Raw genomic sequence first — 113,652 nt, 5'->3', positions numbered from 1 at the left:
CCGCGGTGATTTCGAGAAGCGCTTCAAGGCGTTGCTGGGCGAGTTGAAGAAACGTCCGCAGGCGATCCTGTTCATCGACGAGATTCACACCATCATTGGCGCCGGTGCGGCGTCCGGTGGGGTGATGGATGCCTCGAACCTGCTCAAACCGCTGCTTTCTTCGGGTGACATCCGTTGCATCGGTTCGACCACCTTCCAGGAGTTCCGTGGGATTTTCGAGAAGGACCGGGCCTTGGCTCGCCGTTTCCAGAAGGTCGATGTGTCCGAGCCTTCGGTAGAGGACACCATCGGCATTCTGCGCGGCCTCAAGGGGCGTTTCGAGCTGCACCACAGCATCGAGTACAGCGATGAGGCATTGCGCGCCGCCGCCGAACTGGCGTCGCGTTATATCAATGACCGGCATATGCCCGACAAGGCGATCGACGTGATCGACGAGGCGGGCGCCTATCAGCGTCTGCAGCCTGTCGACAAGCGCGTAAAACGCATAGAGGTTGCTCAGGTCGAGGACATCGTGGCGAAAATCGCGCGGATTCCACCGAAACACGTCACCAGTTCCGACAAGGAGCTGCTGCGTAACCTCGAGCGCGACCTGAAGTTGACGGTGTTCGGCCAGGATGCGGCGATCGACTCGCTGTCGACCGCGATCAAGCTGTCCCGTGCCGGCCTGAAATCGCCGGACAAACCCGTCGGTTCGTTCCTGTTCGCCGGGCCTACCGGTGTCGGTAAGACCGAAGCCGCGCGGCAGTTGGCCAAGGCGCTGGGTATCGAACTGGTGCGTTTCGACATGTCCGAGTACATGGAGCGTCACACCGTATCGCGTCTGATCGGTGCGCCTCCGGGTTATGTCGGTTTTGACCAGGGCGGTTTGCTGACCGAAGCGATTACCAAGCAGCCTCACTGCGTATTGCTGCTCGATGAAATCGAAAAGGCCCACCCGGAAGTCTTCAATCTGCTGCTGCAGGTGATGGACCACGGTACCTTGACCGATAACAACGGGCGCAAGGCGGATTTCCGCAACGTGATCGTGATCATGACCACCAACGCAGGTGCCGAGACCGCGGCGCGGGCTTCCATCGGGTTCACTCATCAGGATCACTCTTCCGATGCCATGGAAGTGATCAAGAAGAGCTTCACGCCGGAATTCCGTAACCGTCTGGACACCATTATCCAATTTGGTCGCCTCAGTCATGAGGTTATCAAGAGCGTGGTGGACAAGTTCCTTACCGAACTGCAGGCGCAGCTGGAGGACAAGCGCGTTCAGTTGGAAGTCACCGATGCGGCCCGCAGCTGGCTGGCGGCTGGTGGTTATGATGTGACCATGGGCGCTCGCCCGATGGCGCGCCTGATCCAGGACAAGATCAAGCGTCCGCTGGCGGAGGAGATACTCTTTGGCGAACTGGCCGAACATGGCGGTGTGGTACACATCGACATCAAGGATGGCGAGCTGACCTTCGAGTTTGAGACCACCGCAGAAATGGCCTGACCGGCCGCAATAAAAAAGGCGCCGCAAGGCGCCTTTTTTATATCTGTTCTGTAGGTAGGCAGAGTAAATCGCAGGCAAACAAAAACGCCCGGCATGGGCCGGGCGTCTTGTATTGACTTGCTTAGCGAGCGCGGTAAGTGATGCGCCCTTTGCTCAAGTCATAGGGCGTCAGTTCGACGCGCACTTTGTCACCGGTAAGAATACGAATGTAGTTCTTGCGCATCTTGCCGGAGATATGCGCGGTTACGACGTGCCCATTTTCCAACTCCACACGAAACATGGTGTTGGGCAGGGTGTCGACGACAGTGCCTTCCATTTCGAAGCTGTCTTCTTTCGACATGCAGTAAAGCCCTCGGTGTCCAATGAATGGCCCGGTGCAACTGCGCCAGGCAAAAGCGGCGTGCATTGTGCCCGAAAAGTGGGGTTCAAGCCAAGGGCTTCTAGTTCAGGATGACCCATCTCTGGTTAATCAGCAGCTCAATGGGCCGATATTGGGTCTTGTAGTTCATCTTTTTGCAGTTCTTGATCCAGTATCCGAGGTAGACCGCGTCCAGGCCCAGGCGCAAGGCTTCGCCGATCTGCCACAGAATGGCGTAGCGACCGAGGCTGCGGCGCTCTTCATCGGGTTCGTAGAAGGTGTAGACCGCGGAAAGGCCATTGGGCAGCAGATCGGTGACGGCCACGGCGAGCAGGCGCCCATCGAGGCGGAACTCGTAGAACCTGGAGAAGGGCAGGTCGCGAACCAGAAAGGTCGAGAACTGATCGCGGCTGGGTGGGTACATGTCGCCATCGGCGTGGCGTTGCTCGATATAACGCTGATAAAGGTCGAAATACTCTTCGCTGAACCCTGGTTTGACAGGCTGGACTTTCAGGTCGGCATTGCGTTTGAGAATGCGTTTTTGCTGACGATTGGGTACAAACTGCGCGGCAGGAATGCGTGCCGGAACACAGGCATTGCAGTTTTGGCAATGCGGCCGGTACAGGTGGTCGCCACTGCGGCGAAAGCCCATTTCCGACAGATCTGCGTAGACATGCACATCCATGGGCTGACTAGGATCGAGGAACAGCGTGGTCGCCTGTTCTTCGGGCAGGTAGCTGCAAGAGTGGGGCTGAGTGGCATAAAACTTCAAACGCGCCAACTCGGTCATGAATCAACCCTCGGGATTAGCTTTGAATTAAGTGTAAGCCACACCGGCAAAACCCGCCTAGGAAACCCATATGGCGCGGCTGGGCTGGTCCAGATGGCGCCGCAGATAGCCGGCGAACTCCTGGCGGGGGATGGCGCGGGCGCCCAGGCTGTGCAAGTGGTCGGTGGGCATCTGGCAGTCGATCAGGGCGAAGCCCCATGTCCGTAAATGTTGGACCAGCGTGACGAAGCCGAATTTCGACGCATTGTCGGCCCGACTGAACATCGATTCGCCGAAAAACAGCTGGCCCATTGCTAGCCCATACAGCCCGCCCACCAGCAAACCCTGATCCCAGACTTCGACCGAATGGGCATAACCGCGCTTGTGCAGTTCAAGGTAGGCATCCTGCATCGATTCGGTGATCCAGGTGCCGTCGGCATAAGGGCGTGGCGCCGCGCAGGCGCTGATGACCGCGGCAAAATCCTGATCGAAGGTGACCTGGTAGCGTTGCTGGCGCAGCAGCTTGCCCAGGCTGCGGGATACATGCAGTTCGTCTGGAAATAACACGGTGCGTGGGTCGGGTGACCACCAGAGGATGGGCTGGCCTTCGGAAAACCAGGGAAAGCAGCCGTGGCGATAGGCCTGGATCAGCCGGTCGGCCGACAGGTCGCCGCCGGCGGCCAACAAGCCGTTGGGGTCGCGCAGGGCCTTTTCCAGCGGGGGAAAGTCGAAGGTGTTGCGTTGTAACCAGGTCAGCATGGCATTCAGACTTGCGGAAGGGGAGGGCGGTGGCGGGCCTGCAAGGCCCGCCGCAAGCGTAGGTCGGGAGGTCAGTTGTCGTCGAGGAATTTCTCTGCATCGAGGGCCGCCATGCAGCCCGCACCCGCGGAAGTGACGGCCTGGCGGTACACATGGTCGGCCACGTCGCCCGCGGCGAACACGCCCGGGATGCCGGTGGCCGTGGCGTCGCCTTCGCTGCCACCCTTGACCAGCAGATAGCCATCGCGTATTTCCAGCTGGCCCTTGAACAGATCCGTATTGGGCTTGTGACCGATGGCAATGAATACGCCGGCCAGCGCGAGTTCCTGGGTCTCTCCGGTCAGGCTGTCGCGCAGTCGGGCGCCAGTGACGCCGCTGGTATCACCCAGCACCTCATCGAGATTCTGGTTCCAGTGCAGGCGGATATTGCCCTTGGCGGCTTTGTCGAACAGCTTGTCCTGGAGGATTTTCTCCGCGCGCAGCTTGTCGCGCCGGTGCACCAGGTGAACCTCTTTGGCGATGTTGGAGAGGTACAGGGCTTCCTCCACGGCGGTGTTGCCGCCACCGATCACGGCAACCACCTGATTGCGATAGAAAAAGCCGTCACAGGTAGCACAGGCGGATACACCTTTGCCGGCGAAGGTTTCTTCGGAGGGCAGGCCCAGGTACTGGGCCGATGCGCCCGTGGCGATGATCAGTGCATCGCAGCTGTAGGTGCCGCTGTCGCCCTTGAGGATAAAGGGTCGCTGCTGCAACTCCGCGGTATGGATGTGGTCGTAGACGATCTCGGTGTCGAAGCGCTCAGCGTGTTTTTGCATGCGCTCCATCAGCACCGGGCCGGTCAGGCCTTCGACATCGCCAGGCCAATTGTCGACCTCGACGGTGGTGGTCAGTTGACCGCCCGCTTGCAGGCCGGTGATGACGGTCGGTTTGAGGTTGGCGCGGGCGGCATAAACGGCAGCGCTGTAACCGGCAGGGCCGGAGCCCAGAATGATCAGGCGTGAATGCTTCGCTTCGGTCATAAAAACACCTCATAAGCCTTTGTCACAAAAGAGAATGCATGCTCAAATTGAATACTGCGTAAAGTGTTCCTGATTATGCTACACCCAGTATTGAGCAGCGTGGCACGGCGCTTACAAACCCGTACAATGCGGGTTTGTATCCCTATGTGGAATACATCGGCATTGCACGCGGCAGCTCTTACAGTTTCGCAATGCGTGGGCAGAATGTTAAAAGTAGCCCCAGTTACGCTCGTCAACTTTTTTACCTGCCTGGATTGGGCAGTATTTTTTAGTCGATCAACAGTTGGACGCGCCCATGGCGCAGGAAAAGACGCGTTTTGAAGAAATCCACCGCAGCACCTAAAACAGTAGTCCCACTCTGGCGCCAGCAATTGCACTACCGGCTCAAGGAAGGTGCGTTGATCGCGATTGGGGCCTTGTGCCTGTTCCTGATGATGGCATTGCTGACCTATGGCAAGGACGATCCGGGCTGGAGTCATAACAGCAAGATCGAAGATGTACAGAACTTCGGTGGTCCTGCGGGCTCTTACAGCGCCGATATCCTGTTTATGGTGTTGGGTTACTTCGCCTATATCTTCCCGTTGTTATTGGCGATCAAGACTTACCAGATCTTCCGTCAGCGCCATGAGCCGTGGCAGTGGAGCGGCTGGCTGTTTTCCTGGCGTTTGATCGGCCTGGTGTTCCTGGTGCTGTCCGGTGCCGCGTTGGCGCATATCCATTTCCACGCGGCGACCGGCCTGCCGGCTGGCGCAGGCGGGGCGCTGGGTGAAAGCCTGGGCGACCTGGCCAAGAACGCGCTGAATATCCAGGGCAGTACCCTGATGTTTATCGCGCTGTTCCTGTTCGGCCTGACCGTTTTTACCGATCTTTCCTGGTTCAAGGTCATGGATGTGACCGGCAAGATCACCCTCGACCTGTTCGAACTGTTCCAGGGCGCCGCCAACCGCTGGTGGGCTGCGCGTACCGAGCGCAAGCAACTGGTCGCCCAATTGCGCGAAGTGGATGCCCGGGTCGATGAAGTGGTCGCTCCGACCGTGACCGACAAACGTGAGCAGGCCAAGGTCAAGGAGCGCCTGATCGAGCGCGAGCAGGCCCTGAGCAAGCACATGTCCGACCGTGAGAAACAGGTCCCGCCGGTGATTGCCCCGGCCCCGGTCAAAGCGCCCGAGCCCAGCAAGCGCGTGCAGAAAGAGAAACAGGTCCCGCTGTTCATCGACAGCGCGGTCGAAGGCACCTTGCCGCCTATCTCTATTCTCGATCCGGCGGAAAAGAAACAACTCAACTACTCCCCCGAGTCGCTGGCCGCCGTCGGCCATCTGCTGGAAATCAAGCTCAAGGAGTTTGGGGTCGAAGTGTCGGTGGACTCGATCCATCCGGGCCCGGTGATTACCCGTTACGAAATCCAGCCGGCCGCCGGTGTGAAAGTCAGCCGTATCGCCAACCTGGCCAAGGACCTGGCGCGTTCGTTGGCGGTGACCAGCGTGCGGGTAGTGGAAGTGATTCCCGGCAAGACCACCGTGGGTATCGAGATTCCCAACGAAGACCGGCAGATCGTGCGCTTCTCCGAAGTGCTGTCGACCCCGGAATACGACAACTTCAAATCCCCGGTCACCCTGGCCCTGGGTCACGATATCGGCGGCAAGCCGATCATCACCGACCTGGCCAAGATGCCTCACCTGCTGGTGGCCGGTACCACCGGTTCCGGTAAGTCGGTGGGTGTGAACGCGATGATCCTGTCGATCCTGTTCAAGTCCGGCCCGGAAGACGCCAAGCTGATCATGATCGACCCGAAAATGCTCGAGCTGTCGATCTACGAAGGCATCCCGCACCTGCTGTGCCCGGTGGTGACCGACATGAAGGATGCCGCCAACGCCCTGCGCTGGAGCGTGGCCGAGATGGAGCGGCGCTACAAGCTGATGGCGAAGATGGGCGTGCGTAACCTGTCGGGCTTCAACGCCAAGGTTAAAGAAGCGATCGAAGCCGGTACGCCGCTGACCGACCCACTGTACAACCGCGAAAGCATCCACGACGAAGCGCCGCTGCTGACCAAGCTGCCGACCATCGTCGTGGTGGTCGACGAATTCGCCGACATGATGATGATCGTCGGCAAGAAGGTCGAAGAACTGATCGCGCGGATCGCCCAGAAAGCCCGTGCCGCGGGGATCCACCTGATCCTGGCGACCCAGCGTCCGTCGGTGGACGTGATCACCGGCCTGATCAAGGCCAACATCCCGACCCGCATGGCGTTCCAGGTATCGAGCAAGATCGACTCGCGGACCATCATCGACCAGGGCGGCGCTGAACAACTGCTGGGTCACGGTGACATGCTCTACATGCCGCCGGGCACCAGCCTGCCGATTCGCGTCCACGGCGCCTTCGTCTCCGACGATGAGGTGCACCGTGTGGTGGAGGCCTGGAAACTGCGTGGCGCGCCGGAGTACAACGACGACATCCTCAACGGTGTCGAAGAAGCCGGTAGCGGCTTCGACGGCGGCAGCGGCGGTGGTGACGGTGACGACGCCGAGACCGACGCGCTGTACGACGAAGCGGTGCAGTTCGTCCTCGAGAGCCGCCGGGCATCGATCTCCGCGGTTCAGCGCAAGCTCAAGATCGGCTACAACCGCGCGGCCCGCATGATCGAAGCCATGGAAATGGCCGGTGTGGTGACCGCCATGAACACCAACGGCTCGCGCGAAGTGATAGCGCCGGGTCCGATGCGCGACTAATGATCCGACACAGGCGGCGCGCCCCAGCGCCGTCGGTTTTTTCCACGAATCTAATGAGGACTCCCATGCGTCTTATCCGCATGTTGCTGGTACCGGTACTGGCTTTAACGACGCTGTCGGCCCATGCCGATCAGAAAGACGTGGCGCGCCTGACCCAGTTGCTCGAAAAGTCCCAGACCCTGACCGCGCGTTTCTCGCAGCTGACCCTCGACGGCAGCGGCACCCAGTTGCAGGAAACCGCTGGCGACATGGCGCTGAAGCGCCCGGGCCTGTTCTACTGGCACACCGATGCGCCGCAGGAACAACTGATGGTCTCCGACGGCAAGAAGGTTTCCCTGTGGGACCCGGACCTGGAACAGGTCACCATCAAGACCCTGGACCAGCGCCTGACCCAGACCCCAGCCTTGTTGTTGTCGGGCGATGTGTCGAAAATCAGCGAAAGCTTCGACATCAGCGCCAAGGAAGCCGGTGGCGTGGTGGACTTCATCCTCAAGCCGAAAACCAAGGACACCCTGTTCGACAGCCTGCGCCTGTCGTTCCGCAATGGCCTGGTGAATGACATGCAACTGATCGACAGCGTTGGCCAGCGCACCAATATCCTGTTCACCGGGGTCAAGGCCAACGAGCCGATCGCCGCCTCCAAGTTCAAGTTCGACATCCCCAAGGGTGCCGACGTGATCCAAGAATAAGTCGCCGCCAAGAGGTTTCAATCGTCCGCCATGGATCTGTTTCGCAGTGACCCGATCGCCCAACCCCTGGCCGCGCGCCTGCGCCCGGCCAACCTGGACGAGTACGTCGGTCAGGAACATGTGCTCGCCCGCGGCAAGCCTTTGCGCGAAGCGCTGGAGCAGGGGGCCTTGCACTCGATGATCTTCTGGGGGCCGCCGGGAGTGGGTAAGACCACCCTGGCGCGGCTCCTGGCGAAAGTCTCGGATGCGCACTTCGAAACGGTCTCGGCGGTGCTGGCCGGGGTCAAGGAGATCCGCCAGGCGGTGGAGATCGCCAAGCAGCAGGCGGCCCAGTACGGGCGCCGGACCATCCTGTTCGTCGACGAAGTGCACCGTTTCAACAAATCCCAGCAGGATGCCTTCCTGCCCTATGTCGAAGATGGCACCCTGATTTTCATCGGTGCGACCACCGAGAACCCGTCCTTCGAACTGAACAACGCACTGTTGTCCCGGGCCCGGGTGTATGTGCTCAAGAGCCTCGATGAGGCGGCGCTGCACAAGCTGGTGCAGCGGGCCTTGACTGAAGAGCGCGGGCTGGGCAAGCGCCAGCTGAGCCTCAGCGACGAAGGCTTCCAGATGCTCCTGGCGGCGGCGGACGGCGATGGCCGGCGCCTGCTCAACCTGCTGGAGAACGCCTCCGATCTCGCCGAAGACGGCACGCAAATCGGTGTCGAGCTGCTGCAAAGCCTGCTGGGCGATACCCGCCGGCGTTTCGACAAGGGCGGCGAAGCCTTCTACGACCAGATATCGGCGCTGCACAAATCAGTCCGCGGTTCCAACCCGGACGGTGCCCTGTACTGGTTCGCGCGGATGCTCGACGGTGGTTGCGACCCGCTGTACCTGGCGCGGCGCGTGGTGCGCATGGCCAGCGAAGACATCGGCAACGCCGATCCACGGGCACTGAGCCTGTGCCTGGCGGCCTGGGACGTGCAGGAGCGCCTGGGCAGCCCCGAAGGCGAGCTGGCGGTGGCCCAGGCTATCACCTACCTGGCCTGTGCGCCGAAAAGCAACGCCGTGTACATGGGCTTCAAGGCCGCCATGCGCAGCGCCGCCGAACATGGGTCGCTGGAAGTGCCGCTGCACCTGCGCAATGCGCCGACCAAACTGATGAAGCAACTGGGTTACGGCGACGAATATCGTTATGCCCATGATGAGCCGGATGCCTACGCGGCCGGCGAAGACTACTTTCCCGAGGCGCTGGAGCCGCAACCCTTCTATCAACCCGTGCCTCGTGGCCTGGAACTGAAGATCGGCGAGAAGCTCAAGCACCTGGCGGAGCTTGACCGGGCCAGCCCCAAGCAGCGGAGAAAACCGTGATCCCGTTGATCCTTGCCGTCTCGGTGGGTGGTATTGCCGGAACCCTATTGCGCTTTGCCACCGGTAACTGGATCAGCGCCAATTGGCCGCGGCACTTCTATACCGCGACGCTGGCCGTTAATATCGTGGGCTGCCTGCTGATCGGCGTGCTGTACGGCCTGTTTCTGATACGCCCGGAGGTGCCCATCGAGGTGCGCGCCGGGTTGATGGTGGGCTTCCTTGGCGGCCTGACGACTTTTTCATCCTTTTCACTGGATACGGTACGTCTGCTGGAAAGCGGACAGATACCGCTGGCCCTTGGCTATGCGGCCATCAGCGTATTCGGCGGGCTGCTCGCGACCTGGGCTGGCCTGTCCCTGACCAAACTTTGATAAACGAGAGACCGACATGCTCGATTCCAAACTGTTACGTAGCAACCTTCAGGACGTAGCGGACCGCCTGGCATCCCGTGGCTTTGCCCTGGATGTAGCACGCATCGAAGCGCTGGAAGAGCAGCGCAAGACCGTCCAGACCCGCACCGAACAACTGCAGGCCGAACGTAACGCGCGCTCCAAGTCCATCGGTCAGGCCAAGCAGCGCGGCGAAGACATCGCGCCGCTGATGGCCGACGTCGAGCGCATGGCGGGCGAGTTGGCGGCTGGCAAGGTCGAGCTGGACGCCATTCAAACCGAGCTGGATGCGATCCTGCAGGGCATTCCGAACCTGCCCCACGAATCGGTGCCGGTTGGCGACGACGAAGAGGGCAACGTCGAAGTGCGCCGCTGGGGCACGCCGACGGCGTTCGACTTCCCGATCCTGGACCACGTCGCCCTGGGCGAAAAACACGGCTGGCTGGACTTCGAGACCGCGGCCAAGCTGTCGGGCGCGCGTTTTGCCCTGCTGCGCGGGCCGATCGCCCGTCTGCACCGCGCCCTGGCGCAGTTCATGATCAACCTGCACACCAGCGAACACGGTTACGAAGAGGCCTACACCCCTTACCTGGTGCAGGCACCGGCATTGGTGGGCACCGGCCAGTTGCCGAAGTTCGAAGAAGACTTGTTCAAGATCAGCCGTGAAAACGAAGCCGATCTGTACCTGATCCCGACCGCCGAAGTGTCGCTGACCAATATCGTGGCCGGCGAGATCCTCGATCCGAAGCAACTGCCGATCAAGTTCGTCGCCCACACCCCGTGCTTCCGCAGCGAAGCCGGTTCGTCGGGTCGCGACACCCGCGGCATGATCCGCCAGCACCAGTTCGACAAGGTCGAGATGGTCCAGATCGTCGAGCCATCGACTTCCATGGAAGCCCTGGAAGGCCTGACCGCCAACGCCGAGAAAGTCCTGCAACTGCTGGAACTGCCTTACCGCACCCTGGCGCTGTGCACCGGCGACATGGGCTTCAGCGCGGTCAAGACTTACGATCTGGAAGTGTGGATCCCGAGCCAGGACAAGTACCGCGAGATTTCGTCGTGCTCCAACTGCGGTGACTTCCAGGCCCGCCGCATGCAGGCGCGCTTCCGTAACCCGGAAACCGGCAAGCCGGAGCTGGTGCATACCCTGAACGGTTCCGGCCTGGCGGTCGGTCGTACCCTGGTGGCGGTGCTGGAGAACTACCAGCAGGCCGACGGTTCGATCCGTGTGCCTGAGGTGCTCAAGCCTTACATGGGCGGCCTTGAGGTCATCGGCTAAATGGAATTTCTGCCGCTGTTTCATAACCTGCGCGGCAGTCGTGTGTTGGTGGTCGGCGGCGGGGAGATTGCCTTGCGCAAATCCCGCCTGCTGGCCGACGCCGGTGCGCTGCTGCGGGTAGTTGCACCTGAAGTGGAACCCCAGTTGCGCGAGCTGGTCACGGCCAGCGGCGGCGAATGCCTGTCGCGCGGTTATGCCGAGGCGGACCTGGACGGCTGTGTGCTGATCATCGCTGCTACCGACGACGAACCGCTCAATGCCCAGGTCTCCGCCGATGCTCATCGGCGCTGCGTGCCGGTCAATGTAGTGGACGCGCCGGCCCTGTGCAGCGTGATCTTCCCGGCGATCGTCGACCGTTCGCCGCTGGTGATCGCCGTCTCCAGTGGCGGCGATGCGCCGGTGCTGGCGCGCCTGATCCGGGCCAAGCTGGAAACCTGGATTCCCTCGACCTACGGTCAGCTGGCCGGCCTGGCCGCGCGTTTTCGCAATCAGGTCAAAGGCCTGTTTCCGGACGTGCAGCAGCGTCGTGCCTTTTGGGAAGACGTGTTCCAGGGACCAATCGCCGACCGGCAGCTGGCCGGGCAGGGCGAGGAGGCCGAGCGCTTGCTGCAGGCCAAGATCGCCGGCGACGCGCCCCATGCGCCGGGCGAGGTGTATCTGGTAGGCGCCGGGCCGGGCGATCCGGACCTGCTGACCTTCCGCGCCTTGCGCCTGATGCAGCAAGCCGATGTGGTGCTCTACGACCGCCTCGTAGCACCGGCGATTCTCGAGCTGTGCCGTCGCGATGCCGAGCGGGTGTATGTCGGCAAGCGCCGCGCCGATCACGCCTTGCCTCAGGAGCAGATCAACCAGCAATTGGTGGACCTGGCCAAACAGGGCAAGCGCGTGTTGCGTCTGAAGGGCGGCGATCCGTTCATCTTCGGCCGTGGTGGCGAAGAGATCGAAGAGCTGGCGGCCCAGGGCATTCCGTTCCAGGTGGTGCCGGGGATTACCGCGGCCAGCGGTTGCGCGGCCTATGCCGGCATTCCTTTGACCCACCGTGACTATGCGCAGTCCGTGCGTTTCGTCACCGGGCACCTGAAGGATGGCACCACCGATCTGCCCTGGGCCGACCTGGTCGCGCCTGCGCAGACCCTGGTGTTCTACATGGGCCTGGTGGGCTTGCCGGTGATCTGCGAGCAGTTGATCCGGCATGGCCGTTCGGCGGATACGCCGGCCGCCTTGATCCAGCAGGGCACGACCTCCAACCAGCGAGTGTTCACCGGCACCTTGGCGGATCTGCCGAAGCTGGTGGCGGAGCATGAAGTGCATGCGCCGACCCTGGTGATCGTCGGCGAAGTGGTACAGCTTCGCGAGAAGCTCGCCTGGTTCGAAGGCGCGCAGTCGCAGGTCTGAAAAGCATCGCGAGCAAGCTCGCTCCTACAGGTATCCGCGATCCCTGTAGGAGCGAGCTTGCTCGCGATAGCGATCTCAACCTTTGCGCCAAACCCCACGCCCGCTCAAACGCTCGCGATCATGCGCCGCATCGAAGTCCTGCGCCGGCCCTTTCGGCACGATGCCGGTCGGGTTGATGGTGCGATGGCTGGCGTAGTAGTGCCCCTTGATATGGGTGAAATCCACGGTTTCGCCGATCCCCGGCCACTGGTACAGCTCTCGCAGCCAGTTCGACAGGTTCGGATAATCGGCGATCCGCCGCAGGTTGCATTTGAAGTGACCGTAATACACCGCGTCGAAGCGAATCAGTGTGGTGAACAGGCGGATGTCCGCTTCCGTCAGGTATTCGCCGGCCAGGTAGCGTTGGCCGGCCAGGCGCCGTTCCAGCCAGTCGAGTTCGGCGAATAGATCGTCGAAGGCCGCTTCGTAGGCTTGCTGCGAAGTGGCGAAGCCGGCGCGATACACGCCGTTGTTCACCGCCGGATAGATGCGCGCGTTCAGTTCGTCGATTTCGCGGTGTAGCGGCTCCGGATAGAAGTCCAGGCCGTTACCGCTCAGGTCATCGAAGGCGCTGTTGAACATGCGGATGATTTCCGCCGATTCGTTGCTGACGATGCGTTTCTGCTGCTTGTCCCAGAGCACGGGCACGGTGACGCGGCCGGTGTAGTCGCGGGTATCGGCGGTGTAGCGTTGGTGGAGGAAATCCAGATGGTCCAGCTGGTCGCCGCTGGAGCCCAGGGCTCGGTCGAAAGTCCAGCCCTGTTCCAGCATCAGCCAGCTGACCACCGACACATCGACCAGGCTCTCCAGGCCCTTGAGCTTGCGCAGGATCAGTGTGCGGTGCGCCCAGGGGCAGGCCAGGGATACGTACAGATGATAACGGCCGGCTTCCGCGCGAAAACCGCCTTCGCCGCTAGGGCCTGGTTTGCCGTCAGCGGTCACCCAGTTGCGGCGTTGCGCCTGTTCGCGCTGGAAGGCGCCGTCTTTGCTGCTTTCGTACCACTGGTCGTGCCAGCGTCCTTCAATCAGCAGGCCCATAAAAAACTCCTCGGTCAGTGTGCATTGGAGTGCAGTCTAATCCGAGGAGTTCGAACGAATTACGCAAAAGTCCGGCAGTTATGATCGGTTAAATCGATCTATCGCGAGCATCCCAGTAGTGCTGAGCCCGTTCGAAAGCCTGTTCCCGAGGCATGCCGAGCCCGCGCAGGGCCAGGGCCATGGTGGCGATCAGCGCCAGTTGCGGGTAGCTGTCCTGCACATCGCCGCGCCAGACGGCTTTCAGGTGCTCGGGGTCGAGGCTGGCCGGTTTGACATGGCGCTGCTCGGACAGCGCCGGCCATTCCTCATCCCAACTGACACCGCCAGTGGTGCCGTACAAGTGGCTGGCGCTGTCCGGGTTGATCTCGATTTCGCCACCGTCGCCCTTGATCACAATGACGTTGTCCCCCAGCAGGCCGCTGGCATCGCGATGCACGCCCTGATAGCCGGGGTGGAAGATGCTTTGCAGGCCGCAGCGCGCGCCCAACGGGTTGAGGATGCGCGCCAGGGAGTGGATCGGCGAGCGCAGGCCCAGGGTATTGCGCAGGTCGATCATGCGTTGCAGCTGTGGCGCCCAGTCGCCCAGGGGGATGAAGGCCAGGTTGCCCTGGGCCAGCGCGGTATCGACCGCCTGCCAGTCGCGGCACAGCGGGATGTGCAGCGGCTCCAGCAATTGCTCGGTGTACAGCCGGCCGGCGGTATGGGCGCCGCCGCCGTGCAGCAGGATGCGCACGCCGTTTTGCGCCAGGCACTTGGCGGCCAGCAGGAACCAGGGCAGGTGGCGCTTTTTGCCGGCGTAGCTGGGCCAGTCCAGATCGACCTTGATCGGCGGCGCCTGCAGGCGCTGGCGCAGGGCTTCGGTAAAGCCCGCCAGCTCCTCGGGGCTTTCTTCCTTGTGCCGCAATAGCATCAGGAAGGCGCCGAGCTGGGTGTCCTCGACCTTGTCGTCGAGCAGCATGCCCATGGCTTCCCGGGCTTCTTCACGGGTGAGGCTGCGGGCGCCGCGTTTGCCTTTGCCGAGAATGCGCACGAACTGCGCGAAAGGATGCTCGGCGGGCGTCTCGATGGTCAGCGGGGTGTGATCGGTCATAAGCAATTGGTCGGCTTGGGCAGGCCCGCCAGCTTGGCGGCAAGTTTGGCGGGAGTGCCTTTGAACAGTCGGTTCAGGTGCAGGCTGTTGCCCTTGTCCGGGCCCAGCTTCAAGGCGGTGTATTTGATCAGTGGGCGGGTCGCGGGCGACAGCTGGAACTCCTGGTAGAAGCCGCGCAGCAGCTCGAGGACTTCCCAGTGCTCGGGGGTCAGTTCGATCTGTTCCGCCGCGGCCAGGGCCGCGGCCACTTCGCTGGACCAGTCGCCCAGTTCCACCAGGTAGCCGTCCTTGTCCAGGGCGATGGCGCGTTCGCCGACAGTCAGTGCGTTCATAACCAGCTGTTGACCTTGTCGTACTGGATCGACAGCGCGACGAACGCCGGGTAATCGACACTCGTGGCCCAGTCCGGGACCTCCAGGCCGCGGGCCTGGTGGTCTTCCGCCAAAACGTAGAGCGACAGCGTCTCGCCGCGTGCCTGCAGGGCCGCCAGCGGCGCGCTACCGGGCTGCAGGGCGTACACCGCATCGCCGCACAGCAGGATGGCATCCTGCGGGCCAAGCAGGCGCAGGCAACTGGTCAACCGGGAGTCGGTGAAAGGCGAGTGGGATAGCACGTGCAAGGTCGACATCAGAGAGTGATCACTTGGTCAAAACGGTCAATAAGTGCGCCGAGTTCGGCCGGGGCCAGGACCTGCACCTCGTCCAGGTTCAGCGCGGCCGGGTCCAGGCCGCGTTCCGCCACGCTGGCGCCGCAGGCGAACAGCTGCTCCACACCAAACAGCGGCAGGGCCTGCAGATTGGCGCTGAGGTCCTTTTGCTGCACGGCAGCGGCTTTTTGCCCGGGGGCCAGCTGAAACACGCCATCGTCAAGAAACAGCAGGCCGATCGGCAAGTCGAAGGCGCCGCCCGCCAGGACGATGTCCAGGGCTTCGCGGGCGCCGGGGCCGGACCAGGGTGCCTGGCGGCTGATGATCAACAGGGATTGCGCCATGTTTCATGGCCCTCCGAAACAGATCAGGCGGTCGGCCGCCTGTACGGCGTCGTGCAACTGGCCGAGCCCAGAAAGCTCCCAGGGCGCGCTCAGATTGACGGCCGGGCGCTGGTAGCGCGCGGCTTCCTCCTGGTTCAACACCCCGCGGCGCAGGGCGGCGGCAATGCACACCACGCCATCGAGCTGGTGCTCGTTGACGAAGGTTCGCCATTGCGCGGGCAGGTCCGCTTCGTCCTGCGGGGTGACGATGTTGTCCGATGCGCTGTGCACGCCATCCTGATAGAAAAACAGCCGCACGATCTCGTGGCCGCCGGCCAGCGCTGCCTGGGCGAATGCCAGGGCGCGGCGCGAGGAGGGCGCGTGAGCAGCGGAAAAAAGGGCAATGGCGAACTTCATGTAGAACTCTGTCTGCAAACCTGGGGCCATGATAAAGCTTTATGTCGGGCCCGGCGAAGTGGCTTTAGCGCGGCATATAGCCCAGCTGCCAGCGATGGGGGATCTTCAGCGACAACAGCCCCAGCAGCGCCGACAGCAGGCCGCTGACGAACAGGGCCGCGAGGCCCAGATGCTGCTCCAGCACGGCGCCCAGCACGGCGCCGGCGAACATGCCGCCCCAGGGCACCAGTTGGATGCGCCAGCCATTGCGCCGCTCGCCGAGCATCCAGCGGCCCAGGCCGCGACCAAAGCGCGACAGGGCGCCGGTGACATAGGTCAGGCCCACGGGCAGCCCGTTCACTTCCTCGACGGCAGCATTGAGCATACCCATGGCGATGATCGCGGCCAGCACCGCCGGTAGCCGTTGTTCAAACGGCCAGGCAGCTGCCGCGCACAGCAGCGTGGCAATGCACAACAGCAGCGGCAAGGCCCGGCGGCCGCCCAAGCGGCTGACGACGATGCCCAGGGCGTTGCCCGCGATGAAGGTGACGACCAGCAGCACCAGGTGCAGGGTCAGGGCCAGGTCGGCATCGCTGATGGCGACGGCCAGGCGCGTGGTGTTGCCGCTCATGAAGGAGACGAAGTCCCCGGTGGCGATGAAACCGATGGCGTCGGTCATGCCGGCCAGCACCGACAGGCTGGCGACCAGGCACAGGCCTATGCGGCCGCGCCATTTCTGGCGCCGCAGCAGCTGCGGGTTACTACGAAGGCTGGTGGAAGAGGGCAGCATCAGCGTTGACTCATGGTGACAATGATCCTTTATCGAAGGCCCGAGCGGCGCTCAATCGCGTGGCAGGCCATGTAGCTGGCAATACTCGCTCCAGGGCATGCCGGCCATTTCCGCCACTTCCCGGTGCACTTCGAGCCGCCGCGCGGCGAATTCTTCCGCGCTCTGCGCGGTCAGTTGCAGGCTCAGCTCCCAGGCAAACAGACCCTGGCGTTCCGCCTCGGCCTCGAAGGCTTCGTGCAGTCGCTCCGCGCGGTATTGCTCCTGGGTTTCGCCCCTGGCCTGGGCGGCCAAGGGGTTGAGGTGATCGAGTGCTTCACGAAGCTCGGGGCGTGCCGCGAGAAACTTTTGCAGGGCCACTTCATGCGGGTGTTCGGGGGCGGCCATCGGCGATCCTGGATGGGGTTGAAGGAAGTCGTTTCGGATTGGGGCTGTGCGAAAGCCCAGCGACCATAACGCCTGGCCGGTCCAGCGTCAAAATGCTCCCGGGTGGAGTGGTGCGACGGACGGTCCGCACCGTGCCACTGAGCGGATTGCCCAGGCAAAAATGCGTGCTGGATAACACTTTCCACTGAATGCCTTGGTATGAGCCCCGTTCTTGTGACCTATTCTCAACGGGCACTCTCTCCAAGTGGCGTCGCCAAGGAGGAATTTCTCATGCTCTCGATGGACGAGCTTTGCCAGATCCTGGAGTCCGGTTTCCTGCCGCTTTCCTGCACTTGCACCGTCAACTCCGACGGCTCCCTGGCGATCAAGGTTTTCGAGCCGCAAAGCGGACGGATCGATCTGTTCATTACCGGGGTATCGACCGAGCATCTCACCAGTGTTCGCGCGGTGGCCAATTTTGTCGGTGAGTTGCGGACTGAAATCAGGGCAGGGCGTCGGGCATTTGCCGGCGGTTTCTAGTCGTTGTGCAAGTGGACCATCGGGCAGGTTGAGTGCGCTTCCTTGCGCCAGTGTCGGACGTCTGAGTTGTGCGGGGAGGGCTAGTTTTCAGACAACTCTCTCCAGTTCGCCAGCGTGACGCCGCTGCGCTCGGCGAATGTCTGCATGGTGCGGTAGGTCCCGCCGCAGGGGGTGTCATGGGTAATCAGGCACCCGGAATGCAGAAAGGCCAGATACCAGGTGTCGCTGTCGCTCAATCGCTTGCCCTGGTAAGTGAAGGTTCTTTGCGAACCTGCGAAACAGTAGCGAATTTCGAAAGTCTTGATGCTGTTCATCGCCGCGTCCTTTGGGCTGTGTTGGGTGGTGGCGATTCAAGATTATTCCCAAAAGGACGCGTTGACTTGCACCACTCATCCGAACTGCATGGACAGTCGCCGTTCATTCCTCAAATGCCTCGCGGCATTCTCCTGTATCCCAAATGCCCCTGGCTGAAACCGCCCTCAATAGGTGTCATGTTGCGCCAGGCAGCGGGAACTTCCGTCAATCGAGGCCTTTGCGAAGAAACTGCCATTTTCCTGTTCCGGGACGTGATGGGGTTAACGGTTTTTTGACAGATATCAGGTGATGATCGCGGGGCGGGAATACCGTTCGGCGAAAGAAGCAGGTGTTTCTAACGATAAGCCCGGGCAAGTGATACATTTCTCGATTTTTTAGGGATGAGGAAGACATATGCGAGTTTGGCTAGGCGCGTCGCTGATGGGACTGTTGGCCGGGTGTTCGTTACCCACGGCTTTGGCACCGGGCAAGCCGAATGTCAGTGAGCTGACTGGCAAAACGCCGAAAGATTACGCGCAGTGTGTTCTGCCGGCCTGGCAGCGCGAGACGCCCAGGAGCACCCAGTCCGATATCTCCAACGGCTATCGGATCACCGCCCCTGGCAGCCTGGCATCGGATGAGGTCATGGAAGTGGTGAAGTCGAAGAACGGCAGCCTGGTCTCGCTCTACCAGGGAACCCCCTGGGCCAAGTCCGCGGTGCTGAAAAAGGCCGTGCATGATTGCCTGTAGGCCGCTTCATGCCTTCTGCGAAGGGGTTGTCAAAGTGACAGCCCGTTGCCGTTGAATCGCGCGTTCCTGCCCACAAAAAAAGCCCTGATTAATCAGGGCTTTTTTTGTGCCGGGTCTTGTCCGGGTCTCACCTTGCTCGCATTCAGGCGAACTCTTGAATCATCAAGGTCCTTTTCTGCATAAAAACAGGACAAATCAGACAGTTTTTTTGACGGCTTTATCCGTCCAGTAGACAATGGCGCGTTAGCCACCACCCATGATGGCCATTATGTCCGTTTTCAGCAGGAGGGCTGCCAGGGTTGGGGCGGTCCCTGTATGCGATACCCATGGCCTTGCCGCTGTCAGGCGGTGATCGAGGGCATTGGCAGCAGGCCGATCGTAGTACCGGGTGTTGTTGACTCACTCCTTTGGTTACACCCGACTAGTCTCTCTAGGGGAATGTGGTTTTAGCGGGCGTTTCGGACCGTCGATCGATGCTGTCCGAAGGCGTCCCAACAAAATAGTGTCACTCAAGTAGCTGAAGCCAATAGCGAATAAGAAGTCAGCGCAGGAGCGACATATAAACTGAGGTCGATAGTGTCATGTCGGCCTTGTGTGCCCACCCTTCAGTTCTTCTGAGTGCGGGAACCCATGGCGGTGCCGGGGCGACTGATGATCGAGAATGGGGGGGCGGATGGCGTTCTATCGTAGGAACTACAGTATGTTGAAAAAAGTGAACACGGCCCTGCTGGGCTTGGCGATGACGATGGGGCTCAGCTCCGCGTACGCCGCCGAGACCAAGAAAGTGGATGTGCTGCTCATCGGTGGCGGCATCATGAGTTCGACCCTGGGTGTCTGGCTCAATGAGCTGGAGCCGGGCTGGTCGATGGAAATGGTCGAGCGTCTCGACGGCGTTGCCGAAGAAAGCTCGAACGGCTGGAACAACGCCGGTACCGGTCACTCTGCCCTGGCGGAGCTGAACTACACCCCGGAAAACAAGGACGGCAAGGTCGAGATCGCCAAGGCCATCGAGATCAACGAAGCGTTCCAGATTTCCCGCCAGTTCTGGTCGTGGCAAGTCAAGAACAATGTCCTGAAGGACCCGCGTTCGTTCATCAACTCCACTCCGCACATGAGCTTCGTGTGGGGCGATGACAACATCAAGTTCCTGAAGAAACGCTACGAAGCGCTTCAGGCGAGCCCGCTGTTCGCCGGCATGCAGTACTCCGAAGACCCGGAGCAGATCAAGCAGTGGGTCCCGCTGATGATGCAAGGGCGCGATCCGAAGCAGAAGATCGCCGCCACCTGGTCGCCGCTCGGCACCGACGTGAACTTCGGCGAGATCACCCGCCAGTTCGTCGGCCACCTGAAAGCCCAGCCGAACTTCTCGCTCAAGCTGTCGAGCGAAGTGGAAGACATCAAGCGTAACGAAGATGGCTCCTGGCGCGTGGTGTACAAGAACCTGAAAGACGGTACCGAAACCCAGACCGACGCCAAGTTCGTGTTCATCGGCGCCGGCGGCGGTGCCTTGCACCTGCTGCAGAAGTCGGGCATTCCTGAAGCCCAGGAATATGCCGGTTTCCCTGTGGGCGGCTCGTTCCTGGTGACCGAGAACCCGGCGATCGCCGAGCAGCACCTGGCGAAGGCCTACGGCAAGGCGTCGGTCGGCGCTCCACCGATGTCGGTTCCGCACCTGGACACCCGCGTGCTGGACGGCAAGCGCGTGATCCTGTTTGGCCCGTTCGCGACCTTCTCCACCAAGTTCCTCAAGGAAGGTTCGTACCTCGACCTGCTGACCACTACCACCACTCACAACATCTGGCCCATGACCAAGGTCGGCATCAAGGAGTACCCGCTGGTCGAGTACCTCGCCGGCCAGCTGATGCTGTCGGATGAAGATCGTCTGAATGCCCTGAAAGAGTACTTCCCTAACGCCAAGGCTGAAGACTGGCGTCTGTGGCAGGCCGGCCAGCGCGTGCAGATCATCAAGCGCGACGAGCAGCTGGGTGGCGTGCTGAAACTGGGCACCGAGATCGTCAGCGCCAAGGACGGCAGCATTGCCGGCCTGCTGGGTGCTTCGCCAGGTGCTTCGACCGCCGCGCCGATCATGCTCAGCGTGCTGGAGAAGGTCTTCAAGGACAAGGTCGCGACTCCGGCCTGGCAGGCGAAGCTGCACCAGATCGTGCCGAGCTACGGTACCCAGCTCAACGGCAGTCCTGAGCGTGTCGCCCAAGAGTGGGCCTACACCAGCGAAGTGCTGCAATTGACTCCGCCACCGGCCATCGGCCAGATCGCTGCACCTGCGCAACCTGCGGCTGAAAAGCCGAAGGCGCCAGTGAGCAACCCGTCGGCTGACATGGCCCTGTAATACCGGCCGCACCCGACCTGTCGGGTGAACCGGAGCCTGGGGCGGATATCCGCTCCAGGCTAAAAAAAACGCCGCTCCCAGGAGCGGCGTTTTTTGTTTGTGCGGCGCATTCAAGAGCCTTTTCCCTCGCGTCCTGCAACCCTGCCTTGCGCCCATGGTGCATTTCTAACCGAAACATCCAGGTCATGCCTGCCCGGGAACTATTGCCGGGAAATCCCTTTCCATAAGCTCGACGCAATGATGCCTGGAGAAGGCGATGTTCAGAGCTGGCTCTTTAATCTCGATCGTCTCGATTCTGCTGTCGATCCCGCTGGATGCCGGTGCGCAGCCCGGTACGCAGGCAAATGCCCGGTACTCCAACGATCATGCGAATTGGGAGCGCCTTCCCGTGGTCAATGACTACCAGGTGAGAGCGCTGTTGCAGGCTTCGAAACGGGACTGGAACCCGGCCGCGGCGCTGCCGGCCAATGCCAGGCAGAACCTTCGCCGGGGCAGGACGTTGCCCAGGCAGCAGTCGCGACGCTTGAACCCCAGGCTGGTCCAGCAGTTGCCGCATTACGACGGCTACCAATGGTGGCGCGCGGGTTCCGATCTGCTGCTGGTCAGGACCTCGAACCAGATGATCTTCGACGTCCTGGTCGATGCCTTCCAGTAGGACTGGCCCCGATCAGAAGTTGATCGAGGCACTCAAGCGCGCGGTCAGGGGCGCGCCCTGGAACAGGTAGCCATCGCCCATGTATTCACCGGCGTCACGCCAGTAGCGCTTGTCGAACAGGTTGTCCACGGTCAGCCGGAACACGGTGTCGTAACCGTCGATGCGGGTGCTGTAGCGGCTACCGATGTTGAACACGGCGTAGCTGCCGGTCTGCACCTCACCCTCGCGGTTGGCGTACTTGCGACCGCTGTACTGCACGCCGCCGAGCAGCGCCAGGCCGTCGAACCAGGGCAGGGCGTAGTCGCCATAGAGGCTGGCGCGCAGGGTCGGTACGTTGAGCGCCTGGTGACCTTCGTACTCCGGGGTGTCGCTGCCGGTGACCCGCGCGCGGATCGCCGCGACGCTGGCCGAGACCTGCAGACGTTGGCTGGCCCAGCCATTGGCCGAGAGTTCCAGGCCGGTGTTCTTCTGTTCGCCCTGCTGGGTGAAGGTGAAGGTGCCGTCGCCATTCGGCCGGGAGTATTGATAGGCCTGGCGGATCTGGAACAGCGCCGCGGCCAGGCTGATGCGCTGCCAGTCGTACTTGATGCCGGCCTCGATCTGCCGCGACACGGTGGGCGCGAGGATTTCAAAGGCATTGCTGGCGAACCACGGCGCCTCGCCACCCAGGGACAGGCCCTTGCTGTAGCGGGTGTACAGCGCCAGGTTCTGCACCGGCTTGTAGATCAGAGCGGCCTGGGGCAGGAACACATAACGCTGGGTGTGGCGGGTGGTGTCGCCCTGGCTGTCGAAGGTTTCCTCGTCCAGGCGTACTTCACGCCCGCCGAGCACGGTCTGCCAGTGTTCGTTGAAGCTGATGCGGTCGTTGAAGAACAACCCGTACTGGCGGCTGTCCAGGCGGCGGTAGGAGTCGTTGAGCGGGCCGTCGTAACGGGCGAAATCCGCTGGCGTGCCGTCGATGTTGGCGCTACCGATCATCTGGTTGATCGGGTCGCGTTTGTCCACCACGCGGCGGAACGCGCTGGTGCCGACGCTGAGTTCGTGACCCAGGCCGCCGGTGTCGAAGTTGCCGCTGAGGACGGCCTGAACCTCGTCGTTGCGCCGGGTATCGTCCGGGCTGCGGAAATCGTAGAGGTCGTAGTCGCCCTCGGGGCTGAAGTGGTTGGGCACCGCCGCGCCGGCGCAACTGGCGGCACCGTAGCAGCCCCAGGCGAACGAGCTGTAGTCGTCGACCACCACCCGGCTGCGCGAGGCACTGAGGTTGCCTTTCCACTGATCGTTGAAGCGGTACTCGAAGTTGCCGTTGAGGTTCAGCGCGTCGGTGCTGACCGGTTTCGAACCGCTCTGGTGCGCCAGGAGCTTTTTCGGCGAGGCGTGGTGCGGCAGGCTGGAGCCGCCGAGCAATTGATAACCCGGGGCCGAGCGCTGTTCCTTGGTCTGGTACTCGACGTCCAGCTGTAGCAGGGCGTCGGGGCTGATGTTCCAGTCGAAGGCCAGGGAGGCGAAGTCGCGCTGGCCATTGGTGTGTTCGACGTAGGAGTGGATGTCCTCGTGGGCCAGGTTGGCGCGCAGCCCGAACTGCTGCTCGCTGCCGAACCAGCCACCGACATCGGTGGCCACATAGCCGCTGCCGCGATCGTCGGTAGAGACTGTGACCGAGCGCACGTCGGTGGGCCGCTTGGTCACGTAGTTGATCAGCCCGCCGGGTTCGCTGACGCCGCTCTGCAGGCCGTTCAACCCCTTGAGCAATTCCACCTGCTGCTTGTTTTCCAGGCCGACGTTCTGCTCGCCGGTGATGCTGCGGCCGTTGATCCGATAGCTGCTGGCGGCGTTCAGGGAGAAGCCGCGCACCGTGAAGTTCTCGTAGTAGCCGACCGGTGCATAACTTTCGCCGACCGAGGCGTCGTTCTTCAGCACCTCGCTGAGCAGGCGGGCCTGTTGGTCCTTGATCAAGTCTTCATTGATCACCGCGATCGAGGCGGGTGCATCGAGCAGGGGAGCCGCCTCGAAACCGCCAACCGCGGCGCTGCCGGCCTGATAACCGGAGCGGTCTTCGCCGGTCACGGTCAGCGCCGGCAGTTCGGTTTCGGCGGCCTGGGCCACGGGCGCGGCACCGGCCAGCAGCAGGCTCAGCAGATTGCGCGCGAACCGCGGGGCGGGCAACCCCTGGCGGGAGGCCCGGTAAAGCATATCCATGAAAAGCTCCTCGACGATGGCGCGAGTACCAGGCACAAAGGGCCGGGCGCGCTCGGGAAAGCGTCGTGCTGTTTAAGACGGGGGAAGCGTGTGTGCCCTGAAGGCGTCAGGCCGGATGTGCTCCGGTGGTCATTGGCAAGACGAAATCGGCGACCCATTCTTGAGGCGCGCCATCATACAAGAGATCGGGCCCGCGGCATGCCCCGACGTGCCGCGTCGCTTGGATCGCCAGCAAGCCTGGCGCCTACAGAGGCGATAGCGCGCGGGGGCGTTCAGCCGGCCTTTCTGCTCTGATGCACGGGAAGCTCGACGCGGAAGGTGGTGCCGACACCGACCTCGCTGCGCACCGAGATGTCGCCGCGGTGTTTCTTGACGATGCCGTAGGACAGCGACAGCCCCAGCCCCGTGCCCTGGCCCACGGGTTTGGTGGTGAAAAACGGGTCGAAGATTTTCTGCAGGCTGTCCGGCGGAATGCCCGAGCCATTGTCGGCCACTTCGATCCACACGTTCTCGCCCTCGACGCCGTTGCGCAGGGTAATGGTGCCCCGTTCGTTGCCCATGGCCTGGGCAGCGTTGACGATCAGGTTCATCACCACCTGGTTGATCTGCGAAGGCAGGCACTCGACCTCCGGCAGCTCGGCGTACTCCTTGATCACGTCGGCCTTGTACTTGATTTCGGCGGCGACGATGTTCAGGGTCGAGTCGATGCCCTGTTGCAGGTTCGCCCATTGCCATTCCTGGGTCGAATCGACCCGGGAAAAGTCCTTGAGATCCTTGACGATCTGGCTGACCCGACCGATGCCGTCCTTGGACTCCTTGATCAGCAGCGGAATGTCCTCGAGGAGGAAATCCAGCTCGATATCCGTGCGCAGCTGTTTCAGCCGATCACGCAGTTCGCTGGCGCCGATCCCGGTTTCGGCATTGCCATAAGCCTCGAGCATCTCCTGCAGGCGCTTGAAGTAGTTGTCCAGAGCGCCGAGGTTGGAGGAAATGAAGCCGATCGGGTTGTTGATTTCATGGGCGACCCCGGCGGCCAGCTGGCCCAGGGAGGCGAGCTTTTCCGATTGCACCAGTTGGCTTTCCAGCAGCTTGCGCTCGTCGATTTCCCGTCGCAGCGCGGCGCTGGCCTGCTTGAACGCCAGGGTACGTTGCTCCACCCGTTCTTCCAGCTCGCTCATCTGCAGCTGCGCGCGCATGGTCATTTCCCATTTGGTGGTGAGGGTGTTGGCCATCTGCTGGACTTCGATATTGTCGAAGGGCTTTTTCAGGATCAGCAGCCGGTCGTGACCGTTCAGGCGATCGAGCAACTCGTCCCAGGAATAGTCGGAGTAGGCGGTACACACCACCACTTGCAGCAGTGGGTCGTGCTTCCACAACTCTTCGATGGTTTGCGCGCCGTCCCAGCCATCGGGCATGCGCATGTCGACGAAGGCCAGCGCATAGGGTTGCCCCTTGCCCGCCGCCTCCAGCAGCTTGCCCAGGCCTTCCTGGCCACCGTAGGCCGAGTCCAGTTCGAACACCGTGGCGGTGGTTTTTGGCGCACTGCCGAACAGCGCGCTCTCCATCGCATCGAGGTCGGCGCTGTCGCCGGTCTTGGGCGTGAGGATCTTGCGGAAGTCGTCGTGGATCGCCGGGGTGTCGTCGATCAGCAGGATGCGCCGGTTTATCGGGTTGTTCATGCCTCAACCTCGGCGGTGATCAGGGGGATCTGCAGGACGAACAGCGCGCCTTTGCCTGGGCCGTCGCTGTGGGCGGTCAGGTGGCCATTCATCTCGATGGCCGCCAGGGCGCAACTGTGCAGGCCGAACCCATGGCCTTCCTTGCGGGTGGTGAAGCCGTGGGCAAAGATGCGGGTCATGTTTTCCGGAGCGATGCCTTCGCCTTCGTCGCGCACGCTGATCTGCAGGGTCTCGCCGTCGACCACCGCTGCCGCCAGGGTCATGTTGCGCGTCTGGTTGGACAGGTCGGACATGGCGTACTTGGCGTTGCTGATCAGGTTGATCAGGATCAGCAGCAGGCGATGCTTGTCGCCCATGATCAGTGGTACGTCGGCGTATTCCTTGCGCACGGTCACATGATGGCGGGTGAGGGCGCCGGAGTTCATGCGCAGCGCGTCTTCGAGCAGTTCGCTGACCGACAGCGGTTCCAGCAGGCTGCTGGCGCCCGCATAGGATTGCTGGGTAGCGACGATGTCCTTGATGTGATCGACGCTTTTGCTCAGTTGGCTCAGTTCCTCGGCCATGCCTTGCTGTTCCAGGTCGATGGCCTCGACCAGCTGGTTCAGGTAGCCGGGCAGCAATTTGCCCTTTTCGTCCTCGGTGAGATAGCTGCCCAGGTCCTGCTTGTGTTCGTTGATCAACTGCATCGCCTTGCCCAGCCCCTGGGCCTTGCTGTTGCGCAGCTTGCGGCTGACCAGGTCGGCGGAGATGTTCACGCTGTTGAGCACGTTGCCGACGTTGTGCAGGACATTGGTGGCGATTTCCGCCATGCCGGCCTGGCGGGCGGTGTCGAGCAGTTCGCTCTGGGTATCCTTGAGTTGGCGCGTGCGCTCTTCGACCCGTTGCTCGAGCTCGTCGTTGGCGGCCACCAGGGCGCGGTTTATCTGGTTGATCTCGGCAAAACTGCGGATCAGGCGAATGCCCAGCCAGATCAATAGCAGCACCAGTAGCGCGGAAAACAGCAGCAGGTAGAAATGGTAGCGCCGGTCGACGGCTTCGGCCTGCTGCTGGTCGCGGTTGAGCAGCACGGTGATGTCGTCCAGGCGCTCGTCGACCGGCACTACTTCGATTTCCTCCAGCAGGCGGTTGACCTTGGGTTGCTCGCGCAGGATCAGCCCGACGTGGTTGCTGAGGGTATCGATCAGCTCATGGAACTCCCTGGGCAAGCGCTCCTTGTTGACCGCCAGCTTGTTCAGGCCCACCAGGATGTCCGCGGCCCTGTCGTCGGAGGTGACCTGGGCGAATTCCAGGCTGCTGAGCAACAGATCGTAGGTATCGGTGGCGATGCTCTGCAGCTGCAGTTTGTCCGCGTCGTGCAATTGAGCGAGCTCCAGCTGGATATCGTCCTCGGCGGTCGGCAGGAAGGCCAGGGAGTTGCGCAGCACAGCATTGTGCGACTTGAACTGTTCCACCAGCCGGGTCTTTTCCTTTATCGCGTTCAGGTAGCCATCATGGGCGTTGCGCCACAGCGGCGAATCGTCGCGCTGGTTCTGCGCTTCCATCGAGTCGAATTTCTGCCACAGGCGCGTCATTTCACCCAGCGGCGAAACCAGCGGGTCGTAGTTATGGGTGATGGCCACCCTGGCCTTGAGTATTTCATTTTCCCACAGCGAGTCCTGCTGCTTGATCTGGCGGATCAGGTCGCGGGATTCGGTGTAGGTCGCGGTCTGGTCGGACCTGGACTTGAGGTAGAGAAACAACAGGATCGAAGCCAGCAGGACCGCCAGGGCGGACAGCAGCAGGATGCTCACGCGACGGGATACTTTCATAAGGGTTTGCCTTCCCATTCGCCGGTCAGGGTCTTGAGGAATTTGACGATCAGGCGTTTGTCTTCCTCGGACGGCGTACGCCCCAACTGGTACTTGAACATCACCGCCACGGCGCCTTCGAGGGTGGCTTGCGAACCGTCGTGGAAGTACGGCGCGGTGACCGCGACGTTACGCAGGCTCGGCACCTTGAACACATTACGGTCTTCTTCTTCGCCCGTGACGTTGAACCGTCCCAGGTCGGCCTCGGTCGGATTGCCCCGGACCGCGAAGTAGTCGCCGAGCACGCCGAATTTCTGGAACATGTTGCCGCCGATATTCACCCCCTGGTGACAGGCGATGCAGCCGTATTCCTGGAAGCGCTGGTAGCCGTACTTTTCCTCGATGTCGAGGATCTCGGTGTTGCCCGCCAGGTACTGGTCGAAGCGCGAGTTGGCACTGAGCAGGGTGCGCTCGTAGTCGGCCAGGGCGCCCTGGATATTGCTCTGGGTCACGGCGTCGGGGTAGGCGTCGGCGAAGGCGGTGCGATAGGCCGGGTCGTCGGCAATGCGCTGCATCACGACTTTCCAGTCGCTGCCCATTTCGCTGGGGCTCTGCACCACGATATGCACCTGGTCTTCCAGGGTTTCGACCCGACCGTCCCAGAACTGGTGGAAGTTCAGGCTGGCGTTGAACACGCTCGGGGTATTGACCGCCACGGGCTTGCCATCGAAACCCAGGGAGTGCGGAACGGTATCGGCACCGCCTTTGTCGAGGCGATGGCAACTGGCGCACGACAGGCTGTTATTCACCGACAGACGCGGGTCGTTGAACAGGCGTTGTCCCAGTTCGACCCGCTTGCTGTCCAGCGCCGGTGCTGCGGGGAGGGGGTTGAGCGGTCCTTCCAATGGCGCGGCCTCGGCGCCTGGAGCGAGCAGCAGGCTGGCCGAAAGGAGCAATGCGAGTGACGACATGGTCGGTATCCTTACCAGGCACAACTTCATGGATGGGGCAGGTGAGGCTGCAGGGAGTCGACCAGGAAGCGGGCGAAGGCGTCGGGTTCCACGGCCTTGCTGAAGTAGAAACCCTGACCTTCCTCGCACTGGTGGAGCTTGAGGAAGTCCAGCTGTTCGAGGGTCTCGACCCCTTCGGCGATGATGCTCAGGTTGAGGCTTTTGCCCAGGTCGATAATGCTGCTGACCAGTTTCGCGTCGTTGCTGTCGGTGCCCAGGTCACGCACGAACGACTGGTCGATCTTCAACACGTCGACCGGGAATTTCTGCAGGTAACTCAAGCTCGAGTAGCCGGTGCCAAAGTCGTCGATGGCCAGGCGCACCCCCAGCTGCTTGATGGCATGGAGCGTGGCTATGGTGGCGTCGACGTTCTGCATCAGCACGCTTTCGGTGATTTCCAGTTCCAGCAACGTCGGGTCGAGCCCGGTCTCGGCCAGCGTGCGGGTGAGGCGTTCGACATAGTCGTGCTGACGGAAGTCGATGGCCGACACATTCACCGACATGCAGATGGGCGGCAGGCCCTGCTTCTGCCAGGCCTGCGATTGCAGGCAGGCCTGGCGTAATACCCATTGGCTGAGGGCGACGATCAGCCCGCTGTCTTCGGCCACCGGGATGAAGTCCGAGGGGAACACCCAGCCATGCCCGGGCCGGTTCCAGCGCACCAGTGCCTCGGCACCGACCACCGTGCCCCGCGCCAGGTCCAGCTTGGGCTGGTAGTGCAGGACGAACTCTTCACGCTGCAACGCCAGGCGCAGGCCGGTTTCCAGGGTCTGTTGCTGGCGCGCGCGCAGGTTCATGTCTTCGATGAAAAAGCTGAAGTTGTTGGGGCCGCAATCCTTGACGTTGCGCATGGCGGTCTCGGCGTTCTTGATCAGCGTTACGGCATCGGCGCCGTCGTAGGGATAGATGCTGATGCCCAGACTGGCGGTGACCGTCAGGTCGTGGCCCGCCACGGAATGAGGGGTATTGATGGCGGCCAGGAGTTTTTCGGCCACCCCTCGGGTCTGCTGTGGGTGCAGGATGTCGCCGATAATCACCACGAACTCGTCCGAACCGTAGCGAAATACCGAGTCGGTTTCGCGCACCGTGGTCGCCAGGCTTTGGGCGACGAGCTTGAGCATCTCGTCTCCCGCCGGGTGCCCGAGTGCGTTGTTGATGCGCTTGAAACGGTCCAGGCCGATGAACATCACTGCCAACTGGCGGTCATGGCGGCGGGACTGGGACAGATGCTGGCTCAGGCGATCACCGAGCAAGGTACTGTTGGGCAGCCCGGTGAGCACATCGTAGTGCAGCAGGTGCGACACGCTCAGCAATTCCTGGACCCGCTCCTCGATGGTCTGTTCCAGGTTGCGCATCTTGCTCGCCGCGTCCTGCGCCAGCTGCCATTTCCAGGTCAGGGCACTGGCCATCTGGCGAATTTCGAGGCTGTCGAACGGCTTTTTCAGGATCAGCAGCTGGTCGCCGAACTCGATACGTTCGGCCATGGCTTCCCATGAGTAATCGGAGAACGCGGTGCATAGGGCGATCTGCAACTGCGGATCGGTTTTCCACAGATGCTCGATGGTCTGCAGGCCATCCCAGCCGGGTGGCATGCGCATGTCGATAAAGGCCAGGGCATACGGCCGGCCTTCGGCCTGGGCGCGCTTGACCAGTTCCACGGCTTCCTCGCCCTGGTAGGCCGAGTCAAGCTCGAAGTGCTGATGGGGTCTGCGGCTGGCGCCCAGCAGCAAGGCTTCGGTCTTGCCCAGAGGCCCTTCGTTTTCGGGGCTGAGAATCTTGCGAAAGTCCTGATGGATCGCCGGTGTGTCGTCGATGATCAGAATTCGCCGGTTGGGTACCACGGATAACGGGCTCACCTGAAATTCTCCGACGTCGGATCCGCCGACCTGCTGCCGCCATCCATAGCAGCAGACCTGGCCTTGAGCAGTTCGCCAGCCTGGTCGCTGTCGACCGCCGTACCGAGCGAGTGCCCCAGTGGCGTGCCGCTGGATATCAAGGTCGTGCGCTGCTCCTGGGTTTCCACCCCTTCAGCGGTGACCCCGATGCCCACCTCGCGGGCGAAGTTGAGGATGGCCCGCAGGGTCATGGCGTTGTCCGGGTCGCTGCTGGTGCTGTCGAGAAAGCGCTGGGCAAGCTTGAGGTGGTTGACCCTGTAGGTCTTGAGGTAGTCGAACGAGGAATACTCGGTGCCGAAATCGTCGATGGCGATCTTCACGCCCAGCTCGCACAGCCTGGGCAGGATGTCGTTGTGGGTCCACTTGGTCTGGGCCAGGGTGCCCTCGGTCACGTCGAATCTCAGGTCCCACGGGCACAGGTCCCAGCGCGCGGTGGTGCGCAATACGTCGTAGATCAGTTCTGGCCCGGTCTTGAGCTGGACCAGGGACAAATGGATCGCAATCAATGGCGGAGCCACGTTCTGGTCGCGCCAGGCGCGCATCTGCCGGCAGGCCTGGTCCAGCAGCCAGTGACCGAGGGCGATGACGATGCCGGTCTTCTCGGCCGCGGGCATGAAATCCCCGGCCTCGAGCCAGCCGCGCCGGGGGTGGAGCCAACGAACCTGGGTCGCCATGCCGAGGATCCTGCCGGTGCCTAGATCGACTTCCGGCAGGTAATGCAGGTGCAGTTCGTCGCGCTCCAGGGCCAGCTTCAGGTCGTTGGCCAGGGTCACCCGCTCCGTGACCTCCTGGTTGATTTCCTCGCTGTGGAAATGGAACTGGTTGCGGCCCTTGTCCTTGGAGCGATACAACGCCATGTCCGACTGCGCCATCAGGCTGTCGGCACTCAGGGTCTGCGGGCTGTAGAGGCTGATGCCGATGCTCACCGAGATGCGCACCTCGTTGCCTTCCAGGGAGTAGGGGAGCAGCAGGGTGTCGCGGATTTTCGTCGCCAGCGCGGCGCAATGCGTGGCCTCGTCGACGTCCAGTTGCAGGATCGCGAACTCGTCGCCGCCCAGGCGCGCCACCACATCGTTTTCCCGGGTGCAGGCCCTGATGCGCCGGGCCACTTCCTGCAGCAGCAAGTCACCAATGGGGTGGCCTAGGGTGTCGTTGATGCGCTTGAAGTGGTCCAGGTCCAGGTAAAACATCGCGAAGGCCGCGGCTCCCCGTCGGGCCGCGGCGAATGCCTGGTGCAGGCGCTCGATCAGGGTGGCGCGGTTGGCCATCCCGGTCAGGCTGTCGGTGCGGGCCATCAGCGCCATTTTTTCTTCGGCCAGCTTGCGTTCGGTAATGTCGAGGATGATCCCTTCCACCTCGACCAATTGGCCCTGGTCGTTGCGCACCGGAATATAGCGGTTTTCCACCCAGCGAAAGGCACCATCGCCAGTGCGCATGCGGAACTCGATGGACGCTCCCGCCACATCCCGATCGAGGATCCGCAGCATGGCGTTCTTGACCTTGGTCTGGTCGTCGGGGTGGATCAGGGTCTGGGCCCAGTCGGCCGAGGCCACCAGTTGCGCCGCCACATGGCCGAACTTGGTGATGTTGTGGGAGATGTACATCAGGGTGAACGATGGCTCGCCTCGCAGGCGATAGAGGATGGTGGGGCTGTTCTGCACGATGATGTTGGCGTCGGCCAACTCGCGGGTGCGTTCCTCGACCGCTTGTTCCAGCTGGTCCATTTTCAGCTCGGCGTCTTCGGTCATCTGCCATTTGACGGTCAGGGTGCTGGCCATCTGGCGGATCTCGATGGCGTCGAAGGGCTTTTTCAGGATCAGCAGGCGGTCGCCCAGTTGCAGGCGCTCGGCGATGTCTTCCCAGGAATAGTCGGAGTAGGCGGTGCACAGGGCGATTTGCAGCTTGGGATCGACCTGCCACAGCCGCTCGATGGTTTCCAGGCCGTCCCAGCCGGGCGGCATGCGCATGTCGATGAACGCCATGGCATAAGGCGCATCGTGATCCAGCGCTGCCTGCACCTTGTCCAGCGCCTCCCGGCCCTGAAACGCCGAGTCGAGGAAAAAATGCTCCAGCGAGGCACTGACTGGCGTACCGAACAGGGCGGCTTCGGCGTCGCTGAGGTCGTCTTCGGGGGCATCCGGGCAGGCGAGGATCTTGCGAAAATCCTCGTGGATCGATGCCGTGTCGTCGACGATCAGAATTCGCCGGTTGGTCCGGTCTGCCGACGCCATCATCGGCGTGCTCCAACTCGGTGCGGGCACCTTGTATATAAGCTCATCGGGCTTCCCTTCCTGCGTTCTGAACATACGGTCCATTTTGGCCTTGAGCATAGTCAGGCTCCCCGGTATGCGCTAATCGGCCGGCGTCAAATTCATGCCGAAACACTACAAGTCATCTAGCCTGTCCCAGAAGGCAGGTCTGATCGAAGTCAAAGGGGAGGGGGAACCATGGAAGAACATACAGCGGGCGCAGCCCAGGACAGACCGACGGTACTGCTGGTCGACGATGAGGAATCGATTCTCAATAGCCTTCGTCGGCTGTTACGCAGCCAGCCTTACGACATCCTGTTGGCCGACAGCGCTGCCAAGGCCCTGGAGATCCTCGCACAACGGCCGGTCGACGTGGTCATGAGTGACGCCCGCATGCCGAGCATGGACGGCGCGACCTTGTTGGCCCATATCCATCAGCGTTATCCATCGACGCTGCGCATCCTGCTCACTGGTTATGCCGACATGACCTTGATCGCCAAGGCCATCAACGAAGGGCAGATCCATCGGTATATCAGCAAGCCCTGGAACGACGAGGACATGCTGGTGACGCTGCGCCAGGCCCTGGCGCATCACAATTCCGAGAGCGAGCGCCAGCGTCTGGAAGCCCTGACCCGGCAACAGAACGAGCAATTGAAAACCCTCAACTCGACCCTGGAAAAGCATGTGGCGGCGCGCACCGCCGAGCTGCAACAGACCGCCGACATGCTCGATCTGGCGTATGAAGAGCTCAAGCGCAGCTACGTGACCGGTACCGAGGTGTTTTCGCTGCTGGCCAACCTGCGCTTGCCCAAGGCCAAGCAGACCAACCGGCAGATCATTGAGCTGATTCGCGTCTATTGCATCACCCATGGCCTGGACGAAGCCGACAGCCGCAACATGACCATGGCTGCCGCGCTGTACAACATCGGCAAGCTGAGCTGGACCGACAGCATGATGACCGCGCCCGCGGACTTGCTGCACCACAACGAGCGCGACCTGTACCGGGCCTACCCGAAGCAGAGCGAGTCGCTGCTGATGACCCTGGAACCGATGAAGGACGCGGCGCGCATCATCCTGCATCACCAGGAACGCTGGGACGGCAGCGGTTTTCCCGATCATCTCAAGGGCGAGGCCATTCCGCTGGGCTCGCGCTGGCTCAAGCTGGCCGTGGACTTCATCGAGCTGCAACGCGGGCTGATACTCGAACGGCAGATGAACAGCGATGAGGCGCTGCTGTTCATTCGCAAATACGCCGGCAAACTCTACGACCCCGACCTGGTGGAGGACTTCGTCGGCGTCTGCGCGGCTTATCAGAGCGATGTCACCCTGGCCGATCCGACGGTCAGGGTCCTGACGACGCGCGACCTGGCCGCCGGCATGACCCTGGCGCGCAACCTGAATGCCGACAATGGCATGCTGCTGCTCAATGCCGGCAAGGTGCTGAGCGGCCCGCTGGTGGACAAGCTCATCGCCTTCGAAGCGATGGAGGGAGCGAAATACAGCATCTTCGTCAAAATACCCGAAGAGCTTGAAACGGCGGCCTCGGCCGCCGGTTGAGGGACGAACGGGTTAACCGCCGCTGGCGGCGACAATGCTGGCCACCTGGCGTGGCTGGCAGTTGAGATAGGGCGAGGATTTCAGCCAACGCTGGTCGGGGTACCAGGAAAACATGAACTGACCGTCCTTGAGGCGGTCGATCACCTGGCGCGCCACCTGCGGACGCACGGCCGGGCAACCGAGGCTGCGGCCGATGCGCCCTTGGCGCCGGCTCCACAGGGGGCTCACATAGTCGGCCGCGTGAATCACGATATCCCGATCGCGGGCGAGGTCATTGAAACCTGGCTCCAGGCCATCCATGCGCAGCGAATAACCGTGGCTGCCTTCATAACTTTCCTGGGTGCGGAACAGGCCCAGGCTGGACTGGAAGCTGCCCATGCGATTGGAAAACTGGGTGGCGAAGTTCTCCCCGGATTTCTGCCCGTGGGCGACCAGGTCGCGCAGCACCAGGGTTCTTTTATTCAAGTCGAAGATCCACAGGCGGCGGGCGGTGGAAGGTTGCGAATAGTCGATGACCGCCAGGTGCCGGGCCTGCCTGGCGCCGCTGTTGACTGCGCATTGCATGGCGCTCAAGGCACTTTTCAGCACTTGGGGATTGAGTTCTGGAGCGGCGTGGGCGAGGCTGTTGTAAAGCAGCGGAGTCGTATTGTTGGCGGCGAGCGCGGGGCTGCAGATCGCGCCTAGGGTGGTCATTGCCAGGCAGAGCCGGCGTAAGAAGGTCAGCATTCTAGAGTGTCCCCACAGTCACTTTGGCTCCTGACGTCCTGTCGCTCTCCTGGCAGTTCTGGTTACAGGTGGTTGGATGATTTTTCGCAGCCACTGCCGAGGTTGACCATCACAATGATGATCATGATTGGAGTAAAGCAGTTGTTCAAAAAACACGCATGTTACTTGAGCCTTTTCCTGCTCGCTGCGCCGTTGGTCGCGACTGCTCAGGATGTACCGGTCGATCATGAGAACCCTGTGCAACAGGTCTTCACTCGATTGTCCGATGCCTGTCCGGGGTTGGCGGTGCACCTGGACATTCCCGCCCAGAGCCTATTACAGGCTTTTTACCAACAGCAGGGTGACCAGCCGCTCTGGTCGTCCAGCGCACGTTTGGAGACGTTGCAGGCCCAGTTGCAGCAACTGGCCGACGATGGCCTGGACCCGGCCGACTACCGTTCGCCGGCCAGTTCGCTCGCGGGCGACGCGCTGTGCACCGACCTGAGTTTCAGCCAGCATTACCTGCAGGCCCTGCACGACCTGCATTACGGCCGTCTGTCGCAGGCCCGTTTCGAGCCGATGTGGCACGCCCATCCCTCACAACTGGATCGCCAGGCGCAGGTGCTCGCCATCGCCGGGCCCGGCCTGCAGGACATCCCGGCGGCCTTCGCGCTGGCGCGGCCGAGCCTCGAGCAATATCAGAACCTGCGCCAGCTGTATGCCCAGCAGCGCCAGCTGGCGTTGCCCCATTGGCAGCCCCTTCCCAGCGGGCCGCTGCTGCGTCCGCAGATGCAGGACGCGCGAGTGCCGGAACTGGCGCAACGGCTGTTCAAGGAGGGGTACCTGAGCGCCCCCGCCAACGAGGGCGACACCCTTTACAGCGACGAGCTGGTGAGTGCGGTGAAAAGCTTCCAGCTCAGCCATTCGCTGCAAGCCGACGGGGTGATCGGCGCGGGGACCTTGAATGAACTGAACATCAGCCCGCAGATGCGCCGCGAACAGCTGCGCATCAACCTCGAACGCTTTCGCTGGCTGGCGCAGGACATGGAGCCCGACAGCCTGCTGGTCAACCTGGCCGCGGCGCAGTTGATCGTCTATCAGGGCGGCGTGCCGGTCTGGCAGACCCGGACCCAGGTGGGGCGTGCCGAGCGCCAGACGCCGTTGCTGAAATCCCAGGTCACGCGCCTGACCCTGAACCCGACCTGGACGGTGCCGCCGACCATTTTCCGCGAAGACAAGCTGCCGGAAATTCGCCGCGACCAATCCTTCCTCAATCGGCAGAACCTGCAGGTGCTCGACAGCGAAGGGCATCCCCTGGCGGTGGAGGATATCGACTGGGACAACCCCGGTAATATCCTCCTGCGCCAGGAAGCGGGGCCGAGAAACCCGCTGGGGCAGATGGCGATCCGCTTCCCCAACCCGTTCTCGGTGTACCTGCACGACACGCCCAGCCAGGCACTGTTCAACAAGGGGCCAAGGGCCTTCAGTTCGGGCTGCGTGCGGGTCGAGCATGCGTTGCAGCTGCGCGATCTGCTGGTGAGCCCGGCGGAACGGGTGCGCACCGACGAATTGCTGAGCACCGGGCTCACTCATGAGTTCAGGCTATCGACGCCGGTACCGATCCTGCTCACGTACTGGACGGCGCAAGCCGACAGCCATGGCCAGCTGTCCTATGCCCCGGACATCTACGGACGGGACGCGGCCTTGTTGGTGGCGCTGGACAGCAAGCTTTGAGGGCTTGGCCACTGGCATGGCACGCTGTGCCTTTGGTCAGGAACCGCTGAACATCTGTCGGCGCGCGACGATCTGAATAAGTAAGAGGGCCATGAAGGAGAATCGGAAATGGTTCAGCGTCGCCGCTATCACATCTCGCAGCTGTCCCTTCGTATCGAAGGCCTGCGGGCCAATGTCCTGCAATTCAAGCAGGATGAGTTCCAGATCCAGCAAGCCCTGTGCGGCGCTTCGGCGACAGCGAAGGTGCGCGATCTGGAGGATGCCTTCGATGAGATCCGGGAATCGATCAACCACACCGAGGCCTTGCTGGAAGCCCTGGTCCAGGTCGCAGGTGGGGCCGGGGAAGAGGGTGCAGGAGCTTGCCAGGCCTCTGGACGATAAAGAAGCCTGGCGCTGGGGCCGCCTACGTGCACCGCTACGCGATTGATGAAAACCCGGCCGCTGCGCCGGGTTTTTTATGGCGGCACGAATGGCTATTATCGCTCGGTGATTTTTCAGCGTAGGGCGCCATGGCCTTTTTCGAGTTATTCGACCAATTCATGAGAAGCATGCTGGCGGCCTGGCTCTTTGTCGGTATCTGCCAGCTGGCCCGGTTCGTCTTCTCGCAGACTCCGTCCAGGTTGTCCGGATGGATCACCCTCGCCGGGCTGGCCTTCTTGATGGTCTACCCCTGCGGTTGGGACTGGGCTTCTGGCTTCATGGAAAACGCCTGGGTGGCGATGTGCAGGGTCTACCAGCATTCGGCCTCTCAACTGGCGCTGTTTCTGGCCGATGCGGCGGGCGCGGGGTTGGGCGGGCTGGTGGCTTACCTGATGTCCCGCTATGTCATGGCGGCCCCGGCGCCACTGAAACCTGCCGGCTGAAGCGCTGACAGATACGAAAACGGCCTCGCCACTGTGCGGGGCTTTTTTATTGCCTTCGCAAAATCGGACCTGTCGTCTCTAACCCTTGATGGGGGGTGGCCATCGACTGGCGTGAATCAATGGGCTGTGCCTTACTCGAACTTCATTTACTGAGGGATGCGGCCATGACTGAGCGTCATTTGAATCACAGTGAAACGCTTTCGAATGGATGCAAGATCAAGGTGCGATCAGAGATCCTCAGAGATGGCTCGCTCAAGATGTTCATCGGCATCTACACGCCGGATGGCAGCGTTATCGTCGAAGACAACGACCTGGCCCCGGATGGCCTGGACATGGAGGATGCGTTTGAGTGGGGGATCGACAGGGCCAAGAAAATTGGCAACGGGCAGAAGGTTCAATGACTGGTAATGCCGGAAAGCTGTGCAGTCCAATTGGCTCCATACCGTTTGCCGGCTATCCGCTAGCGCGGGGGTTGTTGGCGATTGAGGCGTAAAATGGCGGTGCTACCTCGTCAAAAGGAGCCCCCATATGATCACCGACCAAGTAAGCAAACAGGCGTCGGAGCAAAGAGTCTGGGATCAATATTTCTGCGCTGCGTTGATTGCCGAAAGCAATCTGACGGCACCGGTCGTAGGAGAGGCCACTCATGAAGACAGGCAGAACCTGTTGATCGAAAGAGCCAAAACTCTCGCCGACAAGATGATGGCATGTAGAAAATAATCGAAGCCCAGCCAGAGTGCTGGGCTTTTTGCATCCTCCGCCTTGCACATGACCAAGGCCTGCCGACCGTTATAGTCGCCAATACAGCGGGCGCTATGGATGATCAGTGGTCGCGCACTGGCAGCAAGTGAGGTTTGGATCTGTCATGCATTGTGCTGCGAGTGCCGTATAGAGTGCTGTAGATGCACTGGGCCTTCGGCGTACCCAATGTAACCCGCGTCAATTAACCAGTTCATGGTCGCATTTGCGCTTTGCATCAGAACTATCGCTGAGCGCAATGGCATCTGGGACATTGCAGCTGAAGTAAACTCCGGCGAATTTGGCCGGAGGGACGCGATCATGAATTGGCAAATCAGACAGGCCGTCTTGAGCGATATCGAATGGTTGCGGCGTGTGGATCCTATCGCGGCAAAAGACCACGGCCGTCGAGCACAAATAGAAAGGGTAGTAGGCATGGGTGAATGCTGGGTTGCTTGTGAGACGAGCGATCCTAGTGTCCCGATCGGTTACGGCTGTTTGGACAAAAGTTTTTTCGGGGAGTGGTTCATCCCGCTTGTAGTCGTCTCAAACGCTCATAGACGTTCTGGTGTAGGTAGGCAAATCGTTGCTCACTTAGAGCATTGTTCCTCTGCCAGAAAGATCTTCACTTCGACCAACACGTCCAATGCACCCATGCGGCAATTGTTGGTACAGCTTGGATATCAATACAGCGGGACTGTGGAGAATCTTGACCCTGGTGATCCAGAGCTGATTTTTGTGAAGTTTTTGAATTAACTCCGCACAACCACGGCGGCAAGCTCCCGATGACGGGCAGCTATCGGCTGTGGATTCAACGTGCGGCCTCGTTAGAAGAGCGCTCAATAAGCCAGGATGATTGCCTTTAGTTTCTCGTGCCCCCCGCTGGTTTTCACCATGAACACAAGGTCCTGGCTTGTCGATATCAGACACGGATATGGCGCAATCAGGCTACTGAGTTGTCTGATGGTCCGGCTAATGTGACGTGTCTTTTCACCAAAGTAACCACATCGTGATGATGGGTTTGATAAGAACTGTGGCGGTTGGACGAGGCTTCCTTCGGGGATCTGAGCAGGCAACGATGGTAATCGTTTTCCCCGGTCAACTCGCTTAAATGTCGATCAGCAGAGAATAAAAAAACCAATGATCAGCCCGAACTCCATGGATTCGAGTAGCCAATTGGCACAGGGCTTCAAGCCTCGTCATGTCACAATGCTGTCCATCGCCGGAATTATAGGCGCGGGTTTGTTCGTTGGCTCAGGGCATGCCATTGCAACGGCAGGGCCAGCGGTTCTTCTGGCTTATCTCTTCTCAGGCCTGCTCGTCGTTCTGGTCATGCGCATGCTCGGTGAAATGGCGGTGGCCAGTCCGGACACCGGCTCGTTCTCGACCTATGCCGATCAAGCCATCGGGCGCTGGGCTGGCTTCACCATCGGCTGGCTCTACTGGTGGTTCTGGGTTCTGGTTATCCCTATCGAAGCGCTGGCAGCCGGTCACGTGCTGAATCAATGGTTTGCGCAGGTCGATGCCTGGGTATTCGCGTTGGGGTCGATCATTGCGCTGGTGGTGACCAACCTGTTCAGCGTGTCCAAGTATGGTGAGTTCGAGTTCTGGTTCGCGATGACCAAGGTTGTCGCGATCATCGGCTTCATCGGAGTCGGTTTTGCCGTGTTGATGGGCTGGGTGCCTGATCGCGAAGTCAGCGGATTGAGTGGCCTTATGGCGGAGCACGGCGGATTTGCGCCCAACGGCTTGTCAGCGGTTGTCGGCGCCTTCATCACCATTATGTTCAGTTTCATCGGTACTGAAGCGGTGACCATCGCGGCCGCCGAATCCAGTAACCCGGCGCAGAACATCGCCAAGGCCACGCGTTCTGTGATGTGGCGTATCGGCGTGTTTTACCTGCTGTCGATCTTCGTGGTCATCTCCGTGGTGCCTTGGAATGATCCGCTGCTGGCCTCGGTAGGCTCTTATCAGCGCGCCCTGGAAATCATGAACATTCCACATGCCAAGTTCATGGTCGACCTCGTCGTCCTGATTGCAGTGGCCAGTTGCATGAACTCCTCGATCTACATTGCCTCGCGCATGTTGTACTCGTTGGGTCGCCGTGGTGATGCGCCGAAAACCCTGAAGGCAACCTCTGCGGCAGGCGTCCCGCGCGCAGCCGTTATCGCCAGCACTGTGCTCGGCGCAGCGATTACCGTGTGGAGCTACTTCATGCCATCCGGACTGTTCCAGTTTCTACTGGCCAGCTCCGGCGCAATTGCCTTGCTGGTGTACCTGGCGATTGCGGTATCGCAGCTGCGCATGCGTCGGATATTGCGTCAGCGCAACATCGAGCTGAGCTTTCGCATGTGGCTGTTTCCATGGCTGACGTGGCTGGTGATCGTGTTCATCTGCGCAGCGCTGGCAGTAATGATGGTCACCCCGGAGCACCGCACCGAGGTCAGTACAACCCTTGGATTGGCGCTAGCGATTTCCTTCATCGGTCTTGTGACTTCGCGTCACCCTGCGCCGGCTGCGCGGGCCACGTCGGTGGGGTAGGCGTTTACACCGAAACTGATACTCCCTTCGCCAAAACCGCGGGGAGAATGACAGGCACCTGTGAAGCAGACCAATCTTTGCAAGGACATGATCACGATGTCATCGACCTCCGCCGTGGCCGAGGGTACGACTTAATCTATCCGCCGCCATCTCCGAAATGTTTGTCTACGAGCGCATCCGCAACGAGCAGGACCATCAGCGCGTGCCGCTCAAACATGTGGTCGGTACTCATCAGCCCAAGCTGCAAGAAGTCGTTGCCTTGATGGAGGCAAATATCGAGGAGCCGATAGACCTGGATCACCTGGCTGAATGCATCGATCTGTCACGTCGACAGCTGGAGCGGTTGTTCAAGAAATACCTGCAATGCACGCCGTCGCGCTACTACTTGAGGTTACGGCTTATTCGCGCGCGACAACTGCTCAAGCAAACCTTCTTGTCGATCGTTGAGCTGGCGTATGTTTGCGGCTTTGTGTCCACACCGCATATGTCAGTGAGCGAAACTTTCACGCAGGGCGGCGAACTCGGTTGGTATCTCTAGATGGCGGACACCCGAACTGGCGACTGTACTCTCGGCTGAATTGCGATGGGCTTTCGTAGCCCACTCGATAGCAGGCACTCGCCACATCCAGTCCCTCGCCGAGTAACAGACGGCGTGCTTCCTGCAGACGGAGTTGTTTCTGATACTGCAGCGGACTCATGGCCGTCACTGCCTTGAAACGATGATGCAACGTAGAGCTGCCCAAATTGGCTACTCGTGCAAGTTCTTCGATGCGTAAGGGTTGGGCGTAGTGGTTGTTCAACCAATCGATGGCCCGCGTTACCCGTCGCGTTTGTGAATCACCGAGAGCAAGCTCATACAGACGACGTCCATGTACGCCTCTCAGGAGGCGGTAATACAGCTCCCGCAGGGCGAGCGGGGCCAGCATGCCGATATCTTTCGGTGTTTCCAGCAGTCGTACCAGCCGAAGCATTGTTTCCAGCAGGGGTACATCGACTTTCTCAAGGAAAAGGCCAAGCTCCGGCTCGGCCGGGACGCCCGTCGGGGGCGCATCGGCGATGACCTGAGCGATTTCCGTGGCCTCGAAATCAAAACGGATACACAGGTAGGGCGCATCCGGGCTGGCCATCAGGACGCGCCCGGAAACTGGAAGTGTCACCGATACCACCAGGTAACTGAGCGGGTCGTACAGATAACGGTCGTCACCCAGACCGATTTCTTTTTGTCCTTGCACGATCAGGCAAAGTGCCGGCTTGTGGACGGTATGGATAAGCTGCGAAGGTGCGTCAAAACGAATGACATGCAGGGGCGCTATCGCGGTCTCATATATCCCGGGTGTGGTAAACCGTTGCGTCAGCAAGCGAACCAGTTCGTCACGGTAGATGGCTGTGTTCTGAAGGATGAAAGCATCGCTCTGTTCCATTTCAAGGTTCTCACAAGTGTTCATGAGCGTCTGCCTGGGGCCTTCCAGGCAGACGATATTCCCCCGATATCTTTAAATTGCTCATTGCCGATAAAGAATCATGCCGGCGTGATACAACACATCGTCATGAAAGTGCCCATCGGCGGTGAAGCCGCTATCGTCCCAGTACTGGATGTAGTCCCCCACCATTTCGTAGCGGCCTTGATAGGCGCTCTTGTTTTTACCACGGGCCTCGTCGTAACGCCCAGTCGCCAGAAGCTCGTGACGGATGAAGCCATCGGCGGTGACCCACATACCTGCGTAACGAAGATCAGGAGTGGCTTGGTTGGCATTTTTCATTGTTCAGTCCTCATTGACGTTGTCATCTGAGTGGCCTGCCGTGGCCTGTGTCTGCATCCGTTGCGTACTTTCAGATTACGTAGCCGAGCGGAGCGGTGTTAGGACGAAACTGTCGCAGATTTGCCTGATCCTCTCGGGCTTGCCGAGCATGTCCGGCGGCTCCTTCCTCCGGTGGCTCAGCCGGCCGTGACGGTCATGCCGCCGTCTGCCATAACCACCGAACCGACCATGAAGCTGGCACGATCCGAGGAGATGAACGCGACCAGTTCGGCGATTTCTTCCGGTTGTGCGGCGCGGCCGATCGGTGCGGCTTCGCCATGTTGGGCGAGAAATGCCGGGCCATCGTTGACCACATTGTTGAGGATGTTGGTCACCACATCCCCCACACCCACGGCATTGACGCGGATGCCGTGGCCAATGACCTCAAGCGCCAGGGTGCGCGTCAGTTGGGCAAGCGCGCCTTTAGAGGCGGTATAGGCGGCAATGGTGGGGAAGGCGAAGTAGGAGGCGTAGGACGCGATGTTGACGATCGAGCCGGATTTATTGGGCATCATCGCTTTGACCGCTTCGCGACTATGCAGGAATGCCGCCGTAGCATTGACCGCCTGAATGCGTTCCCAGTCTTCGCGAGTCATGTCGATGACCAGCTTGTTGATGATGATGCCGGCGTTATTGACCAGAATGTCCAGCCGGCCGAATTGCTCGACGGCCAAAGCGACCGCGCGCTCGGCGGCGCCGTCCTGAGTGATGTCGGCCACCAGAGGTACCAGGCCAGGGCGGGCCAGCGCTTCCACCTCAGGGTTTATATCTTCGGCGATGACCTTGGCGCCGCGGGCATGCAGCAGCAGTGCGATGGCCTTGCCGATGCCACTGGCCGCGCCAGTGACCAGAGCGACTTTACCTGCCACTTCGTTTGGCGTGCTGTTCTTGATATCGGTCATGATGTTCTCCAGCGTTGTGATCGAGTAGGGGATAAGCCGTGTCGGCGCCCACAAGGCGCTTGTCATCGGCGACGGGCCTACTGTCTCGCAGCGAGGCGAAGTCAGCTTTCGTGAGATTGCCCACGATGTCGGGGTTTTGCGCCGAATATCAGTGAGGACGGTTCGCTGCTCGGTTCAGCCAGCGGGAAAAGCCCGATATCATCGATCCGGTCTCCGTCGTGCGGAGTTCGGGCAGCGTCTGGAAACCTGTCTGGCTTTGCACAGCCGAATATGAAAAGGACGTGTTCATGGCAAACACCGGGCGAACGTCCCTGGAACAAGGGTCGACATCCAGCCAGGACTTGCGCATCACAGGGCAGTCCATGCGTGAATACCTGCCAGGCGAGCCGCAGGATTTACCGCCGCGCCCGGAAATCAAGGACATTGTGATTCAGCTGTTTACCCATCGCAGCGTCATTGAACCCATTCTCGTACCTGCGGTGGTGGAGCCGCTGCTGGTGTTGGTTCTGGCGGGGGCGGCGAGGGTGGAGGAGCGCGTACTGGGCGGGGAGTGGACTGCGGCAGAGGTCTGCGCCGGCGATTTTTTCCTCACAAGTTCCGATGAGCCGTATGAAATGCGCTGGCAGACTCACGGGGGCGATACCTTCGAAGTCATGCACCTTTATCTGGGGCTGCCGCTGATTGAGCTAGCGTCGCGAGAGCTGTGGGGTGAGCACGCCGGACCTGTGCGTTTGCGCGATATTTCAGGGGCACGTGACGGCTGCGTCGCGTTTGTCATGGAGCAGTTGCGCACTGAACTGGTTCTGGAACGCTCGCCTAGCGCTCTTTTCGCCCGTTCTCTGGCACAGGCGCTGGCCGTACATCTGGTGCGCAGCTATCGCGCCGAGGCCTGGACCGGACGTCGGGTCAACGCCTTGCAAGCCTACAAGCTGCGCACAGTCACTGACGCCATGAGTGCGGATCTGGGCGCTGAATTCAGCCTGGCAAAACTGGCCAGGCTGGCCGAGCTGAGCGAGTACCACTTCAGCCGCCTGTTCAAGCGTGCGACGGGACTGTCGCCGTCGCAGTACTTCATTCGCTTGCGCATGGTTCGTGCGCGGCACTTGTTGCTGGAAACCCGGCTTAGCATCATCGACGTCGGGCTGGAGGTCGGCTATTCAAGCCCCAGTCACTTCTCCCAGGTGTTTCGTCGTGAGGTGGGTGTAACGCCCAGCGAGTTCCGTGGCGGTTGACTGCCGTTGTGTCACACGTTTTGCGGGCGATGCACACAGACACGAATAGGCAAAAGCTGCGCAGGTTTTGGCACGCATCGAGCAGGCCTGTGCCCTTAATCTTTTCGACGTACCCCGCAGCAACGCCCGCGTCTTCAGCGGTCGGTGCTGAACCTCAATGCTTACAGCAGGAGCTACGGATATGTCGAACATTCAAAACAAAGTCGTCCTGATTACCGGTGCAAGCAGTGGTATTGGCGAAGCGGCGGCCAGGCTGATCGCCGCCAAAGGTGCCCATGTGGTCCTCGGTGCCCGCCGTACCGAGCGTCTGGACAAACTTGTCAGCGAGATCCAGGCCGAAGGAGGCTCGGCAAGTGCCTGCGCACTGGACGTTACGGATCTGGAATCCATGCAGGCGTTCGTTGCGTTCGCCAAGGGGCAACACGGCAAGGTCGATGTGATCATCAACAACGCAGGCGTGATGCCCCTGTCACCCTTGACCTCGTTGAAGGTCAACGAGTGGAACCAGATGCTCGATGTCAATGTACGCGGCGTGCTGCACGGTATTGCCGCCGTCTTGCCGGACATGGAGGCACAAGGGTTCGGCCAGATCATCAATATTTCCTCAATCGGCGGCCTCGCGGTTTCTCCGACAGCCGCGGTGTACTGCGCGACCAAATTTGCGGTCAGGGCTATCTCCGATGGTCTGCGGCAGGAAACGGACAAGATCCGGGTCACGGTAGTGTGCCCGGGCGTCGTCGAGTCCGAACTGGCCGATACGATTTCCGATGAGGTGGCACGCGAGGAAATGAAAGCCTTTCGGCGTGTCGCGCTCAACGCAGACGCCATTGCGCGGGCGCTCGCCTATGCCATCGAACAGCCCGACGATGTGGATGTGAGTGAGATTGTGGTTCGTCCGACTGCCAGTCCACACTGAAAGGGCGGGGTAAAAATCGCAGACCCCAGAAACGAAAAAGCCCCAGGTATACGCGTTCACCCAGCTCCTCTCCTACCCGGAAGGCTTCCTGCAATTCAAGGTGTGCGGCGTCGTAATCGCCTGCCAGTAACAGCGCGTGTCGCAACGAATAAGGAGGTTCTACCGCCTCGTCAACGTCGAGAGCCCGAGATTGTGTGAGCCATACCTGCTCCCGCATCAGTTCCTCGCAGGTGCCGATCCCGGAGGACAGATTGCGCACGAGCGGGAGAGGGCGATACAGAGATAAAGCGATAGCCGCGCCGCGACACCGTCTCAATAAAACGGGGATGCCTGGGGTTGTCGGCCAACACCTTGCGCAGATCGCTGATGGCTGTCTTCAGGACTGAATCGCTGACAAACCGATGCCCCCACACGGCATCCAGCAAGGCGTCTTTGGACACCAGCGACCCCGGCTGGCGTGCGAGCACGCATAACAATAGGAAAGGGGTCGGCGCCACCGCCACCGCTTGCCCTTCACGCATCAAGCAAGCGTTGGCTTCGTCGAGTTCGAACCCGCCGAAGTCAAGCAGGACGGGGGGCGGATGAGGTTGCGGACGTGCCACGGTTGATTCCTAAAGACAGGGTGGTGCGATGGAAGATTCGAATGGGGTTGGTTGTTGGAAAACGATGCCGGACTTCCTGATCCTGGCGATCCGTTCTCTTGCGCAGACGGCTCTGCAGTCCAGGGGCAGGCCACTGCGGTCACGCTCAGCAGGCCTGGGCCGTTGCTCCCATGACAACGCTGATCGGCCCTGAAACCAAGCGTCGTCGGTCGGAAACTGGCACGTGCAAAACTTCACGCCACGAGCCTTCTTCACCAGGACGCGGCCAGTCACGCCTGGCACTTCAGCTGGTTTGTCCGGCCTCATCACGGCTTTTCAATGATCTCAAAAATAATGACAAAAACATCAATATTGAAATATTTATCAATATTGCATACCTTGACTCTGCCTGACGATGAGACCTGTGCGCCTCACGACTTCAATCACAACAAGGGCTCGAAATGAACAACAACAAGAAAATCTCCGAATTGCCTTCCTCCATCGTCGATGTCCTGGTCATCGGTAACGGTCCGGTAGGTGCGACAATCGCGGCGCTGCTCGGCCGCTATGGGGTTACGACCCTGGTGGTGGACAAGCTCCATGAAATCGTACTGATGCCTCGTGCCATTGCGCTGGACAACGAGGCCCTGCGCATCCTGCAACTCGCCGGATTGTCTGAGGAGGCTTTCGAGAAGATCGTTATCGCGGAAGTGAAGATGCACTCTCCGGTCCTCGGGCAATTTGGGCGAGCCAATACCGAGGGATGTATCGACGGCCATCCCAAGCTTGTGACGTTCTATCAACCCGATCTCGAACGCGCGATGCGTGGCCAGGTTTCCCGGCTGAAATCAGTGAGCAGCCTGGGTGGTTTCGAGCTGGAGAGTCTGGTCGAGGAAGCGGAGTGCGTGGTCGCCACCGTAAGGGATCAAGAGGGGCACTCGCATTCTGTTCGGGCCCAGTACCTGATCGGTGCGGACGGCGCCAGTTCCAGGGTCAGAGCGCTGATCGGCCAGGAGTTCGAAGGACAAACCTACGCAGAGGATTGGCTAATCGTCGATGCCAAGAACCGGCATCAGTCAGCCATTGATCACATTGAGTTTATCTGTGATCCGCGGCGGCCCACGCCGCACATGCCCGCCCCCGGTGGAAGGGAGCGCTGGGAATTCATGCTGCAACCCGGCGAATCCCGGGAGGAACTGGAAAGCCCGGAAAGCATCGCCCGGCTCATTGCGCCATGGGTCAATCCGTTGGAGCTGGAAATCGAACGCAAGGCGGTGTATCGATTCCACGCGCGTTGCTGCAACCGATTCAGCAAGGGACGTACGTTCCTCGTCGGCGACGCCGCACACATCACCCCTCCGTTCGTCGGGCAAGGTCTCGTAGCGGGCCTTCGTGATGGTGCCAACCTGGCCTGGAAGCTGGCTTGGGTTCTTCGTGGCCACGCCTCGCCCGCGATACTCGAAACCTATGACACAGAGCGCCGCCCGCATGCCCAGGCGATGATCAATCTGGCGAAACTCATGGGTCGGCTGGTGATGCCCAAGAACAAGGTCGCGGCGTTCTTCATCCACGGCCTGATGCGCATGCTGGGGTTGACTCCCTCGACCAGAAGGTACTTCGAGCAGTTGGACATCAAGCCGAAGAACATCTTCAAGCAAGGCCTGTTCGTGCAGCATCGCCGGGGTGACAAGCTGGTACGCGGCAGCCTGTTTCACCAAGCCTGGATTCGCACCCTGCAAAAGCAGATCAAGCTGAGCGACGATGCATTGGGAGACAACCTGACCCTGGTTGGATTCGGTGTTGACCCGTTGTCACTGCTCACCACTGATCAGATCGTTGCCTGGGAAAAAATGGGCGGTCACTTCCTGGAGGTCAGACCCCGCGGCCAACGCTCCGGCGGCAGCTGTGACTTCATCGAAGACATGAACCATGAGATCCTGCCGCTGGCTGCCAAAGCAACACTGGTCGCCGTTCGTCCTGACCGTATCATCATGCACCACGCTCCTGGCACAGAAGCAGGCCGGCTACTTCGGGAGTGCCAGGGGCTGTTAATGAATGATGGCGCCATTTCAGACAGCGCTTCCATTACCATCAGCGAGCCCATTAGATTACGAGCCTGACATGCCTAGCCCCACACCTCCTTTGGAAACTGCTGTGCCAGAGCCTCTCACCAGGGGGCACAAAAAGCGTGAGCGCACCCGTCGCGGCCTTGTAGACGCGGCATTGCGACTTATTGCACGCAAAGAGGTGGGGGATATCGGATTGTTCGAAGTCGCCGCCGAAGCAGCCGTATCCAACGGCACCATCTACAACTATTTCCGAACACGTGACGAAGTCCTCGAAGCGGTAGGCATTGCCATGGCCTCCGAGTTCTCCGACGCCATTACCGTCTTGAGCGCGGATGTTCAGTGTGGAGCGCAGCGGCTTTCGATTGGCGTACGCATGTTTGTGTGTCGGGCCGATGCTGATCACCAATGGGCGAATGCGTTGCTACGCATCATCCATTTCGATCAGGCCATGCGCTCGCGATTGGCTACTCATGTCTTGGGTGATTTGCGTGAGGGGTTACAGGCGGGGATTTTTGCTTATGAGGATGAGGGGATCGCCCTGGATTTGGTGTTGTCATGCACCACCGGAGCGATGCGCTCAGTTGTCGAGGGACGCGCAGCGGTGGAGCATGATGTGCGGGTCGCCGAAATGGTTCTCCAGGCCTTGGGCGTGACGCGCACCAAAGCCCGGAAAATCGCCGCAAAGCCACTACCCACCTGATCTTGGCTCATGCTTGATCGATCAGGCGTTATTAATCCATTGCCGATAATGCTTGGCCTGGCGTCGGGATTTTAGTTGGCGGCATGTCGGCGATTTTTCCGATCCTCTCCGCGAATTCCAGAAAATAGGCCTCTCGAGCCAGGCTGCTGCCATCGCAGGGTCTGCCCCTGCATCGCCGGGCTTTCGTAGCTGCCGCCCGACAACTCGACCAGGTCGACCGCCTTGGCGTCCCATCGAAGCCAATAGCTGTCGTCCGGGATGATTAATCTGCATCCAGGCTTGAGCCCCGCGACTGCGGCAAGCATCGGCCCATACCCGGAAATTGCGCAGGTTGCGATCATCCTCAAGCACCACGCCCGCAGGTCCGGTCAAGGCGTGGCGATCAACCATCACGTTGCCCGTGATGATCAGGCCAGCCCCACCTTCTGCCCAGCCTCGATAAAGCCTGGTCAAGGCTTCCCTGGGAGCGTGATGCTCATTGGCAAGGTTTTCCTCATGGCTGCCGTGGCGATTCGATTGGGAATCACTACACCATTGGGCAATCGAAGCGGTTCAAAGAGCTTGGAGGCGGTCATGTCTTGTCCTTCCGTTAACGAAAAGCGGTCTGTCTTCATTCAAAAGGGCGATGCCCCTGAAGAAACGTCATTCCCGCGCTGTGTCGGTCTACCTGGGCCTGGGAATACTCATCGATAGACGGCTTTGAATGACTGTCCAGTGAATGCTCCCATTGATACTGATCTGAACACGCATGTTCAATTTAGTTGATTCGCAGGTACTGTAAATGCCCCGATTTTCTCGCAAATCACTTTTTAGATAAGCTAAATGCGGGTCTTTATGGGTGTTTATTCGAAAAATATCTTTTCGTTGTAAAAAAGTAGATTGACGTCAATAGAACACGCGTGTTCAATTGGTCCATAAGGCAATCTTGGGAAAAGACTATGGAAACCCTGAATCCAACACAACGTCGCATTCACCAGGCCGCTTTTCGCCTGTTCGCGGAAAAAGGCACTGCTCAAGTGAACATCCTCGACCTTGCGCAAGAGGCAGGGGTGGCGCGCGGCACGGTTTATAGCAACATCGAGAGCATGGAAGGCCTGTTCGAGGCGGTCGCCAGCCATCTCGCCAGAGAGATGCATGAACGGGTTAACAAAAGCTTCGATTCCCTCTCTGATCCTGCTCAGCGACTGGCCAACGGCATACGATTCTTCATCCGTCGAGCTCACGAAGACTCCCACTGGGGGGGCTTCATTCATAAGTTCGCCATGAGCAACGCTTCGCTGCGGGAAATGTTCAGCAGCCAGGCGACGACGGATCTGCTGAGCGGACGGTCCACCGGTCGATACCTGTTTCAGCAAGAGCAATTGCTCTCTGTCCTGACGCTGATATCGAGCAGCGTCCTCGGATCCATTTTCCTGGTGCTGGAAGGGCACAGAACGTGGCGCGAATCGGGCGCTGATACGGCCGAGTTCGTGCTGCGGTCCCTGGGTGTGCCTCTGGAGGAGGCCAGAGCGCTGGCGACCATGGAGTTGCCGGTACTTCCCCCGATCGACTAAGCGCAGTAACGACACACAACAAAACCCCTGGCGTTTTCAGGGGTTCAGGGACCCGCTTTGCCCTAAAAAACCGGATAACAAGAACAATGAACAACAGAAATGCAATGCCCCAGTTGGCGACGCCACAGCCCGCCCGACATCCGCAACCGACGGTGAAGGCCCAAGGTCTGACGCACCTGATCTTCCAAAGGCCGGACTTGAATGAGGCCGCGCGGTTTCTGACTGACTTCGGTTTGACCGCCAGCCATCAGAGCGCCGAAACGCTGTATCTGCGCGGCACTGAGCCAACGGCCTATTGTTATCGCGTGCACCGTTCGGAAAATCCGGGTTTTGTCGGTTTCGGCCTGGCAGTCGAATCGCTCAAGGATCTGGAAAAGCTGATGCAAATTCCAGGTGCATCCAAGGTCGATGCCTCGATGCATCCTGGCGGCGGGCACTACGTCAGACTGACCGATCCTTCAGGCTTTATCGTCGAAGCGGTTTACGGCCAGACGCCCGGTAAACGCCTGGAACATAGGGCTCCGCTTCCCTGGAATCTGGCGCAAGAGCAGCCGCGAATCAATGCCACACAGCGCCCGCCGATCACGCCGCCTGAAGTGCTCAAACTGGGTCACGTCGTCATTGAAGTGGCCGACTATCAGGCGACCTGTGCCTGGTACACCCGGCATTTCGGGTTCATTCCCAGCGATGTACAAGTGCTCCCCGACGGCACTCCCATCGTCGCTTTCATGCGCCTTGATCTCGGTGACAGGCCGGCAGATCACCATACGCTCGCGATCGCGCAGGGGTTCATGGCGACCTACAGCCATAGCGCCTATGAGGTCGTCGATGCAGATGCGGTGGGCATGGGGCAACGGGTCCTGCGAGAGCGGGGGTGGGAGCACTCGTGGGGAATCGGCCGGCACATCCTGGGCAGTCAGATCTTTGATTACTGGCAAGACCCTTGGGGTGACAAACACGAGCACTACTGCGACGGGGATATTTTTACCGCCACACAACCTACAGGCATCCATCCCGTGAGTCCCGAAGCAATGGCGCAGTGGGGGCAGCGCATGCCCAAGAGTTTTACCAAACCCAGGATGAGCTTCAGCAATGTACGAGCGCTGATCCGCAACCTGCGGCGCAGCCCGGACTTGACGATTGGCAAGTTGATCACGCTGATGCGGATGTTCGGGTAGAGCGGCCGTCCTGTCGGACAACGCTAAACGGCAGGGCCGTCGAGACGTGCTCAAAGCCGTTGCATTGATCGCCCGCGGCGCGTTGATCGACAGCGTCGCCAGCCCACACTCAGAACAACACCACAGTTCTCGCGCCATCGAGTGCGGGACAAACATTGCTCCAGGAGTACCTTCAATGTCTGCTGTACACGTAGTCCGCTTTGAGTTTGAGAACGGTATCCACTGGGGCGTATTGCGCCAAGACCGTATCACGATCGTCCCGGGCTTTTTCGATACCACGGGTGACTTCATCAGCCAGAACAGTATTGATGCCCTCGCTCGGCTGAACGGTACTGAGCTCGAAGCGCACAAAGTGAAACTGCTGTCGCCGGTGACCCGTAATCAACAGTTCATCTGCCAGGGCGCCAACTACCGTCAGCACATGATCGAGTCGGGCATGGATCCGGATACGAAGAAATACAACATGATGTTCACCAAGGCGACCAGTTGCCTGGTGGCCGCTGACAGCGTGCTAATCAAGCCACGCAAGGTGCGCTTCCTTGACTATGAGATCGAACTTGGGCTCGTGATGAAGCGCGCAATCAGCGGCCCGGTGACCGTCACCGACGCCAACCTGCATGAGTTCATTGCGGGCGTGGTTATTGTCAACGACTACTCGGCACGCGACATTCAGATCCCTCAGATGCAGTTCTACAAGGGCAAGAGCTTCCGTACTTTTGGTCCGGTCGGCCCCTACCTCTGTCTGCTGGATGCTCAGCACATGCATTACCTGAAAGCATTGCAGTTGCGCCTGACGGTCAACGGCGAGGTGCGTCAAAGCGACAGCACGGCCAACCTGGTGTATGGCCCCGCTGAAACCCTGACTGAATTCTCCTCTGTTCAAGATTTCGCCCCGGGTGACCTGATCGCCACCGGTACGCCGGCGGGATGCGCGCTGACCATCCCTTCGCCCGCCAAACAGCGCATTGCGGCCCTGATGCCAGAAGCAACGAAGTGGAAGCTTTTCCTCAAGGCGCAGGAAGGGCGCACGCAATATCTCAAGCCCGGAGACGTCGTCGAAGCGCGCATTCGCAGCGCCGATGGTGTCGTTGATCTGGGCGTGCAACGTAACCGAGTCGTAGAGGAAGCCTGACGATGATGGTGCGAACGCTGAACGACATTGAAAGTATCGAGCAGGTGCCTTTGGCGGAGCGTGGCCTGGCTTCAAGCACCTATGAAGCACTGACACGCACAGCCGAGCTTGACCCCAACGCGCCTGCATTGAGTTTCTTCGCCGACGCGACCTGCTTCAGGAACACCCACTGCTGGAGCTATGCCGAACTCGTCGAAGATATCACCCGCGCGGCGAATGCCTTCCACGACCTGGGCATAACGCCGGGTGAAGTGCTGGCTTTCATCCTGCCCAACTTGCCGGAAACCCACTTCACCATCTGGGGAGGGGAAGCGGCCGGTGTCGTCATGGCGATTAATCCGCTGCAAGAGGCCAAACAGATGGCGGCCTTGCTGCGGGCCGCCAAGGCCAGTGTGGTGGTAACGCTCGCCCCGATGCCCGGCAGTGACCTGTGGCCCAAGCTGGCCTCGCAACTGGATCAACTTCCCGAGATCAAGCACGTCGTTTGGGTGGACATGGGGCCCTATGTCGATGTCACTCAGCGTGTATTGCTTACATCCCTTGCAAAGCAAGAACGTGAGTTGCACAAGGGGGCCACGATCCACGAGCTACGGACGCTAATGGATGCTCAGCCAGGCATGCACCTGAAAAGCGGCCGGCAATTGCGCCCTGAGGATCGATCCTCTTACTTCTGTACCGGCGGTACCACCGGGCTGCCCAAGATCGCGATGCGTACCCATGGCGCGGAAGTCTTCAATGCGTGGGCCATGGCTGCGCACATGCAACCACTTGGGCGTGGCCAGGTCATTTTTTGTGGGTTGCCGCTGTTTCATGTAAACGCTCAGCTGGTGACCGGCCTGATGCCTTGGACCCAAGGCGATCATGTCATCCTCGGCACTCCGAACGGTTATCGCGGCGAGGGTGTGATTCCCCGCTTCTGGGAGATGGTCGAGCACTTCGGCATCAACTTCTTCTCTGGCGTTCCAACCGTCTATTCCGCACTGTTGCAAACCGGGCTGGAAGGCCGCGACCTGTCCAGCCTTCGGTATGCCATGTGTGGTGCCGCGCCGATGCCGATCGAACTTTTCCGGGAATTTGAAAGCCGGACCGGGGTGAAGATCCTCGAAGGCTATGGACTCACGGAAGGCGCGTGCGTCTCCTCGGTTAATCCACCCCATGGCGAGCGCCACATCGGCTCCATCGGTATACGGATTGCCTATCAGGACATACGCGCCGTCATGCTCGATGACGCTGGTGAGTACTTGCGCGACGCCGACATCGACGAAGTGGGCCTGATCGCCATCACGGGTCCGAACCTGTTCGAGGGCTACGTCGAGCAAAGCCATAACCGCGGTGTCTGGATCGAGATCGATGGTCAGCGCTGGCTGAATACCGGCGATCTGGGTCGCCAGGATGAACGTGGCTACTTCTGGCTGACCGGGCGCAAAAAGGAGCTGATTATCCGCGGTGGCCACAATATCGATCCCAAGCAAATCGAAGAGGCACTGCAAGCCCATCCAGCCGTGGCTATGGCGGCTGCGGTTGGTAGCCCGGACGCCCATTCGGGTGAAGTGCCGGTCGCTTATGTGCAATTGCGACCGGACCACGAGTGCTCCGTCGAGGAACTTGAGCAATTTGCTCAGCGCCACATCAGTGAGCGAGCAGCCGTGCCCAAGCGGATCGAAATCCTCGAAGCACTGCCATTGACGGCGGTTGGCAAAATCTTCAAGCCCGCCTTGCAGCAGCTCGAAGTGGCCCGAACAGTTCGGCAGGAAGTGGAGCACATGTGTCTGAAGGACGTTGCTGTAGAGGTGATTCAGCATGAACGACGTGGGCTGGTCGCCTGCATCCGGGCCGGGCGAGAGCAAGAGTCCCTGGCCCTTCTTTTAGGTCGCTACAGCTTCCAGGTGGAGTGGCTCAATTGATCCTGACTTCGTAAGTTCGACACCTCGGCCCTGATAGTAGTCAGTCAGGGCCTTTCACAACTTCGATCAACTCCAACCGGCACTTGCAAGTGCACCGGAAGGCGAAGCTTTGCCTGCGCACCAATCAATAACAACAATACGAGGTGGGAAATGAAACTGAGCAACCGTGCAACCCCGTGTCTCTCCGGGGTGCGAGAAGTGTCTTCCTGGATTAGATTCGCAGGTGCCGTGGCGATACTCGGCGTTTCCACAAGCTCCGGGGCCAATGGCATTGCCTTGAACGAACAAAGTGCAAGTAGCGCGGGAACTGCTTATGCCGGAAGATCGTCTTCCGCGCTGGACGCCAGCACCATCTTTGGCAACCCTGCGGGCTTGACCAAATTGAAGCGTACCGAGATTTCCGGCGGAGCAGCGGTCATCTCGGTGAGCGATGACATCAGTAATGCGCAGAGCAGTGCCCCGGGAACGAATAAAGGGGATTCGGTACCTTTGGGGGTCGTGCCCTTCGTCTATATGTCGACGCCGCTTGACGATCGTTTTTCGATTGGTCTGGGCCTTTATGCCCCCAGTGGTCTGATCAATGACTACGAAAACAGTTTCCAGGGCCGATACCATGGTTCCTATAGCACGACCAAGGAAGTAACCCTGCAGCCCACTATTGCCTATCGGATCAACGATTACGTGTCCATTGGTGGCGGACCGACCATCAACCGTTTCACTGCAAAGCTTAAGAGTGACTTGGCCACCGGCTCCCTGAACAACGGCCAAGACACGGAGGTCACTCTCAAAGGTGATGACACGGCACTTGGCTACAATCTCGGCATCTTGTTTGATTTGAGTGAGGCGACAAGTTGGGGGATTAACTATCACTCAAAAGTGGCTTATCACCTCGAAGGGCATACTGAGGTTTCCGGTTCCCCGAGCGTTATCCCGCTGGACGGAAACTACAACAACAAGATAGACATCACGATGCCCGAGTCGGTGGATACGTCCATCACCCATCATTTCAATAATCGCTGGACGGGATACCTGGGGACTACCTGGAAACGTTGGAGCCGGATCGAGAAGGTCGAGACAAATAACAGCGGTCTTTCCCCCTTGGGCGAGGCGGCTGGTCTGGGACGTATGACCGAAGAAATGAACTGGCGTGACACCTGGTCTACGGCGGTGGGCGCATCCTATCAGTGGAACCAGCAATGGCTGCTGCGCGCTGGCTACGCCTATGATCCGTCGCCGATCAGAAACGCCGATCGCAGCGTGCGCATTCCGGTAGGGAATCGCCAGGCCGTGACCCTGGGGGGGGCTTATTCGCCGAATTCCGATCTGACGATCGACTTTGCCTACGGCTATCTCTGGGATTCCAAAGTTTCAGTGAAGCAGTCGAACAACTCAGGTCTTCAACCGGAATACAGTGCCAACTACAACAATAGTGCGAATGGCGTTTCGGTTCAGGCCACCTATCGGTACTGACCGCGCTGACTCAGCGCATTTTCACTGCGAATGGATTGAATGGTTTTCCAGCGCCCATGAGTGAACCTGTCATGGGGGCTCTTTACAGCGGGCGGACGCTACGCGTTCCACGGCGTTAGTAGCCATGCCTGATCGAGGTGCTTTACCAGGCACCTTGCTGTCGGTGCACTCTCCACAAGAGGGTCTCTGTTTTATCTCTGCGCCTGTCTGAAGCTCGTCGCTATCCGTGGCGATTTGGAAGACTCCGAACTCGCGCTCCGCGAGTTCGGGACGGCGCCACCGAATTCAATAAATCAAAGTCCGGAGGTATTGTTTTGCGATATCGCTACGATTTACTTAAGTGAATGGCAGCTTGTGGCGGATTCTGTTGAAAAAGTCGGTCACTCGAAACGGCCTGATCATTGAACGGTGAAAACGCTTTTCTACACGCGGCTACGTGAAATCTGCCTCTGGAGGCCGGAGGCCTCTGCCGAAAGTGAAGATTTCCATCTCGGACGCGCACTTTTCTGCTGCGCAAACCATGACTGACTTTTTCAACAGAATCGGCCGAAAGCGGCCTATCGAAACACCCTAGGATCTATTTCGTCACGCTTTGGTGCAGCCGATGGAATTAGTCGGAGGGGTGGTGTCGTAGGGTAGGGGTTGCGGAAATGAGCGAAAAGATGCGGAAACGATAGAGAAATGTTGCAGCAGAAATCGTGTGCCGCAGAAACGACAAAGCCCTGAATAATCAGGGCTTTGTCGTATAAAGATGGCGGAGGCGATGGGATTCGAACTCATGGACCTGTTACAGTCGACGGTTTTCAAGACCGTTGCCTTAAACCACTCGGCCACACCTCCGTTTTTGTCGCGGGCGCCATAATACCTGAATGAAACACACTGTCAAACTCTGTACATAGCTTGTTGCAGAGCGTCTGTTATGATCTTTGCCACTGAACGTTTCAAACCAACAGGAGTGTCGCCATGCGCGAACAGGATTACGCAGTTAATAACAGCGTGCAGGCCGAGCAGCTAGAAGTTAGCCGCGTCCTGCGCAACACCTACGGCCTACTCGCTCTCACTCTCGCCTTCAGCGGCGTGATGGCTTATGTGGCCCAGCAGATGCGGGTCGGTTACCCGAACATTTTCGTGGTGCTGATCGGTTTCTACGGTCTGTTCTTCCTCACCAACAAACTCCGTGATTCGGCCTGGGGCCTGGTGTCGGCGTTTGCCCTGACCGGTTTCATGGGCTTCCTGCTCGGCCCGATCCTCAACCGTTACCTGGGCATGCAGGGCGGCGCTGAAGTGGTCAGCTCGGCCTTTGCGATGACCGCCCTGGTATTTGGTGGCCTGTCGGCCTACGTGCTGATCTCCCGCAAGGACATGAGCTTCCTCGGTGGTTTCATCACCGCCGGTTTCTTCGTCCTGCTGGGCGCGACGCTGGCCAGCCTGTTCTTCCAGATCAGCGGCCTGCAACTGGCGATCAGCGCAGGCTTCGTGCTGTTCTCCTCGGTGTGCATCCTGTACCAGACCAGCGCCATCATTCATGGCGGCGAGCGTAACTACATCATGGCGACCATCAGCCTGTATGTATCGATCTACAACCTGTTCGTCAGCCTGTTGCAGCTGTTCGGCATCATGGGCCGCGACGACTGATCGTCAGCCTTGAAACAGAAAAGCCCGCTTCGGCGGGCTTTTTGTTGTCTGCGATCTGGTCGCTCGGCCAGGGGCAAGACGGATCGTGGTAGTGCCCGCAGAGTTTGCTGCCATCCAGGGACGCTATTCGGCAATGATCAGGCTGCCATCGGTTTGTTGCTGATAGATGGTGTAGGGCAGCAGCAAGGTGTCGAGCACACCTGAGACGGCCATGTCGAGCAGCATGGCCTGGTTCGAGGCCGGGCCGGTATGAGTTGTGCCGTTCTCTGGCTCAGGGGCATGCAGGCTGCAGAAATCATAAGTCACGCCACTGTAGATACGCGGGACGCCACCGCAGTAGGTTTTTCGCTCCTTGAGTTTCTCGCTGGCCACCGCATCCTCCCTGAAGACGGTATCGATGGTTCCACAACCTGAGAGCATCAATGCCGCCAGCAACAGAAAAGAGGTTTTCACGGTGCGAATCCTTCGTCGATGAGGTCCTGAGTCTAGCCAGTTTTTGGGTGCCAGGGGCAAACGCCGTGTGTGAGCCCAGGCATTACGCCATCGGCGGCAACCGCCGTTTCACCGGGCTTTTCTTGACGATCGCGGTGTTGGTTTCCGCGCAGCTGTTGAGGTGGTCGAGCAGGCTGTCCAGTTGCTCCATGTCGCGTACATGCAGGCGGGCGATAAAGCAGTCCTCGCCCGTGACCTTGTCGCATTCGGTGAACTCGGGGATGGCCAGGATCTGTCGTTCGACTTCCTGGAGTTTCCCCGGCAGCGGCCGGATGCGCACGATGGCCTGCAATTGATAGCCGAAGAACTTCGGGTCTACTTCGACGGTATAGGCCTTGAGCACACCACGCTCTTCCAGGCGTCGCAGGCGTTCGGCGACGCTGGGCGAGGACAGCCCGCTGATCTGCGCCAGGGCCTTGAGCGAACGGCGTGAATCTTCCATCAGGGCGCTGATCAGCGCCTGGTCAATTTCGTCGATCATGCCAACCTCATTAGGTAAAACCTAAGAAATACCTTGATAAAAAAGGTGTAAGCCGATTTTAGCCTGCCGTTGAGTCTTGAGCGGGACAGGAGCCGATTGTCATACTTTTGGCTCTTGTTGAGGAGAATGATCATGGACAAATTGTTACGCCGCGGCTCACTGGAAATGACCGCCGCCATGTTGATTTCCGGGACCATCGGCTGGTTCGTGCTGGTGTCCGGGCAGCCGGTGCTGGACGTGGTGTTCTGGCGCTGTGTGTTCGGTGCCGCGACCCTGCTGCTGATCTGTGCCGGCTTCGGCTTTCTGCGCCCCGGCATCCTGACGCGCACCACCTTTCTCCTCGCCGTGCTCAGCGGTGTCGCCATCGTCGGCAACTGGGTGCTGCTGTTCGCCTCCTATTCCCGGGCCTCGATCGCCATCGGCACCGCGGTCTACAACGTCCAGCCGTTCATGCTGGTGGGGCTGGCGGCGCTGTTCCTCGGCGAGAAAATCACCGCGCAGAAACTGTTCTGGCTGAGCATTTCCTTCGCCGGAATGCTGGCCATCGTCAGCGCCCATGGCGAGCAGGGCGCGGCGGGCAATGACTATCTGCTGGGAATCGCCCTGGCGCTGGGGGCGGCCCTGCTGTATGCCTTCGCCGCGCTCTTGATCAAGCGCCTGACCGGCACGCCGCCGCACCTGATCGCGTTGATCCAGGTCTGCACCGGGGTGTTGCTGCTGGCGCCCTGGGCCAACTTCTCGGCGCTGCCCGCGGCGCCCGGCGCCTGGGCCAGCCTGCTGACCCTGGGCATCGTCCACACCGGGGTGATGTATGTGCTGCTGTACGGCGCGATCCAGAAACTGCCGACCGCACTGACCGGCGCACTGTCGTTCATCTACCCGATCGCGGCGATCTTCGTCGACTGGTTCGCCTTCGGCCATCGCCTGGAGCTGCTGCAATGGATCGGCGTGATCGCTATCCTGCTGGCGGCCGCTGGCATGCAGCAGGGCTGGAGCCTGGGCTTGCGCCGTCGGGTGGCGGCGCAGTGAGCATTGGGTACCGGTGAGTGACTGGTCGCCGAATTAATACGAATGATAAGTAACTACCCGATTTGCCAGCTATTTATTGCCTTGACAGGCGGGGACGCACCACTAAGGTTTTAACTCAGGGTGAAAGATTCAAGCGCAACCCTTCGTCGTTGATTCAAAGGTTTCAAGTCCTCAAACCCGGTTCTGGGTTGCGTGTCTTTTTTGCTGTTCAGGTGTGACATCTACCGCCCCCCGATTCGGGTCGGTAGGTCGTTACCGAATGCCGCCATGGCGGCGGATCCCAGGCAACCAATGCTTCTTGTCTACAGGGCAGGGGCGTATGGGGAGCGATCATGACGACTCGACGCAAGGTACCCGGTGTTCGTAACTACGACGGCCCCGCTGGCGGCTGGGGGGCGCTCAAGGCCACCGCGACAGCGGTTAGAGAGCAGATGGATACGCTGAAGGCGCCCATCACCCTGATGCGCACCAACCAGCCTGATGGCTTCGACTGCCCGGGCTGCGCCTGGCCCGACAAGGAGCACAAATCCACCTTCCAGTTCTGTGAAAACGGCGCCAAGGCGGTGACCTGGGAGGCGACCAACAAGCGGGTCACCCCGGACTTCTTCGCCAATCATCCGGTCGCCTCGTTATTGCACCGCAGCGATTACGAGCTGGAGGACCTGGGGCGTATCACCCATCCCCTGGTATATGACCGTGCCAGCGACACCTACCAGCCGATCGAATGGGAGGCGGCGTTCGCGCGAATAGGCGAGATACTCCGGGGGCTGCCACCGGAGCAGGTCGAGTTCTATACCTCTGGCAGGGCCTCCAATGAAGCGGCCTATCTGTACCAGCTGTTCATCCGGGAATACGGCAGCAACAACTTTCCCGATTGTTCCAACATGTGCCACGAACCGACCAGCGTCGGGTTGCCGCGATCCATTGGTATCGGCAAAGGCACGGTGTCGCTGGACGACTTCGATACCTGCGAACTGATCATCTCCATCGGCCACAACCCCGGCACCAACCACCCACGCATGATGGGCACGCTGCACGAGGCCTCGCGGCGCAAGGTGCCGATCATGGTCTTCAACCCCCTGCGCGAACGCGCGCTCGAGCGCTTTGCCGATCCGCAGAACATGGTTGAAATGGCGACTTACGGCTCCACCCGGATCGCCTCGTCCTACTTCCAGGTAAAAGCCGGAGGCGACGCGGCGGCGATCAAGGGGATCATGAAGGCGCTGCTGGAGCTGGAGCGGACGGTGGGCGAAGTCCTCGACCATGACTTCATCGCCCAGCACACCCAGGGTTTCGACGAGCTGGTCGCCGATCTGCACGCCACGGCCTGGCCCGATATAGAACAGGCCAGCGGCCTGCAGCAGGCCGAGCTGGAAAAGGTCGCCGCCGCTTACGCAAAATCCAACGCCACCATCGTCACCTACGGCATGGGCATCACCCAGCACAACGAAGGCACGGCCAATGTCCGGCTGATCTGTGACCTGCTGATGTTGCGCGGTAACTTTGGCAAGCCTGGCGCGGGTATTTGCCCGTTGCGCGGCCATTCCAATGTCCAGGGCAACCGGACCGTGGGCATTACCGAGAAACCGTCGAAGGCATTTCTCGACAGGCTGGAGAAAGTATTCGGCTTCAAGCCGCCAGCGGCCCACGGCCACGATTCGGTAAAAGCCATGCAGGCGATGATCGCGGGCACGGCCAAGGCGCTGATTTGCCTGGGAGGTAATTTTGCCGTCGCCTTGCCCGATCCGGGCCAGTGTTTTCCGGCCATGGGCAAGCTCGACCTGAGCGTGCATATCGGCACCAAGCTTAATCGCTCCCATCTGCTGGTCGCTAAGGAGTCCTATCTGTTTCCCTGCCTGGGTCGCACCGAATTGGACGTACAGGACGGGATGCGCCAGTCGATCACCGTCGAGGATTCGATGTCGATGGTCCACGCATCGGCCGGCAAGCTGACCCCGGCATCCGAGTTCCTGCGCTCGGAACCGGCGATAGTGGCCGGCATTGCCCGGGCCACGCTGCCAGGCAGCAAGGTGCCCTGGCAGGAACTGGTCGCCGACTACGACAAGATCCGCGACCTGATTGAGAAAACGGTGCCCGGCTTCGAGGCGTTCAACCAGCGCATCCGCGTGCCGGGCGGGTTCCGCATGCCGCTGCCGCCCACCGAGCGCATATGGCTCACGCCCTCGGGCAAGGCCGAATTCTTTGTCTTTCCCGGGCTGCATGAAGACAAGGTGGTCGATGGCGCGGACGTCCTGCGCCTGATCACTATTCGCAGCCATGACCAGTACAACACCACCATCTATGCCATGGACGATCGTTATCGCGGGGTATTCGGTCGGCGCGATGTGCTGTTCATCAATCAGGCGGACCTGGATGCCCGTGGCCTGGCCCATGGCGACCTGGTGGATATCGAGACGGTCACCCAGGGGCGCAAGCTGCGCTACGAGAAAATCACCGCGATCGAATACAAGATTTCCCCGGGCTCGGTCGCGGCCTATTACCCCGAAGCCAACCAGCTGGTGCCGCTGGATTACATCGACGTGGATAGCGGGACGCCGTCCTACAAATCGGTTCCGGTACGGATTGTGCGTTCGACGCTGAACTGACCCTGGCGATCCAGGGAAGGGGGCGCATGGGGCGCCCCTTTTTTCATCGGTGGGCTTTCATGAGCGCGAGGCTCGCTGCCGGACTGCAGCGCCGCGATTATTTGCTACTCTGCGGTCTTTCCCGTTCCGCCGAGTGCTCATGCCCATGTCCAACGATATTCCTGAACCGCAATCCGTCTGTAACCCGATTACCAGCAGCGCGATCTTTATCGTCGCCACCCTGGCCCCCGGCCGTGACGCCGCCGCCAAGGTGCGGGGCTGGTGCGAGGATGTGGCGGGCCTCACCCGTTCGGTCGGCAAGCGGGTGCCCGCGGGTAGCCTGTCGTGCGTCTGCGGTTTTGCTTCGGCGGCCTGGGACCGGCTGTTTGGCGGTCCGCGCCCGGCCTCGCTGCACGCCTTTCGCGAGTTCGGCCCGCAAGAGCGCCGGGCTGTGGCGACTCCCGGTGACATCCTGCTGCACATTCGTGCGGACCAGATGGACCTGTGCTTCGAACTGGCGACGCAACTGATCGGGGCATTGGGCGATGCGATCTCGGTGGTCGACGAGGTGCAGGGTTTCCGCTATTTCGACATGCGCAGCATCATCGGTTTTGTCGATGGCACGGAAAACCCGGTCGGGCGCAAGGCCATCGAGTTCACCCTGGTCGGCGATGAAGACCCGGCGTTCAGCGGCGGCAGTTATGTGCTGGTGCAGAAGTACCTGCACAACATGAACGCCTGGAACGAGCTGTCGGTCGAGGCGCAGGAACGTATCATCGGGCGCAAGAAGCTGTCCGATATCGAACTCGACGATGCCGTCAAGCCGACCTCTTCCCACAGTGCCTTGACCACCATCACCAAGGACGGCGAGGAGGTGAAGATCCTGCGCGACAACATGCCGTTCGGCCGGCCGGGGGCGGGGGAGTTCGGCACCTATTTCATCGGTTACGCGCGCTCGCCGGAGCCTATCGAGCAGATGCTGGAAAACATGTTTGTCGGCCGGCCGGCGGGCAACTATGACCGCTTGCTGGATTTCAGCACGGCGGTGACCGGCGGCCTGTTCTTCGTGCCTTCCGCCGATCTGCTGGAAGCGTTGGCCGAACGCCAGCCCTGATCCGAATGCAAAGAGCCCGCGAGGTGAGGGCCTCGCGGGCTCGTTGCATCTGGCGGATGCTATTCAATGGTTGCCGGGACCGCGCACCGGAAAAGGCGCCGGGCCTTTACCGGGGCGATCAGCAATCAGTGAGTGCTCATGCCGGCCATGTGCATCATCAGCCGCAACAGGCCGGCCACCGCACCCAGGGCCAGCACACTGCCCAGCCAGATGCCCACCAGCCATGCCAGCCGCCGATACCAGGGGGCGCTCGGGCTGCCCGTGGTCGATACCTCAGAGCGTTCCATAAGCCAACTCCATCATCAGTGCGGTGGCGGCGGCCAGCATCACCAGCCCGCCGAGGAACAGCAGGCTCAGCTGCGCCACCTGCTGGTAGAAAGGCCTCTGCCTGGTAGTGGTTCGAAGGGTTTCGCTGTCAATGGTAACCATCGCCGATCCTCACTTTGCCGCGGAACACGTAGTAGCTCCAGCAGGTGTACATCAGGATGATCGGCAGGATGAACAGGGTGCCGATCAGGATGAACAGCTGGCTGGACGGGGGCGATGCGGCCTGCCACAGGCTGATGGAAGGCGGCACGATGTTCGGCCAGATGCTGAAGGCCAGGCCGATGTAACCCAGGAATACCAGCGCCAGGGTGAACACGAACGGCCAGTGCGAGTGATGCTGGCGCAAGGTGCGCAGCAGCCCGAACAGCGCCAGCAGCGCGAGAACCACAAGCGCGCCGAAGACCACGATATGCGCGTGGGTGAACCAGCGGCTGGCGATCTCCGGGTGCAGCATGGGCGTCCACACACAGAGCACCGCGACCACCGCCATCAGCACGAACGCCAGCGGCCGGGTGTAGTGGCGCATGCGCGATTCGAGCATGCCTTCGGTCTTGACCAGCAGCCAGGTGCTGCCCAGCAGTGCGTAGGCGACGATCAGGCCCAGGCCGCAGAACAGCGGGAACGGCGCCAGCCAGTCCAGGTTGCCGCCGGCGAACTGGCGATCGACCACCGGGATCCCGGCGATATAGCTGCCAATCACGATGCCCTGGCAGAAGGTCGCCAGCAGCGAGCCACCGATGAACGCCATGTCCCAGATATGGCGTTTTTCCGGGCTGGCCTTGAAGCGGAACTCAAAGGCCACGCCGCGGAAGATCAAGCCGGCCAGCATGAAAATCAGCGGCAGGTACAGGGCCTCCAGAATCACCGAATAGGCCAGCGGGAAGGCCCCGTACAGCGCCGCGCCACCGAGGATCAGCCAGGTTTCGTTACCGTCCCAGACCGGCGCCACGGTGTTCATCATCACATCGCGCTCCTGCGCGTCCGGGATGAGCGGGAAGAGGATCCCCAGTCCCAGGTCGAAGCCATCCATGATGACGTACATCATCACCCCGAAAGCGATGATCACGCCCCAGATCAACGACAGATCTATACCTTGAATGCCCATGGGCAAGCTCCTTGTTCAGTTGGCGGGGTTGCCGGACGCGAAGGTCTCGGTGACCGCGGACAGCGGCCGGCGCGGCGTGCGGTCCTGGCCGGGGCCGCCTTGTGGCGGATGATCGTGATGCGGCTGCGGGCCTTTGCGGACCAGCTTCATCATGTAGGCGATGCCCACGGTGAACACCGAGAAGTAGATCAGCACGAACAGCGCGAGCGAGATGCTCAACTGGCTGACCGAGTGGTTCGACGCCGCATCGGCGGTGCGCTGCAAGCCGTACACCACCCACGGCTGGCGGCCGACCTCGGTGGTGATCCAGCCGGCCAGCATGGCGATCAGGCCGGTCGGGCCCATGCACAGCACCAGGCGCAGGAACAGCCGGTTGCGGTACAGCGCGCCGTTGCGGCGCAAGGCCAGGCCGAGCAGGCCGGTGAGGATCATCAACATGCCCAGCCCGGCCATGATCCGGAAGCTGAAGAAGATGATGGTCGCGTTCGGCCGGTCCTCTTTCGGGAAGTTCTTGAGCGCCGGGATCTGCTTGTCCAGGCTGTGGGTCAGGATCAGGCTGCCCAGGTAAGGCACTTCGAGCGCATAACCGGTCTTCTCGGCGTCCATGTCGGGGATGCCGAACAGCACCAGCGGCGTCGGTTCGTTGCCGATGTTTTCCCAGTGGCCTTCGATGGCGGCGATTTTCGCCGGCTGATGTTCCAGGGTGTTCAGGCCATGGGCATCGCCGACTACTGCCTGGATCGGCGCCACGATCAGGGCCATCCACATCGCCATCGACAGCATCTTGCGCACTTGTGGCGTGTCGTTCTTGCGCAGCAGGTGCCAGGCCGCGGACGAGCCGACAAAAAACGCCGTGGCGACGAACGCGGCGATCGCCATGTGCGCCAGGCGGAACGGGAACGACGGGTTGAACACGATGGCCAGCCAGTCCATCGGCACGATCCGCCCATCGACAATGGAAAAGCCCTGTGGCGTCTGCATCCAGCTGTTGGAGGCGAGGATCCAGAAGGTCGAGATCAGCGTGCCGATCGCCACCATGACCGTGGAGAAGAAGTGCAGCCCACGGCCGACCCGGTTCCAGCCGAACAGCATCACCCCGAGGAAACCGGCCTCGAGGAAAAATGCGGTCAGCACTTCATAGGTCAGCAGGGGCCCGGTAATGCTCCCGGCGAAGTCCGAGAAGCGACTCCAGTTGGTGCCGAACTCATAGGCCATGACCAGCCCGGAGACCACCCCCATGCCGAAGTTGACGGCAAAGATTTTCGACCAGAAGTGATACAGGTCCTTGTAGACCGAGTTATTGCTTTTCAGCCAGAGGCCTTCGAGCACTGCCAGGAAGCTGGCCAGCCCGATGGTGATGGCGGGAAATATGATGTGGAACGAGACCGTGAACGCGAATTGAATTCGCGCGAGGTCAAGCGCTTCCAGGTTTGGCATGACGATACCCTCAGAGTGGCTCGATACGTATGCACGGCCCGGCCGACCGCGTGAGCCTCGCGGCTCGCGGTCAACGGCAATGCAGGCTTCGAAAGGGCCGGGGCGACGCGCGCCGCCCCGGGCAGGTTCAATCGACGGAGGACTGGATCAGGTTGCTGACCGGCGCCGGTTCAAGGCGAATCGCGATGAACTTCGAGGTTGGGGTGAAGGTGCGGTCGCCGTAGCTTTCCAGCGGCACCAGAGGGTTGGTTTCCGGGTAGTAGGCGGCGGCCTGGCCGGCGGGAATGTCGTAGGCGATCAGGGTGAAGCCGCTCACCCGGCGCTCGCGACCGTCGCCCCACAGCGAGATCATGTCGACCTTCTGCCCCGGCTCGTAACCCAGCTTGCGAATGTCCTGCTCGTTGACGAAGACCACGTCGCGCATGCCGTAGACCCCGCGATAACGATCGTCCAGGCCATACAGGGTGGTGTTGTACTGATCGTGGGAACGCATGGTCTGCAGGATCAGCTCCGGCTTCACGCCCAGGTCGCGCACGCCCTGGCTCACCAGGTGTTCCGGCAATACGCCGGGGGTGAACTGGGCCTTGCCGGTGGCGGTTTTCCAGATGCGCTGGGCGGCGTCGTTACCCAGGTGGAAACCACCCGGGTGCAGCAGCTTCTTGTTGAAGTCCTTGAAGCCGGGAATGGTGTCGGCGATCAGGTTGCGGATGCGGCTGTAGTCCTCGATCACCCAGAGCCAGTCGATGGGGTGGCTGCCGAGGGTGGCGTTGGCGATCCCGGCGATGATCGCCGGTTCCGAACGCATCAGCGGCGACTTGGGTTTCAGCTGGCCGTGGGAGATGTGCACCATGCTGAAGGTGTCTTCCACGGTGACGCCTTGCGGGCCCTGGGCTTGCAGGTCGATATCGGTGCGCCCCAGGCACGGCAGGATCAGCGCCTCGCGGCCGGTGACCAGGTGGCTGCGGTTGAGCTTGGTGGCGATGTGCACGGTCAGCTCGCAGTTGCGCAGCGCGGCGTGGGTGCGCGGGCTGTCGGGGGTGGCCTGGGCGAAGTTGCCCCCCAGGCCGATGAACACCTTGGCCCGACCTTCTTCCATGGCGGCGATCGCCATCACCGTGTTGTGCCCGTGCTTGCGCGGCGCCTTGAAGGCAAAACGCGCTTCCAGGGCATCGAGCAACTCGGTGGGGGCCAGTTCGTTGATGCCCATGGTGCGGTCGCCCTGCACGTTACTGTGGCCGCGCACCGGCGACAGCCCGGCGCCCGGACGGCCGATATTGCCGCGCAGCAGTTGCACGTTGACCACTTCCTGCACGGTCAGCACCGAGTGGGTGTGCTGGGTCACGCCCATGGCCCAGCACATGATCACCCGCTTGGCCTTGCGGTACATGCGCGCGGCCAGCTCGATGTCCTCCAGGGACAGCCCGGACTGTTCGAGGATGTGCTCCCAACTGGTGGCGTCGACTTCGGCCAGGTAGGCGTCCAGGCCCGAGGTGTGCTCGGCGATGAAGGCGCGGTCGAATACCGCCTCGCCGTTGTTGGCCAGGGCTTCGCGTTCCCACTGCCAGAGGAACTTGGCGATGCCGCGCATGGCCGCCATGTCGCCGCCCAGGGCCGGGCGGAAGTAGGCGGAGGAGGTGGGCTCGGAGCCGTTGGTGAGCATCTCCAGCGGATGCTGCGGGTGCTGGAAGCGTTCCAGGCCACGCTCTTTCAGCGGGTTGAAACAGATCACCTGGGCACCGCGTTTCACCGCTTCACGCAGCGGTTCGAGCATCCGTGGGTGGTTGGTACCAGGGTTCTGGCCGATGACAAAAATCGCGTCGGCTTCCCCCAGGTCCTCGAAGGTCACCGTGCCCTTGCCCACGCCGACACTGTCGTCCATGCCCAGGCCGCTGGCCTCGTGGCACATGTTCGAGCAGTCGGGGAAGTTGTTGGTGCCGTAGGCGCGCACGAACAGCTGGTAGAGGTAGGCGGCCTCGTTGCTGGCCCGGCCCGAGGTATAGAACTCGGCCTGGTCGGGCGACTCCAGCCCGTTCAGGTGCCTGGCGATCAGGGCGAAGGCATCGTCCCAGCTGGTTTCGACGTAGCGATCCAGGCTGGCGTCGTAACGCATCGGGTGGGTCAGGCGGCCCTGGTATTCGAGCCAGTAGTCGCTTTGCGCCGCCAGTGCCGACACCGTGTATTTGTTGAAGAAGGCCGGGTTGACCAGGCGCCCGGTGGCTTCCCAGTTGACCGCCTTGGCGCCGTTCTCGCAGAACTTGACCATGCCGTTTTCCGGCGACTCGCCCCAGGCGCAGCCCGGGCAGTCGAAGCCGCCGTTCTGGTTGGTCTTGAGCATGGTGCGAATATTCTTGAAAGCGTTTTCGCTGCCCAACCAGTTCCTGGTCACGGCAATCAATGCGCCCCAACCGGCCGCCGCCCCCTTGTACGGTTTATAGCGTTCAACTTCGCTCATGATACTTCTCCAGGACATTGCACGTAGGCTGCGCCTAATGCCGAGTCATTGTTAATGACTGTTTTCTTGTGTGCATAAATAACCAACTTTAAGTGGCTGTTAATTACAGGCCGCACGGTTTTATGCACTTCGCGGATTGCTTCAGGACTGCGGGGTCAAGCCTAAGCCGCTTATAAAGTGCCTGTCTAATCGCAAATAATGACCGGATGATCGAAATGCTCTATCAAGGAAAAAATCTATACTAATCAATAAAATAAATACTTAATTTGGGGCGGAATGGGATGATTTTTCTTCTGATAAATCCTATCGATCAACCGGTTGTTAATAGCAATTAGACGGTGGTTTGAAATGTCCTTAGTCTTGCCTCAAACAAGGCCTTCTATAACGGTGGCCTTCCAATAACAGCATTCGGGTCGATACACCTGAAGTGCTGACGGAGGCGGTAATGTCAGATCGAATCCTGCAGGATGGTTTTTCCAGGCGAGTCGACTATCTGCGAATGTCGGTGACTGATCGCTGCGACTTTCGTTGTGTGTATTGCATGGCCGAAGATATGCAGTTCCTGCCGCGGCAACGCATCCTGACCCTGGAGGAGCTCTATCAGCTGGCGCAAAGTTTCGTCGCCCTGGGCACCCGGAAAATTCGCCTGACCGGGGGCGAACCCTTGATCCGCCCGGGCGTCGTCGAGCTGTGCCGGCGCATCGCCGCGCTGCCGGGGCTGCGCGAGCTGTGCATGACCACCAATGGCTCGCAGCTGGGCAAGCTGGCGGCGCCCTTGTTCGAGGCCGGGCTCAAGCGCCTGAACATCAGCATCGACAGCCTCGATGCCACGCGTTTTCGCGAGCTGACCCGCACCGGCGACCTGGCCCAGGTGATTGCCGGCATCGATGCGGCGAACGCCGCCGGTTTCCAGCACACCAAGCTCAACTGCGTGGTAATGAAAGGGCGCAACGATCATGAGATCAACGACCTGGTGGGCTTTGCCATCGACCGTGGGCTGGACATCTCCTTTATCGAAGAGATGCCCCTGGGGGTGATCAGCGAACACAGCCGCGCCGATGCGTTCTTTTCCAGCGCCCAGGTGCGCGAGCGCATCGCCGAGCGCTACACCCTGATCGACTCCACCGAATCGACCCAGGGGCCGTCGCGTTACTGGCGCCTGGCCGAGGCGCCGGAGATTCGCCTGGGGTTCATCTCGCCCCACAGCCACAACTTCTGCGCCACCTGCAACCGGGTGCGGCTGACCGTCGAGGGCCGCCTCCTGCTGTGCCTGGGCAACGAGCATTCGGTCGATTTGAAGCAGGTGCTGCGCAGCCATCCGGGCGAGCCGCAGCGCCTGGAGCGGGCAATCATCGAGGCGATGAAAATCAAGCCGTACCGCCACAACTTCGCACTCAATGACGAGGTGCAAGTGGTGCGGTTCATGAACATGACCGGCGGCTAGCCCGCGCGGTTTTCCCCTCTGCAAAAAGGCTGTCTAGCGATGATCGTCAGATCCAAACCCAACCTGATCAATGTGCTGATCTCCCTCAAGGGCTCGATTGCCAAGCGCATCGCCCTGCGCAGCCTGCTGGTGACCCTGCTGGCCTCGGCGATCGTGTTTATCGAGACCCTGTACCCGACCTATTTCTCCAGGGTCAATGCCACGCCGTTCACCCTGTTGGGCCTGTCGCTGTCGATCTTCATGAGCTTTCGCAACAACGCCTGCTACGACCGCTGGTATGAAGCACGCAAGGCCCTGGGCACGCTGGTGACGGAGGTGCGTTCGATGATCCGCGAAACCCAGGCGATCAAGGATTCGCGGCAGCGCGGCAAGATCCTGCGCGACCTCTGTGGCTTCGCCCATGCGCTCAACGCCAGGCTGCGCCAGGAAGACGAGTCGAGCGCGGCGGGCACCTGGCTGAGCCAGTTGCCGCCGGCCCAGGCGCCCAACGTGCCGGACAGCATCCTGCGCCACGTCGGCCAACAGTGTTCGACCCTGGCCGAGTCGGGGGCGATCAGCGAATGGCGCTACACGCTGATGGCCAATCACCTGAGCAGCCTGACCAACGCCCAGACCGTCTGCGAGCGGATCAAGGGCACGCCATTGCCTTTTCCCTACACGCTGTTGCTGCACCGCACCAGCTACATGTTCTGCATCCTGCTGCCCTTTGCCATGGCCGAGCCCCTGGGCTGGCTGACGCCGATCTTCACGGCCATCGTCAGTTATACGTTCTTCGGCCTGGACGCCATTGGCGACGAGCTGGAAGACCCCTTCGGCCGGGACGAGAACGACCTGCCGACCAATGCCCTGGTGCGCACCATCGAGCGGGAGGTGCTCGATGCCCTGGGGGCGACCCAGCTGCCGCCGGTGCTGCAACCGGTGGACTTCGTGCTGAGCTGACCGACGCCCATGCATTCGCCCCGGTTCCCCCGGGCCACATCACTCAACCCAGCCAACAGGCTGCGAGGATAACCATGAACCACGATTCCACCACCCTGACTCACCTGGACGCCGAAGGCCGGGCCAATATGGTCGATGTCAGCGACAAGTCGCCCACCGACCGCGAAGCCCAGGCCCAGGCCTGGGTACGCATGCGGCCCGCCACCTTGCAGATGATCCAGCAGAACGGCCACCCCAAGGGCGACGTGTTCGCGGTGGCGCGCATCGCGGGCATCATGGCGGCGAAGAAAACCCATGAACTCATCCCGCTGTGCCACCCGTTGCTGCTCAGCTCGATTCACCTTGAGCTGAAGGCCGTCGAGCCCGACAGCGTCAGGATTGTCGCCACCTGCCGGCTCAACGGCCGCACCGGTGTCGAGCTTGAAGCGCTCACCGCGGCCAGCGTCGCCGCGCTGACCATCTACGACATGTGCAAGGCGGTCGATCGCGGCATGGTCATCGACAGCATCCAGCTGTTGAAGAAACAGGGCGGGCGATCGGGCAGCTTTGACGCGGGAGTCACAGCATGATCCTGGTCAACTACTTTGCCCGTTATCGCGAGCAGCTCGGTATCGGCGGCGAGAAGATCGCGCTGGATGATTCGTTGCGCAGCGTCGGCGACGTGAGGACGTTGCTGATGGCCAGGGGCGAGGCCTGGCAGGCGGTGCTCGGCGAAACCAGCCTGATGTGCGCGCTGAACCAGGACCTGTGCAACCTCGACGCGCCCATCGAGGACTTCGACGAGATCGCGTTTTTTCCGCAAGTCACCGGGGGCTGAGCCATGACCGTGCACGTCCAGGCCGAGGCCTTCGACCTTGATCGACTGCACCGCGAGGTGCACGGCGAGGACCCCGGCGTTGGTGCGCTGGTGACTTTCGTCGGCTATGTGCGTGACCTGAACCTGGGGGAGCAGGTCGGCAGCCTGTTCCTCGAACATTACCCGGGCATGACCGAGCGTTCGTTGCAGCGCATCGTCGATGAGGCCCATGAGCGCTGGCCATTGCAACGGGTAAGAGTCGTGCATCGGGTGGGGGCGTTGCAGGTGGCCGAGCCGATCGTGTTTGTCGGCGTCGCCAGCGCCCATCGGCAGGCGGCCTTCGAGGCCTGCGCCTTCCTGATGGACTACCTGAAAACCCGCGCGCCGTTCTGGAAGCGCGAACAGACCTCGTCCGGCGAGCGTTGGGTGCAGGGCAGGGAGAGCGACCAACTGGCCGCCAGTCGCTGGTAGGGCAGGAATGCGCCCTGCGGCGCAGCACCTTCAGTCGGCCGTGGGCGCTTGCCCGGCAAACAGTTTCCTGGCTTCGGCAAAGCACTTTTCGGCAATGGCCGAGCGCGGTTCGGTCTTGCGCATCACCAGGCCCAGGGGCGCCAGCACGCTGGCATCCGGCAGGTTGATGAACGCTAGGTTCTCGATCGGGTTTTCCAGGCCGCTGGACAGCGGCATGATCGAGCAGCAGAAGCCTTCGTGAATCGCCTGGAACAGCTGATAGGTCGAATCGCTTTCGAGGATCGGCTGCGGGTCGAGGCCGCGGCTGCGGAAACTCAGGTCGATGGATTTGCGGTAGTGCATGCCATTGCTGATCATCCCCAGGGGCAGCTCGGCGGCCTCTTCCCAGCTCATTTCGCTGCTTTCGAAATGGAAGTGGCGGGTGTCGTACAGCAGGCCGACGCGGGTTTCGCCAATCTCGAAAAACTCGAAATAGTTCGGGTTCACGTGGTCCAGGTAACACACGCCCAGGTCCAGCTGGTTGTTGCCCAGGCCTTCGATGATCTGGTCCGAGCTCATGGACGACAGGGTGAACTTGAGCTCCGGGAAACTCTTGGAAAGGCCCTGGACGTAGCCGATCGGGTTGAAGCTGCTCAGCGGCACCAGGCCCAGGCGCAGGCTACCGACCAGTTGGCCACGGCACGCAGCGGCCTCGGCGAACAGCCCGTCATGGGCGGCGAGCAGGGTCCGCGCCCAGGCCAGCACCCGTTCGCCGGCCTCGGTGAAACCTTCGAAACGCTGGCCACGCTTGACCAGCACCAGGTCCAGCTCGTCCTCCAGGTTGCGCAAGCGCATGGACAGGGTCGGCTGGGTGATGTGGCAGCGCGCCGCGGCCTGGCCGAAGTGTCGGGTCTGGTCCAGGGCGATAAGGAACTTGAGTTGTTTGATGTCCACGATGGCACCTGCTGAAGAAGGGGTTGATGTCAGGGGTAAGTCCAGGATGCACGAAGCGTTTGGAAATCCCGATCCGACCTTTGGAGGAAAAGACTGTGCGTCCGTTCGGTGGCACGCGGAGCTGTTAAAAAAACGCTGTTAAAAAAGCCGTTAAAAAAGTAGCTCAGGGGTGTTGAAGTTGCTCAGGCGCGGGTCGTCCTCGGCGCAGACCAGGGCCTGCGGCCGGTGCTTCGACAAGGCGCGCTGCAGGCTGCGTTCGCCGGCGTCCCAGTCGCGTTGCAGGCTCGCCAGCAAGGCCGTGGGGATCAGGCTGAACATGGGTTGCCAGTGGCCGGCCTGTTGCACCATCAGCACCGAGTCCGGGGCGGGGCGCGCCGCCAGCATGGCGCCGATCAGCGCGGCATCGATTTTCGGTGCGTCGCAGGCGAACACCAGCAGCCACGGATGACGCGCCACCGCCAGGCCGGCGAGCACACCCGCCAGGGGCCCCGGGAAATCCCTCTGCGAGTCTTCGACCAGTTGGTCGGCATAGGCCCGATACTGCTCGGCGTTGCGGTTGCAGGAGATGATCAGGTCGTCGGTGAAAGGTCGGACCACCGCCTGCACATGGGCGATCAGCGGCTTGCCCTGCCAGGGCAGCAGGCCCTTGTCCCGGCCACCCATGCGCGCGCCACGGCCTCCGGCCAGCAGCAGCGCCGAGCAGGGGATGGGCGAAGGGGCGGAGGGGCAGGTCGGGGTCATTGTTCGAGGCACACTGGTTGGGGGCTCAGACGATCTCATTGTCGCCCCTTCGAGTCCAATCGGAAGTATCGAATGAGCGATCAAAAGTCTCTATCGGCCGCGGATTTCACCGGCGTGGGCCGGTACTCCAGGGGGAAAGAGTCCTTGATAGATATGCTCGATAAAGTGGTCGGCCAGAGTGATTAGACACCGACGGTTTCAGCGCTTTAGCCTCTGGCCATGGTTTTTATGACTGCCCGCCGGAGAAAGACATGAGTGTGAAATCGGATGCATTGTTTGTCCCCCTGAATATTGCCGTGCTGACCGTCAGCGATACCCGCGAATACGCCACCGACACCTCCGGGCAATTGCTTGTCAGCCGCCTGCTGGAAGCTGGCCACACCCTGAGCGAGCGCAACCTGCTCAAGGATGACCTGTACAAGATCCGCGCCCAGGTCGCGCTGTGGATCGCCGATGAGACTATCCAGGTGGTGCTGATTACCGGCGGCACCGGGTTCACCGGACGCGACAGCACGCCCGAGGCGGTGAGCTGTTTGCTGGACAAGCGGATCGACGGTTTCGGCGAGCTGTTCCGGGCGATTTCCATTCTCGATATCGGCACCTCCACCGTGCAGAGCCGGGCCCTGGCCGGGCTGTCCAACGGCACCCTGGTGTGCTGCCTGCCGGGCTCCACGGGCGCTTGCCGGACCGCGTGGGAAGGCATCCTCGCCGAGCAACTGGACGCCCGCCACCGGCCGTGCAATTTCGTGCCACATCTCAAGCAGGTGCAAGCCTGCGGGACCCGCGGATGAGCGCCTTACCGCTGATGCCGGTGGAGGAGGCCATCGCCCGCTTGCTGGCCATGGCCGAGGCGCAACGCTTGCAGGACAGCGAGCCGGTGGCGCTGGGCGAGGCGCGGCAACGGGTGCTGGCCAGCGACCTGGTGGCGACCCTGGACCTGCCGCCCTGGCCGAACAGCGCCATGGACGGTTATGCCTTGAACCTCGATGCCTGGGACGGTCAGCCGCTGGTGGTGTCGCAACGCATTTTCGCCGGCCAGGCCCCCGACCCGTTACGGTCGGGCACCTGCGCGCGAATCTTCACCGGCGCGCCGCTGCCCGAGGGCGCCAACAGCATCGAGATGCAAGAGAACGTCGAGCTGCTTGAAGACGGTCGCGTGCGCTTCAGGCAGCCGCTCAAGGCCGGCCAGAATATTCGCCCGCAAGGCCAGGAGAACCGCGCGGGGCAAGTGCTGCTGCGCGCCGGCAAACGCCTGGGGCCTTTCGAACTGGCCATCGCCGCGGCCCAGGGCTGTACCCATCTGCCGCTGGTGCGGCGGCCGCGGGTGGCGTTGCTGTCGACGGGCGATGAACTGGCCGAACCGGGCACCGCCTTGCGCCCCGGCTGCATCTACAACAGCAATCGCACCCTGCTCAGCCACTGGTTGAGTGCCCTGGGCTGCGAGGTGATCGATGCCGGGATTCTCCCCGACCAGCCACAGCAGACCCGGCTGCGCCTGGAACAGCTGCAATGCGCCGCGGACCTGATCCTGACCACCGGCGGCGTGTCCGCCGGCGACGCCGATTGCCTCGGCCAGGTACTGCGCGAGTGCGCCACCCCGGTGTTCTGGAAGCTCGCGATAAAACCCGGCAAGCCGCTGACCGTGGGGCGCTTCGGCAGCGTGCCGGTGATCGGCCTGCCCGGCAACCCGACCTCGGCCCTGGTGACCTTTGGCCTGCTGGCCCGGCCGTATCTGTTGCGCATCCAGGGCGTCGAAGAGGTCATGCCCTTGAGCTTCCCGGTGAGCGTCGGTTTCGACTGGCCGAAAGCGGGAGGCCGCCGCGAATACCTGCGGGCCAGGCTGGAGGAGGGCCGTGCGGTGCTCTATCCAAACCAGAGTTCCGGTGTGTTGCTGGGCGCTTCCTGGGCCGATGGGCTGGTGGAAATCCTTGAGGGCAGCACCTTGCGGGCCGGCGAGTCGGCGCGCTTCATTCCGTTCAGCGAGTTGTTCTAGCCGGCGTGGTCTGGCGGCAGGCGCGGCGCACTCAGATCTTCCAGTGCTCCGCGCTTTTCGCCAGGCGCTGGCGCATCTCGTTGAGGTTGGCCACCAGTTGCCGGGTCAGCAGGCGGTAGCCGTCCAGCGCGCTGTAGACCGAGGTGTCGAGGGTCGAGGAGGCCGGATCATCCAGGGGCCGTCCCAGGCGTCTGGTGGCGCCGGATTGCAGGGCGCGGGCCATGCCCACCAGCTGTATGTGCACCTGCCGGTGCTCATGCTTCATGAGCTGTTGCAACTGTTCGCGGGCTTGCGGGTCGCTGAGGTCCGGCCGGGTATTGCCGAGGATTTCCAGGGTGCTGAAGCACATGCGCAGGTTACGCTGGATGGCGTCCAGTTCGGTCATGGAGATCCGCACTTCCTTGGACACCGAGGGCATCAGCGAGCGCAGTTGCAGCAAGGTGCTATTAAGGCGCCCGAGCAACTTCAGGTGTTCGTCGTCGGTCACCGACTGACCGCCGATGATGCGTCCGTAAAGGGTGGCGCAGTCGCGCAAGGCGCTGGCCAGGTTGTAGCGCCAGGAGTAGACCGCATACAGCGGAATGGCGAAGGAGAACGCCAGGGCCAGGGCGATACCGATGAGGATATCCACGGTGCGCCACAGGCCATCGCTGACGTGGTTGTCGCCGTGGCCGGCGACGATGAACACGGTGATTGCCGCCAGCAGCGCGGTGTAGCCGCCCTTGCCGATGGCGTGATAGGAGAAATACCCGCACACCACCGACATCCCCAGGTAGGTCAGCCAGGACAGGCCCAGGTAAGCCTGCTGCACCACCAGCACCAGGCCGACGCCCGCGCCGATCAAGGTACCGATGGCCCGCTCCGCGGCCTTCTTGCCAATGTTGCCGTGGTGCTGCAAGCCGCCGATCACCACCAGCATGGTCACCGACGCCCATTCGCCGTGGGGCAGATTGAGGCCGGTGGTCAGCGCGATGGTGGCCAGCAACCCCAGGGCCACGCGCACCGCATGGATCAGCTTGGCGTAGCGGTAGCGCCGATACGGGTCCAGTACCGGGAGCAGGAATCGGCGCAACAGCGGTGGCAGGCGGAAGGTCTGGCCCAGGGGAAGTTCTCCGTTTTAGGCTCTGTACGAAAAGTGGCTGCGCTCGGTCATGCTGCGTTAAAAACAGGCTCGGAATGCTCATGTAGGTCCCTACACTCCGCTTCCTCGCCTGTTTTTGCCTTGCCTGACCTTCGCTCGCCGACTTTTCGTAAAGACCCTAGAAAATGTAATCGGTGGTCAGGAAGCTCGACTCGCGGTTACGGATGATGTCGCTGATCAGCTCCTTGTTGCTCTCCTGGAACTTGGTGGCCACCAGGGTGCGGATCGAGAAGGTGCGCAACGCGTCATGCACCGACAGCGTACCTTCGGCGGAGTTCTTACGCCCGTTGAACGGGTAGGTGTCCGGGCCGCGCTGGCACTGGGCGTTGAGGTTGATCCGCCCGACCTGGTTGGCGAAGGTGTCCACCAGATGCCCGACTTGTGCCGGCTCGGTGCCGAAGATACTCAGCTGCTGGCCGAAGTCCGATTCCAGGACGTAGTCGATCACCGTTTCCAGATCGCGGTACGGCACGATCGGCACCACCGGCCCGAACTGTTCTTCCTGGTACACGCGCATCTGGCTGTTCACCGGATACAGCACCGCCGGGTAGAAGAACGACGCCCGCGCCTCGCCACCGCCGGGGTTGACCACCTTGGCGCCTTTGTCGATGGCGTCGGCCACCAGGGCGTGCAGGTAATCGACCTTGCCCGACTCCGGCAGCGGCGTCAGCGCCACCCCCGGTTCCCATGGCATGCCCGGTTTGAGGCTGAGCAGCTTGGCGTTGAATTTCTCGATAAAGGCATCGACCACGCTTTCATGGACGAAGAGGATCTTCAGCGCGGTGCAGCGTTGGCCGTTGAACGACAGCGAGCCGGTGACCGCCTCGTTGACCGCGTTATCCAGGTCCACCTCCGGCAGCACGATGCCGGGGTTTTTCGCGTCCAGGCCCAGGGCGGCGCGCAGGCGGTGCGGCTTGGGGTGCAGTTTCTTCAGGTCGCTGGCGGCCTTGTTGGTGCCGATGAAGGCGAAGATATCGATCTTGCCGCTGGCCATCAGCGCGCTGACGGTTTCCCGGCCGCTGCCGTAGATCACGTTGATCACCCCGGCCGGGAAGCTGTCGCGGAAGGCTTCCAGCAGCGGGCGGATCAGCAGCACGCCGAACTTGGCCGGCTTGAACACCACGGTGTTGCCCATGATCAGCGCTGGGATCAGGGTGGTGAAGGTTTCGTTCAGCGGGTAGTTGTACGGGCCCATGCACAGGGCTACGCCCAGGGGCACGCGGCGGATCTGGCCGAGGGTGTCCTGCTCCAGCTCGAAGCGGCTGGAACGGCGGTCGAGTTCCTTGAGGGCGTTGATGGTGTCGACGATGTAGTCGCAGGTGCGGTCGAACTCTTTTTCCGAGTCCTTGAGGTTCTTGCCGATTTCCCACATCAGCAGCTTGACCACCGCCGAGCGCTGTTCGCGCATGCGCCCGAGGAAGGCTTCGACGTGCTGGATGCGTTCGGCCACGCGCATGGTCGGCCACGCGCCCTGGCCACGGTCATAGGCGCGCACGGCGGCGTCGAGGGCGGTCAGCGCGGTGTCGGCGTCGAGCAGCGGGGTGCTGCCGAGAATCACTTGTTCGTCGCCATGGGCGGTGGCCAGGTACACCGGGCTGCGCACCAGGGCCAGGGGCCCGTTCCAGGTCTGCAACTGACCGTCGACCAGGTATTCGCGTTGCTCGACCTGGCCGTCCAGGCGGTACTGCTCGGGGATGTCGGCGGCGACGGGAAACAGCGTGTTCAACAGAGGGGCTGTGGTCATGACTCTATTCCGTAATGGCAATGGGCAATGCACCGGCGGGCTGGAGCGCGCGCCGGCGCTGACGGGCGAGACGGGTCTTCAAGGTTTGTTTCTACGGGTATACGCCTTGATGTCTCGGGTCTCGGGCTCTGTACAAAAAGTGGCTACGCTCGGCCATGCTGCGTTAAAAACAGGCTCGGAATGCTCATGTAGGTCCCTACACTCCGCTTCCTCGCCTGTTTTTGCCTTGCCTGGCCTTCGCTCGCCGACTTTTCGTACAGGCCCTTAGCAAAAAGCTGGGCCAAAATGGCGGAAAGTCGTGCAGCAGAGGTGTGATGGTGTGGTTCTTTGGGCCAAGAGTAGCCGCTTTTTCCCATGGAAAAACAGCCTTTGTTTCAACCGGCGCTGAACAATTGGCGGATCAGCCTGGGCGTGCTGCCGGTCCAGCGCTTGAACGAACGGCGAAAATTCGCCGCGTCGTTGAAGCTCAGGTACTCGGCGACTGCCTCGTTGCTCAGGCCCTTGATCTGGTACAGGTACAGCGCCACATGCTTGCGCACCAGGTCCGCCTGTTGCTGGAAACCGCTGCCGTGCTTGTGCAGCTTGCGCTTGAGGGTGGCCGGGCTCATGCCGAAGGCCTGGGCCGTCTGTTCCAGGCTCGGCGCCTGGCGCACCTGGCCTTGCAGGTAGCGGTAGACGCAGTCGAGAAAGCTTGAGGCAAAGCCCAGTTGCTCGAGCTGGCCCTGGGCTTCCTGGCGCGCCACCTGGCCGGCGGTGGCCGAGGCGTTGGGCCAGGGCTGGGTGAGGAATTCCCGGGGGATGCGCATCAGGTCCATGGGCCGCTTGAACTGGGTGTGCTCGCCCAGGTGCACCCAGTACTGCTCGACATAACGCGGCTCGGCATGGCTGAAGCTGCACTCCCAGGGCAGGCGCTGGCCGCTCAGCCACTGACTCATGGCCACCAGCGAGGTCATGCTGGCTTCCAGCAGGAAACGCCATTGCTCGCCGGCGCCACAGCTGTCCAGCCAGTAGAAATAGGCGTGCTGGTCGTCCAGTAGCAAGCGCGGGCTGGCCAGCGGGCTGAGCAGCGCCTGTTGCTGCACCAGGGTGTCGAGGGCCTGGTGCAGGTTCTGCGCGTGGCGCAGGGCGTGGCTGGCGGCGCCGTAGTGGCCGGGCAGCAGGCGCTGGCCGAACAGGAAGCTGCTGTCGTCGGCGTCCAGCAGCCGTCGGCTGTTGCCGATCAGGCCGAGAAACTGCTGTGGGCTGAGGCGGGTCTGGCCGGCGAGGATGTCCTCGTGGAACAGCCCGGTGCCGCGCAGCAGGCGATGGCTGTCGATGTCCCGCGACAGCGCCAGGTCGATCAGGCTGGCCGGCTGGTAATGCCCGGGAATGAACCGGCTGTCGTTTTCGTACCAACGGGTCTTCAGGGTCATGGCCGGGCCTCAGGCGCTTTTCGCCAGCGGCTGCTTGGCCCGGGCCAGGGCCAGGTTGAGGCGTTTGAGCAGCACCTCCGGCGTCTCGTCGAGGGCCATCACCACCGCGGTACAGGCGCACAGCTGCAAGCGTTCGCCGTGCTGGCGGCTCTTGTGCGCCAGGCTCCGTACCGCCTGTTGCAGCTCCTGGGCCAGCAGCCGCGCCTGGCTCTCGCCGGTGTTCGGCAGCAGCACCACGAAGCGGTCGCCGGCCAGCCGGCAGAGCAGGTCCTGGCGACGCAGGTTGAGCAGCAGCAAATGGCTCAGCGCCTGTAGCACCGCGTCGCCCTCGGCGTGGCCGAAGTCCTGGTTGATCGCGGCGAAGTTGTCCAGGTCCAGGGCCAGCAGCGACAGCGGCTGCTGCTGGCGTTGGCTGTCCTGCAGGCTGTCGGCCAGCTGGCGCTTGAGGTAGTCGGCGCCGCCCAGCGGGGTGAGCTTGTCGAACAGCCGGTGCTCGCGGAACAGCCGTTCGCGTTTTTCCATCTGCGCGCTGATCGCCAGCTGTTCGCGGTGCCAGTGGTAGATGCCGATGGTCAGCAGGACCATGCCCACCGGCATCGGTCCGGATTCCAGCCAGTGGTCCCAGGCGATGCTGTCGGGCAGGCGGATGAACTCGTCGAGGCTGTCGATCCACCAGGAGAAAAAGATGCAGCTCAGGCCCAGGGCCAGGTAGTTGGTGACCCGTCCCGCCGGGCGGCTTTTCAGCACCAGGCCGAGCCAGATCAGGGCCAGCAGCGCGGTGCCGCCTTCGCCGATTATGTCCAGCCACACCCATTCGCTGACCGCCTTCAACTCGCCGCAGGCCAGGTGCAGGAGCAGGCCGAGATTGGCCGCCAGCAGCAGGCTGGCGAGTTTCCAACGGTGGGGTTTGAGCACTGAGAACATGGCCGCGATCCTTTGGCGAAGAGGCAATGCGCGCCAGCACAGCAGATGTGTGTGACAGCCGGGTGACGGCGGCGAAGCGGGTGGGGGAGGTCGAATCAGCTCACCGTGGTGGTGGGTTTTTTTGCGATCTGCTCGGCCATTGAACGGTGGTGTGGCCGCTGACGCTATCGCCAGTCCCGCGACAAAGGTCATTTCAGCTCACTTTGCCCCTCGGGTCCGGGCAAAACCCCGGTTCGAGGGCCTTCCTGCCAACCCCTGTCACGGAACCGTCATTCGCCGACCCTAGCTTGCCCTCCCAGTTGCCGGGCCCCTTTGCCTGGCGTCACCGGACTCTTGGGGGAGGACCATCATGTACAAGCGCAGCAGCACCGCCGGCCTGCTCGGCTTCACGCTCACCGCCCTGGCCATGGCGATCGCCAGCGAACGCTTGAGCGCCGCCGAAGCCGACTCGAGTAAAACCACCGAACACCTGGAAGTGGTCGGCCAGGCCGCGAGCATCGACCAGGCGCTCAAGGAACAGCGCAGCGCCGACAGCATCAAGAGCGTGGTGCATGCCGACGGCGTGGGTCAGTTGCCGGACGAGAACGTCGCCGAAGCGGCGCAGCGCCTGCCGGGCATCAGCGTCGAGCGCGACCAGGGCGAAGGGCGCTTCGTCAGCGTGCGTGGCCTGGGCCCGGACCTCAACAGCGTGACCATCAACGGCACTCTGGTGCCGGCCCCGGAAAGCGAACGCCGCGCCGTGGCCCTGGACGTGCTGCCCTCGGAGCTGGTGCAGTCGTTGTCGGTGATCAAGACCCTGACCCCGGACATGGACGCCAACTCCCTGGGCGGCACAGTCGATGTGCAGAGCCTTTCGGCCTTCGATCACAAGGGCCTGTTCTACACCGGCAGCAGTGAAGCCAGCTACGACCGGAACACTCACCAGACCAGCCCGAAATTCTCCGGCGCGGTCAGCGACCGCTTCAGCCTCGGCGACGGCATCGACAACTTCGGCGTGGCCGCGGCCCTGAGCTGGCAGAAGCGCGACTTCGGTTCGGACAACGTCGAGACCGGCGGCGCCTGGGACTTCGAACAGGGCGCGAAACTGCAGGAGTTCGAACAGCGCGACTACGACATCAGCCGCGAGCGCGCCGGCGGCGGCCTGAACTTCGACTACAAGCCGGACGACCTCAGCAGCTACTACCTGCGCACCCTGTACAGCCGCTACAAGGACAGCGAGACGCGCAACGCCGCCAGCCTGGAGTTCGCCGAGCCCCAGGCGGCCGGCGAGCTGGGCGACGCCGAAGGTAAACGCAAGCTCAAGCAGCGCGAGGAAACCCAGGAGATCCAGTCCTACGTGTTCGGCGGCGAGCGCATGTTCGGCCTCTGGACCCTCAGCGGCCAGGCCGGCTACAGCCGCTCCAGCGAAGACAGCCCGGGGCACATCGCCAACGCGGTGTTCGAAGGCAACGACGACTTCGCCGACAGCGGTTTCTACGACAAGGACAAGCCGCGGCCGATCGTCGGCCAGGGTTTCTACGACCCGGCCAACTTCAGCATGGACAAGGTCGAGTGGGAAAAGCAGCGCACCACCGACACCGAGAAAAACCTGCGCCTGGACCTGGCCCGCGACTACGACCTCAGCGGCTATGCGTCCCAGGTCAAGTTCGGCGGCAAGGTCAGCCGGCGCAACAAGGACAACGACCTCGACGCCTGGGTCTACAAGGACTTCGACGAACTGGGTTTCAGCGACGAGCAGCTCAACCTCGACCGCTTCCGCAAAGGCAGCGTCGACTATCGCCTCGGCCGCTTCGGCCCGGGCATCAGCGGCGGCTCGATCAAGCAGTTGATCGGCGGCCTGGACCGCGATGCGTTTTTCGACGAAACCGAATCCCGGGTCAACGACTTCAAGATCCGCGAAGACATCAACGCCGGCTACCTGATGAACACCCTCGATATCGACGACTGGCGCTTTATCGCCGGCCTGCGCTACGAAGGCACCGAGTTCGAAGCCAAGGGCACCGGCGCCACCGACGGCGAGTTCCAGTCCACCGCGACCAAGCGTCGTTACCACCACTGGCTGCCGGGCCTGCACGCGCGTTACCAGCTGGACAAGAACACCCAGGTGCGCGCGGCCTGGACCAAGGCGGTGGTACGCCCGACCTTCGGCCAGCTGGCGCCGGGTTTTGTCATCGACGATGACGAGGCCAGCTTCGGCAACCCGGACCTCAAGCCGCTGGAGTCGAGCAACCTCGACCTGGGCATCGAGCACTTCATGGGCCGCGCCGGCACCGTCTCGGCCTTCGTGTTCTACAAGGACATCAAGAACTTCGTCTACAACACCGACCTGGCCGGCACCGGCGCCTGGACTGACTTCGCCGAGGCGCACACCTTCGCCAACGGCGACAGCGCCAAGCTGTACGGCCTGGAACTGGCCTACTCGCAGAAATTCGACTGGCTGCCGGCGCCGTGGAACGGCCTGCTGCTGGGGGCCAACGCCACCTTCAGTCGCTCCGATGCCGAGATCAAGGGCTTCGACGCCGCCAGCGGGGTCAACCGCAAGCGCAGCATCGACCTGCCGAACCAGTCGGACACCGTCGGCAACCTGATGCTCGGCTGGGAAAACGACACGCTCAGCCTGCGCCTGTCGGCCAACTACAAGTCGGACTACCTCTATGAGCTGGCCTCGATCAACGACAAGGCCCACGACCTGCACGTCGATGCCCAGACCTTCGTCGATTTCAGCGCCCGCTACTCGCTGACCAAGAGCCTGCAACTGAGCTTCGAGGCGCAGAACCTCACCGACGAGCCGTACTTCGTCTACACCGGCCACCGCTCCTACAACGGCCAGTACGAGGAGTACGGCCCGACCTACAAGCTCGGCCTGACCTTCACCCACTTCTAACCCACACCGCACACGCTGTAGGAGCGAGCTTGCTCGCGAAGGTCTTGAACGATGACGCGGGCTGTTTGTAAGCACGCGGGGTCTTGAGGTTTTTCGCGAGCAAGCTCGCTCCTACAGAGGGCGGTTTGCCTGACAAGGATTTTGCCTGTTCATGAGAAGTTCCTACCTGTACCTGTTGATGGCTGCGTTGACCTGCGGCCAGACGATGGCCGCCGACCTGGCTCTGCGCCCTTGGGCACCGGCACTTGAGGCAGATGCCATCACCTTCCTGCCCAACGGCTCCGAGCGCCTCGCCGCGAGCAACCGTGACGGCCTGCTGTTGCTGGATGCCGAGGGGATCGAGCTGGCTCGCCTCAAAGGCAACTTCAGCAGCCTGGATACCCGAGCCGCCGGCCGCCAGGTGCTGGTCGCGAGCCTGGACAACGATCGCCAGCAGGCGCTGCTGGTCAGCCTCGATCCACAGAGCCGCCAGTGGGGCCAGCCGCTGTACCTGCCGGCGCGGGACTTCCCGGTCAACGGCTTGTGCCTGTACCGCGACGAGGCCAGCAACCTGTTCCTGTTCCTGGTGGGCGAGGAGGGCAAGGGCGAGCAATGGCTGGTGGGCGCCGGCGCCCAACTGAGCGCCACCGCGCAACGGGTGCGCGGCGTGCCGCTGCCGCCGGCGGCGCAGTTCTGCCAGGTGGACGATGGCGCCAATCAGTTGCTGGTCAACGAAGAGAACGTCGGCTGGTGGGCCTACCCGGCGCACCCCGAGGCGCAGGTCGAGCGGCGGCCGGTGGCCATGCGCGCGCCCTTCGGCGACATCGCCAAGGCCGCCGGCGCCATGGCCCTGGTGCCGGGCGGCGTGCTGGCGCTCGACCCCAAGGCGGCGCGGCTGCACCTTTATCAGCAGGGCGACCAACAGCAGGGCGAAGGCTGGTCGCCCAGGGCCAACCTGAACTTGCCGGGTCTGAAGGAGCCGGAAAACCTCGCCGTGCAGGCCAGCGCCAAGGGCCTGCAAATACTGTTGCGCGACGATGACGACGGGCAGATCTACCAGGGCCGGCTGGACTGGCAGGCCACCCCGGTGCCGCTGGCACCGGTGCTGCCAAATGTGCCGGCCCTGAGCCAGAGCGAGCCGGTGGGGCGCCAGGGCGACGCGGCGGACGACCCGGCGATCTGGATTCATCCTCGCCAGCCGGAGCTGAGCCGGGTGCTGGGCACCAACAAGAAACAGGGGCTGCTGGCCTACGACCTGCAAGGCAAGTTGCTCCAGGAGTTGCCGGTGGGGCGGCTGAACAACGTCGACCTGCGGGCGAATTTCAAGCTGGGCACCCAGGTGGTCGACCTGGCGGTGGCGAGCAACCGCGATCACAACAGCCTCAGCCTGTTCAGCATCGATCGCGCCAGCGGCGAGCTGCGCGAAGCCGGGGAGATCCCCACGCCGCTCAAGGAAATCTACGGTATCTGCCTGTTCCAGCCGGCCAGCGGCGAGCTGTATGCCTTTGCCAACGGCAAGGACGGCCGCTTCCTGCAATACCGCCTGAGTGCCGCCGATGGCCGGGTCCAGGGTGAGCTGGTGCGCCAGTTCAAGGTCGACAGCCAGCCGGAAGGCTGTGTCGCTGACGATCAGCGCCAGCGCCTGTTCCTCGGCGAGGAAGACGTCGGCGTGTGGGCGGTGGATGCCCGCGCCGACCAGCCGGCCAAGCTCGCCAGCGTGATCAAGGTCGGCCCGCAGCTGCATGCCGATGTCGAGGGCCTGGCGCTGTACCAGAGCGAGACACATGACTACCTGGTGATTTCCAGCCAGGGCAACGACAGCTATGTGCTGCTCGATGCCGAGCCGCCGTTCGCCTCCCGCGGGGCCTTCCGGGTCGGCCTGAATGCCGCCGCGGGCATCGACGGGGCGTCGGAAACCGATGGCCTGGAGGTCACCTCGGCCAACCTCGGCGGGCCCTGGAGCCAGGGCTTGCTGGTGGTCCAGGACGGCCGCAAGCGCATGCCCGAGCAGACCCAGAACTTCAAGTTCGTGCCCTGGGCCGAGGTGGCCAGGGCGCTGAAGCTGCCCTGAGCTGTCATTAACCGTTCATCAACATGTCATCGAATAGCCCCGGGGCCGCCGCGCATTGACGGCCCGGGCGCACAGACAAAGGAGTTTCACCATGCAGGCGACACTGGAACACATGACCATCTGGGGGCTGATCAGCGATGCCAGCCTGTTGGTCAAGGCGGTCATGCTCACCCTGTTGCTGGCGTCGTTGCTCAGCTGGTACCTGATCATCCAGCGCGGCAGCGTGCTCAAACGCAGCGAACGTCAGCTCGACGCCTTCATCCAGCGCTTTCGCGGCAGCGCCGAACTGACCCCGCTGTACCGCGAAAGCCAGCAACGAGCGGACGGCGAGGGCGGGGTCGAGCCGATCTTCCAGGCCGGTTTCCAGGCCTACAGCCAACTGCGCCAGCAGGGCGGCAACCCGGCCGGGGTGGTGCTCGAAGGGGTGGAACGTTCGCTGTACGTGGCCATCAGCGAGCAGGAAATCCGCCTGGAAAAAGGCTTGCAGTTCCTCGCCACGGTGGGGTCGGTCAGCCCTTATATCGGCCTGTTCGGCACCGTGTGGGGGATCATGAATTCCTTCCTCGGCCTGTCCCAGGTGCAGCAGGCGACCCTGTCCACCGTGGCCCCGGGCATCGCCGAAGCGCTGATCGCCACCGCCATCGGCCTGTTCGCGGCGATTCCCGCGGTGATCGCCTACAACCGCTTCGCCGCCCGTGGCCAGACCCTGCTGACCCGCTACTACGCCTTCGGCAACGAACTGCAGGCGCGCCTGCATCGCCAATTGCACGGCGCGTCGTCGAACCTGGCCGTCGCGGCCTGAGAGGAGAGTGCAGATGCTAGTCAGGCCGCAACGCAAGCACGGGCCCAAGGCCGAAATGAACGTGGTGCCCTATATCGACGTGATGCTGGTGCTGCTGGTGATCTTCATGGTCACCGCGCCGATGCTCACCCAGGGGGTGAAGATCGAGTTGCCCAAGGTCGCCAGCGAGGCCCTGGCCACTGACACCCGGCAACAGATCCTGACCCTGTCGGTGAAGGCCGAGGGCGGCTACTACTGGAACCTCGGCGGCGAGCTGGATACGCGCCAGCAGACCGACAGCGCGGTGGACCTCGACGAGATGCGCGCCAAGGTGGCGCAAATCGTCGCCGCGCGCAGCGATACCCAGGTCTACATCCGCGCCGACCAGGACGCCGGCTACGGCCTGGTGGTGGCGGCCATGGCGGCGTTGCAGCAGGGCGGGGTGAGCAACCTGGGGCTGGTGACCGAGGCCCCGCAATGACGGCGATGATCATGCACAGTCCGCAGCAGAGCCTCGACGATTTTTCCCTGCAACCCTTGCACAGGCACTGGCAGCCCCATGCGCTGGCCGCGGCCCTGGCGGTGGCGCTGCACGCCGGGGTGCTGGCGCTGCTGGTGGCGGGCTGGTCGGTGGAGCCGCCGGCCGCCGAACAGCCGGCGGTGTTGCGTACCCAGCTGGTGATGTTGCCGCCGACAGCGCCACAAGTGCCCGAGCCTGTGCCGGCTTTAGTCGAGTCCGCACCGACACCCGCACCACCGGAGCCGGTGCTCGCGGCCCCGGTCGAGCCAGTCAAGCCTGCTGTCGATCCGCAGCTCCAGGCGCGCAAACTCGAACAGGCGGCCCTGGCGCGCAAACGGGTCGAGGACAAGAAACGCGAGCAGCTGGCCGAGCAGCAGCGCGAGCGCCAGGAAAACCAACAGCGCAGCCGCGAAGCCGAGCAGCAGCGCCTGGCCCAGGAGCAAGCGCAACAGCAGCAGCGTGCCGAACAGGCCCGCTTGGCCGCCGAGCGCGCCCGGCAACAAGCTGCCGCCCAGGCTGCGGCCGACAGCCGCCAGTACCTGCCCCTGAGCAAGGAGGCCCCGGACTACCCGCAACGCGCCCTGGACAAGCACATCGAGGGCGACTGCACCGTGGAATACAGCGTCAACCCGCAAGGCCGGGTCGAGCACCCCAAGGTGCTCGACGGCTGCCATCCGCTGTTTATCCGCCCCTCGCTGGCGGCGGCCAACACCTTCCGCTACCAGCCGCGCATCGTCGACGGCCAGGCGGTGGCGGTGCCCGCGGTGCGCAACACCTTTCACTACCGCATCAAATAGCCCTGGCACCACACCTGGCCTCAGCCTCTGTAGGAGCGCAGCTTGCCCGCGATGAACGAGAACGCGGTGCACCGGTAGACCGCGTCGTCTCCATCGCGGGTAAGCCGGATCGCCGCCCGCTCGCTCCGACGTGTATCGAACAGAAACTTTCTCACTGTTTCCATTCGTATCCAGATTGAATGGCCAGTCGTTTTGCTAAGTAATCTTTAGAGGCGGTATAAGATGTTTTTTATATGAGGCGATTCTTAAAGTTTTATATAAGGCGTTTCTGAAAATAAGTCCGCTTTTTAAGTTTTGACAAGTTTGATGATATAAAGCTGACCCCACTTTCCAAGATGCTCGTTATCTCATGTCTCTTTATTTTTGGAAGCATTTTTTCGGGATTCTTGTGCTTGTCCTTTTACTTGTCTGTTCGAAAGCGCAAGCAAGCTGCACCATTAAATCTGGCAGTGTTGACGTCGGTACGCTCACCGCCAGATTGCCAGTGACACCGTCCGAATCCTTCGATCCCAGTGTTCCGGACGGCACGGTCCTGTACAGTTCAACCTCTCGAGGATCATCTCAGGGAGGGACAGCCGAATGCTCCGGACCTATTGGCCGTCTCGAGTATAGGGGGGTAGGGGCCGTGGGCCGGTTCAATACCTACGCGACTTCGGTTTCCGGTGTGGGTATTCGAATGGAATACTATCTTGCTGGATGGTGGCCAAAGTCACTTTCGACCAGCTCCACGAATTACCCTATGTACGATTACTACCCTTCCGTAAAAATCGAGTTGGTAAAAACCGGCCCTATTACGGCGGCGGGGCGGATGACCGGGCTTATCGGTACCTTTACGTCTATCGATCACGGCATCGACTTTCAGCGTTTTGTAATCAACGGCAATCTGGAGATCAAGCCGAGAGTGCCTACGTGCACCGTATCGACCCCCACGATCGCCGTGGGCATGGGCAAAGTACACGTCAATGCTGTGGCCGATAAGGGCGCTACCAACCCGGCACGTCCTCTGGAGATTCGTTTGCAATGCTCGGGCGGGGATGCAGGCGCTCACACCAGAATGTTCATGACCCTGAGCGACGCCGCCAATCCAGGCAATCGCTCCACTACGTTGTCGTTGCTGTCTGGCACTTCCGCCACGGGAGTAGGCATCCAGATACTGCGCAGCGACGACACGCCGGTCGGCTTTGGTCCCGACTCGGCGGTAGCTGGCAATCCGAATCAGTGGCAAGTAGGCGAGTTCGGTAACGGCCAGGTGACCATTCCGCTCAAGGCACGTTATATCCCAACCGGTGGCAAGGTCGGCCCTGGAACGGCCGATGCTGCCGCGACCTTCACCATGAGCTACCAGTAGCCGAGCGGAGGTTCTCCGTTCAGCGCTCAATCCAGTCATCCAGCACATCACGCGCCACCAGCGGACTGGCCTCAGCCCCAGTGCCTATCGGGAGGAGGGCGGTCAGGCGTAGGACAGGGGCGTGGCCCTTCACCGTGTCACTTCATGGGTGTCTAAACCCCCACAAATTGTGGTGCTCCGGGTAAACTCCGGGCTTTCTTCAAGGAGTCGCTATGAGTTACTACCAGCCGGGCATTCTTGCCACCCCCGTTCCGAGCCAGGCTCGTCACCTGTTTTTCGCCCTCGAATCCATCGAGGCGCTGCCGGCGGCGATCGATCGCTTGCTGACGCTGGTGGATGGGAAAACGGCGGTAGCAGGGTTTGGCGCGTCGCTGGTCAAGGCGCTGGGCGCCCGCGTGCAGGGGCTCAAGGCCTTCCCGGCGCTGACCGGGGTCGGCGTCGACAACCCTTCGACCCAGCATGCGCTGTGGGTCTGGCTGCATGGCGAAGACCGCGGCGAGCTGCTGCACCGCGGCAACGCCCTGGCGGCCGCCCTGGCCCCGGCGCTGCGCCTGGTGCAGATGAACGAAGCCTTCCGCCACAAGACCGGCCACGACCTGACCGGTTACGAGGACGGCACCGAAAACCCCCACGATGAAGCAGCCATCGCCGCGGCCCTGGCCCACGGCAGCGACGGCCTGCGCGGTGGCAGCTTCGCTGCGATCCAGCAGTGGCAGCATGACTTCAAGGGCTTTGCCGCAATGCATCAGGAGGAGCGCGACAACATCATCGGCCGCCGCCTGAGCGACAACGAAGAGCTGGACGACGCGCCGGCCTCGGCCCACGTCAAGCGCACCGCCCAGGAGAGTTTCACCCCCGAGGCCTTTATGGTGCGCCGTTCGATGCCGTGGATCGAAGGCGACAAGGGCGGCCTGATGTTCCTCGCCTTCGGCCACAGCCTCCAGGCCTTCGAAGTCCAGCTGCGACGCATGAGCGGCCTGGAAGACGGCATCGTCGACGGCCTGTACCGCATGAGCCGGCCGATCACCGGCGGCTACTACTGGTGCCCGCCGCTGCAGGATGGCCGCCTCGACCTGCGTGCTTTGCAAGCGGTCTGATCCGCGCTCATCGCTGACAAACCTTGCTCTTACAGAAGTGTGCTTTCCTCTGTAGGAGCGAGGAGGACGCCTGCTCCTGGCACGCGACGCCGACAGACTCACTTATGGCGTTATTAAGGTAAATACAAGACACCGGTAATGTTGAAAATATCTGCTTTTATTGCCTGAAGGCCATTGTCATATCTTATATACAGGGCTGATGCTTGGCGTTATGCAAGGTGAGCGGAGTTATTAAGACGTTTCTTAATTTTTTGTGTTTTTCTTTGGCGAAAATGCGGGGGGTGATATAAAGGTCGGCAAATTTTCTTGTCGGTCTTTACTGTATGTCTGTTTGTTCTGGAAGGTTGTTGTTTTGTATATCGTCTGTCTTCTTGTTTGCTTGTTTTAAGGTTAATGCAAGTTGCACCATCACGAGGTCGGATGGCGCTGTTGTTAATTCGCTTATCGTGACACTTCCACTGGCGGCATCTCAGCCTTTTGATCCGAATGTTCCTGACGGTACGGTTATATACAGCTCTTCAGGAGCGGGAACAGGGCTGGGAGGTAGGGCCAAATGTACCAGCGTAGTGGGTGATGTCCAATACAGGGGTATCGGGCCTGTAGGGAAGTTCAATACTTATTCAACTCCGGTTGCTGGTATCGGCATCCGCATTCGAGGAGGTATCAACACCAGTCAATGGTGGCCTCAACAAATGACAAGCCCTAATATTGACTATGGCCTAGGGACGGGATCAGACTTCACAGTGGAATTGGTGAAAACGGGGCCGGTCACGGCGTCAGGACAATTGACGGGGCTTATTGGCACAACTACGGCTATTGCTCATGGCTCGGATTTTCGCAGGATTTCAATTAGTGGCTCCCTGCAGATCAAACCGAAAGTTCCCTCTTGTTCTCTTTTGACTCCTAATATATCGGTGAGCCTTGGAAAAGTCTCGATCAGTTCAATGACGGGGCCAGGTGTTACTACTTCATCATCTCCGCTGGAGATTCGCTTGAAATGTTCAGGGGGTAATGAAGGCAGTACCACAAGAATGTTCTTGACCCTGACCGATGCTGTCAGTCCGGGTAACAGGTCCAGTAATTTATCGCTGCTGCCGGGGTCCGCCACGGCCTCAGGGGTGAGTGTGCAGATATTGCGCGGTGATGGCACACCGGTCAGCTATGGCCCGGACTCGGCGGAAACCGGCAATCCGAACCAATGGCAAGTGGGTGAGTTTGGCAACGTCATGGTGACCATCCCGTTCAAGGCGCGTTATATCCAGACGGCCACTAGCGTTCGCCCGGGGTCAGCCAATGCGGCGGCGACCTTTACCATGAGTTATCAGTAGACGGATGACTTCTGCCGGGCTTGCCCGCGATAAACGATGATGCGGTGTGCCAGGCAAACCATGCCTAGGCCTTCGCGGGCAAGTCGGATCGCCGCCCGCCCGCTCCTACAGCAGCCAAACGCTATCCAGCGGCGCTAGTGCGCCGCGGTCATGTTCGGCCGGCATGAATGGAAGATGTCCAGCCGCGGCTGGTACAGGCTGGTCCTGATCTCGAACAGCCCGAGCACCGAGTGGAACAGGTTGTCGTGGCTCAGGTCCGGCTCGCCGCTCTTGCCTTGCAGGCAGTCGCGCTGGATGCCCAGGTCATTCAGGGCCTGCTGGCCGAACCACATCAGCATCGGCACATGGGTCTGCGCCTGCGGCGCCAGGGCGTAGGGCGCGGCGTGCAGGTACAGGCCGTTTTCGCCGAGGGACTCGCCATGGTCGGAGACGTACAGCATCGAGGTGTCGAAGCGTTGCTGGTTGTGCTCGAGCAACTCGATGACCCGGGCCAGGAAGTGGTCGGTGTAGAGGATGGTGTTGTCGTAGACGTTCACCAGTTCCTCGCTGCTGCAACTGCCCAGCTGGTTGGTGTGGCAGATCGGGGTGAAGCGCTCCAGGCTCTTCGGATAGCGCTCGTAGTACTCCGGGCCGTGGCTGCCGTCGGCGTGCAGGACGATGATCGCGTTGTCGCCGAGGCGGTCGATGTACTGCTGCAGGTCCACCAGCAGGGCTTCGTCCAGGCAGTTCTTGCCGTCGCAGAAGGGGCTCGGCTGGGTCTTGGGAATGTCGCGGTTCGGCACCCGCAGGCAGGTGCCCTTGCAGTCGCTGTTGTTGTCCAGCCACAGCACCTGCACGCCGGCCCGTTGCAGTACATCCAGCAGGCCTTCGTAGGTTTTGCCCTTCTTGTCGCTGTAGTCCTCGCGGGGAAACATCGAGAACATGCACGGCACCGAGACCGCGGTCGAGGTGCCGCAGGAGTGCACCTGGGTGAAATTGAGGATGTCCAGCCTGGCCAGCTCCGGGTTGGTGTCCCGGGCATAGCCGTTGAGGGAGAAATGGTCGGCGCGGGCGGTCTCGCCGACCACCAGGATCATCAGCGACTTCTTCTCCCGGGCGCTGGCCTGGGCGCTCATCGCCGCGTCTTGGCCGATCGGCTGGATCACCAGGTGTTGCTTGATCCCCAGGCTCTGCTTGGCGTATTTGCCGAGGGCGTAGATGTAGTTGGTCGGGTTGATGAAGTGGGTCAGCTTGTCTTCTTCGCGAAAGATCGGCGCGTAGGTGGAATAGAAGGCGCCGACCGAGACCGCGATCACCAGCACACAGCCGGCGATCACCAGCAGCTTGTTCAGCAGGCCGCGAAAGAACGGCCGGTAGCGCACCGGGGTGCGCCAGATCAGCACCACCGGCAGCAGGCCCAGCACCAGCAGATAGCCCAGCAGCTTGAAGTTGAACAGCGCGGCGGCTTCGTCCGGGTTGGTCTCGAACACGTTCTGCACCATCACCGTGTCGATGGTGATGCCGTACTGGTTCATGAAATACGCGGCGGCGGCCGAGGTCAGGGCCACCAGGCTCAGCGCCGGTTTCAGGGTCCAGCGGAAGGACACCAGGGTCAGCAGCAGGGTGATGGCGGCCCACAGGAACAGCCCGAAGGAGGTAAAGAACGCCAGCTTGTGCAGGCCTTGCAGGCTGATCAGGTTGCCCAGGGCGTGCCAGGTGGCGAAGTTGTAGAGCAGCACCAGCGCCAGGGAAAACAGCAGCACCAGGCGAGTCGATGTGATTGACGCGAATCGCAGTCTTTTGCCCAAGACCATTTCAGTTCGTTCCTCCAGGGAGAGATCAAGACACCAGCAGTGGCCCTGCTGACTGTATACCGGCATTGGTAAAAAAACTGTCGAAAGGGCGCTGCTTTTCGTATCGGCTCACGCCGACCAGCGCCCGCCGGATTCAGAAGGTCTTCCTGGCACTGGCGACCCAGGTCGCGCCACACAGGTCGCTGAACCCGTAATTGTCGGTGCACTGGCTTTTCGACAGGTCGGTATCGATATAGCTCAGGCCCAGCACCACGCCCGCCACTTCGCGGGTCAATCTGGCCTCCCATTCGTGGTAGGCATCCTCGCCCTGGCCCGAGGCCGAGATCAATCGTGGGTCCTTGAAGTCCATCTCGCCGTAACGCAGCGCCAGCCCCAAGCCCAGGGGCAGCTCGGTTTCGTAGCCGAGGTAGCGGTACAGGGTGCTCTGCCGGCTGTCGATGCCCGGCGAGTCGCTGGAGTAATAGGCCGCCAGCGTGATCCCGTAGGCGCTGAAAATCCCGTAGACCTCGCTCTGGTTGAATTGCCCTTCCCTGGGGTAGCTGTACTTGAGGTAGCCCAGGTCGAGGCTGACCGCGTCGCTGGCCTGCCACAGCCAGCCGGCGTAGTAGTCGACTTCCTGGCGGGTCTTCAGGCCGCCGCCGAAATCGACGTTGGAGGTCCAGGCGCCCAGGTACAGGCCGCTGCTGTGCAGCAGGGTCGCCGCGGCCTGGGCGGCGGGGTCGTTCTGGGTCTGGGAAATGCCGCGGGTGCGGTAGTCGCTGGCCAGGGTCAGTTCCAGCTCCACGGCAAAGTCATCGTTCAAGGGCAGGGCCTGGCTGCCCGGGGGCAACAGGCTCAAGGCACCGATGGTGAACAGGCTGAGGGTCTTCATGTGGGCGTCCCGTATTGTTGTGATTGTTATGGGCAGGTTTCGGGCAAGGCTGCGCCGGCCCACACGCGCAAGGATGTGGGGCGGGGCAGTGGATCGGTTTTTTTTAGATGGGGCGGTTTAGCGAGATCGGGTTAGATGCATTGGGTTAGACGCATCGGGTTAAAGAGGCCGGGCGTAGACTTCGCGGCCGGCGAACCAGGTCTGCAGCACCTGGGTTTCGTGCAGGGTCTTTTCGTCGACCTTGAACACGTCGCGGTCCAGCACGATGAAATCGGCCTGTTTGCCGGCGCTCAGCGAGCCGATCTGCCGCTCCAGGCCAATGGCGCGGGCGGCGTTGAGGGTGTAGGCGTAGAACATGGTTTCGCGGTCCAGGCGCTCGTCGGCGTTGAGCACCCCCAGCGGCCCCTTGCGGGTGATGGCCTGGGCGATGGCGTTCCACGGGTTGGGCGAGGACACCGGCCAGTCGCTGGCCCCGGCGAGAGTCGCGCCCTGCTTGAGCAGGGAATGCGCCGGGTATTGGTAACGGAAGGCCAGGGCGCTGACGTAGGGCTTGATCATGTCCAGGGTGTAGTCGTCCGCCGAGGCCCACAGCAGTTGCATCGAGGCGATGACCCCGAGCGGCTTGAAGCGGGCGAACTCTTTCGGGTTGACCATCTGCAGGTGGGTGATGGAGTGGGCGATGCCGCTCTGGCGGTCCTTGCGCGCCTGGGCGATGCCGTTGAGGGATTCGCGCACCGCGCGGTCGCCGATCGCGTGGATGTGCACCCGCCAGCCGCGCTGGTCGATGGCGCTGACCAGTTCGCCGAAATGCTCGGGATCGATCAGCAGTTCGCCCTGTTTATGCGAGTTGCTGTAGGGATCGATCATCGCCGCGCTCTGGGCCGGGTACTCGATCACCCCGTCGGCGAAGATCTTGACGCCGGGCAGGGTCAGGTTGGGGATGCCCTGGAATTGCTGGCGCACCTGCTCCAGGACGTCGAGGTCGGCAGGAAGGCTTTTCGGGTTGGCCACCAGCAGCGCGGCGACATGCGCGCTCATGCCGCCGCTCTCGGCCAGGGCCTTGTAAGCCGGCAGCACACCGACGGTCTGGGCGGTGGGCTTGAGGGCGAACACCGCCTCGCCGGGAGCCGCGTTGGCCGCCGGGTCCATCCAGGCGGTGATGCCCAGGCTGTTGTTGTAGCGCACCGCCGATTGCGCCGCGTTGAGCAGGGCGGCGGCGCTGGGCACCGGCATTTTCGCCGCGACCCGATCCCAGCCGGCGTCCACCAGGAAGCCGTTGGGGCGGCCGTCGGCGAGCTTGCCGATGGTGTCGCGCTCGGCCTGCGGCAGGTTCTTGAGCAGGGCGGCGTCGATGCCGGCGCGCTCGAGCATCGCGTCATTGGCCCAGGCGGTATGGTGATCGCTGCCGGTGAACACCACCGGCACCCTGGCCCATTCGCCGGCGTTGAAGCGCTGGCCCAGGGCTTCGGCCTGGGCCCAGTAGGCCGAGCTCATGCCGGCGATGCCGAGCACATCGCCATGCCTGGCCTTGCCGTCGTCGCGCCAGGCACGCAGCTTTTTCTCCAGCTCGTCGAGGCCGACCACCTCGTCCTGCAGGTTGGCCGAGGTCATTTCCAGGCCGCCGAAGATCGCGTGGGAATGGCTGTCGATCAGCCCGGGCATCAGGGTCTTGCCGCCGAGGTCGATGACCCGGGTGCCGGTTTCGATCAGGGCCTTGATCTGCGCGTCGCTGCCCACCTGCAGCACCTTGCCGTCGGCCACCGCCAGGGCCTGGGCCTTGGGTTGGGCGCGGTCGGCGGTGAACACCTGGCCGTTGAACAGCACCAGATCGGTGGCGGCCATGGCTTCCATTGAGGCAAAACTCACTGCAATCGCCAGCAGATTCGGGATGAATCTTTTCATTGAGTATTTCCTTGTTATTGCGTCTGATGGCCAGCTTATTGGCTTGCCAGAGCCGACAGAACGCCTCGCTGACGAAAAACGTTTTTGCCTGAATGGAAAAAGCATGGACAAGTTGAGTGCACTGAAAATGTTCGTGGTCACCGCGCAGTTGGGCAGTTTCAGCCGCGCCGCCGAGCAGTTGGGCAAGACCCCCTCGGCGCTGACCAAGGCGGTCAATCACCTGGAAGTCGAGCTGGGCGCGCGCTTGTTCGAGCGCAGCACCCGGCGGATCCTGCTGACGGAAGTGGGGCGGCTCTACCTGGACACCGCGCGCCAGGTCCTGCAGCGGCTGGAGGAGGCCGGCGAGGAAATCGAGCAGTTGCAGCATGGCCTGCGCGGCAACCTGAAAATCACCGCGCCGCTGGCCTATGGGCAGGCCTTTCTCGACCAGGTGTGTGGCGGTTTCCTCGAGCAGTACCCGCAGATCGACCTGCAAGTGGACCTGTGCGACGAGTTCGTCAACCTGCTGGAAAGCGGCTACGACCTGGCCCTGCGCGAAGGCCATGACGACCTGCCGGGGTTGATCGCCCGGGTGGTCGGCAGCAATTGCCTGGCCTTGTGCGCCAGCCCGGCCTACCTGGCGCGCAAGGGCGTGGCGGTGACGCCGCAGACCCTCGACGACCACGAATGGCTGCTCTATCGCCATCCCTTGCTCAGCCGCGAGTTCTGGTGGGTCGAGCGGGACGGGCAGCGCTTGAGCTTGCTGCAACCTCGGGCGCCGCGGCTGCGCAGCGACAATTACGACCTGCTGCTGGCCAATGCCCTGGCCGGGCGCGGGCTGCTGCACACCCCGTTGTGGAGCGCCGCGCCTTACCTGGCCGACGGCCGCCTGGTGCGGGTGATGGCCGACTACGCCATCGACCCCGACTGCTTCGGGCCGCACATCCTCGCGGTCTACCCCAGCCATCGGCGGGCCACGGCCAAGGTGCTGGCGTTCATCGATTACATCAGCGCGTTCCTGGCGAGCCGTGGCCTGGGCTGACTGGCGGTTCTTGTCAGGAAAATCCGGGAGGAGTACAAATGTACTCCATGACCACTTTGTCTCCCCGCCGCAGTGCCATCCTGACCTTTATCCGCGAGCGCATCGCCGAACATGGCCAGCCCCCGAGCCTCGCTGAAATCAGCGAGGCCTTCGGCTTCGCCTCGCGCAGCGTGGCGCGCAAGCATGTCGTGGCTTTGACCGAAGCCGGCTTCATCGAGGTCAACCCCAACCAGGCCCGGGGCATCCGCCTGCTCAACCAGCCGCCACGTCCCGAACTGCTCGACATCCCGGTGCTCGGCCGGGTCGCCGCCGGCCTGCCGATCGGCGCCGATGCCGAGGTGCACAGCCGCTTGCTGCTCGACCTGGCGCTGTTTTCCCGCACCCCCGATTACCTGCTGCGGGTCCAGGGCGACTCGATGATCGAGGACGGCATCCTCGACGGCGACCTGGTGGCGGTGCGCCGCGACAGCGAGGTGCGCAACGGCCAGATCGTGGTGGCGCGGCTGGACGGCGAGGTCACCATCAAGCGTTTCGAGCGCCTGGCCGATGGCGTGCGCCTGTTGCCGCGCAACCCGGCCTATGCGCCGATCCTGATCGGCGAGGACCGCGACCTGGCCATCGAAGGGGTGTTCTGTGGCCTGGTGAGGCAAGGCTGATGGGCGCCGTCGTGGCACTGGAGACGCTGTTCAATGCCGGCCGGGTGTGGAAGGGCCGCCCGACGGCGCCCGCCGCCAGCCCGCAGCCCACCGGCCACGCCATGCTGGACGCGGCCTTGCCCGGCGGCGGCTGGCCGGAAGCGGCGCTGACGGAAATCCTCATCGCCGCCCAGGGTGTCGGCGAGCTGCAACTGCTGTGGCCGACCCTGGCCCGGCTCTCGGCCGCCGGCGAACGCATCGTGCTGGTGGCGCCGCCCCATGTGCCGTACCCCCAGGCCTGGCAGAGCGCCGGGGTCGACCTGCGCCAGCTGGCGGTGATCCAGGCCGGCGAACGGGATGCCCTGTGGGCCGCCGAGCAGTGCCTGCGTTCGGGCAGTTGCGGGGCTGTGCTGTGCTGGCCGCAACAGGCCGACGACCGTGCCTTGCGGCGTTTGCAGGTGGCGGCCGAGACCGGCCAGACCCTGGCCTTTGCCTACCGCTCCCTCAAGGACGCCCTCAACCCTTCGCCGGCGGCCCTGCGCCTTGCCGTGGAGGCGCGGCCGGCGCAGTTGCGGGTGCTCAAGTGCCGTGGTGGCCTGGCCCATTCGGCGCCGATCGCCTTCGCCCCGGGGGCCTGAGGTTGCCATGCGCTGGGTCTGTATTCTGTTCCCGCAATTGGCGCTGGACGCGGCGCTGCGCCAGCGCCCCGAACCGGAGGCCGCGCTGGCGCTGCTCAGCGGGACGCCGCAGCGCCGGGTGATCCAGGCGGTGAATGCCGCGGGCCGCGAGCTGGGGTTGCGCCCCGGGCAGTCGTTGACCGCCGCCCAGGCCCTGAGCAAGGACTTCGCCAGCGCCGAGTACGACGCCGAGGAAATCGCCCGTTGGCAGCAGTTTCTCGCGGCCTGGGCCTACCGCTTCAGCTCCCAGGTCAGCGTGTTTTACCCGCGCACCCTGGTGTTCGAGATCGAGTCGAGCCTGAGCCTGTTCGGCCCCTGGCCGCAGCTGGAGGCGCGCCTGCGCCAGGAACTGACGGTGCTGGGTTTTCGCCACCGCATCGTCAGCGCGCCGAATCCGGCGGCGGCCCGGGTGCTGGCCAATGCCTACGACGGGCTGGCGGTGACCGACCTGGAGCAATTGCGCCAGGCCCTGGGGCGCATGCCCGTGGAGCGTCTCGGCCTGCCGTCGGGCACGGCCACAGCCTTGTCGCGCATGGGCCTGCGCACCTTCGTCCAGGTGCGTGGGCTGCCGCGGGACACCCTGGCCCGGCGTTTCGACGCGGGCCTGCTCAAGCACCTGGACACTCTTTTGGGCGAGCGCTCCCTGGCGCTGGCGTTCTATCAGCCGCCGGACCGTTTCGATCTGCGCATCGAATTGAATTTCGACGTGCTGTCCCATCAGGCCCTGCTGTTTCCCCTGCGCCGCCTGGCCTGCGATCTGGCGGCGTTTCTCTGTGGCCGTGACAGCGGGGTGCAGCGCTTCGAGCTGCACCTGGAGCATGTCGAGCGGCCCGACACCCTGGTCAAGGTCGGCCTGCTCAGCGCCGAGCGCGAGCCGGGGATGCTGTTCGAACTGGCGCGCGGGCGCCTGGAGCAGGTCCAGGTGCCGGCGCCGGTACGTGGCGTGCGCCTGGTGGCCGAGGATTTGCCGCGCTTCGTGCCGCAGCACCGCGAACTGTTCGACGAGCGCCCGCAGCAATCCCTGCCCTGGGAGCAGCTGCGCGAGCGCCTGCGCGCCCGCCTGGGGGACGAAGCGGTGCATGGCTTGCGCTTCCACTCGGACCACCGTCCCGAATGCAGCTGGCAGCCGGTCGGCGACAGCCAGGCTTGCCCGCTGTTGCCCGGGCCCCGGCGCCCGGGCTGGCTGCTGCGCGAGCCGCTGGTGCTGCCAGAAGGGGCGGCGCACATCCTCATGGGGCCGGAACGCATCGAGTCCGGCTGGTGGGACGGCGGCGACGTGCGCCGCGATTACTACCTGATCGAAACCCGCGGCGGCCAGCGGGGCTGGGCGTATCGCCCGGTGGGCGAGGCGGTACCCTTGCTGTTGCAGGGCTGGTTCGCATGAAGGGCTACGCCGAACTGCACTGCCTGTCGAACTTCAGTTTCCAGCGCGGTGCCTCCAGTGCCCGCGAGCTGTTCGAGCGGGCGGCGGCCCAGGGCTACCAGGCCCTGGCGATTACCGACGAATGCAGCCTGGCCGGTATCGTCCGGGCCTGGCAGGCCTCCAGGGACAGCAATCTACCGCTGATCGTCGGCAGCGAAATGCGCCTCGACAACGGTCCCAGGCTGGTGCTGCTGGTGGAGAACCTGGAGGGTTACCAGGGCCTGTGCCGGCTGATCACCCGTGGCCGGCGCCGGGCGCAGAAGGGCCAGTACCAGCTGCTGCGAGAGGACTTCGAACAACCCTTGCCGGGGCTGTTGGCCCTGTGGCTGGCGGACGAGCAGCCACAGGAGCAACAGCAGGAAACCGGACGCTGGTTGCAACAGGTGTTCGCCGACCGGCTGTGGCTGGCGGTGGAGCTGCACTGCGGCCAGGACGATCAGCGGCGCCTGGGCGAATGGCTGGCGCTGGCCCGAGGGCTGGGCATTGCCGCCGTGGCCTGCGGCGATGTGCATATGCATGTGCGTGGGCGGCGGGCCTTGCAGGACACCATGACCGCGATCCGCCATCACGTGCGGGTGGCCGAGGCCGGCCAGCGCCTGCACCCCAATGGCGAGCGGCATTTGCGCAGTATCGAGGCGTTGCAGGGGCTGTATCCGCCGGCCCTGCTGGAGGAGTCGCTGAAGATCGCCGAGCGCTGCCATTTCGACCTCGGGCAGTTGCACTACCAATATCCCCGGGAGCTGGTGCCGCAAGGGCAGACGCCCGCCAGCTGGCTGCGTGAGCTGACCGAACGCGGCATCGTCAAGCGCTGGCCCGGGGGCGCCAAGCCCAAGGTGCTCAAGCAGATCGACGATGAGTTGAAGCTGATCACCGAGCTGGGGTACGAGAGCTATTTCCTCACGGTGCACGACATCGTCAACTTTGCCCGCGGCCAGTCGATCCTCTGCCAGGGCCGGGGCTCGGCGGCCAACTCGGTGGTGTGTTTCGCCCTGGGCATCACCGAGATCGACCCGGACCGCTCGACCCTGCTGTTCGAGCGTTTTCTCTCTCGCGAGCGCAACGAGCCACCGGATATCGACGTGGACTTCGAGCACGATCGCCGCGAGGAAGTCCTGCAGTACGTGTTCCAGCGTTACGGCCGCCATCGCGCCGCGCTGACCGCGGTGGTCAGCACCTACCACGGCGCCGGCGCGGTGCGCGATGTGGCCAAGGCCCTGGGCCTGCCGCCGGACCAGGTCAACGCCCTGGCCGATTGCTGCGGCCACTGGAGCGACACGCCGCCGGCCGTCGAGCGCCTGCGGGAGGCCGGCTTCGACCCGGACAGCCCGGTGCTGCGCCGGGTCCTGAGCCTGACCGGGCAACTGATCGGCTTTCCCCGGCACCTGTCCCAGCACCCCGGCGGCTTCGTGATTTCCGAGCAGCCGCTGGACACCCTGGTGCCGGTGGAAAACGCGGCCATGGCCGAGCGCACCATCATCCAGTGGGACAAGGACGACCTGGACGCGGTCGGGCTGCTCAAGGTGGACGTGCTGGCGCTGGGCATGCTCAGCGCGATTCGCCGCTGTTTCGATCTGATCCATGGCTATCGGGACCAGCGGCTAAGCCTGGCCAGCATCCCCGCCGAGGACCCGGCCACCTACGAAATGATCGGCCGCGCCGACACCATCGGCGTGTTCCAGATCGAGTCGCGGGCGCAGATGTCGATGCTGCCCCGGCTCAAGCCGAAGAACTTCTATGACCTGGTGATCGAGGTGGCCATCGTCCGGCCGGGGCCGATCCAGGGCGGCATGGTCCATCCGTACCTGCGCCGGCGTGACAAGAAGGAGAAGGTGACCTATCCCTCGGCGGAGCTCAAAGAGGTGCTGCAGCGAACCCTGGGCGTGCCGCTGTTCCAGGAGCAGGTGATGCAGATCGCCATTGTCGCCGCCGACTACACCCCCGGCGAGGCCGACCAGTTGCGCCGCTCCATGGCCGCCTGGAAACGCCATGGCGGCCTGGAGCCCCATCGCCTGCGCCTGCGCGACGGCATGCGCGCCAATGGCTACAGCGACGAGTTCGCCGCGCAGATCTTCGAGCAGATCAAGGGCTTCGGCAGCTATGGGTTTCCCGAATCCCACGCCGCCAGTTTCGCCTTGCTGACCTATGCCAGCTGCTGGCTCAAATGCCATGAGCCGGCGGCCTTCGCCTGCGCCCTGATCAACAGCTGGCCCATGGGTTTCTACAGCCCCGACCAGATTCTCCAGGACGCGCGCCGGCATCAGTTGGCGATTCGTCCGGTGGACGTGCGCGCCAGCACCTGGGATTGCAGCCTGGAACCGCTGGCCGGCGCGCAGCCGGCGTTGCGCCTGGGGCTGCGGATGATCAAGGGCTTTCGCGAAGACGACGCGCGGCGGATCGAGGTGGCGCGTGGGCATGGCCCGTTTGTCGACATCGCCGACCTCGGGCAACGGGCGCGCCTGGACAGCCGCGCCCAGGAACTGCTGGCCGATGCCGGCGCCCTGCGCGGGCTGGCCGGGCACCGGCATCGGGCGCGCTGGGAAGTGGCGGGGGTGCAGCAACAGCTCGGCCTGTTCGCCGGCCTGCCGCGCCAGGAGGAAGCGCCGGTGGTCTTGCCGCGCCCGACGGTCGGCGAAGACCTGCAGGCCGATTACCTGAGCGTCGGCACCACCCTGGGGCCGCATCCGCTGGCCTTGTTGCGGGGCGAGCTCAAGGCCCGGCGCTGTCGCAGTTCCCGCGAGCTGCTGGAGGTCGAGCACGGGCGCCCGGTGAGCGTCGCCGGGCTGGTCACCGGGCGCCAGCGACCGGGCACCGCCAGCGGCGTGACCTTCGTCACCCTGGAAGACGAGTTCGGCAACGTCAACGTGGTGGTCTGGCGCGACCTGGCCGAACGCCAGCGCAAGGTCCTGGTGGGCGCGCAGTTGCTCAAGGTCGACGGCACCCTGGAAACCGAAGGCGAGGTCCGCCACCTGATCGCCGGCCGCCTGAGCGACCTCAGCGACCTGCTGAGCGGTATCACCGTGCGCAGCCGCGATTTCCGCTGATGTAGCCACTGCCGCAGGCTGCGACAAGGCTGAAGGCCTTCAGCGATCTTGAGACTTTTACGGCCGTTCCGGCCAATCGCAGCCTGCGGCAGCGGCTACGGGACTGAGTTGTCTGACCGGCGTCATGGCGACTGGTCCGACAATCGCGAAAATGCGGTGAAACCATCCGCGTGGCCCGTGCTCCAAACTTGAGTACCTGTCCGTGGCGTTCGGGGCGCGGCCGGGAATGCCGTCATTCAATCGTGTTCACTGGGTCAAGCGATGTCGTTCTTATCCGATCCTCATGGTTGCCAGGGCTGGAGAGGCGAAATGGCCGGGCGCATCCAGGCGTTCGACTGGTCCGTCACCGAGCTGGGCGCGCTGGAGCACTGGTCGTCGAGCCTGTGCAGCGCCGTGCAGTTGCTGCTGGCCTCGCCGGTGCCGCTGGTCATGCTCTGGGGCCGTTCGGGCTACATGATCTACAACGATGCCTACGCCGAATTCGCCGGCGGCCGGCATCCGTACCTGCTCGGCCGCCAGGTGGAGCTGGGCTGGCCGGAAGTGGCGGATTTCAACCGCCATGTGCTGGACACCTGCCTGGCGGGCGGGACCCTGTCGTACTGCAACAAGGAGCTGGTCCTGCTGCGCAACGGCCAGCCGGAACATGTCTGGATGGACCTCTACTACAGTCCGGTGGCCGGCGACGACCAGGCGCCGGCCGGGGTCATGGCGATCGTGGTCGAGACCACCGCCCACGTGCTGTCCGAGCAGCGCCGCCAGGAAGTCGAAAACGCCTACCGCGCGGAAAACGAGCGGGTGCAACTGGCGCTCAATGCCGGGGCGCTGCTGGGTTCCTTTGTCTGGGACATCAAGGCCGACCGCCTGTCGGGCGACGAGCGTTTTGCCCGGACCTTTTCCTACCCGCTGGAGCAGTCGCTGGACGACCTGTCGATGGCGGTCGCCGACGGCCGGGTGCACCCCGAGGATCTGCCGCGGATCAAGGAACAGGCGGCCTACAGCGTGCAAAAGGGCGTGCCCTACAACGCCGAATACCGCATCCGCCGGGAGGACGGCAGTTACCTGTGGGTCATGGGCTGTGGCCGTTGCGAGTTCGACGACGCAGGACAGGCCTTGCGCTTTCCCGGCGTGTTGATCGATATCCACGAACGCAAGATGGCCGAAGAGTCGCTGCTGCAACTGACGCGCAACCTCGAGCAGCGGGTGGCCGAGGAGGTCAACGCGCGGGTCTCGGCTGAGGAGCAGCTGCGCCAGGCGCAGAAGCTCGAAGCCATTGGCGGCATGACCGGTGGCGTGGCCCACGACTTCAACAACCTGCTGCAAGTGATCGCCGGCAACCTGCACTTGCTGGCGCGCCATGAGCCGGACAATACCAATGTGCAGCGCCGGGTCGGCGCGGCCATTACCGCGGTCGAGCGCGGCGCCAAGCTGTCCGCGCAATTGCTCGCGTTCGCCCGGCGCCAGCCGCTGTCGCCCGAGGTCTACAACCCCCGCCGGATTCCCGACAGCCTGAGTGAGTTGCTGCAACGGGCCCTCGGCGAAACCATCGACATCGATGTGCAACTGCCGGCGAAGCCCTGGTGCATCAAGGTCGATCGCAGCCAGTTGGAAAACGCCTTGCTCAACCTGGCGATCAACGCCCGCGACGCCATGAAGGGCGAGGGCACCATCGGCATCCGTGGCGAAAACCTGGTGCTCGACCGCGGTTTCTGCGCCGGCAAGGGCATCAGTCCCGGTGACTACCTGTGCCTGTCGGTGGCCGATACCGGCGATGGCATGCCCCCCGAGGTGCTCAAGCAGGCGTTCGAGCCGTTTTTCACCACCAAGCGCGACGGCCAGGGCACCGGGCTGGGACTGAGCATGGTGTTCGGTTTCGTCAAGCAGAGCGGCGGTCATATCGAGATGCTCAGCACGCCAGGGCAGGGCACCATGGTGCGCATGTATTTCGTGCGCAGCACCGAGCCGGAACCGGGAGAGGCGCCCCGGCGCGGGCAGCGGCCTGGCCATGGCCAGGAAACCATCCTGGTGGTGGAGGACAACGAGGACGTCCGCGCGGCGGCGGTCGAGCTGCTGGAGAGCGCCGGCTACAAGGTGCTGGTGGCGGCCAATGGCGATGCGGCCATGCAACTGCTGCTGAGCGGCGCCCGGGTCGAGCTGATCTTCACCGATGTGGTGATGCCCGGTCTGATCAAAAGCACCGACCTGGCGCTCTGGGCCAAGACCCAGTCGCCGGCGGTGGCGGTGCTGTTCACCTCGGGGCATACCCGCGACATCATTTCCTGCAATCACCAGCTCAGCCCGGACACCCACCTGCTGAGCAAGCCCTACAGCCCGGACGCCCTGACCGCCATGGTCAGGTCGGTGCTGGAGGCGTAAGGCCATAAGCGGGAAAAAGTCCGCCGAACGTTCGACATCCGCGGTTGCTCAAAACCCCGGGCCCATGCACCCTGCATCTCGGTCGGGTGGCTGCCTGTCGCCGGTGCTGGCGCCGTGGGGCTTTCTGACTTGACCTCTGTTCCGACACCTCCGATACAAGGCTGCCCCATGACTTCAGCGCGCAACACGCCTTCGCCACAGGTATTGTCTTCCTTGCCCGCGAACAGCTCGGGTTTTGTCAGGGTGCGCGGCGCCCGCGAACACAACCTGCGCAACGTCGACGTGGATATTCCCCGCGATGCGCTGGTGGTGTTCACCGGGGTCTCCGGCTCCGGCAAATCGTCCCTGGCGTTCTCGACCCTGTATGCCGAGGCCCAGCGCCGCTACTTCGAATCGGTGGCGCCCTACGCCCGGCGCCTGATCGATCAGGTCGGGGTGCCGGATGTCGACGCCATCGAAGGCCTGCCGCCGGCGGTGGCCCTGCAACAGCAGCGCGGCACGCCGAGCACCCGCTCTTCGGTGGGCAGCGTCACCACCTTGTCCAGCCTGATCCGCATGCTCTATTCCCGGGCCGGCAGCTATCCGCCGGGGCAGCCGATGCTCTACGCCGAAGACTTCTCGCCCAACACCCCGCAAGGGGCCTGCCCCAACTGTCACGGCCTGGGCCGGGTCTACGAGGTCAGCGAGGCGTCCATGGTCCCGGACCCTTCGCTGACCATCCGCCAGCGCGCGGTGGCGTCCTGGCCGCTGGCCTGGCAGGGGCAGAACCAGCGCGACATCCTCGTGACCCTGGGCTACGACGTCGATATTCCCTGGCGCGACCTGCCGCAAGAACAGCGCGACTGGATCCTGTTCACCGAAGAAACCCCGACCGTGCCGGTGTACGCCGGGCTGACCCCGGAGCAGACCCGCGAGGCCCTCAAGCGCAAGCAGGAACCGAGCTACATGGGCACCTTCAGCGGGGCCCGGCGCTATGTGCTGCACACCTTCACCCATTCGCAAAGCGCGCTAATGAAAAAGCGCGTGTCGCAGTTCATGCTCGGCAGCCCGTGCCCGCTGTGCGAGGGCAAGCGCCTGAAGCGCGAGGCGCTGTCGGTGACCTTCGCCGGCCTCGACATCGGCGAGCTGTCGCAGATGCCCCTGCTGCAACTGGCCGAGGTGCTCAAGCCGGTGGCCGCCCAGGCTTACCTGGAACAGGCCGAGGAGGTCGGCGAGGTCTGGAGCCACGAACAGACCCAGGCCGCGCGCCAACAACGGATCGCCCAGGGCGCGCCGGGGCATGTTGGAGGGCCGGATGTGCGGCACACGCCGAACCTGTCCCTGGAAAAACGCCTGGCCGCGCAACGCATCGCCCAGGACCTGCTGGAGCGGGTCAGCACCCTGACTGGCCTGGGCCTGGGGTACCTGGCCCTGGAGCGCAGCACGCCGACCCTGTCGTCCGGCGAGTTGCAGCGTCTGCGCCTGGCGACCCAGCTGGGTTCGCAACTGTTCGGGGTGATCTACGTGCTCGACGAGCCTTCGGCCGGCCTGCACCCGGCGGACGCCGAGGCGTTGTTCGAGGCCTTGCAGCAGCTCAAGGCCTCGGGCAATTCGCTGTTTGTGGTCGAGCACGACCTGCAGACCATGCGCCGCGCCGACTGGCTGATCGATGTCGGCCCGGCGGCGGGCGAGCAGGGCGGCCAGGTGCTGTACAGCGGTCCGCCGGCGGGGTTGGCCCAGGTCGCGCAGTCGCAGACCCGCGCCTACCTGTTCGCCGAGCAGGCGCCGGCCCGCCGTACCGCGCGCCAGGCCCAGGGTTGGCTGCGCCTGGAGGGCATCAGCCGCAACAACCTGAAGGACCTGAGCGCGGAATTCCCCTTGGGCTGCTTTACCGCGGTGACCGGAGTTTCAGGTTCCGGCAAGTCGAGCCTGGTCAGCCAGGCCTTGCTGGAACTGGTGGGCGCGCACCTCGGGCGGCCGCAGGGCAACGAAGAGCCGGAGGAGCTGAACCTGGAGGACGACGCCCCGCAGGCCAGCAGCGGCGAAGTCACCGCCGGGCTGGAGCGGATCAAGCGCCTGGTGCAAGTGGACCAGAAACCCATCGGCCGCACCCCGCGCTCGAACCTCGCGACCTACACCGGGCTGTTCGACCACGTGCGCAAGCTGTTCGCCGCCACCCCCGAGGCGCGCGTGCTGGGCTACGACGCCGGGCAGTTCTCCTTCAACGTCGCCAAGGGCCGTTGCCCGGCCTGCGAAGGCGAAGGTTTTGTCAGCGTCGAATTGCTGTTCATGCCCAGCGTCTATGCGCCGTGCCCGACCTGCCACGGCGCGCGTTACAACCCGCAGACCCTGGCTATCAAGTGGCACGGCCTGGACATCGCCCAGGTCCTGCAACTGACGGTGCAGGAGGCGGTCGAGGTGTTCGCCGGACAGGCGAGCATCCGCCGTTCCCTGGAAGTCTTGCGCGATATCGGCCTGGGCTACCTGCGCCTCGGCCAGCCCGCTACCGAGCTGTCCGGTGGCGAAGCGCAGCGGATCAAGCTGGCCACCGAGCTGCAGCGCAACCCCCGCGGCGCCACCCTGTATGTGCTGGACGAGCCGACCACCGGCCTGCATCCGCGGGATGTCGATCGCCTGCTGGAACAACTGGACAACCTGGTGCGGGCCGGCCACAGCGTGGTGGTGGTCGAACACGAAATGCGCGTGGTGGCCCAGGCCGATTGGGTGATCGATATCGGCCCGGGCGCTGGCGACCAGGGCGGTAAAGTGGTGGTCAGCGGGACGCCACAACAGGTGGCCAGGCACCGCAAGAGCCGCACCGCGCCATTCCTGGCCCAGGCCCTGGGGTGAGCCTTCGTTGAGCCGTCGGCCATGGCGGGTTGTTGGGGCTGGCGGTGGGTCGCGGGCAGTGCCGCTGTAGGCGACGAACGGTTACCGCTGGTCTGATTGGCGGTCGACAGACAGCGGTGGTCGAGGTCATTCTGGTAACTGGCAAGCGCGTGTAAATGGGCTTGCTACCGATCAACAAACGGAGGTGTTTCATGCCGGTGCCCCATGACCTGTATCAGGACCTGAGCTACAGCAAAGAAGACATTCAACAGCGTCGGGCCAATGACCCGCACTTGAATGCCTTGTTCGATAAATACTCCAGCATTGATGATCAGGTGCTCAAAGCGGAGGCCGCGGCGGCCGCTGACGAGGAGCTGAAACGACTCAAGGAAAAGCGGCTGCTGATCAAGGATGAAATCTCCGAGAAGCTGACTGCCCGCTTCTGACCCCGACCCTGTCCTGAGCGAGATGTCCCGAGGCTTCGGGCGTCTCGCCAGGTTCTGCGCAATCCAGAGCATTGGCTGCTCTTTCCGCTATTTGCCCGTTTACTCCCCTGTATCGACCCGCACCCTTGGCGAGACGCGCCCGAGTCGGGCGCGCCTGTTTCAGCGCCTGCCTGCCTCAAGGGCACTCGCAGGTGCTCGGGCCGAATACCGGGCCTGCGCAGGGATCTTCGGATGGTCCGAATACCGGGCACGCGGCCAGCGCCGACAGGGATGAAGTGAGCAGCAGGGAAGCCAGGAGGATTTTGATTTTCATGGGGGTATCCACTCTCAATGTGATGGGAATCAATCGGATTCGATTGTTTGTCTTTCCTTGGTGGGCGCCTGTGACGGCGCCGCGCGGGACAGCTTAGATCAGAATCTGGCGAGCATGCCGGTGCCCATGCCGTTATCGCATCAAGGCGCCTTTGACAGCGCGACGCTCAGCGGCAGGCGTGCCATATGCGTGGCCTTGATCGAGCCGAAGTACAGGGCGTCGGCGTATTCGCGCACCGTGGTGATGGGCGCGTAGTTGCCGGCGCTGGCGTCCTGCAGGTTGGCGATGACCTGGCCCTGGGTATCCAGGCCGAGGACGAAGCCGCGTTTTTCCACCGGCTTGGGCAGCAGGGTCATGGCCCGCACGATCATCTTGCGCACCCGCGGGTAGGGCGCGGTGCCGTCCAGCAGGACATTGCGCGGGGCGTAGAGCGCCACCCAGAAACGCCCCTGGCCGTTGAAGCTGAGGTTGTCCGGCAGCCCCGGCAGGTTGTCGATGAACAGGTCGTGGGTGCCGGCCTTGGCGCCGCTGAGCCAGTAGCGGCTGATCCGGTAGGCGCCGGTTTCGTTGACCAGCACATAGGCTTCCTGGGGCCCGAGGGCGACGCCGTTGGCGAACTCCAGGCCGTCCAGCAACTGTTCGGTCTGGCCGGTCTGGAAGTCATAGCGCAGCAGGCGCCCGTCGCCGCCGTGCTCGATGACCGCCTCGCCATCCTGGCCGTAGCCCCAGCGGCTGGTGGCGTCGCTGAAGTAGGCATAACGCCCGGCGGCGTCCACCGCCACATCGTCGGTAAAACCGAAGGGCAGGCCGTTGGCGGAGGTGGTGAGGGTGCTCAGCTGCCCCTTGGCGTCCAGCGCCAGCAGGCCCTTGACCGCGTCGGCGATGATCAGCCGGCCATCCGGATGTCGGGCCAGGCCCAGGGGGCGCCCGCCGGTATTGGCCAGTACCTGCAGGGCGCTGCCGTCCAGGGCGGTGCGAATCACCCGCCCGTCATGCAGGCCGCTGATCAGCGAGCCGTCTTCCAGCAGCAGGGCTTCCGGCCCGTCGATATTCAGCGCGCCCACCGCCTGCAGGCCCTTGAGCTTCTGGTTCTCGGCGTACAGGCCGCTTTTCAGTGAAGGCGCTGGCGACGGGGTCCAGGCCAATGGCTGGACCTTGGTCGGCATCAGCAGCAGAAAGGCGCCGATGGCGATGACCACGACCAACAGCAGATGGCGAAACTTGATCCGACGGGGTGCGACGGGCTTCATCGAGGGCGGCTCCTGGGTGATGGGTTCAGGTCGTGCTCTGCGGCGCGACGTCGGCGCCCCGGGGAATTGCCCGTTGCGCCATTTCGCACAAGGCTAGCAGGGAGTCGGCGGACTCCCGTTCTATCCGCCTTCTGAATAACAGGCGATTGCCCAGGCGCATCAGCAGGCCGGTAAAGCGGTATTCCAGGGTGCGGATAAACCGCGTGCGGTGGGCGTCCAGCGCCTGGCACTCGTAGGTCACCACCAGCTCCAGGCCATGATCGCCCTTGGCCGCAGCGCTCCAGCGCTGCCCGGGCAGGTACTCGTCGACCTGCCAGCTCAGGTGCCCGCTGCGCCCGCCTGCGTGGATGTCTTCCTCGAAGCGCGCGCCGGCGGGCAGGGCCCCGGCCGGACCCTGGACCTTCAATGAAGACGGGTGCCACTCCGGCCAGCGGCTGGAGGCGCAGGCATAGTCGAGCAGGGCCACCGGGTTGCGCGGAATATCGATCTGATGCTGCATGCGGGTCATGGACGAGGACCTTGTCGATAGAGAGGAGGTAGCGGGTTCCGGCTCCCAGTACAGGGTGCCGAACAGGTAATCCATCAGCGGCAGGACGATGTTGAAATTGCGCTCCTGCATCAGCTCGCGACGGTGATGCAGCTCATGCAGGCGGCGCATCTGGCGGATCCATGGCAGCCGTGCCAGCGGGTGTTCGGGCGGCAAGTGTTCGCAGGCATGGAACACCTCGTAGGCCAGGTAACCGATCAGGGTGCAGCTGGCGAACAGCGCCGCGACATTGGCATTCCACAACTGCAGCAGCCACCACAGCGGCAGGGCGAACAGCAGGCTGTGGACCACGATCAGCCAGGCCGGAAACAGGATCACCCGCCAGTCCCGGGGGCCGTCGTAGGTCATGTACCCGGGCACGAAGAAACTGTGGTGATCGCCGCTGTGGCGGGCGTAGAACATCCGCGCGAAGGCCTGTTTATGGTGGCCCAGCCAGCGGTGCACGACGTAGATGCACAGGTTGAAGAACAGCAGCGCCACCGGCACCGCCAGCCACTCCAGGGGCTGTACCTGGTGCAGGGTGCTCCACAGCAGGGCGATGCACGCGATGCCATAGGCCAGCACGAAACCGCCGTGCAGCCACGGGTTGTAGCGCGGATGAACCGCGGCGCGGTAACGCTCGCGAAATGCCAGGGTGGTTTGCCTCAAGGCCGTTCTCCTGTGGGTTTTTATTGTTCTTGTTGACAGCAGATTAGTCCTGCTCGAATTATCCAGCTAATGGATATTCGGAATGGGCATTATTCATGAAGCTGAATTTGCGACGCCTGGATCTCAACCTGCTCTTGGTGTTCGACGCGCTGATGCAGGAGCAGAACCTGTCCCGCGCGGCGGTACGCCTGAACCTCAGCCAGCCGGCCGTGAGCAACGCCCTGGCGCGCCTGCGCAGCCAGCTCGACGAGCCGCTGTTCATCCGCACCGCGCGGGGCATGCAGCCGACGCCGCGGGCCCATGTGCTGCACGGTTCGGTGCGCCAGGCCCTGCGCCTGCTGCAGGAAGGCCTGGACCCTGGCAGCGAGTTCGACCCGGCGGCCTCCGACCAGACCTTTACCCTGTCGATGAACGACTACGCCCAGGCGCGCCTGTTGCCGGCGTTGTCACGCCGTTTGCAAAGCGCCGCGCCCAAGGTCCGCCTGGCGGTGCGCAGCGATGCCGCCGACTCCCTGCCGGCCTGGCTGACCACCGGGATGCTCGACCTGGCGGTGGACTACCTGTACTTCGACGATCCCGACCTCTGCTACCAGCCGCTGCTGGAAGAGCAACTGGTGGTGATCGGCCGTATCGACCACCCGGCCTTCGAGCCACAGCTCGGCCTCAAGGCCTATGAACAGAGCCAGCACGTGGCGATCCCGGACCGGGGCGGGCGCGGCTCGCCGCTGGAGATCGTCCTCGGTTCGGCCAAGGTCCAGCGCCATGTGCAGCTGTTCGTCCCGCATTACCTGAGCATTCCCTTGATCGTCGCCCAGTCGGATTTGCTGGGCACGGTGCCGCGGCGCCTGGCGGAGCACTTCTGCGCGCTGATGCCGATCCGCATCGCCGAGCTGCCCTTGGTGGCGCCGCCGGTGCAGGTCAGCCTGATCTGGCATCGCCAGCAGGAGCGGGGGCCGGGGCATCGCTGGCTGCGCGAGGAGATCATCGCCCTGGCCGCCCGGTTCGTGCAGCAGCCGGAGCTGTCCGGGCGCTGATGACAAAAAACCAACAAAAGATTAAGACGAGTCTGATTGGCACCGCGGACACCGCCTGTATCCTTTGGGGCCCGCTTGACGAGCAGCCGTGCTGACTCAGAGGCGCCAACCCATTGGAGATTGCATGCGTCACTCGATTCTGAACATTGCCCTGGCAGCCAGCTGCCTCTTTGGCCTGGCCGGGCAGACCGCCATGGCGGCGGTGGATGCCAGCCAGTACGTGGAACTCAAGGATGCCGTGCCGCAGGTCGTGCCCGGCAAGATCGAAGTGGTGGAACTGTTTTCCTACGGCTGCGGCCACTGCTACAACCTCGAAGCCTCGATCAACCCCTGGGCCGCCCAGCTTCCCGAAGACGTGAACTTCGTCAAGCTGCCGGCCATGTTCGGCGGGATCTGGGATGTCTACGGCCAGCTGTACCTGACCCTGGCGACCATGGACGCCAAGCCCGAGGTGCACCACGCGGTATTCGAGGCGATCCACGGCGGCAACCGCCTGAAAACCCCCGAGGCCATGGCCGAGCTGCTCAAAGGCCAGGGCATCGAGCCGGCGAAGTTCCTCGCCACCTACAACTCCTTCGCCGTGCAGGCCAAGGTGATGGACGCGAAAAAACGCACCGCGGCCTACCAGGCCACCGGCGTGCCCTCGCTGGTGGTGGACGGCAAGTACCGCTTCGGCATGACCAACGACGGCGCCAAGGGCCTGTTCGCGGTGGCGGACCAGTTGATCGCCCAGGTGCGGGCGGCAAAATAAGCCCTCGATCCCCTGGCCGCTGTCCAGCCGGCGAGGCTCGACAGCGGCCCAAGGGCATCGAGCGGCAGTCAAAAAGGGCATCGCTAGCGATGCCCCTCACAAGCGCGGTCAGTCCTTGATCCGCGGCGCCTGCGGATGCGGGCTCGGGAACGCCTGCTCATAAGCGCGGCACAGGCGCAGCACCTGATCATCGGCAAACCGCGCCCCCACCACCTGCAGGCCCACCGGCAAGC

General features: G+C 62.5%; 102 protein-coding genes, 1 tRNA gene and 2 pseudogenes (2 of these 105 running past the window's edge). 59 read left to right on the top strand and 46 right to left on the bottom strand.

All coding sequences use genetic code 11. The features are described from left to right. Positions 1 to 1,483: the 3' portion of an ATP-dependent Clp protease ATP-binding subunit ClpA gene (clpA, locus tag BMY68_RS23125; RefSeq protein WP_007929214.1), read on the top strand. 788 nt of this gene lie to the left of the window's left edge; the window shows 1,483 of its 2,271 coding nt (coding positions 789–2,271); the start codon falls outside the window, past its left edge; it ends in the stop codon at positions 1,481 to 1,483. A gap of 121 nt (positions 1,484 to 1,604) precedes the next feature. Here clpA and infA read toward each other — a convergent pair whose 3' ends face one another. The 4 genes from infA to trxB all read right to left on the bottom strand — a co-directional run bounded on the left by infA (position 1,605) and on the right by trxB (position 4,391). Then, positions 1,605 to 1,823: a translation initiation factor IF-1 gene (infA, locus tag BMY68_RS23120; protein ID WP_002553999.1), complete on the bottom strand. Its 219-nt coding sequence runs from the start codon at positions 1,821 to 1,823 to the stop codon at positions 1,605 to 1,607. Positions 1,824 to 1,923: 100 nt separating this feature from the next. Next, complete coding sequence (locus BMY68_RS23115) at positions 1,924 to 2,631, bottom strand: arginyltransferase (protein WP_007929216.1); 708 nt, start codon at positions 2,629 to 2,631, stop codon at positions 1,924 to 1,926. Between the two features lie 57 nt (positions 2,632 to 2,688). Then, positions 2,689 to 3,369 carry a leucyl/phenylalanyl-tRNA--protein transferase gene (aat, locus tag BMY68_RS23110; protein ID WP_085534134.1) on the bottom strand — a complete coding sequence of 227 codons (681 nt, stop codon included), beginning with the start codon at positions 3,367 to 3,369 and terminating at the stop codon, positions 2,689 to 2,691. A gap of 71 nt (positions 3,370 to 3,440) precedes the next feature. After that, positions 3,441 to 4,391: a thioredoxin-disulfide reductase gene (gene trxB, locus BMY68_RS23105; protein ID WP_085534136.1), complete on the bottom strand. Its 951-nt coding sequence runs from the start codon at positions 4,389 to 4,391 to the stop codon at positions 3,441 to 3,443. Between the two features lie 317 nt (positions 4,392 to 4,708). Here trxB and ftsK point away from each other — a divergent pair, with 317 nt between their 5' ends. The 6 genes from ftsK (at position 4,709) to cysG (ending at position 12,225) form a co-directional block, all read left to right on the top strand. Beyond that, a complete protein-coding gene (gene ftsK, locus BMY68_RS23100) occupies positions 4,709 to 7,117 on the top strand; it encodes a DNA translocase FtsK (RefSeq protein WP_009044578.1) in 2,409 nt (802 codons plus the stop codon). Positions 7,118 to 7,182: 65 nt separating this feature from the next. Beyond that, on the top strand, positions 7,183 to 7,806 hold the full coding sequence (lolA, locus tag BMY68_RS23095) for an outer membrane lipoprotein periplasmic chaperone LolA (RefSeq protein ID WP_007929220.1): 624 nt from the start codon (positions 7,183 to 7,185) through the stop codon (positions 7,804 to 7,806). 30 nt (positions 7,807 to 7,836) lie between these two features. Beyond that, positions 7,837 to 9,162: a replication-associated recombination protein A gene (locus tag BMY68_RS23090; RefSeq protein WP_009044577.1), complete on the top strand. Its 1,326-nt coding sequence runs from the start codon at positions 7,837 to 7,839 to the stop codon at positions 9,160 to 9,162. After that, positions 9,159 to 9,533 (top strand): fluoride efflux transporter CrcB, encoded by a 375-nt coding sequence (gene crcB / locus BMY68_RS23085; protein ID WP_007929222.1) that lies wholly within the window; start codon positions 9,159 to 9,161, stop codon positions 9,531 to 9,533. The genes BMY68_RS23090 and crcB overlap by 4 nt, the downstream gene beginning before the upstream one ends. A gap of 16 nt (positions 9,534 to 9,549) precedes the next feature. Further along, complete coding sequence (gene serS / locus BMY68_RS23080; RefSeq protein ID WP_085534138.1) at positions 9,550 to 10,830, top strand: serine--tRNA ligase; 1,281 nt, start codon at positions 9,550 to 9,552, stop codon at positions 10,828 to 10,830. After that, the gene (cysG, locus tag BMY68_RS23075; protein ID WP_085534139.1) at positions 10,831 to 12,225 is read left to right on the top strand and encodes a siroheme synthase CysG; all 1,395 of its coding nucleotides are present in this window, start codon (positions 10,831 to 10,833) and stop codon (positions 12,223 to 12,225) included. A gap of 75 nt (positions 12,226 to 12,300) precedes the next feature. Here cysG and BMY68_RS23070 read toward each other — a convergent pair whose 3' ends face one another. The 8 genes from BMY68_RS23070 to BMY68_RS23035 all read right to left on the bottom strand — a co-directional run bounded on the left by BMY68_RS23070 (position 12,301) and on the right by BMY68_RS23035 (position 16,931). After that, positions 12,301 to 13,302, bottom strand: coding sequence for a glutathione S-transferase family protein (locus tag BMY68_RS23070; RefSeq protein WP_085534141.1), 1,002 nt, complete (start codon positions 13,300 to 13,302; stop codon positions 12,301 to 12,303). 88 nt (positions 13,303 to 13,390) lie between these two features. Then, the gene (locus BMY68_RS23065) at positions 13,391 to 14,392 is read right to left on the bottom strand and encodes a glycosyl transferase family protein (protein ID WP_009044573.1); all 1,002 of its coding nucleotides are present in this window, start codon (positions 14,390 to 14,392) and stop codon (positions 13,391 to 13,393) included. Then, on the bottom strand, positions 14,389 to 14,724 hold the full coding sequence (locus BMY68_RS23060; RefSeq protein WP_009044572.1) for a TusE/DsrC/DsvC family sulfur relay protein: 336 nt from the start codon (positions 14,722 to 14,724) through the stop codon (positions 14,389 to 14,391). Before BMY68_RS23060 ends, BMY68_RS23065 begins: the two co-directional genes overlap by 4 nt. Further along, positions 14,721 to 15,020, bottom strand: coding sequence for a sulfurtransferase complex subunit TusB (gene tusB, locus BMY68_RS23055; RefSeq protein WP_085534143.1), 300 nt, complete (start codon positions 15,018 to 15,020; stop codon positions 14,721 to 14,723). The genes BMY68_RS23060 and tusB overlap by 4 nt, the downstream gene beginning before the upstream one ends. Then, positions 15,020 to 15,382 carry a sulfurtransferase complex subunit TusC gene (gene tusC / locus BMY68_RS23050; RefSeq protein WP_085534145.1) on the bottom strand — a complete coding sequence of 121 codons (363 nt, stop codon included), beginning with the start codon at positions 15,380 to 15,382 and terminating at the stop codon, positions 15,020 to 15,022. The genes tusB and tusC overlap by 1 nt, the downstream gene beginning before the upstream one ends. 3 nt (positions 15,383 to 15,385) lie before the next feature. Next, complete coding sequence (gene tusD / locus BMY68_RS23045; protein ID WP_062826274.1) at positions 15,386 to 15,778, bottom strand: sulfurtransferase complex subunit TusD; 393 nt, start codon at positions 15,776 to 15,778, stop codon at positions 15,386 to 15,388. Between the two features lie 64 nt (positions 15,779 to 15,842). Next, positions 15,843 to 16,547, bottom strand: a complete 705-nt coding sequence (locus BMY68_RS23040; RefSeq protein ID WP_085534147.1) for a YoaK family protein — start codon at positions 16,545 to 16,547, stop codon at positions 15,843 to 15,845. Between the two features lie 51 nt (positions 16,548 to 16,598). Further along, positions 16,599 to 16,931: a DUF6388 family protein gene (locus tag BMY68_RS23035; protein WP_085534149.1), complete on the bottom strand. Its 333-nt coding sequence runs from the start codon at positions 16,929 to 16,931 to the stop codon at positions 16,599 to 16,601. A 270-nt stretch (positions 16,932 to 17,201) separates the two neighbouring features. Between BMY68_RS23035 and BMY68_RS23030 the strand changes: the two genes are divergently transcribed. Next, on the top strand, positions 17,202 to 17,450 hold the full coding sequence (locus BMY68_RS23030) for a DUF1652 domain-containing protein (RefSeq protein ID WP_062825345.1): 249 nt from the start codon (positions 17,202 to 17,204) through the stop codon (positions 17,448 to 17,450). Positions 17,451 to 17,530: 80 nt separating this feature from the next. On the opposite strand, the gene BMY68_RS23025 is transcribed toward BMY68_RS23030, so the two are convergent. After that, positions 17,531 to 17,764: a DUF6555 family protein gene (locus BMY68_RS23025; protein WP_009044565.1), complete on the bottom strand. Its 234-nt coding sequence runs from the start codon at positions 17,762 to 17,764 to the stop codon at positions 17,531 to 17,533. A 394-nt stretch (positions 17,765 to 18,158) separates the two neighbouring features. Here BMY68_RS23025 and BMY68_RS23020 point away from each other — a divergent pair, with 394 nt between their 5' ends. The 3 genes from BMY68_RS23020 (at position 18,159) to BMY68_RS23010 (ending at position 21,496) form a co-directional block, all read left to right on the top strand. Then, positions 18,159 to 18,494 (top strand): hypothetical protein, encoded by a 336-nt coding sequence (locus BMY68_RS23020; RefSeq protein ID WP_009044564.1) that lies wholly within the window; start codon positions 18,159 to 18,161, stop codon positions 18,492 to 18,494. Positions 18,495 to 19,194: 700 nt separating this feature from the next. Further along, on the top strand, positions 19,195 to 20,841 hold the full coding sequence (mqo, locus tag BMY68_RS23015) for a malate dehydrogenase (quinone) (RefSeq protein ID WP_009044563.1): 1,647 nt from the start codon (positions 19,195 to 19,197) through the stop codon (positions 20,839 to 20,841). A 256-nt stretch (positions 20,842 to 21,097) separates the two neighbouring features. Next, on the top strand, positions 21,098 to 21,496 hold the full coding sequence (locus BMY68_RS23010; RefSeq protein ID WP_085534151.1) for a hypothetical protein: 399 nt from the start codon (positions 21,098 to 21,100) through the stop codon (positions 21,494 to 21,496). Between the two features lie 12 nt (positions 21,497 to 21,508). On the opposite strand, the gene BMY68_RS23005 is transcribed toward BMY68_RS23010, so the two are convergent. From BMY68_RS23005 to BMY68_RS22980, 6 genes are all read right to left on the bottom strand, one after another. After that, positions 21,509 to 23,692: a TonB-dependent siderophore receptor gene (locus BMY68_RS23005; RefSeq protein WP_085534152.1), complete on the bottom strand. Its 2,184-nt coding sequence runs from the start codon at positions 23,690 to 23,692 to the stop codon at positions 21,509 to 21,511. A 272-nt stretch (positions 23,693 to 23,964) separates the two neighbouring features. Continuing rightward, entirely contained in the window at positions 23,965 to 25,371 is a 1,407-nt protein-coding gene (locus BMY68_RS23000) for an ATP-binding protein (protein ID WP_085534154.1), read from the bottom strand. Next, positions 25,368 to 27,179: a DAHL domain-containing protein gene (locus tag BMY68_RS22995; protein ID WP_085534156.1), complete on the bottom strand. Its 1,812-nt coding sequence runs from the start codon at positions 27,177 to 27,179 to the stop codon at positions 25,368 to 25,370. Before BMY68_RS22995 ends, BMY68_RS23000 begins: the two co-directional genes overlap by 4 nt. Continuing rightward, a complete protein-coding gene (locus tag BMY68_RS22990) occupies positions 27,176 to 28,129 on the bottom strand; it encodes a cytochrome-c peroxidase (protein WP_085534158.1) in 954 nt (317 codons plus the stop codon). Before BMY68_RS22990 ends, BMY68_RS22995 begins: the two co-directional genes overlap by 4 nt. Before the next feature lie 26 nt (positions 28,130 to 28,155). Beyond that, positions 28,156 to 30,024 carry a putative bifunctional diguanylate cyclase/phosphodiesterase gene (locus BMY68_RS22985; protein WP_085534160.1) on the bottom strand — a complete coding sequence of 623 codons (1,869 nt, stop codon included), beginning with the start codon at positions 30,022 to 30,024 and terminating at the stop codon, positions 28,156 to 28,158. Further along, the gene (locus BMY68_RS22980; RefSeq protein WP_085534162.1) at positions 30,021 to 32,297 is read right to left on the bottom strand and encodes a GGDEF/EAL domain-containing response regulator; all 2,277 of its coding nucleotides are present in this window, start codon (positions 32,295 to 32,297) and stop codon (positions 30,021 to 30,023) included. The genes BMY68_RS22985 and BMY68_RS22980 overlap by 4 nt, the downstream gene beginning before the upstream one ends. Positions 32,298 to 32,510: 213 nt before the next feature. On the opposite strand from BMY68_RS22980, the gene BMY68_RS22975 reads away from it, so the two are divergent. Beyond that, positions 32,511 to 33,869, top strand: a complete 1,359-nt coding sequence (locus BMY68_RS22975; RefSeq protein WP_085534164.1) for a response regulator c-di-GMP phosphodiesterase, NosR family — start codon at positions 32,511 to 32,513, stop codon at positions 33,867 to 33,869. Between the two features lie 12 nt (positions 33,870 to 33,881). Here BMY68_RS22975 and BMY68_RS22970 read toward each other — a convergent pair whose 3' ends face one another. Continuing rightward, positions 33,882 to 34,595, bottom strand: coding sequence for a murein L,D-transpeptidase catalytic domain family protein (locus BMY68_RS22970; RefSeq protein WP_009044554.1), 714 nt, complete (start codon positions 34,593 to 34,595; stop codon positions 33,882 to 33,884). 141 nt (positions 34,596 to 34,736) lie between these two features. On the opposite strand from BMY68_RS22970, the gene BMY68_RS22965 reads away from it, so the two are divergent. The 8 genes and pseudogenes from BMY68_RS22965 to BMY68_RS22930 form a co-directional block, all read left to right on the top strand. After that, positions 34,737 to 36,308 (top strand): L,D-transpeptidase family protein, encoded by a 1,572-nt coding sequence (locus BMY68_RS22965; RefSeq protein ID WP_085534418.1) that lies wholly within the window; start codon positions 34,737 to 34,739, stop codon positions 36,306 to 36,308. Positions 36,309 to 36,416: 108 nt separating this feature from the next. After that, positions 36,417 to 36,689 (top strand): hypothetical protein, encoded by a 273-nt coding sequence (locus tag BMY68_RS22960; protein WP_085534166.1) that lies wholly within the window; start codon positions 36,417 to 36,419, stop codon positions 36,687 to 36,689. A gap of 128 nt (positions 36,690 to 36,817) precedes the next feature. After that, a complete protein-coding gene (locus BMY68_RS22955; RefSeq protein WP_009044551.1) occupies positions 36,818 to 37,171 on the top strand; it encodes a hypothetical protein in 354 nt (117 codons plus the stop codon). A 164-nt stretch (positions 37,172 to 37,335) separates the two neighbouring features. After that, a complete protein-coding gene (locus tag BMY68_RS22950; protein WP_175510750.1) occupies positions 37,336 to 37,572 on the top strand; it encodes a hypothetical protein in 237 nt (78 codons plus the stop codon). Positions 37,573 to 37,699: 127 nt separating this feature from the next. Continuing rightward, on the top strand, positions 37,700 to 37,891 hold the full coding sequence (locus BMY68_RS22945) for a hypothetical protein (protein ID WP_085534169.1): 192 nt from the start codon (positions 37,700 to 37,702) through the stop codon (positions 37,889 to 37,891). Between the two features lie 339 nt (positions 37,892 to 38,230). Beyond that, positions 38,231 to 38,665, top strand: a complete 435-nt coding sequence (locus tag BMY68_RS22940; protein ID WP_085534420.1) for a GNAT family N-acetyltransferase — start codon at positions 38,231 to 38,233, stop codon at positions 38,663 to 38,665. Positions 38,666 to 39,049: 384 nt separating this feature from the next. Continuing rightward, the gene (locus tag BMY68_RS22935) at positions 39,050 to 40,450 is read left to right on the top strand and encodes an amino acid permease (RefSeq protein ID WP_085534171.1); all 1,401 of its coding nucleotides are present in this window, start codon (positions 39,050 to 39,052) and stop codon (positions 40,448 to 40,450) included. 136 nt (positions 40,451 to 40,586) lie between these two features. Beyond that, positions 40,587 to 40,934, top strand: a pseudogene (locus BMY68_RS22930) (helix-turn-helix domain-containing protein); the annotation flags it as partial. Between the two features lie 19 nt (positions 40,935 to 40,953). Here BMY68_RS22930 and BMY68_RS22925 read toward each other — a convergent pair. The 3 genes from BMY68_RS22925 to BMY68_RS22915 all read right to left on the bottom strand — a co-directional run bounded on the left by BMY68_RS22925 (position 40,954) and on the right by BMY68_RS22915 (position 43,151). Then, a complete protein-coding gene (locus BMY68_RS22925) occupies positions 40,954 to 41,871 on the bottom strand; it encodes an AraC family transcriptional regulator (RefSeq protein WP_085534422.1) in 918 nt (305 codons plus the stop codon). An 81-nt stretch (positions 41,872 to 41,952) separates the two neighbouring features. Beyond that, positions 41,953 to 42,210: an Atu4866 domain-containing protein gene (locus BMY68_RS22920; protein WP_085534173.1), complete on the bottom strand. Its 258-nt coding sequence runs from the start codon at positions 42,208 to 42,210 to the stop codon at positions 41,953 to 41,955. A 176-nt stretch (positions 42,211 to 42,386) separates the two neighbouring features. Continuing rightward, the gene (locus BMY68_RS22915) at positions 42,387 to 43,151 is read right to left on the bottom strand and encodes an SDR family NAD(P)-dependent oxidoreductase (RefSeq protein ID WP_009044544.1); all 765 of its coding nucleotides are present in this window, start codon (positions 43,149 to 43,151) and stop codon (positions 42,387 to 42,389) included. 287 nt (positions 43,152 to 43,438) lie between these two features. On the opposite strand from BMY68_RS22915, the gene BMY68_RS22910 reads away from it, so the two are divergent. Further along, positions 43,439 to 44,383, top strand: a complete 945-nt coding sequence (locus tag BMY68_RS22910; RefSeq protein WP_085534175.1) for a helix-turn-helix domain-containing protein — start codon at positions 43,439 to 43,441, stop codon at positions 44,381 to 44,383. 181 nt (positions 44,384 to 44,564) lie between these two features. Then, positions 44,565 to 45,299 (top strand): SDR family oxidoreductase, encoded by a 735-nt coding sequence (locus tag BMY68_RS22905; RefSeq protein ID WP_085534177.1) that lies wholly within the window; start codon positions 44,565 to 44,567, stop codon positions 45,297 to 45,299. A gap of 170 nt (positions 45,300 to 45,469) precedes the next feature. Here BMY68_RS22905 and BMY68_RS22900 read toward each other — a convergent pair whose 3' ends face one another. Further along, a complete protein-coding gene (locus tag BMY68_RS22900) occupies positions 45,470 to 45,901 on the bottom strand; it encodes a winged helix-turn-helix domain-containing protein (protein WP_239694123.1) in 432 nt (143 codons plus the stop codon). A 170-nt stretch (positions 45,902 to 46,071) separates the two neighbouring features. Here BMY68_RS22900 and BMY68_RS29720 point away from each other — a divergent pair, with 170 nt between their 5' ends. From BMY68_RS29720 to BMY68_RS22890, 3 genes are read left to right on the top strand one after another with little or no spacing between them, the layout of a single operon-like run. Beyond that, positions 46,072 to 46,293 (top strand): hypothetical protein, encoded by a 222-nt coding sequence (locus tag BMY68_RS29720; protein ID WP_139214903.1) that lies wholly within the window; start codon positions 46,072 to 46,074, stop codon positions 46,291 to 46,293. 48 nt (positions 46,294 to 46,341) lie between these two features. Beyond that, complete coding sequence (locus BMY68_RS22895) at positions 46,342 to 48,000, top strand: bifunctional 3-(3-hydroxy-phenyl)propionate/3-hydroxycinnamic acid hydroxylase MhpA (RefSeq protein WP_085534179.1); 1,659 nt, start codon at positions 46,342 to 46,344, stop codon at positions 47,998 to 48,000. Position 48,001: 1 nt separating this feature from the next. Next, on the top strand, positions 48,002 to 48,649 hold the full coding sequence (locus BMY68_RS22890; protein ID WP_009044539.1) for a TetR/AcrR family transcriptional regulator: 648 nt from the start codon (positions 48,002 to 48,004) through the stop codon (positions 48,647 to 48,649). A 79-nt stretch (positions 48,650 to 48,728) separates the two neighbouring features. Here the strand turns inward: BMY68_RS22890 and BMY68_RS22885 are convergent. Then, positions 48,729 to 49,224, bottom strand: a pseudogene (locus tag BMY68_RS22885) (2,4-dienoyl-CoA reductase); the annotation flags it as partial. A 363-nt stretch (positions 49,225 to 49,587) separates the two neighbouring features. Here BMY68_RS22885 and BMY68_RS22880 point away from each other — a divergent pair. The 5 genes from BMY68_RS22880 (at position 49,588) to BMY68_RS22860 (ending at position 55,886) form a co-directional block, all read left to right on the top strand. Continuing rightward, positions 49,588 to 50,202, top strand: a complete 615-nt coding sequence (locus tag BMY68_RS22880; RefSeq protein ID WP_085534181.1) for a TetR/AcrR family transcriptional regulator — start codon at positions 49,588 to 49,590, stop codon at positions 50,200 to 50,202. 86 nt (positions 50,203 to 50,288) lie between these two features. Next, positions 50,289 to 51,380: a VOC family protein gene (locus BMY68_RS22875; protein WP_085534183.1), complete on the top strand. Its 1,092-nt coding sequence runs from the start codon at positions 50,289 to 50,291 to the stop codon at positions 51,378 to 51,380. A gap of 175 nt (positions 51,381 to 51,555) precedes the next feature. Further along, positions 51,556 to 52,512, top strand: coding sequence for a fumarylacetoacetate hydrolase family protein (locus BMY68_RS22870; RefSeq protein WP_085534185.1), 957 nt, complete (start codon positions 51,556 to 51,558; stop codon positions 52,510 to 52,512). A 2-nt stretch (positions 52,513 to 52,514) separates the two neighbouring features. Further along, positions 52,515 to 54,416, top strand: a complete 1,902-nt coding sequence (locus BMY68_RS22865; protein WP_085534187.1) for an acyl-CoA synthetase — start codon at positions 52,515 to 52,517, stop codon at positions 54,414 to 54,416. A 150-nt stretch (positions 54,417 to 54,566) separates the two neighbouring features. After that, positions 54,567 to 55,886 carry an OmpP1/FadL family transporter gene (locus BMY68_RS22860; protein WP_037004834.1) on the top strand — a complete coding sequence of 440 codons (1,320 nt, stop codon included), beginning with the start codon at positions 54,567 to 54,569 and terminating at the stop codon, positions 55,884 to 55,886. 752 nt (positions 55,887 to 56,638) lie between these two features. Here BMY68_RS22860 and BMY68_RS22855 read toward each other — a convergent pair. Beyond that, positions 56,639 to 56,726, bottom strand: a tRNA-Ser gene (locus BMY68_RS22855). A gap of 123 nt (positions 56,727 to 56,849) precedes the next feature. Here BMY68_RS22855 and BMY68_RS22850 point away from each other — a divergent pair. After that, the gene (locus BMY68_RS22850; RefSeq protein WP_007929309.1) at positions 56,850 to 57,521 is read left to right on the top strand and encodes a Bax inhibitor-1/YccA family protein; all 672 of its coding nucleotides are present in this window, start codon (positions 56,850 to 56,852) and stop codon (positions 57,519 to 57,521) included. Positions 57,522 to 57,644: 123 nt separating this feature from the next. Here BMY68_RS22850 and BMY68_RS22845 read toward each other — a convergent pair whose 3' ends face one another. Next, positions 57,645 to 57,974: a YceK/YidQ family lipoprotein gene (locus BMY68_RS22845; RefSeq protein ID WP_085534188.1), complete on the bottom strand. Its 330-nt coding sequence runs from the start codon at positions 57,972 to 57,974 to the stop codon at positions 57,645 to 57,647. Between the two features lie 82 nt (positions 57,975 to 58,056). Beyond that, a complete protein-coding gene (locus BMY68_RS22840; RefSeq protein WP_009044531.1) occupies positions 58,057 to 58,494 on the bottom strand; it encodes an Lrp/AsnC family transcriptional regulator in 438 nt (145 codons plus the stop codon). Positions 58,495 to 58,626: 132 nt separating this feature from the next. On the opposite strand from BMY68_RS22840, the gene BMY68_RS22835 reads away from it, so the two are divergent. The 3 genes from BMY68_RS22835 (at position 58,627) to BMY68_RS22825 (ending at position 63,222) form a co-directional block, all read left to right on the top strand. Then, positions 58,627 to 59,523, top strand: a complete 897-nt coding sequence (locus BMY68_RS22835; protein WP_085534424.1) for a DMT family transporter — start codon at positions 58,627 to 58,629, stop codon at positions 59,521 to 59,523. A gap of 332 nt (positions 59,524 to 59,855) precedes the next feature. Further along, positions 59,856 to 62,129, top strand: coding sequence for an FdhF/YdeP family oxidoreductase (locus BMY68_RS22830; RefSeq protein WP_085534190.1), 2,274 nt, complete (start codon positions 59,856 to 59,858; stop codon positions 62,127 to 62,129). Positions 62,130 to 62,268: 139 nt separating this feature from the next. Further along, positions 62,269 to 63,222 (top strand): Dyp-type peroxidase, encoded by a 954-nt coding sequence (locus BMY68_RS22825; protein WP_085534192.1) that lies wholly within the window; start codon positions 62,269 to 62,271, stop codon positions 63,220 to 63,222. Between the two features lie 125 nt (positions 63,223 to 63,347). Here BMY68_RS22825 and BMY68_RS22820 read toward each other — a convergent pair whose 3' ends face one another. The 5 genes from BMY68_RS22820 to BMY68_RS22805 all read right to left on the bottom strand — a co-directional run bounded on the left by BMY68_RS22820 (position 63,348) and on the right by BMY68_RS22805 (position 68,543). After that, the gene (locus BMY68_RS22820; RefSeq protein ID WP_085534193.1) at positions 63,348 to 63,509 is read right to left on the bottom strand and encodes a DUF2474 domain-containing protein; all 162 of its coding nucleotides are present in this window, start codon (positions 63,507 to 63,509) and stop codon (positions 63,348 to 63,350) included. Beyond that, positions 63,496 to 63,651: a hypothetical protein gene (locus BMY68_RS29935; protein ID WP_009044526.1), complete on the bottom strand. Its 156-nt coding sequence runs from the start codon at positions 63,649 to 63,651 to the stop codon at positions 63,496 to 63,498. Before BMY68_RS29935 ends, BMY68_RS22820 begins: the two co-directional genes overlap by 14 nt. After that, positions 63,638 to 64,654 (bottom strand): cytochrome d ubiquinol oxidase subunit II, encoded by a 1,017-nt coding sequence (gene cydB / locus BMY68_RS22815; RefSeq protein ID WP_053261802.1) that lies wholly within the window; start codon positions 64,652 to 64,654, stop codon positions 63,638 to 63,640. The genes BMY68_RS29935 and cydB overlap by 14 nt, the downstream gene beginning before the upstream one ends. A 15-nt stretch (positions 64,655 to 64,669) precedes the next feature. After that, positions 64,670 to 66,091, bottom strand: coding sequence for a cytochrome ubiquinol oxidase subunit I (locus BMY68_RS22810; protein ID WP_085534195.1), 1,422 nt, complete (start codon positions 66,089 to 66,091; stop codon positions 64,670 to 64,672). 127 nt (positions 66,092 to 66,218) lie between these two features. After that, positions 66,219 to 68,543, bottom strand: coding sequence for an FdhF/YdeP family oxidoreductase (locus tag BMY68_RS22805; RefSeq protein ID WP_009044523.1), 2,325 nt, complete (start codon positions 68,541 to 68,543; stop codon positions 66,219 to 66,221). Positions 68,544 to 68,988: 445 nt separating this feature from the next. Here BMY68_RS22805 and moaA point away from each other — a divergent pair, with 445 nt between their 5' ends. From moaA to moaE, 5 genes are all read left to right on the top strand, one after another. Further along, positions 68,989 to 69,987: a GTP 3',8-cyclase MoaA gene (gene moaA / locus BMY68_RS22800; protein WP_085534197.1), complete on the top strand. Its 999-nt coding sequence runs from the start codon at positions 68,989 to 68,991 to the stop codon at positions 69,985 to 69,987. A gap of 39 nt (positions 69,988 to 70,026) precedes the next feature. Beyond that, a complete protein-coding gene (locus BMY68_RS22795) occupies positions 70,027 to 70,926 on the top strand; it encodes a bestrophin family protein (protein WP_085534199.1) in 900 nt (299 codons plus the stop codon). 74 nt (positions 70,927 to 71,000) lie between these two features. Continuing rightward, a complete protein-coding gene (gene moaC, locus BMY68_RS22790) occupies positions 71,001 to 71,495 on the top strand; it encodes a cyclic pyranopterin monophosphate synthase MoaC (RefSeq protein WP_085534201.1) in 495 nt (164 codons plus the stop codon). Next, positions 71,492 to 71,743 carry a MoaD/ThiS family protein gene (locus BMY68_RS22785; protein ID WP_009044519.1) on the top strand — a complete coding sequence of 84 codons (252 nt, stop codon included), beginning with the start codon at positions 71,492 to 71,494 and terminating at the stop codon, positions 71,741 to 71,743. The genes moaC and BMY68_RS22785 overlap by 4 nt, the downstream gene beginning before the upstream one ends. A gap of 3 nt (positions 71,744 to 71,746) precedes the next feature. Beyond that, a complete protein-coding gene (gene moaE / locus BMY68_RS22780; protein WP_009044518.1) occupies positions 71,747 to 72,193 on the top strand; it encodes a molybdopterin synthase catalytic subunit MoaE in 447 nt (148 codons plus the stop codon). 30 nt (positions 72,194 to 72,223) lie between these two features. On the opposite strand, the gene BMY68_RS22775 is transcribed toward moaE, so the two are convergent. Together BMY68_RS22775 and mobA are read right to left on the bottom strand one after the other, a co-directional pair. After that, a complete protein-coding gene (locus BMY68_RS22775) occupies positions 72,224 to 73,126 on the bottom strand; it encodes a LysR family transcriptional regulator (RefSeq protein ID WP_085534203.1) in 903 nt (300 codons plus the stop codon). Positions 73,127 to 73,276: 150 nt separating this feature from the next. Then, the gene (gene mobA / locus BMY68_RS22770) at positions 73,277 to 73,867 is read right to left on the bottom strand and encodes a molybdenum cofactor guanylyltransferase MobA (protein WP_085534204.1); all 591 of its coding nucleotides are present in this window, start codon (positions 73,865 to 73,867) and stop codon (positions 73,277 to 73,279) included. A 251-nt stretch (positions 73,868 to 74,118) separates the two neighbouring features. Here mobA and moaB point away from each other — a divergent pair, with 251 nt between their 5' ends. Together moaB and glp are read left to right on the top strand one after the other, a co-directional pair. Beyond that, a complete protein-coding gene (gene moaB / locus BMY68_RS22765; RefSeq protein WP_009044515.1) occupies positions 74,119 to 74,658 on the top strand; it encodes a molybdenum cofactor biosynthesis protein B in 540 nt (179 codons plus the stop codon). Continuing rightward, the gene (gene glp, locus BMY68_RS22760) at positions 74,655 to 75,860 is read left to right on the top strand and encodes a molybdopterin molybdotransferase MoeA (protein ID WP_085534206.1); all 1,206 of its coding nucleotides are present in this window, start codon (positions 74,655 to 74,657) and stop codon (positions 75,858 to 75,860) included. Before moaB ends, glp begins: the two co-directional genes overlap by 4 nt. A 31-nt stretch (positions 75,861 to 75,891) precedes the next feature. On the opposite strand, the gene BMY68_RS22755 is transcribed toward glp, so the two are convergent. From BMY68_RS22755 to BMY68_RS22740, 4 genes are all read right to left on the bottom strand, one after another. After that, positions 75,892 to 76,932 carry an FUSC family protein gene (locus tag BMY68_RS22755; RefSeq protein WP_085534208.1) on the bottom strand — a complete coding sequence of 347 codons (1,041 nt, stop codon included), beginning with the start codon at positions 76,930 to 76,932 and terminating at the stop codon, positions 75,892 to 75,894. A gap of 187 nt (positions 76,933 to 77,119) precedes the next feature. After that, a complete protein-coding gene (locus BMY68_RS22750) occupies positions 77,120 to 78,745 on the bottom strand; it encodes an NADP-dependent glyceraldehyde-3-phosphate dehydrogenase (RefSeq protein WP_009044512.1) in 1,626 nt (541 codons plus the stop codon). 374 nt (positions 78,746 to 79,119) lie between these two features. Beyond that, positions 79,120 to 80,157: an AraC family transcriptional regulator gene (locus tag BMY68_RS22745; protein ID WP_085534210.1), complete on the bottom strand. Its 1,038-nt coding sequence runs from the start codon at positions 80,155 to 80,157 to the stop codon at positions 79,120 to 79,122. A gap of 9 nt (positions 80,158 to 80,166) precedes the next feature. Next, the gene (locus tag BMY68_RS22740; protein WP_085534212.1) at positions 80,167 to 81,081 is read right to left on the bottom strand and encodes a GGDEF domain-containing protein; all 915 of its coding nucleotides are present in this window, start codon (positions 81,079 to 81,081) and stop codon (positions 80,167 to 80,169) included. A gap of 349 nt (positions 81,082 to 81,430) precedes the next feature. On the opposite strand from BMY68_RS22740, the gene BMY68_RS22735 reads away from it, so the two are divergent. The 8 genes from BMY68_RS22735 (at position 81,431) to BMY68_RS22700 (ending at position 91,886) form a co-directional block, all read left to right on the top strand. After that, positions 81,431 to 83,965: a TonB-dependent receptor gene (locus BMY68_RS22735; protein WP_085534214.1), complete on the top strand. Its 2,535-nt coding sequence runs from the start codon at positions 81,431 to 81,433 to the stop codon at positions 83,963 to 83,965. Positions 83,966 to 84,116: 151 nt separating this feature from the next. Further along, complete coding sequence (locus tag BMY68_RS22730; RefSeq protein ID WP_085534216.1) at positions 84,117 to 86,015, top strand: phytase; 1,899 nt, start codon at positions 84,117 to 84,119, stop codon at positions 86,013 to 86,015. Between the two features lie 91 nt (positions 86,016 to 86,106). Then, on the top strand, positions 86,107 to 86,817 hold the full coding sequence (tolQ, locus tag BMY68_RS22725; RefSeq protein ID WP_085534218.1) for a protein TolQ: 711 nt from the start codon (positions 86,107 to 86,109) through the stop codon (positions 86,815 to 86,817). Between the two features lie 13 nt (positions 86,818 to 86,830). Then, entirely contained in the window at positions 86,831 to 87,277 is a 447-nt protein-coding gene (gene tolR / locus BMY68_RS22720; RefSeq protein WP_009044506.1) for a protein TolR, read from the top strand. Next, positions 87,274 to 88,113 carry an energy transducer TonB gene (locus tag BMY68_RS22715; protein WP_085534220.1) on the top strand — a complete coding sequence of 280 codons (840 nt, stop codon included), beginning with the start codon at positions 87,274 to 87,276 and terminating at the stop codon, positions 88,111 to 88,113. The genes tolR and BMY68_RS22715 overlap by 4 nt, the downstream gene beginning before the upstream one ends. 739 nt (positions 88,114 to 88,852) lie before the next feature. After that, positions 88,853 to 89,461: a fimbrial protein gene (locus BMY68_RS29930; protein ID WP_175534866.1), complete on the top strand. Its 609-nt coding sequence runs from the start codon at positions 88,853 to 88,855 to the stop codon at positions 89,459 to 89,461. A 212-nt stretch (positions 89,462 to 89,673) separates the two neighbouring features. Beyond that, positions 89,674 to 90,558, top strand: coding sequence for a Dyp-type peroxidase (locus tag BMY68_RS22705; RefSeq protein WP_085534224.1), 885 nt, complete (start codon positions 89,674 to 89,676; stop codon positions 90,556 to 90,558). 566 nt (positions 90,559 to 91,124) lie between these two features. Beyond that, a complete protein-coding gene (locus BMY68_RS22700; protein ID WP_175534865.1) occupies positions 91,125 to 91,886 on the top strand; it encodes a fimbrial protein in 762 nt (253 codons plus the stop codon). Between the two features lie 134 nt (positions 91,887 to 92,020). Here BMY68_RS22700 and BMY68_RS22695 read toward each other — a convergent pair whose 3' ends face one another. From BMY68_RS22695 to BMY68_RS22685, 3 genes are all read right to left on the bottom strand, one after another. After that, positions 92,021 to 93,679 carry a phosphoethanolamine transferase gene (locus BMY68_RS22695; RefSeq protein ID WP_085534226.1) on the bottom strand — a complete coding sequence of 553 codons (1,659 nt, stop codon included), beginning with the start codon at positions 93,677 to 93,679 and terminating at the stop codon, positions 92,021 to 92,023. A 133-nt stretch (positions 93,680 to 93,812) separates the two neighbouring features. Then, the gene (locus BMY68_RS22690; protein WP_085534228.1) at positions 93,813 to 94,550 is read right to left on the bottom strand and encodes a TorF family putative porin; all 738 of its coding nucleotides are present in this window, start codon (positions 94,548 to 94,550) and stop codon (positions 93,813 to 93,815) included. Between the two features lie 159 nt (positions 94,551 to 94,709). Further along, on the bottom strand, positions 94,710 to 96,452 hold the full coding sequence (locus tag BMY68_RS22685) for an amidohydrolase (RefSeq protein WP_085534230.1): 1,743 nt from the start codon (positions 96,450 to 96,452) through the stop codon (positions 94,710 to 94,712). Between the two features lie 103 nt (positions 96,453 to 96,555). Between BMY68_RS22685 and BMY68_RS22680 the strand changes: the two genes are divergently transcribed. The 8 genes from BMY68_RS22680 (at position 96,556) to BMY68_RS22645 (ending at position 108,876) form a co-directional block, all read left to right on the top strand. Beyond that, on the top strand, positions 96,556 to 97,473 hold the full coding sequence (locus BMY68_RS22680) for a LysR family transcriptional regulator (protein WP_085534232.1): 918 nt from the start codon (positions 96,556 to 96,558) through the stop codon (positions 97,471 to 97,473). Between the two features lie 38 nt (positions 97,474 to 97,511). Beyond that, positions 97,512 to 98,129, top strand: a complete 618-nt coding sequence (gene lexA, locus BMY68_RS22675) for a transcriptional repressor LexA (protein WP_085534234.1) — start codon at positions 97,512 to 97,514, stop codon at positions 98,127 to 98,129. Next, on the top strand, positions 98,129 to 98,746 hold the full coding sequence (gene imuA, locus BMY68_RS22670; protein WP_062825606.1) for a translesion DNA synthesis-associated protein ImuA: 618 nt from the start codon (positions 98,129 to 98,131) through the stop codon (positions 98,744 to 98,746). Before lexA ends, imuA begins: the two co-directional genes overlap by 1 nt. 7 nt (positions 98,747 to 98,753) lie before the next feature. Next, positions 98,754 to 100,169, top strand: coding sequence for a Y-family DNA polymerase (locus BMY68_RS22665; RefSeq protein WP_085534236.1), 1,416 nt, complete (start codon positions 98,754 to 98,756; stop codon positions 100,167 to 100,169). After that, the gene (locus BMY68_RS22660) at positions 100,166 to 103,249 is read left to right on the top strand and encodes an error-prone DNA polymerase (RefSeq protein ID WP_085534238.1); all 3,084 of its coding nucleotides are present in this window, start codon (positions 100,166 to 100,168) and stop codon (positions 103,247 to 103,249) included. The genes BMY68_RS22665 and BMY68_RS22660 overlap by 4 nt, the downstream gene beginning before the upstream one ends. A 261-nt stretch (positions 103,250 to 103,510) precedes the next feature. Continuing rightward, positions 103,511 to 105,622: a hybrid sensor histidine kinase/response regulator gene (locus tag BMY68_RS22655; protein ID WP_085534240.1), complete on the top strand. Its 2,112-nt coding sequence runs from the start codon at positions 103,511 to 103,513 to the stop codon at positions 105,620 to 105,622. Positions 105,623 to 105,790: 168 nt separating this feature from the next. Further along, the gene (locus BMY68_RS22650; RefSeq protein ID WP_085534242.1) at positions 105,791 to 108,451 is read left to right on the top strand and encodes an excinuclease ABC subunit UvrA; all 2,661 of its coding nucleotides are present in this window, start codon (positions 105,791 to 105,793) and stop codon (positions 108,449 to 108,451) included. Positions 108,452 to 108,642: 191 nt separating this feature from the next. Next, entirely contained in the window at positions 108,643 to 108,876 is a 234-nt protein-coding gene (locus BMY68_RS22645; protein ID WP_009044487.1) for a DUF465 domain-containing protein, read from the top strand. A gap of 175 nt (positions 108,877 to 109,051) precedes the next feature. Here the strand turns inward: BMY68_RS22645 and BMY68_RS30195 are convergent, their stop codons facing one another. From BMY68_RS30195 to BMY68_RS22630, 3 genes are all read right to left on the bottom strand, one after another. Then, complete coding sequence (locus tag BMY68_RS30195) at positions 109,052 to 109,189, bottom strand: PA0050 family protein (protein WP_007932359.1); 138 nt, start codon at positions 109,187 to 109,189, stop codon at positions 109,052 to 109,054. Between the two features lie 140 nt (positions 109,190 to 109,329). Then, the gene (locus BMY68_RS22635) at positions 109,330 to 110,439 is read right to left on the bottom strand and encodes an SMP-30/gluconolactonase/LRE family protein (protein ID WP_085534244.1); all 1,110 of its coding nucleotides are present in this window, start codon (positions 110,437 to 110,439) and stop codon (positions 109,330 to 109,332) included. Positions 110,440 to 110,464: 25 nt separating this feature from the next. Then, the gene (locus BMY68_RS22630) at positions 110,465 to 111,634 is read right to left on the bottom strand and encodes a sterol desaturase family protein (protein ID WP_009044485.1); all 1,170 of its coding nucleotides are present in this window, start codon (positions 111,632 to 111,634) and stop codon (positions 110,465 to 110,467) included. A 95-nt stretch (positions 111,635 to 111,729) separates the two neighbouring features. On the opposite strand from BMY68_RS22630, the gene BMY68_RS22625 reads away from it, so the two are divergent. Beyond that, on the top strand, positions 111,730 to 112,668 hold the full coding sequence (locus tag BMY68_RS22625; RefSeq protein ID WP_085534246.1) for a LysR family transcriptional regulator BsrA: 939 nt from the start codon (positions 111,730 to 111,732) through the stop codon (positions 112,666 to 112,668). Positions 112,669 to 112,792: 124 nt separating this feature from the next. Then, on the top strand, positions 112,793 to 113,419 hold the full coding sequence (locus BMY68_RS22620) for a thiol:disulfide interchange protein DsbA/DsbL (protein ID WP_062825614.1): 627 nt from the start codon (positions 112,793 to 112,795) through the stop codon (positions 113,417 to 113,419). Between the two features lie 108 nt (positions 113,420 to 113,527). Here BMY68_RS22620 and BMY68_RS22615 read toward each other — a convergent pair whose 3' ends face one another. Beyond that, a protein-coding gene (locus BMY68_RS22615; RefSeq protein ID WP_085534247.1) for an amidase crosses the window boundary here: on the bottom strand, positions 113,528 to 113,652 show its 3' portion. Its footprint extends 1,288 nt past the window's final position; the window shows 125 of its 1,413 coding nt (coding positions 1,289–1,413); its start codon lies off the right edge, out of view; it ends in the stop codon at positions 113,528 to 113,530.

Source organism: Pseudomonas sp. NFACC41-3, from assembly GCF_900109505.1.
Lineage (GTDB): Bacteria > Pseudomonadota > Gammaproteobacteria > Pseudomonadales > Pseudomonadaceae > Aquipseudomonas > Aquipseudomonas chlororaphis.
This window is presented reverse-complemented; position numbering and strand designations above follow the sequence as displayed.

Bases quoted from the DNA above. Each gene is read 5' to 3' on its own strand.
- infA (WP_002553999.1), bottom strand. From the start codon at position 1,823: ATGTCGAAAGAAGACAGCTTCGAAATGGAAGGCACTGTCGTCGACACC.
- BMY68_RS23115 (WP_007929216.1), bottom strand. From the start codon at position 2,631: ATGACCGAGTTGGCGCGTTTGAAGTTTTATGCCACTCAGCCCCACTCT.
- aat (WP_085534134.1), bottom strand. From the start codon at position 3,369: ATGCTGACCTGGTTACAACGCAACACCTTCGACTTTCCCCCGCTGGAA.
- trxB (WP_085534136.1), bottom strand. From the start codon at position 4,391: ATGACCGAAGCGAAGCATTCACGCCTGATCATTCTGGGCTCCGGCCCT.
- lolA (WP_007929220.1), top strand. From the start codon at position 7,183: ATGCGTCTTATCCGCATGTTGCTGGTACCGGTACTGGCTTTAACGACG.
- BMY68_RS23090 (WP_009044577.1), top strand. From the start codon at position 7,837: ATGGATCTGTTTCGCAGTGACCCGATCGCCCAACCCCTGGCCGCGCGC.
- serS (WP_085534138.1), top strand. From the start codon at position 9,550: ATGCTCGATTCCAAACTGTTACGTAGCAACCTTCAGGACGTAGCGGAC.
- cysG (WP_085534139.1), top strand. From the start codon at position 10,831: ATGGAATTTCTGCCGCTGTTTCATAACCTGCGCGGCAGTCGTGTGTTG.
- BMY68_RS23070 (WP_085534141.1), bottom strand. From the start codon at position 13,302: ATGGGCCTGCTGATTGAAGGACGCTGGCACGACCAGTGGTACGAAAGC.
- BMY68_RS23065 (WP_009044573.1), bottom strand. From the start codon at position 14,392: ATGACCGATCACACCCCGCTGACCATCGAGACGCCCGCCGAGCATCCT.
- BMY68_RS23060 (WP_009044572.1), bottom strand. From the start codon at position 14,724: ATGAACGCACTGACTGTCGGCGAACGCGCCATCGCCCTGGACAAGGAC.
- tusB (WP_085534143.1), bottom strand. From the start codon at position 15,020: ATGTCGACCTTGCACGTGCTATCCCACTCGCCTTTCACCGACTCCCGG.
- tusC (WP_085534145.1), bottom strand. From the start codon at position 15,382: ATGGCGCAATCCCTGTTGATCATCAGCCGCCAGGCACCCTGGTCCGGC.
- tusD (WP_062826274.1), bottom strand. From the start codon at position 15,778: ATGAAGTTCGCCATTGCCCTTTTTTCCGCTGCTCACGCGCCCTCCTCG.
- BMY68_RS23040 (WP_085534147.1), bottom strand. From the start codon at position 16,547: ATGCTGCCCTCTTCCACCAGCCTTCGTAGTAACCCGCAGCTGCTGCGG.
- BMY68_RS23035 (WP_085534149.1), bottom strand. From the start codon at position 16,931: ATGGCCGCCCCCGAACACCCGCATGAAGTGGCCCTGCAAAAGTTTCTC.
- BMY68_RS23030 (WP_062825345.1), top strand. From the start codon at position 17,202: ATGCTCTCGATGGACGAGCTTTGCCAGATCCTGGAGTCCGGTTTCCTG.
- BMY68_RS23025 (WP_009044565.1), bottom strand. From the start codon at position 17,764: ATGAACAGCATCAAGACTTTCGAAATTCGCTACTGTTTCGCAGGTTCG.
- BMY68_RS23020 (WP_009044564.1), top strand. From the start codon at position 18,159: ATGCGAGTTTGGCTAGGCGCGTCGCTGATGGGACTGTTGGCCGGGTGT.
- mqo (WP_009044563.1), top strand. From the start codon at position 19,195: ATGTTGAAAAAAGTGAACACGGCCCTGCTGGGCTTGGCGATGACGATG.
- BMY68_RS23010 (WP_085534151.1), top strand. From the start codon at position 21,098: ATGTTCAGAGCTGGCTCTTTAATCTCGATCGTCTCGATTCTGCTGTCG.
- BMY68_RS23005 (WP_085534152.1), bottom strand. From the start codon at position 23,692: ATGGATATGCTTTACCGGGCCTCCCGCCAGGGGTTGCCCGCCCCGCGG.
- BMY68_RS23000 (WP_085534154.1), bottom strand. From the start codon at position 25,371: ATGAACAACCCGATAAACCGGCGCATCCTGCTGATCGACGACACCCCG.
- BMY68_RS22995 (WP_085534156.1), bottom strand. From the start codon at position 27,179: ATGAAAGTATCCCGTCGCGTGAGCATCCTGCTGCTGTCCGCCCTGGCG.
- BMY68_RS22990 (WP_085534158.1), bottom strand. From the start codon at position 28,129: ATGTCGTCACTCGCATTGCTCCTTTCGGCCAGCCTGCTGCTCGCTCCA.
- BMY68_RS22980 (WP_085534162.1), bottom strand. From the start codon at position 32,297: ATGATGGCGTCGGCAGACCGGACCAACCGGCGAATTCTGATCGTCGAC.
- BMY68_RS22975 (WP_085534164.1), top strand. From the start codon at position 32,511: ATGGAAGAACATACAGCGGGCGCAGCCCAGGACAGACCGACGGTACTG.
- BMY68_RS22970 (WP_009044554.1), bottom strand. From the start codon at position 34,595: ATGCTGACCTTCTTACGCCGGCTCTGCCTGGCAATGACCACCCTAGGC.
- BMY68_RS22960 (WP_085534166.1), top strand. From the start codon at position 36,417: ATGGTTCAGCGTCGCCGCTATCACATCTCGCAGCTGTCCCTTCGTATC.
- BMY68_RS22955 (WP_009044551.1), top strand. From the start codon at position 36,818: ATGGCCTTTTTCGAGTTATTCGACCAATTCATGAGAAGCATGCTGGCG.
- BMY68_RS22950 (WP_175510750.1), top strand. From the start codon at position 37,336: ATGACTGAGCGTCATTTGAATCACAGTGAAACGCTTTCGAATGGATGC.
- BMY68_RS22945 (WP_085534169.1), top strand. From the start codon at position 37,700: ATGATCACCGACCAAGTAAGCAAACAGGCGTCGGAGCAAAGAGTCTGG.
- BMY68_RS22940 (WP_085534420.1), top strand. From the start codon at position 38,231: ATGAATTGGCAAATCAGACAGGCCGTCTTGAGCGATATCGAATGGTTG.
- BMY68_RS22935 (WP_085534171.1), top strand. From the start codon at position 39,050: ATGATCAGCCCGAACTCCATGGATTCGAGTAGCCAATTGGCACAGGGC.
- BMY68_RS22925 (WP_085534422.1), bottom strand. From the start codon at position 41,871: ATGGAACAGAGCGATGCTTTCATCCTTCAGAACACAGCCATCTACCGT.
- BMY68_RS22920 (WP_085534173.1), bottom strand. From the start codon at position 42,210: ATGAAAAATGCCAACCAAGCCACTCCTGATCTTCGTTACGCAGGTATG.
- BMY68_RS22915 (WP_009044544.1), bottom strand. From the start codon at position 43,151: ATGACCGATATCAAGAACAGCACGCCAAACGAAGTGGCAGGTAAAGTC.
- BMY68_RS22910 (WP_085534175.1), top strand. From the start codon at position 43,439: ATGGCAAACACCGGGCGAACGTCCCTGGAACAAGGGTCGACATCCAGC.
- BMY68_RS22905 (WP_085534177.1), top strand. From the start codon at position 44,565: ATGTCGAACATTCAAAACAAAGTCGTCCTGATTACCGGTGCAAGCAGT.
- BMY68_RS29720 (WP_139214903.1), top strand. From the start codon at position 46,072: ATGACAACGCTGATCGGCCCTGAAACCAAGCGTCGTCGGTCGGAAACT.
- BMY68_RS22895 (WP_085534179.1), top strand. From the start codon at position 46,342: ATGAACAACAACAAGAAAATCTCCGAATTGCCTTCCTCCATCGTCGAT.
- BMY68_RS22890 (WP_009044539.1), top strand. From the start codon at position 48,002: ATGCCTAGCCCCACACCTCCTTTGGAAACTGCTGTGCCAGAGCCTCTC.
- BMY68_RS22880 (WP_085534181.1), top strand. From the start codon at position 49,588: ATGGAAACCCTGAATCCAACACAACGTCGCATTCACCAGGCCGCTTTT.
- BMY68_RS22875 (WP_085534183.1), top strand. From the start codon at position 50,289: ATGAACAACAGAAATGCAATGCCCCAGTTGGCGACGCCACAGCCCGCC.
- BMY68_RS22870 (WP_085534185.1), top strand. From the start codon at position 51,556: ATGTCTGCTGTACACGTAGTCCGCTTTGAGTTTGAGAACGGTATCCAC.
- BMY68_RS22865 (WP_085534187.1), top strand. From the start codon at position 52,515: ATGATGGTGCGAACGCTGAACGACATTGAAAGTATCGAGCAGGTGCCT.
- BMY68_RS22860 (WP_037004834.1), top strand. From the start codon at position 54,567: ATGAAACTGAGCAACCGTGCAACCCCGTGTCTCTCCGGGGTGCGAGAA.
- BMY68_RS22850 (WP_007929309.1), top strand. From the start codon at position 56,850: ATGCGCGAACAGGATTACGCAGTTAATAACAGCGTGCAGGCCGAGCAG.
- BMY68_RS22840 (WP_009044531.1), bottom strand. From the start codon at position 58,494: ATGATCGACGAAATTGACCAGGCGCTGATCAGCGCCCTGATGGAAGAT.
- BMY68_RS22835 (WP_085534424.1), top strand. From the start codon at position 58,627: ATGGACAAATTGTTACGCCGCGGCTCACTGGAAATGACCGCCGCCATG.
- BMY68_RS22830 (WP_085534190.1), top strand. From the start codon at position 59,856: ATGACGACTCGACGCAAGGTACCCGGTGTTCGTAACTACGACGGCCCC.
- BMY68_RS22825 (WP_085534192.1), top strand. From the start codon at position 62,269: ATGCCCATGTCCAACGATATTCCTGAACCGCAATCCGTCTGTAACCCG.
- BMY68_RS22820 (WP_085534193.1), bottom strand. From the start codon at position 63,509: ATGGAACGCTCTGAGGTATCGACCACGGGCAGCCCGAGCGCCCCCTGG.
- BMY68_RS29935 (WP_009044526.1), bottom strand. From the start codon at position 63,651: ATGGTTACCATTGACAGCGAAACCCTTCGAACCACTACCAGGCAGAGG.
- cydB (WP_053261802.1), bottom strand. From the start codon at position 64,654: ATGGGCATTCAAGGTATAGATCTGTCGTTGATCTGGGGCGTGATCATC.
- BMY68_RS22810 (WP_085534195.1), bottom strand. From the start codon at position 66,091: ATGCCAAACCTGGAAGCGCTTGACCTCGCGCGAATTCAATTCGCGTTC.
- BMY68_RS22805 (WP_009044523.1), bottom strand. From the start codon at position 68,543: ATGAGCGAAGTTGAACGCTATAAACCGTACAAGGGGGCGGCGGCCGGT.
- moaA (WP_085534197.1), top strand. From the start codon at position 68,989: ATGTCAGATCGAATCCTGCAGGATGGTTTTTCCAGGCGAGTCGACTAT.
- BMY68_RS22795 (WP_085534199.1), top strand. From the start codon at position 70,027: ATGATCGTCAGATCCAAACCCAACCTGATCAATGTGCTGATCTCCCTC.
- moaC (WP_085534201.1), top strand. From the start codon at position 71,001: ATGAACCACGATTCCACCACCCTGACTCACCTGGACGCCGAAGGCCGG.
- BMY68_RS22785 (WP_009044519.1), top strand. From the start codon at position 71,492: ATGATCCTGGTCAACTACTTTGCCCGTTATCGCGAGCAGCTCGGTATC.
- moaE (WP_009044518.1), top strand. From the start codon at position 71,747: ATGACCGTGCACGTCCAGGCCGAGGCCTTCGACCTTGATCGACTGCAC.
- mobA (WP_085534204.1), bottom strand. From the start codon at position 73,867: ATGACCCCGACCTGCCCCTCCGCCCCTTCGCCCATCCCCTGCTCGGCG.
- moaB (WP_009044515.1), top strand. From the start codon at position 74,119: ATGAGTGTGAAATCGGATGCATTGTTTGTCCCCCTGAATATTGCCGTG.
- glp (WP_085534206.1), top strand. From the start codon at position 74,655: ATGAGCGCCTTACCGCTGATGCCGGTGGAGGAGGCCATCGCCCGCTTG.
- BMY68_RS22750 (WP_009044512.1), bottom strand. From the start codon at position 78,745: ATGACCACAGCCCCTCTGTTGAACACGCTGTTTCCCGTCGCCGCCGAC.
- BMY68_RS22745 (WP_085534210.1), bottom strand. From the start codon at position 80,157: ATGACCCTGAAGACCCGTTGGTACGAAAACGACAGCCGGTTCATTCCC.
- BMY68_RS22740 (WP_085534212.1), bottom strand. From the start codon at position 81,081: ATGTTCTCAGTGCTCAAACCCCACCGTTGGAAACTCGCCAGCCTGCTG.
- BMY68_RS22735 (WP_085534214.1), top strand. From the start codon at position 81,431: ATGTACAAGCGCAGCAGCACCGCCGGCCTGCTCGGCTTCACGCTCACC.
- BMY68_RS22730 (WP_085534216.1), top strand. From the start codon at position 84,117: ATGAGAAGTTCCTACCTGTACCTGTTGATGGCTGCGTTGACCTGCGGC.
- tolQ (WP_085534218.1), top strand. From the start codon at position 86,107: ATGCAGGCGACACTGGAACACATGACCATCTGGGGGCTGATCAGCGAT.
- tolR (WP_009044506.1), top strand. From the start codon at position 86,831: ATGCTAGTCAGGCCGCAACGCAAGCACGGGCCCAAGGCCGAAATGAAC.
- BMY68_RS22715 (WP_085534220.1), top strand. From the start codon at position 87,274: ATGACGGCGATGATCATGCACAGTCCGCAGCAGAGCCTCGACGATTTT.
- BMY68_RS29930 (WP_175534866.1), top strand. From the start codon at position 88,853: ATGTACGATTACTACCCTTCCGTAAAAATCGAGTTGGTAAAAACCGGC.
- BMY68_RS22705 (WP_085534224.1), top strand. From the start codon at position 89,674: ATGAGTTACTACCAGCCGGGCATTCTTGCCACCCCCGTTCCGAGCCAG.
- BMY68_RS22695 (WP_085534226.1), bottom strand. From the start codon at position 93,679: ATGGTCTTGGGCAAAAGACTGCGATTCGCGTCAATCACATCGACTCGC.
- BMY68_RS22690 (WP_085534228.1), bottom strand. From the start codon at position 94,550: ATGAAGACCCTCAGCCTGTTCACCATCGGTGCCTTGAGCCTGTTGCCC.
- BMY68_RS22685 (WP_085534230.1), bottom strand. From the start codon at position 96,452: ATGAAAAGATTCATCCCGAATCTGCTGGCGATTGCAGTGAGTTTTGCC.
- BMY68_RS22680 (WP_085534232.1), top strand. From the start codon at position 96,556: ATGGACAAGTTGAGTGCACTGAAAATGTTCGTGGTCACCGCGCAGTTG.
- lexA (WP_085534234.1), top strand. From the start codon at position 97,512: ATGTACTCCATGACCACTTTGTCTCCCCGCCGCAGTGCCATCCTGACC.
- imuA (WP_062825606.1), top strand. From the start codon at position 98,129: ATGGGCGCCGTCGTGGCACTGGAGACGCTGTTCAATGCCGGCCGGGTG.
- BMY68_RS22665 (WP_085534236.1), top strand. From the start codon at position 98,754: ATGCGCTGGGTCTGTATTCTGTTCCCGCAATTGGCGCTGGACGCGGCG.
- BMY68_RS22660 (WP_085534238.1), top strand. From the start codon at position 100,166: ATGAAGGGCTACGCCGAACTGCACTGCCTGTCGAACTTCAGTTTCCAG.
- BMY68_RS22655 (WP_085534240.1), top strand. From the start codon at position 103,511: ATGTCGTTCTTATCCGATCCTCATGGTTGCCAGGGCTGGAGAGGCGAA.
- BMY68_RS22650 (WP_085534242.1), top strand. From the start codon at position 105,791: ATGACTTCAGCGCGCAACACGCCTTCGCCACAGGTATTGTCTTCCTTG.
- BMY68_RS22645 (WP_009044487.1), top strand. From the start codon at position 108,643: ATGCCGGTGCCCCATGACCTGTATCAGGACCTGAGCTACAGCAAAGAA.
- BMY68_RS30195 (WP_007932359.1), bottom strand. From the start codon at position 109,189: ATGAAAATCAAAATCCTCCTGGCTTCCCTGCTGCTCACTTCATCCCTG.
- BMY68_RS22635 (WP_085534244.1), bottom strand. From the start codon at position 110,439: ATGAAGCCCGTCGCACCCCGTCGGATCAAGTTTCGCCATCTGCTGTTG.
- BMY68_RS22625 (WP_085534246.1), top strand. From the start codon at position 111,730: ATGAAGCTGAATTTGCGACGCCTGGATCTCAACCTGCTCTTGGTGTTC.
- BMY68_RS22620 (WP_062825614.1), top strand. From the start codon at position 112,793: ATGCGTCACTCGATTCTGAACATTGCCCTGGCAGCCAGCTGCCTCTTT.